The organism is Nitrospirillum amazonense, assembly GCF_007828045.1.
Taxonomy (GTDB): domain Bacteria; phylum Pseudomonadota; class Alphaproteobacteria; order Azospirillales; family Azospirillaceae; genus Nitrospirillum; species Nitrospirillum amazonense_C.
In genome coordinates, this window is the sequence record NZ_VITN01000002.1 from 285,420 (window position 1) to 398,387 (window position 112,968).

100 protein-coding genes and 1 riboswitch (2 of these 101 running past the window's edge) are annotated in these 112,968 nt (G+C 68.4%); of the genes, 50 read left to right on the forward strand and 50 right to left on the reverse strand.

Annotated features, from left to right (window positions below; genetic code table 11):
- The 3 genes from radA to purF form a co-directional block, all read left to right on the forward strand.
- Window positions 1-694, forward strand: partial view of a DNA repair protein RadA gene (radA, locus tag FBZ89_RS03765; protein WP_145748693.1) — the end only. It extends 734 nt beyond the left edge of the window; only the last 694 of its 1,428 coding nucleotides appear in the window; its start codon lies off the left edge, out of view; its stop codon occupies window positions 692-694.
- Window positions 695-700: 6 nt separating this feature from the next.
- The gene (locus FBZ89_RS03770) at window positions 701-1,399 is read left to right on the forward strand and encodes a CvpA family protein (RefSeq protein ID WP_145748694.1); all 699 of its coding nucleotides are present in this window, start codon (window positions 701-703) and stop codon (window positions 1,397-1,399) included.
- Window positions 1,400-1,460: 61 nt separating this feature from the next.
- On the forward strand, window positions 1,461-2,915 hold the full coding sequence (gene purF / locus FBZ89_RS03775) for an amidophosphoribosyltransferase (RefSeq protein WP_004274437.1): 1,455 nt from the start codon (window positions 1,461-1,463) through the stop codon (window positions 2,913-2,915).
- A 160-nt stretch (window positions 2,916-3,075) separates the two neighbouring features.
- Here the strand turns inward: purF and FBZ89_RS03780 are convergent, their stop codons facing one another.
- Window positions 3,076-3,552: a hypothetical protein gene (locus FBZ89_RS03780; RefSeq protein WP_145748695.1), complete on the reverse strand. Its 477-nt coding sequence runs from the start codon at window positions 3,550-3,552 to the stop codon at window positions 3,076-3,078.
- 528 nt (window positions 3,553-4,080) lie between these two features.
- Here FBZ89_RS03780 and FBZ89_RS03785 point away from each other — a divergent pair.
- Window positions 4,081-4,530, forward strand: a complete 450-nt coding sequence (locus FBZ89_RS03785; protein ID WP_145748696.1) for a helix-turn-helix domain-containing protein — start codon at window positions 4,081-4,083, stop codon at window positions 4,528-4,530.
- Window positions 4,531-4,545: 15 nt separating this feature from the next.
- On the opposite strand, the gene FBZ89_RS03790 is transcribed toward FBZ89_RS03785, so the two are convergent.
- The 3 genes from FBZ89_RS03790 to FBZ89_RS03800 form a co-directional block, all read right to left on the reverse strand.
- Window positions 4,546-5,187, reverse strand: coding sequence for a hypothetical protein (locus FBZ89_RS03790; protein WP_145748697.1), 642 nt, complete (start codon window positions 5,185-5,187; stop codon window positions 4,546-4,548).
- Window positions 5,188-5,321: 134 nt separating this feature from the next.
- The gene (locus FBZ89_RS03795) at window positions 5,322-6,854 is read right to left on the reverse strand and encodes a Ppx/GppA family phosphatase (protein ID WP_145748698.1); all 1,533 of its coding nucleotides are present in this window, start codon (window positions 6,852-6,854) and stop codon (window positions 5,322-5,324) included.
- A gap of 29 nt (window positions 6,855-6,883) precedes the next feature.
- Entirely contained in the window at window positions 6,884-9,070 is a 2,187-nt protein-coding gene (locus tag FBZ89_RS03800; protein WP_186457180.1) for an RNA degradosome polyphosphate kinase, read from the reverse strand.
- Between the two features lie 174 nt (window positions 9,071-9,244).
- On the opposite strand from FBZ89_RS03800, the gene FBZ89_RS03805 reads away from it, so the two are divergent.
- The 3 genes from FBZ89_RS03805 to FBZ89_RS03815 all read left to right on the forward strand — a co-directional run bounded on the left by FBZ89_RS03805 (window position 9,245) and on the right by FBZ89_RS03815 (window position 12,390).
- Window positions 9,245-9,775 (forward strand): SixA phosphatase family protein, encoded by a 531-nt coding sequence (locus FBZ89_RS03805; protein ID WP_145748699.1) that lies wholly within the window; start codon window positions 9,245-9,247, stop codon window positions 9,773-9,775.
- Window positions 9,776-10,216: 441 nt separating this feature from the next.
- Window positions 10,217-11,248, forward strand: coding sequence for a methyl-accepting chemotaxis protein (locus tag FBZ89_RS03810; RefSeq protein ID WP_186457181.1), 1,032 nt, complete (start codon window positions 10,217-10,219; stop codon window positions 11,246-11,248).
- 164 nt (window positions 11,249-11,412) lie between these two features.
- Window positions 11,413-12,390: a malate dehydrogenase gene (locus FBZ89_RS03815; protein WP_145748701.1), complete on the forward strand. Its 978-nt coding sequence runs from the start codon at window positions 11,413-11,415 to the stop codon at window positions 12,388-12,390.
- Window positions 12,391-12,459: 69 nt separating this feature from the next.
- On the opposite strand, the gene FBZ89_RS03820 is transcribed toward FBZ89_RS03815, so the two are convergent.
- A complete protein-coding gene (locus FBZ89_RS03820) occupies window positions 12,460-15,645 on the reverse strand; it encodes a phosphoenolpyruvate carboxylase (protein ID WP_186457182.1) in 3,186 nt (1,061 codons plus the stop codon).
- Between the two features lie 317 nt (window positions 15,646-15,962).
- On the opposite strand from FBZ89_RS03820, the gene FBZ89_RS03825 reads away from it, so the two are divergent.
- Complete coding sequence (locus tag FBZ89_RS03825) at window positions 15,963-17,852, forward strand: CYTH and CHAD domain-containing protein (RefSeq protein WP_145748703.1); 1,890 nt, start codon at window positions 15,963-15,965, stop codon at window positions 17,850-17,852.
- Window positions 17,853-17,866: 14 nt separating this feature from the next.
- Here the strand turns inward: FBZ89_RS03825 and FBZ89_RS03830 are convergent, their stop codons facing one another.
- The 3 genes from FBZ89_RS03830 to FBZ89_RS03840 form a co-directional block, all read right to left on the reverse strand.
- Entirely contained in the window at window positions 17,867-18,565 is a 699-nt protein-coding gene (locus tag FBZ89_RS03830) for an HdaA/DnaA family protein (protein ID WP_186457183.1), read from the reverse strand.
- 66 nt (window positions 18,566-18,631) lie between these two features.
- Window positions 18,632-19,783 carry an AI-2E family transporter gene (locus tag FBZ89_RS03835; protein ID WP_145748705.1) on the reverse strand — a complete coding sequence of 384 codons (1,152 nt, stop codon included), beginning with the start codon at window positions 19,781-19,783 and terminating at the stop codon, window positions 18,632-18,634.
- A 71-nt stretch (window positions 19,784-19,854) separates the two neighbouring features.
- Window positions 19,855-21,090 carry a DUF2066 domain-containing protein gene (locus tag FBZ89_RS03840; protein WP_145748706.1) on the reverse strand — a complete coding sequence of 412 codons (1,236 nt, stop codon included), beginning with the start codon at window positions 21,088-21,090 and terminating at the stop codon, window positions 19,855-19,857.
- Window positions 21,091-21,237: 147 nt separating this feature from the next.
- Between FBZ89_RS03840 and purM the strand changes: the two genes are divergently transcribed.
- Both purM and purN read left to right on the forward strand, forming a co-directional pair.
- Window positions 21,238-22,305 (forward strand): phosphoribosylformylglycinamidine cyclo-ligase, encoded by a 1,068-nt coding sequence (purM, locus tag FBZ89_RS03845; RefSeq protein ID WP_145748707.1) that lies wholly within the window; start codon window positions 21,238-21,240, stop codon window positions 22,303-22,305.
- Window positions 22,293-22,967 (forward strand): phosphoribosylglycinamide formyltransferase, encoded by a 675-nt coding sequence (gene purN, locus FBZ89_RS03850; RefSeq protein ID WP_145748708.1) that lies wholly within the window; start codon window positions 22,293-22,295, stop codon window positions 22,965-22,967. The genes purM and purN overlap by 13 nt, the downstream gene beginning before the upstream one ends.
- On the opposite strand, the gene FBZ89_RS03855 is transcribed toward purN, so the two are convergent.
- A complete protein-coding gene (locus FBZ89_RS03855) occupies window positions 22,964-23,446 on the reverse strand; it encodes a MarR family winged helix-turn-helix transcriptional regulator (RefSeq protein WP_145748709.1) in 483 nt (160 codons plus the stop codon). The two genes, purN and FBZ89_RS03855, sit on opposite strands and share 4 nt — an antisense overlap.
- Window positions 23,447-23,567: 121 nt before the next feature.
- Here FBZ89_RS03855 and FBZ89_RS03860 point away from each other — a divergent pair, with 121 nt between their 5' ends.
- Together FBZ89_RS03860 and FBZ89_RS03865 are read left to right on the forward strand one after the other, a co-directional pair.
- The gene (locus FBZ89_RS03860) at window positions 23,568-25,061 is read left to right on the forward strand and encodes an FAD-dependent oxidoreductase (protein ID WP_145748710.1); all 1,494 of its coding nucleotides are present in this window, start codon (window positions 23,568-23,570) and stop codon (window positions 25,059-25,061) included.
- A 101-nt stretch (window positions 25,062-25,162) separates the two neighbouring features.
- Window positions 25,163-25,390 carry a hypothetical protein gene (locus tag FBZ89_RS03865; RefSeq protein WP_004272315.1) on the forward strand — a complete coding sequence of 76 codons (228 nt, stop codon included), beginning with the start codon at window positions 25,163-25,165 and terminating at the stop codon, window positions 25,388-25,390.
- A 17-nt stretch (window positions 25,391-25,407) separates the two neighbouring features.
- Here FBZ89_RS03865 and FBZ89_RS30685 read toward each other — a convergent pair whose 3' ends face one another.
- On the reverse strand, window positions 25,408-25,575 hold the full coding sequence (locus FBZ89_RS30685; protein ID WP_186457184.1) for a hypothetical protein: 168 nt from the start codon (window positions 25,573-25,575) through the stop codon (window positions 25,408-25,410).
- A 195-nt stretch (window positions 25,576-25,770) separates the two neighbouring features.
- On the opposite strand from FBZ89_RS30685, the gene FBZ89_RS03870 reads away from it, so the two are divergent.
- Window positions 25,771-28,191 carry a tetratricopeptide repeat protein gene (locus tag FBZ89_RS03870; RefSeq protein WP_145748711.1) on the forward strand — a complete coding sequence of 807 codons (2,421 nt, stop codon included), beginning with the start codon at window positions 25,771-25,773 and terminating at the stop codon, window positions 28,189-28,191.
- A 4-nt stretch (window positions 28,192-28,195) separates the two neighbouring features.
- Here FBZ89_RS03870 and FBZ89_RS03875 read toward each other — a convergent pair whose 3' ends face one another.
- The 9 genes from FBZ89_RS03875 to ndk all read right to left on the reverse strand — a co-directional run bounded on the left by FBZ89_RS03875 (window position 28,196) and on the right by ndk (window position 38,770).
- On the reverse strand, window positions 28,196-28,546 hold the full coding sequence (locus FBZ89_RS03875; protein WP_145748712.1) for a tRNA-binding protein: 351 nt from the start codon (window positions 28,544-28,546) through the stop codon (window positions 28,196-28,198).
- Between the two features lie 104 nt (window positions 28,547-28,650).
- Window positions 28,651-30,117: an NCS1 family nucleobase:cation symporter-1 gene (locus tag FBZ89_RS03880; RefSeq protein ID WP_145748713.1), complete on the reverse strand. Its 1,467-nt coding sequence runs from the start codon at window positions 30,115-30,117 to the stop codon at window positions 28,651-28,653.
- 92 nt (window positions 30,118-30,209) lie between these two features.
- Complete coding sequence (hydA, locus tag FBZ89_RS03885) at window positions 30,210-31,670, reverse strand: dihydropyrimidinase (RefSeq protein WP_145748714.1); 1,461 nt, start codon at window positions 31,668-31,670, stop codon at window positions 30,210-30,212.
- Window positions 31,671-31,829: 159 nt separating this feature from the next.
- Window positions 31,830-32,522: a TetR/AcrR family transcriptional regulator gene (locus tag FBZ89_RS03890; RefSeq protein ID WP_145748715.1), complete on the reverse strand. Its 693-nt coding sequence runs from the start codon at window positions 32,520-32,522 to the stop codon at window positions 31,830-31,832.
- Between the two features lie 40 nt (window positions 32,523-32,562).
- On the reverse strand, window positions 32,563-33,819 hold the full coding sequence (locus tag FBZ89_RS03895) for a Zn-dependent hydrolase (protein WP_145748716.1): 1,257 nt from the start codon (window positions 33,817-33,819) through the stop codon (window positions 32,563-32,565).
- Window positions 33,820-33,834: 15 nt separating this feature from the next.
- A complete protein-coding gene (gene preA / locus FBZ89_RS03900; RefSeq protein ID WP_145748717.1) occupies window positions 33,835-35,121 on the reverse strand; it encodes an NAD-dependent dihydropyrimidine dehydrogenase subunit PreA in 1,287 nt (428 codons plus the stop codon).
- Window positions 35,122-35,139: 18 nt separating this feature from the next.
- Window positions 35,140-36,456, reverse strand: coding sequence for an NAD(P)-dependent oxidoreductase (locus tag FBZ89_RS03905; RefSeq protein WP_145748718.1), 1,317 nt, complete (start codon window positions 36,454-36,456; stop codon window positions 35,140-35,142).
- Between the two features lie 168 nt (window positions 36,457-36,624).
- Window positions 36,625-37,920, reverse strand: a complete 1,296-nt coding sequence (gene aptA, locus FBZ89_RS03910) for an omega-aminotransferase AptA (RefSeq protein WP_145748978.1) — start codon at window positions 37,918-37,920, stop codon at window positions 36,625-36,627.
- Between the two features lie 427 nt (window positions 37,921-38,347).
- On the reverse strand, window positions 38,348-38,770 hold the full coding sequence (gene ndk / locus FBZ89_RS03915) for a nucleoside-diphosphate kinase (protein WP_145748719.1): 423 nt from the start codon (window positions 38,768-38,770) through the stop codon (window positions 38,348-38,350).
- Window positions 38,771-39,027: 257 nt separating this feature from the next.
- Between ndk and FBZ89_RS03920 the strand changes: the two genes are divergently transcribed.
- A complete protein-coding gene (locus tag FBZ89_RS03920) occupies window positions 39,028-40,914 on the forward strand; it encodes an ABC-F family ATP-binding cassette domain-containing protein (RefSeq protein WP_145748720.1) in 1,887 nt (628 codons plus the stop codon).
- A gap of 272 nt (window positions 40,915-41,186) precedes the next feature.
- Window positions 41,187-41,858 (forward strand): class I SAM-dependent methyltransferase, encoded by a 672-nt coding sequence (locus FBZ89_RS03925; RefSeq protein WP_246172023.1) that lies wholly within the window; start codon window positions 41,187-41,189, stop codon window positions 41,856-41,858.
- Between the two features lie 11 nt (window positions 41,859-41,869).
- Here the strand turns inward: FBZ89_RS03925 and FBZ89_RS03930 are convergent, their stop codons facing one another.
- Together FBZ89_RS03930 and gcvA are read right to left on the reverse strand one after the other, a co-directional pair.
- On the reverse strand, window positions 41,870-43,057 hold the full coding sequence (locus FBZ89_RS03930; protein WP_186457185.1) for an acyltransferase family protein: 1,188 nt from the start codon (window positions 43,055-43,057) through the stop codon (window positions 41,870-41,872).
- Window positions 43,058-43,150: 93 nt separating this feature from the next.
- The gene (gcvA, locus tag FBZ89_RS03935; RefSeq protein WP_145748722.1) at window positions 43,151-44,101 is read right to left on the reverse strand and encodes a transcriptional regulator GcvA; all 951 of its coding nucleotides are present in this window, start codon (window positions 44,099-44,101) and stop codon (window positions 43,151-43,153) included.
- A 138-nt stretch (window positions 44,102-44,239) separates the two neighbouring features.
- On the opposite strand from gcvA, the gene FBZ89_RS03940 reads away from it, so the two are divergent.
- On the forward strand, window positions 44,240-44,698 hold the full coding sequence (locus FBZ89_RS03940) for a RidA family protein (RefSeq protein ID WP_145748723.1): 459 nt from the start codon (window positions 44,240-44,242) through the stop codon (window positions 44,696-44,698).
- A gap of 4 nt (window positions 44,699-44,702) precedes the next feature.
- Window positions 44,703-45,920 carry an aminotransferase class V-fold PLP-dependent enzyme gene (locus tag FBZ89_RS03945; RefSeq protein WP_145748724.1) on the forward strand — a complete coding sequence of 406 codons (1,218 nt, stop codon included), beginning with the start codon at window positions 44,703-44,705 and terminating at the stop codon, window positions 45,918-45,920.
- Here the strand turns inward: FBZ89_RS03945 and FBZ89_RS03950 are convergent.
- Entirely contained in the window at window positions 45,917-46,693 is a 777-nt protein-coding gene (locus tag FBZ89_RS03950) for an SDR family NAD(P)-dependent oxidoreductase (protein ID WP_145748725.1), read from the reverse strand. The two genes, FBZ89_RS03945 and FBZ89_RS03950, sit on opposite strands and share 4 nt — an antisense overlap.
- Before the next feature lie 250 nt (window positions 46,694-46,943).
- On the opposite strand from FBZ89_RS03950, the gene FBZ89_RS03955 reads away from it, so the two are divergent.
- Both FBZ89_RS03955 and gmk read left to right on the forward strand, forming a co-directional pair.
- Complete coding sequence (locus tag FBZ89_RS03955) at window positions 46,944-47,813, forward strand: YicC/YloC family endoribonuclease (protein ID WP_145748980.1); 870 nt, start codon at window positions 46,944-46,946, stop codon at window positions 47,811-47,813.
- Window positions 47,814-47,824: 11 nt separating this feature from the next.
- Complete coding sequence (gene gmk / locus FBZ89_RS03960) at window positions 47,825-48,487, forward strand: guanylate kinase (protein WP_342780575.1); 663 nt, start codon at window positions 47,825-47,827, stop codon at window positions 48,485-48,487.
- A 6-nt stretch (window positions 48,488-48,493) separates the two neighbouring features.
- Here gmk and FBZ89_RS03965 read toward each other — a convergent pair whose 3' ends face one another.
- From FBZ89_RS03965 to FBZ89_RS03985, 5 genes are all read right to left on the reverse strand, one after another.
- A complete protein-coding gene (locus tag FBZ89_RS03965; protein ID WP_145748727.1) occupies window positions 48,494-49,993 on the reverse strand; it encodes a GDL motif peptide-associated radical SAM/SPASM maturase in 1,500 nt (499 codons plus the stop codon).
- A 71-nt stretch (window positions 49,994-50,064) separates the two neighbouring features.
- A complete protein-coding gene (locus FBZ89_RS03970) occupies window positions 50,065-50,247 on the reverse strand; it encodes a DUF1843 domain-containing protein (protein WP_040847175.1) in 183 nt (60 codons plus the stop codon).
- 28 nt (window positions 50,248-50,275) lie between these two features.
- The gene (locus FBZ89_RS03975; protein WP_145748728.1) at window positions 50,276-50,455 is read right to left on the reverse strand and encodes a DUF1843 domain-containing protein; all 180 of its coding nucleotides are present in this window, start codon (window positions 50,453-50,455) and stop codon (window positions 50,276-50,278) included.
- 59 nt (window positions 50,456-50,514) lie between these two features.
- The gene (locus tag FBZ89_RS03980) at window positions 50,515-50,697 is read right to left on the reverse strand and encodes a DUF1843 domain-containing protein (RefSeq protein ID WP_040847170.1); all 183 of its coding nucleotides are present in this window, start codon (window positions 50,695-50,697) and stop codon (window positions 50,515-50,517) included.
- A 268-nt stretch (window positions 50,698-50,965) separates the two neighbouring features.
- The gene (locus tag FBZ89_RS03985; protein WP_145748729.1) at window positions 50,966-52,405 is read right to left on the reverse strand and encodes an MATE family efflux transporter; all 1,440 of its coding nucleotides are present in this window, start codon (window positions 52,403-52,405) and stop codon (window positions 50,966-50,968) included.
- Window positions 52,406-52,515: 110 nt separating this feature from the next.
- Here FBZ89_RS03985 and FBZ89_RS03990 point away from each other — a divergent pair, with 110 nt between their 5' ends.
- Complete coding sequence (locus FBZ89_RS03990) at window positions 52,516-52,950, forward strand: MarR family winged helix-turn-helix transcriptional regulator (protein ID WP_145748730.1); 435 nt, start codon at window positions 52,516-52,518, stop codon at window positions 52,948-52,950.
- A 9-nt stretch (window positions 52,951-52,959) separates the two neighbouring features.
- Here the strand turns inward: FBZ89_RS03990 and FBZ89_RS03995 are convergent, their stop codons facing one another.
- A complete protein-coding gene (locus FBZ89_RS03995; protein ID WP_145748731.1) occupies window positions 52,960-53,841 on the reverse strand; it encodes a hypothetical protein in 882 nt (293 codons plus the stop codon).
- A gap of 79 nt (window positions 53,842-53,920) precedes the next feature.
- Window positions 53,921-54,859 (reverse strand): GlxA family transcriptional regulator, encoded by a 939-nt coding sequence (locus FBZ89_RS04000; RefSeq protein WP_145748732.1) that lies wholly within the window; start codon window positions 54,857-54,859, stop codon window positions 53,921-53,923.
- Window positions 54,860-55,000: 141 nt separating this feature from the next.
- Here FBZ89_RS04000 and FBZ89_RS04005 point away from each other — a divergent pair, with 141 nt between their 5' ends.
- Window positions 55,001-55,822 carry an SDR family NAD(P)-dependent oxidoreductase gene (locus FBZ89_RS04005; protein ID WP_145748733.1) on the forward strand — a complete coding sequence of 274 codons (822 nt, stop codon included), beginning with the start codon at window positions 55,001-55,003 and terminating at the stop codon, window positions 55,820-55,822.
- A gap of 74 nt (window positions 55,823-55,896) precedes the next feature.
- On the opposite strand, the gene FBZ89_RS04010 is transcribed toward FBZ89_RS04005, so the two are convergent.
- Both FBZ89_RS04010 and FBZ89_RS04015 read right to left on the reverse strand, forming a co-directional pair.
- On the reverse strand, window positions 55,897-58,350 hold the full coding sequence (locus tag FBZ89_RS04010; protein ID WP_246172024.1) for a penicillin-binding protein 1A: 2,454 nt from the start codon (window positions 58,348-58,350) through the stop codon (window positions 55,897-55,899).
- Between the two features lie 147 nt (window positions 58,351-58,497).
- The gene (locus FBZ89_RS04015; protein WP_145748734.1) at window positions 58,498-59,862 is read right to left on the reverse strand and encodes an N-acetylmuramoyl-L-alanine amidase; all 1,365 of its coding nucleotides are present in this window, start codon (window positions 59,860-59,862) and stop codon (window positions 58,498-58,500) included.
- A 719-nt stretch (window positions 59,863-60,581) separates the two neighbouring features.
- Between FBZ89_RS04015 and FBZ89_RS04020 the strand changes: the two genes are divergently transcribed.
- From FBZ89_RS04020 to FBZ89_RS04060, 9 genes are all read left to right on the forward strand, one after another.
- Window positions 60,582-63,758, forward strand: coding sequence for a ribonuclease E/G (locus tag FBZ89_RS04020; RefSeq protein ID WP_145748735.1), 3,177 nt, complete (start codon window positions 60,582-60,584; stop codon window positions 63,756-63,758).
- Window positions 63,759-63,972: 214 nt separating this feature from the next.
- A complete protein-coding gene (gene pncA, locus FBZ89_RS04025; protein WP_145748736.1) occupies window positions 63,973-64,632 on the forward strand; it encodes a bifunctional nicotinamidase/pyrazinamidase in 660 nt (219 codons plus the stop codon).
- Between the two features lie 207 nt (window positions 64,633-64,839).
- Entirely contained in the window at window positions 64,840-65,559 is a 720-nt protein-coding gene (locus FBZ89_RS04030; RefSeq protein WP_145748737.1) for a glycosyltransferase family 2 protein, read from the forward strand.
- 3 nt (window positions 65,560-65,562) lie between these two features.
- Window positions 65,563-65,898, forward strand: coding sequence for a lipid-A-disaccharide synthase N-terminal domain-containing protein (locus tag FBZ89_RS04035; protein WP_145622524.1), 336 nt, complete (start codon window positions 65,563-65,565; stop codon window positions 65,896-65,898).
- 15 nt (window positions 65,899-65,913) lie between these two features.
- The gene (locus FBZ89_RS04040) at window positions 65,914-67,725 is read left to right on the forward strand and encodes an ArnT family glycosyltransferase (protein ID WP_145748738.1); all 1,812 of its coding nucleotides are present in this window, start codon (window positions 65,914-65,916) and stop codon (window positions 67,723-67,725) included.
- Window positions 67,722-68,396: a phosphatase PAP2 family protein gene (locus FBZ89_RS04045; RefSeq protein WP_145748739.1), complete on the forward strand. Its 675-nt coding sequence runs from the start codon at window positions 67,722-67,724 to the stop codon at window positions 68,394-68,396. Before FBZ89_RS04040 ends, FBZ89_RS04045 begins: the two co-directional genes overlap by 4 nt.
- A 21-nt stretch (window positions 68,397-68,417) precedes the next feature.
- The gene (locus FBZ89_RS04050; protein WP_088873137.1) at window positions 68,418-68,885 is read left to right on the forward strand and encodes a RidA family protein; all 468 of its coding nucleotides are present in this window, start codon (window positions 68,418-68,420) and stop codon (window positions 68,883-68,885) included.
- Between the two features lie 86 nt (window positions 68,886-68,971).
- The gene (locus FBZ89_RS04055; RefSeq protein WP_145748740.1) at window positions 68,972-70,195 is read left to right on the forward strand and encodes a GNAT family N-acetyltransferase; all 1,224 of its coding nucleotides are present in this window, start codon (window positions 68,972-68,974) and stop codon (window positions 70,193-70,195) included.
- Window positions 70,192-70,932, forward strand: a complete 741-nt coding sequence (locus FBZ89_RS04060) for an alpha/beta fold hydrolase (RefSeq protein WP_145748741.1) — start codon at window positions 70,192-70,194, stop codon at window positions 70,930-70,932. Before FBZ89_RS04055 ends, FBZ89_RS04060 begins: the two co-directional genes overlap by 4 nt.
- Here the strand turns inward: FBZ89_RS04060 and FBZ89_RS04065 are convergent, their stop codons facing one another.
- Window positions 70,933-71,706: a sulfite exporter TauE/SafE family protein gene (locus FBZ89_RS04065; protein ID WP_145748742.1), complete on the reverse strand. Its 774-nt coding sequence runs from the start codon at window positions 71,704-71,706 to the stop codon at window positions 70,933-70,935. It lies immediately after the preceding gene.
- A gap of 102 nt (window positions 71,707-71,808) precedes the next feature.
- On the reverse strand, window positions 71,809-72,576 hold the full coding sequence (locus tag FBZ89_RS04070) for a LuxR family transcriptional regulator (RefSeq protein WP_186457186.1): 768 nt from the start codon (window positions 72,574-72,576) through the stop codon (window positions 71,809-71,811).
- Between the two features lie 130 nt (window positions 72,577-72,706).
- On the opposite strand from FBZ89_RS04070, the gene FBZ89_RS04075 reads away from it, so the two are divergent.
- Together FBZ89_RS04075 and FBZ89_RS04080 are read left to right on the forward strand one after the other, a co-directional pair.
- Complete coding sequence (locus FBZ89_RS04075) at window positions 72,707-73,309, forward strand: acyl-homoserine-lactone synthase (RefSeq protein WP_145748744.1); 603 nt, start codon at window positions 72,707-72,709, stop codon at window positions 73,307-73,309.
- A 13-nt stretch (window positions 73,310-73,322) separates the two neighbouring features.
- Complete coding sequence (locus FBZ89_RS04080) at window positions 73,323-74,669, forward strand: cytochrome P450 (protein ID WP_145748745.1); 1,347 nt, start codon at window positions 73,323-73,325, stop codon at window positions 74,667-74,669.
- A 6-nt stretch (window positions 74,670-74,675) separates the two neighbouring features.
- Here FBZ89_RS04080 and FBZ89_RS04085 read toward each other — a convergent pair whose 3' ends face one another.
- Entirely contained in the window at window positions 74,676-75,902 is a 1,227-nt protein-coding gene (locus tag FBZ89_RS04085) for an SAM-dependent methyltransferase (protein ID WP_145748746.1), read from the reverse strand.
- 13 nt (window positions 75,903-75,915) lie between these two features.
- Window positions 75,916-76,806 carry a DUF1365 domain-containing protein gene (locus tag FBZ89_RS04090; protein WP_145748982.1) on the reverse strand — a complete coding sequence of 297 codons (891 nt, stop codon included), beginning with the start codon at window positions 76,804-76,806 and terminating at the stop codon, window positions 75,916-75,918.
- A 237-nt stretch (window positions 76,807-77,043) separates the two neighbouring features.
- Between FBZ89_RS04090 and FBZ89_RS04095 the strand changes: the two genes are divergently transcribed.
- From FBZ89_RS04095 to FBZ89_RS04110, 4 genes are all read left to right on the forward strand, one after another.
- Window positions 77,044-77,670, forward strand: a complete 627-nt coding sequence (locus FBZ89_RS04095; protein ID WP_246172026.1) for a sigma-70 family RNA polymerase sigma factor — start codon at window positions 77,044-77,046, stop codon at window positions 77,668-77,670.
- Window positions 77,667-78,365 (forward strand): ChrR family anti-sigma-E factor, encoded by a 699-nt coding sequence (locus FBZ89_RS04100; RefSeq protein WP_145748748.1) that lies wholly within the window; start codon window positions 77,667-77,669, stop codon window positions 78,363-78,365. The genes FBZ89_RS04095 and FBZ89_RS04100 overlap by 4 nt, the downstream gene beginning before the upstream one ends.
- 3 nt (window positions 78,366-78,368) lie before the next feature.
- Window positions 78,369-79,184 carry a DUF1295 domain-containing protein gene (locus FBZ89_RS04105; protein ID WP_246172027.1) on the forward strand — a complete coding sequence of 272 codons (816 nt, stop codon included), beginning with the start codon at window positions 78,369-78,371 and terminating at the stop codon, window positions 79,182-79,184.
- Window positions 79,185-79,288: 104 nt separating this feature from the next.
- A complete protein-coding gene (locus FBZ89_RS04110) occupies window positions 79,289-79,777 on the forward strand; it encodes a hypothetical protein (protein ID WP_145748749.1) in 489 nt (162 codons plus the stop codon).
- Here the strand turns inward: FBZ89_RS04110 and FBZ89_RS04115 are convergent.
- The 3 genes from FBZ89_RS04115 to FBZ89_RS04125 form a co-directional block, all read right to left on the reverse strand.
- Window positions 79,756-80,166 (reverse strand): DUF2177 family protein, encoded by a 411-nt coding sequence (locus tag FBZ89_RS04115; RefSeq protein WP_211115111.1) that lies wholly within the window; start codon window positions 80,164-80,166, stop codon window positions 79,756-79,758. The genes FBZ89_RS04110 and FBZ89_RS04115 overlap by 22 nt on opposite strands.
- Window positions 80,167-80,310: 144 nt before the next feature.
- A complete protein-coding gene (locus FBZ89_RS04120) occupies window positions 80,311-80,547 on the reverse strand; it encodes a hypothetical protein (protein WP_145610207.1) in 237 nt (78 codons plus the stop codon).
- 57 nt (window positions 80,548-80,604) lie between these two features.
- Window positions 80,605-82,227, reverse strand: coding sequence for a DEAD/DEAH box helicase (locus FBZ89_RS04125; protein ID WP_246172028.1), 1,623 nt, complete (start codon window positions 82,225-82,227; stop codon window positions 80,605-80,607).
- A 395-nt stretch (window positions 82,228-82,622) separates the two neighbouring features.
- Window positions 82,623-82,847: riboswitch (cobalamin riboswitch) on the forward strand.
- Window positions 82,848-82,980: 133 nt separating this feature from the next.
- On the opposite strand from FBZ89_RS04125, the gene FBZ89_RS04130 reads away from it, so the two are divergent.
- Window positions 82,981-85,032: a TonB-dependent receptor gene (locus FBZ89_RS04130; RefSeq protein ID WP_246172029.1), complete on the forward strand. Its 2,052-nt coding sequence runs from the start codon at window positions 82,981-82,983 to the stop codon at window positions 85,030-85,032.
- Here FBZ89_RS04130 and FBZ89_RS04135 read toward each other — a convergent pair whose 3' ends face one another.
- Window positions 85,033-85,752: a 4'-phosphopantetheinyl transferase family protein gene (locus FBZ89_RS04135; RefSeq protein ID WP_186457187.1), complete on the reverse strand. Its 720-nt coding sequence runs from the start codon at window positions 85,750-85,752 to the stop codon at window positions 85,033-85,035.
- Window positions 85,753-86,032: 280 nt separating this feature from the next.
- Between FBZ89_RS04135 and FBZ89_RS04140 the strand changes: the two genes are divergently transcribed.
- Complete coding sequence (locus FBZ89_RS04140; protein WP_145748751.1) at window positions 86,033-86,749, forward strand: hypothetical protein; 717 nt, start codon at window positions 86,033-86,035, stop codon at window positions 86,747-86,749.
- Window positions 86,750-86,801: 52 nt separating this feature from the next.
- Here the strand turns inward: FBZ89_RS04140 and FBZ89_RS04145 are convergent, their stop codons facing one another.
- The 4 genes from FBZ89_RS04145 to FBZ89_RS04160 all read right to left on the reverse strand — a co-directional run bounded on the left by FBZ89_RS04145 (window position 86,802) and on the right by FBZ89_RS04160 (window position 90,119).
- Complete coding sequence (locus FBZ89_RS04145) at window positions 86,802-87,776, reverse strand: ImmA/IrrE family metallo-endopeptidase (protein WP_145748752.1); 975 nt, start codon at window positions 87,774-87,776, stop codon at window positions 86,802-86,804.
- A gap of 9 nt (window positions 87,777-87,785) precedes the next feature.
- Window positions 87,786-88,100: a hypothetical protein gene (locus FBZ89_RS04150; RefSeq protein WP_145748753.1), complete on the reverse strand. Its 315-nt coding sequence runs from the start codon at window positions 88,098-88,100 to the stop codon at window positions 87,786-87,788.
- The gene (locus FBZ89_RS32025; RefSeq protein WP_186457188.1) at window positions 88,093-88,329 is read right to left on the reverse strand and encodes a colicin E3/pyocin S6 family cytotoxin; all 237 of its coding nucleotides are present in this window, start codon (window positions 88,327-88,329) and stop codon (window positions 88,093-88,095) included. Before FBZ89_RS32025 ends, FBZ89_RS04150 begins: the two co-directional genes overlap by 8 nt.
- Window positions 88,330-88,547: 218 nt before the next feature.
- Window positions 88,548-90,119, reverse strand: a complete 1,572-nt coding sequence (locus FBZ89_RS04160; protein ID WP_246172030.1) for an acid phosphatase — start codon at window positions 90,117-90,119, stop codon at window positions 88,548-88,550.
- A 127-nt stretch (window positions 90,120-90,246) separates the two neighbouring features.
- Between FBZ89_RS04160 and FBZ89_RS04165 the strand changes: the two genes are divergently transcribed.
- The 3 genes from FBZ89_RS04165 to FBZ89_RS04175 all read left to right on the forward strand — a co-directional run bounded on the left by FBZ89_RS04165 (window position 90,247) and on the right by FBZ89_RS04175 (window position 93,299).
- A complete protein-coding gene (locus FBZ89_RS04165; RefSeq protein WP_145748755.1) occupies window positions 90,247-91,464 on the forward strand; it encodes a cytochrome-c peroxidase in 1,218 nt (405 codons plus the stop codon).
- A 164-nt stretch (window positions 91,465-91,628) separates the two neighbouring features.
- Entirely contained in the window at window positions 91,629-92,732 is a 1,104-nt protein-coding gene (locus FBZ89_RS04170; protein ID WP_186457189.1) for an EAL domain-containing protein, read from the forward strand.
- A gap of 192 nt (window positions 92,733-92,924) precedes the next feature.
- Window positions 92,925-93,299 carry a catalase-related domain-containing protein gene (locus FBZ89_RS04175; protein WP_145748757.1) on the forward strand — a complete coding sequence of 125 codons (375 nt, stop codon included), beginning with the start codon at window positions 92,925-92,927 and terminating at the stop codon, window positions 93,297-93,299.
- A gap of 39 nt (window positions 93,300-93,338) precedes the next feature.
- Here FBZ89_RS04175 and FBZ89_RS04180 read toward each other — a convergent pair whose 3' ends face one another.
- From FBZ89_RS04180 to FBZ89_RS04190, 3 genes are read right to left on the reverse strand one after another with little or no spacing between them, the layout of a single operon-like run.
- On the reverse strand, window positions 93,339-94,949 hold the full coding sequence (locus FBZ89_RS04180) for a DHA2 family efflux MFS transporter permease subunit (RefSeq protein WP_145748758.1): 1,611 nt from the start codon (window positions 94,947-94,949) through the stop codon (window positions 93,339-93,341).
- Entirely contained in the window at window positions 94,946-96,082 is a 1,137-nt protein-coding gene (locus tag FBZ89_RS04185) for an HlyD family secretion protein (RefSeq protein WP_145748759.1), read from the reverse strand. Before FBZ89_RS04185 ends, FBZ89_RS04180 begins: the two co-directional genes overlap by 4 nt.
- A 13-nt stretch (window positions 96,083-96,095) precedes the next feature.
- Window positions 96,096-96,662 (reverse strand): winged helix-turn-helix transcriptional regulator, encoded by a 567-nt coding sequence (locus tag FBZ89_RS04190; RefSeq protein WP_145748760.1) that lies wholly within the window; start codon window positions 96,660-96,662, stop codon window positions 96,096-96,098.
- Window positions 96,663-96,791: 129 nt separating this feature from the next.
- On the opposite strand from FBZ89_RS04190, the gene FBZ89_RS04195 reads away from it, so the two are divergent.
- From FBZ89_RS04195 to FBZ89_RS04205, 3 genes are all read left to right on the forward strand, one after another.
- Window positions 96,792-97,271 carry a MaoC family dehydratase gene (locus FBZ89_RS04195; protein WP_145748761.1) on the forward strand — a complete coding sequence of 160 codons (480 nt, stop codon included), beginning with the start codon at window positions 96,792-96,794 and terminating at the stop codon, window positions 97,269-97,271.
- 111 nt (window positions 97,272-97,382) lie between these two features.
- Entirely contained in the window at window positions 97,383-97,814 is a 432-nt protein-coding gene (ribH, locus tag FBZ89_RS04200; RefSeq protein WP_246172031.1) for a 6,7-dimethyl-8-ribityllumazine synthase, read from the forward strand.
- A 144-nt stretch (window positions 97,815-97,958) separates the two neighbouring features.
- Window positions 97,959-99,365, forward strand: coding sequence for an MFS transporter (locus tag FBZ89_RS04205; RefSeq protein WP_246172032.1), 1,407 nt, complete (start codon window positions 97,959-97,961; stop codon window positions 99,363-99,365).
- Here FBZ89_RS04205 and FBZ89_RS04210 read toward each other — a convergent pair.
- Window positions 99,350-100,276 carry a Gfo/Idh/MocA family protein gene (locus FBZ89_RS04210; protein ID WP_145748762.1) on the reverse strand — a complete coding sequence of 309 codons (927 nt, stop codon included), beginning with the start codon at window positions 100,274-100,276 and terminating at the stop codon, window positions 99,350-99,352. The genes FBZ89_RS04205 and FBZ89_RS04210 overlap by 16 nt on opposite strands.
- 338 nt (window positions 100,277-100,614) lie before the next feature.
- Between FBZ89_RS04210 and FBZ89_RS04215 the strand changes: the two genes are divergently transcribed.
- Window positions 100,615-101,364 carry an SDR family NAD(P)-dependent oxidoreductase gene (locus FBZ89_RS04215; protein ID WP_145748763.1) on the forward strand — a complete coding sequence of 250 codons (750 nt, stop codon included), beginning with the start codon at window positions 100,615-100,617 and terminating at the stop codon, window positions 101,362-101,364.
- A gap of 84 nt (window positions 101,365-101,448) precedes the next feature.
- On the opposite strand, the gene FBZ89_RS04220 is transcribed toward FBZ89_RS04215, so the two are convergent.
- Entirely contained in the window at window positions 101,449-104,508 is a 3,060-nt protein-coding gene (locus FBZ89_RS04220) for an ATP-binding protein (protein ID WP_186457190.1), read from the reverse strand.
- A 507-nt stretch (window positions 104,509-105,015) separates the two neighbouring features.
- Between FBZ89_RS04220 and FBZ89_RS04225 the strand changes: the two genes are divergently transcribed.
- A complete protein-coding gene (locus tag FBZ89_RS04225; protein WP_186457191.1) occupies window positions 105,016-105,678 on the forward strand; it encodes a helix-turn-helix domain-containing protein in 663 nt (220 codons plus the stop codon).
- A 9-nt stretch (window positions 105,679-105,687) separates the two neighbouring features.
- Here FBZ89_RS04225 and FBZ89_RS04230 read toward each other — a convergent pair whose 3' ends face one another.
- Window positions 105,688-106,653, reverse strand: a complete 966-nt coding sequence (locus FBZ89_RS04230; RefSeq protein WP_145748766.1) for a GlxA family transcriptional regulator — start codon at window positions 106,651-106,653, stop codon at window positions 105,688-105,690.
- A 128-nt stretch (window positions 106,654-106,781) separates the two neighbouring features.
- Between FBZ89_RS04230 and FBZ89_RS04235 the strand changes: the two genes are divergently transcribed.
- Entirely contained in the window at window positions 106,782-107,783 is a 1,002-nt protein-coding gene (locus FBZ89_RS04235) for an SLAC1 family transporter (RefSeq protein ID WP_145748767.1), read from the forward strand.
- Between the two features lie 245 nt (window positions 107,784-108,028).
- A complete protein-coding gene (locus FBZ89_RS04240) occupies window positions 108,029-108,670 on the forward strand; it encodes a YbhB/YbcL family Raf kinase inhibitor-like protein (protein ID WP_145748768.1) in 642 nt (213 codons plus the stop codon).
- 19 nt (window positions 108,671-108,689) lie between these two features.
- Here the strand turns inward: FBZ89_RS04240 and FBZ89_RS04245 are convergent, their stop codons facing one another.
- Window positions 108,690-109,988, reverse strand: a complete 1,299-nt coding sequence (locus tag FBZ89_RS04245) for an MFS transporter (RefSeq protein WP_145748769.1) — start codon at window positions 109,986-109,988, stop codon at window positions 108,690-108,692.
- Window positions 109,989-110,345: 357 nt separating this feature from the next.
- Here FBZ89_RS04245 and FBZ89_RS04250 point away from each other — a divergent pair, with 357 nt between their 5' ends.
- On the forward strand, window positions 110,346-112,529 hold the full coding sequence (locus FBZ89_RS04250; protein ID WP_186457192.1) for a TonB-dependent receptor: 2,184 nt from the start codon (window positions 110,346-110,348) through the stop codon (window positions 112,527-112,529).
- A gap of 13 nt (window positions 112,530-112,542) precedes the next feature.
- Window positions 112,543-112,968, forward strand: the 5' end (the start) of a protein-coding gene (locus FBZ89_RS04255) for a tannase/feruloyl esterase family alpha/beta hydrolase (RefSeq protein WP_211115095.1). It continues 1,317 nt past the right edge of the window; only the first 426 of its 1,743 coding nucleotides appear in the window; it begins with the start codon at window positions 112,543-112,545; the stop codon falls past the right edge of the window.

A 112,968-nucleotide genomic window follows, 5' to 3' on the forward strand; every position in this document is an offset into this window, starting at 1 on the left:
CCGCATCCTGCGCGCGGTGAAGAACCGCTTCGGCGCCACCGACGAGATCGGCGTGTTCGAGATGGCGGAGGATGGGCTGCGCGAAGTCGCCAACCCGTCGGAGATTTTCCTGGCGGAACGGCGCGGCGACGTGACCGGCACCGCCGTCTTCGCCGGCATGGAGGGCACCCGCCCCGTGCTGATGGAGGTGCAGGCCCTGGTGGCACCGTCGCCCCTGGGCACGCCCCGCCGGGCGGTGGTGGGCTGGGACACGGCGCGCCTGGCCATGGTGATGGCGGTGCTGGAGGCACGCTGCGGCCTCGCCATCGGCGCCAATGATGTGTATCTGAACGTCGCCGGCGGCCTGAAGGTCACGGAACCGGCGGCGGATTTGGCGGTGGCCGCGGCCCTGGTCTCCTCCCTGACGGGGGAGCCGGTGCCGGCCGACGCGGTGGTTTATGGAGAGATCGGGTTGTCGGGGGAGATCAGGGCGGTGAGCCAGAGCGAGACGCGGCTGAAGGAGGCGGCGAAGCTGGGCTTCGGCACGGCGCTGGTGCCCACCCGGCGCAAGGGGTCGGGCGGCGATGCCGGCATGCGCCGCATCGAGCTGCACCACCTGTCGGACCTGCTGCCCCTGTTCCAGGCCGCCCCTGCGCAGAAAGGCGCGCCGCCCAAGAACACACCCAAGGCCGTCTCCGGCGGTGGGCGGGGCTGAGGCATCATGGATATCAACGGTTTGAACCCCCTGGACATCGCCGTCGTCATCATCGTCGTGCTGTCGGCCCTGCTGGCTTTCGCCCGCGGCTTCGTGCGCGAGGTGCTGTCGATCGGCGCCTGGGTCGGGGCTGCCCTGGTCACGCTGTATGCCTTTCCCCTGGTCAAACCCTTCGTACGCGCCCATATCGAGCGTCAGATGATTGCCGACGGCGTCGCCATCATCACCCTGTTCGTGGCGGCCTTGCTGGTGTTGCAGATGATCTGCCACACTCTGGCGGGCCGGGTCAGCGACAGCGCCCTGTCGGCCATCGACCGGTCGCTGGGCTTCGGCTTCGGGGTGGTGCGCGGCGCCGTGCTGGTCAGCCTGGGCTACATGCTCATGGGCTACATCTGGCCGGACAACAAGCCCGACTGGCTGCGCGACGCGCGCACCCGGCCGGCGCTGGAGGCCGGGGCGGACATGTTGCGCACCCTTGCGCCGTCCGACCTGCGGCACGAGGGTGAAGGACGAATTGACGCCGCGCGGATGGAAGCCGAGCGGGCCCTGGCCGCCAAGCAGGACTTGGAACGGCTTCAAACCCCGGCGATCACCCCTGCGGTGAACGCGGGTGCCAAGCCGGGTGAACAGGGCTATAACGACCGCGAACGCACGGGCCTTGATCAGCTGATCGAGAATTCCGTCGACAAGAGGAAGCCGGAGTAAGGGTTCCTCACAACGGACCGCAACGTACCAACCTCGCGCGAAAGGCGCCCGGTGATCGCTCATGCTGACCACGAACCCCTTCGACGACGACAAGTTGCGCGAGGAATGCGGCGTCTTTGGTATCCTGGGCGCCACGGACGCGGCCGCCCTGGTGGCCCTGGGCCTGCACGCCCTGCAGCATCGCGGCCAGGAATCGGCGGGCATCGTCGCCTTTGACGGGGAGCATTTCGCCGTCCACCGCGCGCTGGGCCAGGTCGGCGACAACTTCAGCTCCGAGGCGGTCATGCGCCCCCTGAAGGGCAACGCCGCCATCGGCCACGTGCGTTACGCCACCACCGGCGACACCGCGCTGCGCAACGTGCAGCCGCTGTTCGCGGATTTCGAGTTCGGCGGTTTCGGGCTGGCGCACAACGGCAACCTGACCAACGCCATGACGCTGCGCCGCCAGTTGGTGCGCCGCGGCTGCCTGTTCCAGTCCACCACCGATACCGAGGTCATCGTCCATCTGATGGCGACCGCCCGCGGCGGCAGCGTCATCGACCGCATGGTCGAGGCCCTGCGCCAGGTCGAGGGCGCCTATTCCCTGGTCGCCATGGCCAAGGACCAGATCATCGGCGTGCGCGACCCGCGCGGCGTGCGCCCCCTGGTGCTGGGCATGCTGGGCGACGCGCCGGTCCTGGCGTCGGAGACCTGCGCCCTGGACATCATCGGCGCCGACTTCGTCCGCGATATCGAGCCGGGTGAAATGGTGGTGCTGACCGCCGCCGGGGTGCAGAGCCTGCGCCCCTTCCAGCCGGAAAAGAGCCGCTTCTGCATCTTCGAATACATCTACTTCGCCCGGCCCGACAGCCTGGTCGAGGGCTCCAGCGTCTACAAGGTGCGTAAGGCCATCGGCGCGCACTTGGCCCAGGAAAGCCATGTGGACGCCGACGTGATCATCCCTGTGCCCGACAGCGGCGTGCCGGCGGCCATCGGCTATGCCGAGGAAAGCGGCATTCCGTTCGAGCTGGGCATTATCCGCAACCACTATGTCGGCCGCACCTTCATCCAGCCGACCGACAAGATCCGCCATCTGGGCGTGAAGCTGAAGCATAACGCCAACCGCCACTACATCCAGGGCAAGCGCGTCATCCTGGTGGATGACAGCATCGTGCGCGGCACCACCTCGGTGAAGATCGTGGAGATGATGCGGGCGGCCGGCGCCAAGGAGGTGCACATGCGCATCTCCAGCCCGCCCACCCGGCATTCCTGCTTCTACGGCATCGATACGCCGGAAAAGGAAAAGCTGCTGGCCCATAAGCTGTCGGTCGAGGAGATGAACCGCTATATCGGCTCCGACAGCCTGGCCTTCATCTCCAACGACGGCCTGTACAAGGCGCTGGGCCACGCCGGCCGCGACGCCAGCGGCCCGCAGTATTGCGATGCCTGCTTTACTGGCGACTACCCCATCCCGCTGACCGATTACGAGGGCACGCCGGGTGGCGAAGTCGCCTTCCTGGCGGAGCGCCGGGCTTAAGCGCCTCACCAAATAGTTCCGTGCACAAATGACCGCCCCCGGAAGTCTTCTTCCGGGGGCGTTTCGATTCCCCTATCCCCGGCCGCGCCAGGGCCGTGTGCGGGCTATGGGGGCGCGGGCCAGGGCGGTGCAGGCCAGCGCGGTGCGGGATGGTCCCCACCTATGTCCTGAGTTTGGGCGGCATGCCGCCGCCCGCCCTCTCCAGATGCCAATCCAGGGATCTCATCTCCGGCGGCAGGGCATCTTGCCCGGACGCCCAAGCAAAGCCTTGCCGCATATCGGAGAAATGCCGAAGATCATAGTCCCGCATATAAACGCGGGCCAAATTGACCAAGAATTTCTGGCCGGCGTTGTAGCTTACAACAGCGACCCGACTGCCATCGTTGTCCGGAGATCGCTTCAACGTCCCCGACTTTTGCTTTTCATTGAGTAGTTTGGACATCCGCTCCAAAGACGAATGGTGGATGTTGCCGATGAACGACCGTAGATCAACCAGGCAATTCCAAGTCCGGCCGACGTCGCCGCCCTGTATGATCTTCCCGATGTGATCCGCTATTTCATCGCCATCGATATCCCCACTATAGATAATGCATATCAACCGCAGGTGCGGAAAAAGCCGGTAATCAGCCCTGTGCATTAACCCTGTCCTACCGCGATAGGCAAAGGCTCCGGCCCGCTGTGTTGCTGCAGATTGGGCGTTGCGATCAGGTCCGGGAGCTTTATTCTATCAGGTCTTAATCAAACTTTTACCTGAACGGATGTACCGCTCGGGGGAGAAGCTACGCGTACTTGGATGGTGGCTTGGCCCGAGGAGGATCACCGGCCTGTTTTGGGACCTTTTTTCAGCACCCCCGGTGCGCCCGTCACGACCGCCTGCGTCTTCCGTGGGTGGGGCGCGACCCGCACGCCCCCTGTCCCATCAACCGTCTTAATCCCCAACAACGACGGTGCCTTGGAACGCCATTCCCATGGCCGCCCCGGACACCGGCGCCCATATGCGACCCCGTGACATCAGGAGTGGTCAAGGAGTGTTCCGACTGAACGCGAGATTGAACATGGCACGTTTTTTCGTGCCGATGAAGCACAAAATTTCGTGCCCCCGTCATTCTCTTGCCGCCACTCCCCCCCCTCTCCGTCCGCGCCTGGAAGGGCCGCGCGCGACACCATGACGGGACTGAAGGACAGGTTGCGCCAGGTCCGCGAACACCTGGGCGAAACCCAAAAAGGCATGTCCGCCCGGTTCGATCTGGGTGTGAACACCTGGCAGGGATACGAACGCCGGGGAAAGCTGCCCAAAGGCGAAACCCTGGCCCGCTTGCTGGAGCTGGACATCTCGGTGGACTGGCTGCTGACCGGCCACGGCACCATGCGCCTGACGGGCAACCGGCCGGGTTTGGACGCCCAGTTGCTGAGTCAGATCATCGACGGCGTGCTAACCCTCTACACCCATGACGGGCTGCGCCCCGTGCCGGCGGAACAAGGCCAGTTGATCAGCCGCATCTACGACCGGCTGATCGCGAATCCGGACAACAGGGAAAGGCGCGGCGCCCTGCGGTACGCGCTGGAACAGGCGCGGGAGGATTTGTTCGGCGCCGGGGCTGACGGACCGCCGTGAGGAAAGGCCGGCGCGTCAGGTGGGCGTCGGCTTCACCGCGACGATGGGGGGCAGTTGGGTGACGCCCAGGCCCAGGGCGCGCAAGGCGGCCTCGTCCCGGGGTTGCCGCGGGCCGCCGGTCTGGCGCAGGGCGGTCAAGTCTATGCCCGTGGCTTGGCGCACCCGCTCCACCACCGCCGGCGGCGCGTCCGGGCCGGCGCTGAAGTCGAAGACCGCTTCCGGCGTCACCAGGCGCTTGGGCGCGGCCGCCAGCCACCACACGCAGGGGCCGGCGCAGGGGCCGTCGATGATGACGGTGATGCCCCGGTCGACGATGGTCTGCGCCAGATCGGCCGCCGCCTGCGGATCGCCGCCCCCTTGCGACCAGATCACCAGCGTCCGGGCATCGATCGACGTGATGCGGGCGATGGTGTCCCGCATCACGGTGGTCTTGGCCTCGCCATGGGCGCATACCAGGTTCTGCCCGCCCACCCCCACGCCAGCGCCCTTCGCGTTGGGCCGGTGGCCATAGCTCCAGCAATTCAGGACCTGCTGGATGATGGGATCGGTCTCGCCCGGGCGCGCGGGTGGAAGGAAGTCGGCCCGGGCCGGCATATCGCCGGCCGCCAGCGCCACCAGAACACCAAGCGCGAGGACAAGTCGAGGGAAGAGAGCCATGGCTGCTGTCCGGGCGGGAATGAAGGGGACTGACCTTATATGGCGGCGGGGCCCGGTATTCCAACCGAAAGCCCCGTCACCGGCTGCCGCTTGGGGCGGGATGCGATAACACGTGATCCCATCCCGCTCGTGACCTAGGCCCCCGCTTCCGCCAAGGCCGGTCCCTGGACCACCACCGTGCCCTTGCGGCCCAGGACCTTGGCCAGGCCGTCCAGGCGGCGCTGCACGGCGTCACCGTCCAGCATGGCGGCGTCGCGGGGCAACAGCAGGGTCAAGGTGTCCGGCGTCAGCCGCAAGGCCGTGCGCTGCAGCAGCGTGGCGGCGCCGCCGGTCAGCGTATGGGCCAGGCGCAACGCCAGGCCCACGATCATGGCCCGGCTCAGCTGCGCCTCCGACAGCAGGGTGCGGGTCAGGCCCAGGGGCTGGCCGTCCATGGTGCCGGCATAGCGCACGAAGGAGGCCAGCGCCAGGAAAGCGCGTTCGGCATGGTCGGCGCCGGCGAACGGCATGCGCAGCACCCGCAGATAGGCGTGCTCGGCGCGATAGTCGGGATGTTCCGACCACCCCAGGTCGGACAGCAGGCAGGCGGCGGTGCGCAGGCGTGCGGCCGCCTCATCCTCGCCGGCGAACAGGGGGGCCGTCCATTGCGTCAGGGTGGCGGCCTCGCCGAACCGGCCCAACCGTTCCGCCACCTGGGTGCAGCTGTCGATCAGGGGGTCGCGCCGCCGCTCCTCGGCCGACAGCTGGTCGAACAGGAACCCCTCACGGAGCCCGTAGGCGGAGAAAACGACGCTGGACGGCTGCACGGTGCGCAGCACCCGCTCCATCACCAGGGCCGCCATGGGCAGCGTTTCCAGCCGGCGGCGGGAAACGCCCGGCATCTTCTCCAGGGAGGCGCGGCTTTGCCGCCCCACCAGGCCGGCGAAGTCGGCCATAACCCGGGCATCGACGATGTAGTGATGAATGATGTGCAGCGGGTGTCCCGTCTGCTCCATGTGCATCTTGGCCAGCGCGCGCCAGCCGCCGCCCACGGGGTGAAAGTCCCGTCCCCGGCCATCCAGGGCCCATGGCAGCTTGGCCAGTTGGGTATCGATCAGCTTGGCCGCCGATCCCGGCTTGCCCTCCACCGCCTCGATCAGGCGCAGGGGCCCCAGCGGCAGGGTCGCTTGGCGGCCGATGAGGCCCTTGTCCAGTGTCACCAACTCCAGGCTGCCCCCGCCCAGGTCGCCCATCAGGCCATCGGCGCCGGGGGTACCGGACAGCACACCCATGGCGGACAGCCGCGCCTCCTCCTCACCCGCCAGGACGGTGACGGGGACGCCGGTCAGCGCCTCCACCTCCGCCACGAACTTCGGTCCATCCTTGGCGTCGCGCACGGCGGCGGTCGCCAGGATGTCCACCCGCCCCACCTGCATGCCCTCGATCAGGCGGCGGAAACGGGCCAGATTGGCCAAGGCCAGCTTCACGCCCTCGGGGTGCAGTTTACCGGTCTTCTCCACCGACCGGCCCAATCCGCACATGATCTTCTCATTGAAGATGGCGATGGGCGAGCGTTCCAGGCGGTCATAGACCACCACCCGCATGGAGTTGGAACCGATGTCGATGACGGCCAACCGGTCGGCGCCAACGTGGCGTTCAGGGGCGGGTCGGTCAAACTTTACGGGCATGGCATCCGGTACGGGCTAAGGCAGGCGATTCAGTCGGCACGCTTCGCGGCCTTGGCGGCCGCCTTCAGCAACAGCTTGGCCGGCCCCTTGGGATCGGTGACCGCGCTGCTGCCCCGCCCCGACAGGCTGGGGTTGGTCATGAAGAAGGTGTGGGCGTTGAAGGCGCCCAGCGGTGCTTCGATACGATGATACTCGCCATCGGGGCTCAGCCGCCAGCTTTGCGCCTCATCCTTCAGGTTGGCGACCATGATCTGGTCCATCACCTGGCGATGACAGGACGGCGTCTCGATGGGTACCAGCGTCTCGATGCGGCGGTCCAGATTGCGCGGCATCCAGTCGGCGGAGGAGATGAAGACCTTGGCGCCAGGATGCGGCAAGCCCACGCCGTTGCCGAAGCAGACCACGCGGCCATGCTCCAGGAAACGGCCGACGATGCTCTTCACCCGGATGTTTTCCGACAGGCCCTTCACCCCCGGCCGCAGGCAGCAGATGCCGCGGATGACCATGTCGATGCTGACACCCTGCTGCGACGCCTCGTACAGCTTGTCGATGATGCGGGCATCGACCAGAGAGTTCAGCTTCACCCAGATCTGCGCCGGGCGGCCGGCGCGGGCATGGGCGATTTCCGCGTCGATCAGGCTGACCAACCGGTCGCGCAGGCCGATGGGGGCGATGGCGATCTTCTCCAGCGCCTTGGGCGTGGCGTAGCCGGTCATGTAGTTGAACATGTGGGCCGCGTCGTGCACCAGCGCCGGGTCGCAGGTGAAGAAGCTGAGGTCGGTGTAAATCTTGGCGGTGATGGGGTGGTAATTGCCCGTGCCGAAATGAACGTAGGAGCGCAGGCCCTTCTGTTCCCGCCGCACCACCAGCGACACCTTGGCGTGGGTCTTCAGATCGACGAAGCCGTACACCACCTGCACGCCGGCCCGTTCCAGGTCGCGGGCCCAGCGGATGTTGGCCTCTTCATCGAAGCGGGCCTTCAACTCCACCATGGCCGTGACGCTCTTGCCTGCCTCCGCCGCCTCGATCAAGGCGGCGACGATGGGGGAGTTCTTGGAGGTGCGGTACAGCGTCTGCTTGATGGCCAGCACCGCCGGGTCCTGCGCCGCCTGGCGCAGGAACTGCACCACCACGTCGAAGCTCTCGAACGGGTGGTGGACGATGATGTCCTTGTGGCGGATGGCGGCGAAGCAGTCGCCGCCGAAATCGCGGATACGCTCCGGGAAGCGGGCGTTGTATGGCTGGAACAGCAGGTCCGGCCGCTCATCGATGATCAGCTGCTTGGTCTCCGCCGGGCCGATCAGGCCGTCCAGCACGAATACGTCGTCGGTCGGCACATGCAGCTGGCCCGCCAGAAAGTCGCGCAGATCCCGCGACATGCCGGCATTGACGCACAACTGGATGACACTGCCGCGGCGGCGGCGCTTCAGCGCCGTCTCGAAGGTGCGGACCAGGTCTTCGGACTCTTCCTCGATTTCAATGTCGCTGTCGCGCAGCACGCGGAAGAAGCCGTGCCCCTTCAGGGTAAAGGGCGGGAACAGCCGGTCGATGAACAGCAGCACCAGCTCTTCCAGCAGGATGAAGCGCACATCGTTGCCCGGCAGGCGCACGAAACGGTCCAGCTGCGCCGGCAGCAGCACCAGGGCGTCCAGATGCGTGTTGCGTTCCGGATCGAACAGCTGGACCGCCAGCGAGAAGCCGGAATTGGCGATAAACGGGAAAGGATGGGCCGGATCGACAGCGATGGGCGTCAACACCGGGAAGATATCGTCCAGGAACTTCGCTTCCAGCCAGTCGGTCTCCGACGGGGTCAGCTCGCCGGGGTCGATCGCGGCGATGCCGGCCTTGGCCAGGTCGGCGCGCATCATCAGCCAGCAGGCCTGCTGCTCGCGCATCAACTCGGCGGCGCGCTCGTTGATGGCGGCCAGTTGCTGCGCCGGGGTCAGGTTGTCGTCCGACGGGGTAGCGACACCGGCCGTCACCTGCGCCTTCAGCGCCGCGACGCGGACCGTGTAGAATTCATCCAAGTTGCTGGCCGAAATGGACAGGAAACGCAGCCGCTCCAGCAGCGGATGCTGGGCGTTGTACGCTTCCTCCAAAACGCGCTGATTGAAGGCCAGCCACGACAGTTCGCGGTTGATGAAGCGTTCCGCCGACGTCATATCGATGGGGGTGGGCTCAACTTCGCGGATCGGGGTTTCCACCGCCGTGGACATGGTCGCCTCATTAACAGCACGGGTATCGGGTCGATCACCATAGGCCGCCAACGTTACCGTTTCTGGTTCCCGCGTTGTCGATCTCGTTGTTTTCGTACCCGTTCCTTTTTTCTTTTCCGGGGCCGCCGGTTCCACAGCGGGCTCGGGCAGCCGGTCCATCCTGGGGGATGTCGCGTGAAGACCCTGTTCCTGCTCCGGCATATGAAATCCTCCTGGGACGATGACAGCGTCCCTGATCATGAGCGTCCCCTGTCGCCGCGGGGGGAGCGCGCGTTAACGACCATGGCCGACTATTTCAGGCGCCGCAAGGGTGGAACACCCCAGCCCGACCTCATCCTCTGTTCCACCGCCGCCCGTACCCGGGCCACGCTGGCGGGCCTGCTGCCCTTGTGGCGCGAGACGCCACCCATGAGCGTGGACCGAGTCTTTTATATGGCGCCGGCCCGCGCCCTGGCCGATCGGCTGCGCGCCCTGCCCGACCCCACCGCCACCGTCCTGCTGATCGGGCACAATCCCGGCCTGGAGGAGCTGGCGCTGGAACTGGCCCAGGCGGAAGGGACCCATCTTCGCACCCGCATCATGGAAAAATATCCGACCGGCGCCCTGGCGCGACTGGAATTCCCTCTGGACCGATGGGCCGATCTCGCTGCGGGAACCGGTCGGCTGGCCGAATTCGTCACGCCGAGGGAGGTGGCGTCGGCGTGACGGCCGGCACCACCGGATCAACCGCCTGGGTTGTATAATTCATACAATCAAGCGATGCGCCTACAGGCGAAAACCACCCCATCCCAAATCTGCAAACTCCATCAAAAAAGTAAGTGGCGCCGGCTGCATCAATGACATAGGGTGCGGCATTCCACGATTATGCGGCGGCGGAAGACGAAACCGATTCCACTTTTGGATACCGCCTATAGGTTGCACATCGACTGTGCAGCCCTTTGCCCGCTATTTGGCCAATCCTCCACTTTCGGTTAGGGACAGGACAGCGTTCCTGCCACGAATGAACAGGCCATCCCCCTTGATTCTTAACGACTTATTAATGGCACGGTGCATCATTCGGCTCCCGGCACGTCTTTTGCGTTAGCGTAGTAACGTGACGTTCTTTGCTGCGACGCACAAAAGCTAATCAAGAGAGGTGGGGAGCCGATGGACAACAGCCTGATCGACCTGACGAAGAACGTTCTGGATGTCGCCAGCCAGAAGGTTTCGGTGATCGAGGATATCAACCGGACCACCAAGATGCTGGCCTTCAACGCCCTGATCGAGGCCGGCCGTGCCGGCGACGCCGGACGGGGCTTCGCCGTGGTGGCCAACGAGGTCAACTCCATCTCCCAGCGCGTCAGCGTGGTGGCGGGTGAACTGCGCAGCGAGATCGGCCAACTGGTCGATCGCATGACCACGGTGGGCGAGGATCTGATGACCCGCTTCCGGGGCCAGCGCCTGGCCGACCTGGCGCTGAACAGCATCGACATCATCGACCGCAACCTCTATGAGCGGTCATGCGACGTGCGGTGGTGGGCAACGGACAGCGCCGTGGTCGCCGGCCTGCAGAGCCCCTCGCACGAGGCGTTTCGCCACGCCAGCGAGCGCCTGAACGTCATCCTGCAGAGCTACACCGTCTATCTTGACCTGTGGGTGGCCGACCGCAGCGGCCGCGTCATCGCCACCGGCCGCCCCGACCGCTTCCCCCACGCCATCGGCACCAACGTTTCCAACGAAGCCTGGTTCATCGACGCCCTGCGCACCCGCGACGGCGGCGACTTCGCGGTGGAGGATGTCCGCCCGAACCCGGTGCTGGAGAACCGTACCGTCGCCACATATTCCACCGCCGTGCGCCGCGACGGCGCCCAGGATGGCGAGGTGCTGGGCGCGCTGGGCATCTTCTTCGATTGGGAACCACAGGCCCGCGCCGTGGTAACCGGTGTCCGCCTGGAAACCTCGGAACGGGCCAACACCCGCTGCCTGCTGCTGGACGCCGCCGGCCGCATCATCGCCGCCAGCGACGGCCGGGGTGAACTGACGGAAAGCTTCCACCTGGTGACCCAGGGCCAGCCGATGGGCCATTACCTGGACCGCCACGGCCGCCTGATCGGCTTCGCCCGGACGCCGGGCTACGAGACCTATCGCGGCCTGGGCTGGTACGGTGTCCTGGTGCACAACCCGCCCGGCCAAAGCTGAGCCTTCCCGGTGCCGCCTCGCCCGGTGTCGATCCCTGTCGCCACCGGGCGCCCCACCCATTAATCAACAAATACGATTGGTTTGTTCCATACGTTCTGTTGGAACGATCGCAGGATGGCGCGCAGCTTCATGGGCAAGCGCAAACCGATCCTGAGGTGCCTATCATGACCACCGCCCCCCTTCGTGTCGCCGTCTCCGGTGCCGCCGGGCAGATCGCCTATTCCCTGCTATTCCGCCTGGCCAAGGGCGATGCGTTCGGCCCCGACCAGCCCATCCACCTGTCGCTGCTGGAGATCACGCCGGCCCTGCCCGCCTTGCGCGGGGTGGTGATGGAGTTGGAGGACTGCGCCTTCCCGCTGCTGAGCGGCATCAGCGTCAGCGACGATCCGGCCGTGGCCTTCCGCGACATCGACACGGCCTTCCTGGTGGGGTCCCGCCCCCGCGGCAAGGGCATGGAGCGGCGCGACCTGCTGTCGGCCAACGCCGCCATTTTCAAGGCGCAGGGCCGCGCGCTAAATGAGCAGGCCAAGCGCACGGCCAAGGTGCTGGTGGTGGGCAACCCCGCCAACACCAACGCCTGGATCGCCATCCGGCACGCCCCGGACCTGCCGCACGACGCCATCACCTCCATGATCCGGCTGGACCACAACCGCGCCCAAGCGCAGCTGGCGGCCAAGGCCGGGGTGGACGTGACGGCGGTCGAACGGCTGGTGGTCTGGGGCAACCACTCCCCCACCATGTTCGCCGATTGGCAGCACGCCGTGGTTCGGGGCCGCCCCCTGCCCGACCTGGTTGGCGATCACGCCTGGTACCGCGACACCCTGATCCCCACGGTGGCCCAGCGCGGCACCGCCATCATCGAAGCGCGCGGCCTGTCCTCCGCCGCCTCGGCTGCCAACGCCGCCATCGATCACATGCGCGACTGGGTGCAGGGCAGCGGCGATCGCTGGGTTTCCATGGGCCTGGCGTCGGAGGGCGATTACGGCCTGCCCCAGGGCCTGGTCTGCGGCGTGCCCGCCCTATGCCGTGATGGCCGCATCGAGCGGGTGCGCGGGCTGGAACTCGACGCGTTCGCCCGCCGCATGCTGGACCGCACGGTGGCGGAGCTGATGGAGGAGCGGGCAGCCGTCGCCGACCTCTGAGCCCGTCCCGCAAAAAGGCGAAGGGCGCCCTCCCCACCCCGGGGAAGGCGCCCTTTTCCATGGCGCGCGTCAGCCGAAGAAGCCGATGCGCTGGGTGATGCCGTTGCCCACCCGGCGCACCAGGTCATACAGGCTGGCGATGGGCTTGAAGATGCGCTCGTTCTCCTGCCCGTAGTTCTGGCTGTCATCGCTGACGTAGGTGGCGCTTTCGCCGAAATCGCCCTCCCCCGCCGTCTCCGCCACGGGGAAGATACGGGACAGCAGGTCCAGGGCCCAGGGCACGTCCAGCTGCATCAGGCGCGCCATCAGGCGGCGATGGGTGATGTTGTGCTGGCTGGAGAACTGGGGGATGTGCGTCGCCCGCAGGAACATCTCCTGGATCAGGGCGATACGCAGGGCGTGCAGCACCAGGAGGCCGTTGCTCAGCGCCTCATCCGGCGGCGGCACCTGGCCCGGCACCGGATGCCGCTCCACCCGGGCCAACCCCTCCTCCAGCACGTCGAAGTCGCGGTAGAGCTTGCGGAAGATGCGGATCAGGCGGCTATGGAGGGGGTTGTCCTCCAGGATGGCCGCCAGGCGCCGCATCTCCTCCACCCGGGCGGGGTCGGCGGTGTGCGCGGCGCGCAGCAGCCAGAAGGCCGGGTCCAGGGTGTCGATATAGGCCTTCAGCGCGTCGGGGCTGGCGATGGCCACGCCGTACTCCACCATGCCCAGCAGCTGCCGGAAGCGGGGCGAGGTGCGGTAGAGGTCGGCGAAGTGCTCCGGATCCTTGTCGATGGCCTCGCCCACGCCGCTGACGGTGTTCGCCGGCAGGCCCATTTGCTGCAGGATGGCGTTGTGGGGGATGGCGCGGAACTGCGAGGCGCGGCTTTGGTCCACATCGTCGGCGTTGCCGTCGTGCTGGCGCTTGATGGCCCGGCTGCCCGAAGGATAGAGAAGGTTGGTGCCCAGGGCAGACAGCAGGGCGCCGTAGTTGGGATCCTCCACCAGCGACACCTGGAACTGCTTCACCGTGGTGAAGAATTCGCGGATGTAGTCGGCGTCGCCATAGAACGGGTCGTCATCCAGGGTGGCATGCTTGCCGCCCAGCATGTGTTCCAGGATGCGCGTGACCACGGCCAGGGCGCCCGGCTGGGTCACGAAGTAGAGATAGCCGTCGCCGCCCTGGAAGCTGACCTCCTGCTTGAAGGCGATCTTGTGGTGGCTCATGAACGACAGCGTGGCCGGCGCCGCGACATAGCCCAGGCGCTCGGGGAAGCCCGCCGGATGGGCGCCACGGCCGATGCTTTCACCGTGGGTATCGAAGATCACCAGTTGCACGCCGTCCAGGCGGTGGCGGGTGAACAGGCGGGCGATGCGCAGGCGCAGGCGCTCGATGCTGGCGGAGGCCGGCGTCTGGCCCAGATAGCGGCCGGCGTCGGAGAAGCCGGTCTGGATGCACAGGCGGCCGCGCCGCTTCACGTAGTCGCGATAATGCGGGTTGTCCAGCAACTGCTCGATGACGCGGCTGCCCACCTCCAGCGCCCGTTCCGTCTCGAACAAGGGGCTGATGTCCACCTTGTCGGCCACGCCGAACAGGCGGGCGTAGTAGAGCGCCGTCAGCACGGTGAAGGCCGATTCCGATTCCGCAATGAGGAAGCGGACAGGCACCGAGGCGTCGGCGTACTTCAGCATCTGGGCGACGACCATGAACAGCCGCTTGGCCGAGGTGCGTTCGGCGATGATGCTGCCGAAATTGATGCGCACCGGCCGCACCTCATCCAGCAGGCCGGTGATGGCGTTCAGGTACGATTGGCGGTAGCGCGGATCGTCCGGCGCCGTTTCCATGCCCACGGTCTTGCGCACGGCGTTGTGCAGCTGGGTGGCGTTGATGCGTACATGGGTGTGCGCCTGCCCCAGGCCGTAGTTCGACAGCTCCGCCTTCAGGATGGCCAGCCGTCGCACCACATCGTCGCCTTTAGCCCCCTTTCCCGCAACGGAGGCTAGGCGAATGGCGCGTTCCACCTGCTCGATGGCGTGCGCGGCCTCCACCAGGCGCAGGGGCAGGCCGTCGTGCATGCGCTGGGCGATAGCCTCGATGTCCTTCTGGGTGGTCGTCTCCCTGCCGAAGGCGGTGACTTCGTCCGACACCTGGGCGATGGCAAGCGCCAGACGGGATTCCAGCAGATCCAGCGTGTTGCGCAGGTCTTCCTGCACCGGCGCCACCTTGCGGATGGCCTGCACCTCGGCCAGGTAATGGCGCAGCTGGCCCAGTTGCACCACCAGGCGCTTGTGCAGGGTATCGGACCAGCGGATGTCCGAGCGGCCGTCCAGGTCGTAACCCACCCAGCTGGCCACGGTCAGCAGACGCGGCGTCAACTCCGACCATTGCTCGGGGTAGCGTTCCCGGGCCACCGCCAGCACGATGTCATAGACGGTGCGCAGCGCCGCCTGGATGTTGCTGATGGCCGCCAGCGACAGGCGATGCTCATCGGCCAGCGACAGCTCCCCCGGGCGCAGTTCCGTCGCGGCGACGGACGCGATCAGCGCCTTGCGCGCGGCGGCCGTCAAGGGCACCCCGGCCTCGTCCCGGCCGGTGGCCAGCTTGGCCATGGCGTCCATCAGCTCACCCGTCAGGTTGAAGGTCGGGTGCGCGGTGATGACGATGCCGAAAATCTCCTTCTCCACCTGGGCGCGGAAGGCCTCGAACGCCACCGGCTGGCCGTCGGCGCCCACGGCCAGGCCCTCGATCAGGGCGCGGATGCGGGCGGCGTTGGCGGCGGGGTCGGCCTCGCCCAGATAGGCGCCCAGGCGCCGGGCGCGGGCCAGGAAGCCCTCGGCCCCCAGATACTGGATGGCCTGCTCCACCGCGGCCAAATCCAATTCGCCGGAATGCAGGCGGCGGGAGACATCCAGCGCCAGCAGGGAAACGGGGTTGGCGAAGGGATCGGCGTCCGCCAGCTTGGTATAGCGGGTGAGGCGCGCCACCAGGTCGGCCGTCAGGCCCACGGCGTCGGCCTTGGGCGCGTCCGGCTGGTTCAGGCTGGTGAACTTGGCAACGGGGCGGTCCAGCAGCGGACCGGCCTTGGCCAGGGCCGCCAGCGTGGCGGCGTCGGCCGCCTTCACGTCCACGCCGGGCGTGGCGGTGGCGGTGCCAGCGGAGGCGGTTTCAGGGGTCTTCGCCGGCGTCACGGTCTTGGCCGGGGCCTGCCCGGAGTCGGTGGACTTTTCCGCGGACTTTTCAGCATCCCGCGACGCTGCCAGCGATGACTTCATGATGGTTCGATGCCCAGTTTGGTTGCTCATCCCTGATGCGCCGGACCGCCTGTGCCCATACGTTCCGCGTCCATCCGGCGTTAAGCATGACTTTGAGTCATTATCCTACCTCGCAACGGCGAAATGAACCGGTGGGGCGGGGGCCGGGTAAGGACGGACGAGGGTGGCGATTTATTGTGACGCAACGGAACCGTGAGACTATCGCAACTGTGCGCTGCAAGGCAATATAACGGAAAGAAATTTACCGATTGGACAGAATCGATGTAATTCCGCAACACGATCTTAACGTAAGCCCCGTCTTCGGTTATCCATTCAGGATGACGAACGGCCCCGCCCGCCCCACACCGACCACCAGCGGTCCCGACACCTCCGCCCCGGAGGCGGGGCGCGCCGCCGCCTCATCCCCCGCCGCTTACGAAACACCACCGTCGCCAGACGGTTCCCCGGCCGTCGCCACACCCCCGCCGCCCAAGCGCGCCCTGGCCGTGCGGGAGGTGGAGGTGAAGCTGGCGGCCACGCCGGCGGCACTGGCCCGCCTGCAAGCGCTGCCACTGCTGGCGCGCATGGCCGACGGCCCCCCCGCGCACCGCCACCAGGTGACGACGTATTATGACACCCCGGACCTGGCCCTGGCCGCCCACGGCCTGGCCCTGCGGGTGCGGCGGCAGGGCGGCCGGCGGGTGCAGACGGTGAAGACCTGGGCCTCCGACGCCGGCACCGCCGCCGCCGCCGGCCGGCGCGAATGGGAGTGGCAGCTGCCGGTTGAGGGCGACGGGCCCGATATCGGCCTGCTGCCCGCCGGGATTTTCAACCTGCTGACATCGACGCAGTGGGCGCGGGTCGCCCCCCGCTTCGCCACCGATATCGAGCGCACGGCCCTGCTGCTGCACCCCGACCCGCGCACCAGCGTGGAACTGGCCCTGGACCAGGGCGAGGTGCGCCTGTCCGTGCCCAATGACCATGAAACGGGCGCCGGGGAGGAGGCCACCTGGCCGGTGGCGGAAGTGGAGCTGGAGCTGAAGGGCGGCCGGGTCGCCGCCCTGTTCGAGGTGGCGGCCGCCCTGCACCATCACGCGCCCCTGCGCATCACCACGGGCAGCAAGGCCGACGCGGGCCTGCGCCTGTTGACCGGCAGGCCGGCGGCGGCCGTTCCCGCCCAGCCGGCGGCCCTGACGCCTGCGACCACGGTGGCGGAGGGCTTTCGCCACGCCACCCGCCATGCCCTGGGCCACCTGCTGGAAAACGCCACGGTGCTGCTGGAAAGCGGCGACACACAGGCCGTGCGCGAGATGGCGGCGGCCAGCCGCCGGTTGGACACAGCGATGCGCCTGCTGCGCCTGGCGATGACCTTGCCACCCACCGCCGGTCCCGCGCCGCTGGCCAGGGTGGGGGCTAAGGTGGGGGCCAACCCGCATGCGGAAGCGGCGGACGCCCTGCGCCGGCGCCTGGCCCCCCTGCGCGCCCTGCTGGAAACTGCGCGCGGCTGGGATCGCCTGGCCGAACGCGCCGTCCAACTGCCCGATCGCAAGGGGGCCGCCGGCCTGAGCAAACGCCAGCGCCTGGCCCTGGACCATGCCGCCACACAGGCGCGCCGCCGGGTGATGAAGCATCTGCGCGGCACCGGCCACACCGCCCTGGTGCTGGACCTGGCCGCCTGGATCGAGGGTGGCGGCTGGGCCTCCCCCGCGCTGGATCAGCCGCTGAAGACCGTGGCGCCCCGCCTGCTGGCCGAGCTGCAGGACAAGGTGGCCCGGGCCATAGCCCGGCTGGAGCTGCCGCCGCCCCCTCCGCCTGGCGCCAGGAATGCCGTGCTGGTGGCCAAGGCGCCCCCCGCCGCCGACGCGCTGGAGCGCCTGCGCCGCCGGGCACAGCGGCTGTATGAGACGGCGGAGGTCTGCCGCGGCCTTTATCCCGTGGCGACGGCCAAGCCCAAAGCGGCCAAGGGCGCCAAGACCACCCCGCCCAAGCGCCCCGCCGCCGATCCCCTGGCCCCCCTCGCCCGCCTGCACGGCGCCGTCACCGCCCCGGCCATTGCCCGCCAAGCCGCCCAATTGGTGGCGCAGCTGGCCAGGGCCACCGGCCCCAAGGCCCGCAGCACCCGCCTGCTATCCCGCCTGGCGCAGGAAGAGGCCGTGGCCCTGGCCAAGCTGCCGGCCACCTGGCGCGGCTACAGCCGGCGACGCATGTTCTGGATGGCGGGGCGGTAGCCGCCGGGGTGGCGTCAGGCGTCCGCCGGCTTGTCCTTAGGCTCCAGCACCTGGCGGCAGAAGGCCACGGTGATGGGCCTCTTGGCGGCCAGGGCGGCGCGGTCCAGCAGGGCCACAGTGCGCCGCGCGCTGTCGAAGGAGCGTTCGGTGTGGGTCATCAGCCAGGCGATGACCTCTTCCCCCACCCGCACCTGGCGATCGTCGAACAGCTTGACCAGCACGGCCATCAGCAGGGCGTCGTCGGGGGCGGCCATGCCCACGGCGGGGGCGGCCACCAGGCGGGAGCGCAGATCGGGAAGGCGCAGGGTCCAGTTGACGGGGGCGTAATGGGCCAGCAGCAGCAGCTGGCCGCCCGCCTCCTTGGTCACGTTGTAGAGATGCAGCAGGGCACGCTCCCGCACCGTGTCGCCCGAGATTTCATGCGTGCGGTCGATGACGGCGGTGCGGGTGGGGCCCAGCAGGTGCGGCACCTCCGCCGGGTCCAGATCCTCCGGCCCCAGCAGGGGCGCCCGGGAGCGGGCGCGCCACACCTGGGCCAGATGGCTCTTGCCGCAGCCGGGCGGCCCGTACAGCACCAGGGCCGGTGCCGGCCAATCCGGCCAGGCGTCCAGCCAGGCCACCGCGTCGGCGTTGCCCGGTGCCACCAGGAAGTCGGCCTCCCCCATGGCGGAACGGTGCCCCAGATCCAGGGGCAATTGTCTCAAGTCGGCCATGATTCCAGGGTCTTACCGGCAACGGGCACGAAAGGCGGACGGACGGGGCGCTGGCGGAACGCCGGGTCAGGGCACCGGCGGCGGCCCCCCAGCTTCCGTTCCCGGCGTGACCAGGCCTTCCTGGACCAGATCCTCGCGCAGCACCTCGTCCGGAGGCACGCCGGTGTAATAGCTGCTGGCGAGGTACTGGCGCAATCCGAAGCGCACCAACACGCCGATGACGGCCGCCACTGGTACCGCCAGCAGCACGCCGGTGAAGCCGAACAGGCTGCCGCCGGCCAGCAGGGCGAACATGACCCAGACGGGATGCAGACCCACCTTGTCGCCCACCAGCTTGGGCGTCAGGACATAGCCTTCCAGCAGGTGGCCCAGGATGTACAGCGCCACCACCAGCCCCTCGCGCCACAGGTCGTGGAACTGGAACAGGGCCACGCCCACGCTGGCGCCGAAGCCTACCACCGTGCCGACATAGGGGATGAAGGACAGGATGCCGGCGATCAGGCCGATGACCAGGCCGAAGTTCAGACCCACCGCCGTCATGGCCAGGGCGTAGAAGGCGCCCAGTGCCAGGCAGACGGTGGCCTGGCCGCGCACGAATCCGGCCAGCGTACGATCGACGGCGCGCAATTGCTCGCGCACCACCTCGGCGTGCTCGCGCGGCAGCCAGCCGTCCAGCGTGGCCACCATGCGGTCCCAGTCGCGCAGCAGGTAGAAGGCTACCACCGGCGTGATGAACAGCAGGGACACCAGGCCGAACAGGGCGGCGCCGCCGGTGAACAGGTTCTTGATGAAGTCCGCCCCCCAGCCCACCAGGGTCCCGACGTACTCGCTGGCCGCACCGCGCAGCCGCTCGATGTCATCCGGAGGCAGGGCGGCCATCAGGCTGCGGACCCGCTGCATGGTCTCATCCCGGGCCCAAGTGATGATGGCCGGCAGGCTTTCGATCAGTTGGGTGACCTGCTGCTGGATCAAGGGCACCAGCAGCAGGATGCAGAGCACGACGACGATGACGAAGGTCAGCAACACCACGCAGGTGGCGGCCAGACGCGGCAGCCCGAAGCCCTCCAGCCGGTCGGCCACGGGGTCCAGCAGATAGGCGATGGCCATGCCGGCGACGAAGGGCAGCAGCATGCCGCGCAGCAGCCAGATCAGGGCGACGCCCACGACAAGACCGATCAGCCAGAACCGTATCTGCCGCCCCGCATGCGTCTCCGCCATCGTCCCCCCGCCAACACCGAATCAGGCACATGCCCAGACAGTAACAGATAAGGCCCTGGAATCAGGCACCCTTATGACGGAGCGCCGGCCAGGCTGATCTGGTAACGCACCTCAGCCGGCGGCGCGGGGGCGGGGGCGGGGGCGGCCCCCGGGGCGGCATCCATGTCGGACAGCACCAGGTCACGTTGGGCCAGGGCCGTCTTCAGGTGACCGACGTCGCCCAGCACGGTCAGGGTGAGCAGGGCCTCGGTGGTCTTGAGCGCGCTGGTGTCCACCTGGGTGACCATGGGCACACCGGCCAGCCGCCGCCGCACCTCCACGAGGGTGGTGAGGTCGGTCAGGGGCACGCGCACGGCCACCTGGCCGGACTGGTGGGCGTCCACCACTACGCGGCGCTTCCACCCCTCCTCCACCCGGTCCACCACCGTGGCCACGGCCAGGCCCAAGGCGGCGGGCGGTGGCGGCGGGGCGGTCGCCCCGGCGGCGGGCGGCGCGGTGTCGGCGGCGGGCAGCGGGCGGGTAACGAAGGCCGATTGCAGCACCGTCTCCGGCGGCGACAGGCCCTCACCCGGCACAAAGATGCTGAGCGTCAGCTGATAGCCCTTGGCGGCGTCGCCCTCCAGCCGGGCGACGACGACCTGGCCGGCGCCGTGCCGCGCGGCGATATGGGCCAGCACGCCGGCATCCGGCGCCAGGGCCGCCTTGGCCGGCAGCTCGCCCTGGTCGGCAGCGTCCGGCGGCGCCAGGGCCACGGGCACCAGCCCGTCCACCGGGCCGATCTGCGACCAAGCCTGGCGCCAAGGGCCATCGGTCCACAGCGCGGGTTCGGCACCGGTGGCATCCACCGGCAGCACCAGGGCGGGCTTGCCCACCATCTCGGCATAGCGCACGCCGTTCTGCTGCAGCAGCTGGCGCACGGCGGCGGGGCGGAACCGGACGGTGAAGCGGCCGACATAGCGAACGGACGACGCGCGCTCCTGCTCCAGCTCGAAGCCCGCCACCAGGGCCTCCAGCTCGCCCTGACTGACAGCCGGGGGCTGGCGGCCGTCGGCGGCCGGGGTCAGCTTGCGGAACAGGCGGGCCAAGGCCTCGCGCTGGGCTTGCAGGATGGCCTGGTCGCGGGCCTGGTTGGCGTTGCCGGCGGTAACGTCCACATCCACGCCCTGCTCAACAAAGGCCTGTTCCGCGGCGGCGCTCCTGCCCGCCTCGGCACGGGCGGTGCCAGCAAGGGCGCCGGCGGCCAGGGCCAGGAAAACGGCGCCCCGAAACCCGGTCTGGCGCAAGAGGGGGATGCAGCGGTGCGGCATTGCAAAGCCTTCCGATATTGCTATGTTCGGCCCCGAAACCCGGGCGGGTCATGGAACCGTCTTAAACGGACGGTCGCGGGCGGCGGCCTTTAGAGCAGCCGGCCCCTGACGGACGCCCCTTCTTAGCCCAGGCCCTGCGAGGACGCCATAAGCACCTATTCGTACAAGGACGCCGGTGTCGACATCGACGCGGGCAACGCCCTGGTCGAGGCCATCAAGCCCCTGGCCAAGTCCACCGCGCGCACCGGTTCCGACGCCGGCCTGGGCGGCTTCGGCGCCCTGTTCGACCTGCGCGCCGCCGGCTTCACCGACCCCTTGCTGGTGTCGACCACCGACGGCGTAGGCACCAAGCTGAAGGTCGCCATCGACGCCAAGCGCCATGACACGGTCGGTATCGACCTGGTCGCCATGTGCGTCAACGACCTGGTGGTGCAGGGGGCCGAACCCTTGCTGTTCCTGGATTATTTCGCGACCGGAAAGTTGGACGTGGCCGCCGGCCGCGCCATCGTCGCCGGCATCGCCGAGGGCTGCCGCCAGGCGGGCTGCGCCTTGGTGGGGGGTGAGACGGCCGAGATGCCGGGCATGTACGCCGATGGCGACTATGACCTGGCCGGCTTCTCCGTGGGTGCTGTGGAACGGTCGCAGGTGCTGACCGGCGCCGGTGTCGCCGCCGGCGACGTGGTGCTGGGCCTGGCGTCCAGCGGCGTCCATTCCAACGGCTATTCCCTGGTGCGCAAGCTGGTGTCCGTCTCCGGCCTGAGCTATGAGGAGGAGGCCCCTTTCGCCCCGGGCAAGACACTGGGCGAGGCGCTGCTGACCCCCACCCGGATTTATGTGAAGAGCACGCTGGCCGCGGTGCGCGCCGGCCTGGTGAAGGCCATGGCCCACATCACCGGCGGCGGCCTGATCGAGAACATTCCGCGCGTGCTGCCCGACGGCTTGGGCGTCACCCTGGACGCCACGTCCTGGACCCTGCCGCCGGTGTTCCGCTGGATGGCCGGTATCGGCAATATCGCCGACCTGGAACTGGCCCGCACCTTCAACTGCGGCATCGGCATGGCCGTGGTGGTCCCCGCGGACAAGGCGGATGAGGCGATCGCCATCCTGACGCAGGGCGGCGAGACCGTCACCCGCATCGGCCAGGTCGTACCGGTGGCGGCCGATGCCGCCCATCGCGTCACGGTGACCGGCACGGACAAGGCATGGCACTCGTAATCAGTGGAACGCCCGGCAAGCTCAAGCTGGGCGTTCTCATTTCCGGCCGGGGCAGCAACCTGCAGTCCCTGATGAACGCCGCCGCGGCCCCGGACTTCCCCGCGACGGTGGCGCTGGTCCTGTCCAACAAGGCAGACGCCGCGGGGCTGGAGCGGGCGCGGGGCGCCGACATCCCGGCCCTGGCCCTGCCGCACAAGGACTACGCCGACAAGCCGGCGTTCGAGCAGGCCATGACCCGCGCGCTGGAGGATGCCGGCGTGCAACTGGTCTGCCTGGCCGGCTTCATGCGGCTGCTGTCGCCCTGGTTCGTGGACCATTGGCGCGACCGGCTGATCAATATCCACCCGTCGCTGCTGCCCGCCTTCCCCGGCATCGACACGCACCAGCGGGCGCTGGACGCCGGTGTGCGTTTCCACGGCTGCACGGTGCACTACGTCCGCAGCGAGGTGGACAGCGGCCCCATCGTGGCCCAGGCCGCCGTGCCGGTGCGGGCCGACGACACCGCCGACACCCTGTCCGCCCGCGTCCTGGCGGCGGAGCATGAGCTCTATCCCCTGGCCGTGCGCCTCATCGCCGAGGGCCGGGTGACGGTGGCGGGCAATCGCGCCGTGCTGACCACTCCCCTGCCCATCCCCGCCACCGCGATGAATCCCGCGCTTTAAGACGCCCCAGCGTGCCCATTCCCACCGGAATGGGCACCGCCGGTGTCCACCCACGCCTTGGCTTGGTCCGCCAGGCGGCGTAGCAGCCGCGCCAGGGTGGCCTTGTCCTCCTCCGTCCAATCGGCCAGCACCGCCGCATACATGCGGCTGCGCGCCCGGCCTATCGCATCGACCATGGCCTGGCCGGCGGGTGTCACCACGGCCTCGCGCACCCGCGCGTCGGTGGCCCCGGCCCGCCGCTCAACCAAGCCCAGGCTTTCCAGCTTCGCCACCTGCCTGCTGACCGTGGAATGGTCGCGGCCCGCCAGTTCGGCCAGCTCCACCACGCCGAGGGGCCCGCGCAGGCCGATGCGCACCAGCAAGGGGAACAGCGCCCGGTCCAGCGACACGCCAGCCAGGTTCAACAGGTATTGGTCCGGCTGGGGGCGGTTCACCACCCCCACCAGATCCATCAGCGCTTCATGCAGCTCGTTTCTCATGTGTGCATTATGCACATTTTCCTTGGCAAGCGTCCAGGACGCAGATATATGTGCATTATACACGGGATTTGCGGCGCGGCGCGCCCATATCCGTGCATCATGCACATAATCGGAGAATCCCATGACTCGTTTCGATACCGATATCCTGATCGTGGGCGCGGGCGCCGCCGGCCTCACCCTGGCGCTGGATCTGGCCCGCCGGGGCATCGACTTCCGCCTGGTGGAGAAGAACGCCGGGCCCTTCCCCGGCTCACGCGGCAAGGGCCTGCAACCCCGCAGCCTGGAGGTGTTCGAGGATCTAGGCGTGCTGGCCGAAATGCAGGCCGTGGGCGGCCCCTATCCCACCGTGCTGACTTATCAGGGCGGACAGGTGGTGCGCACCCAGTTGCACGAGGTTCAGGCCCCCACTCCGGCGGAGCCCTACGGCAACCCGCTGATGGTGCCGCAATTCCAGACGGAAGCGATCTTGCGCCGCCGCCTGGGGGCCTTCGGTCCCACCCCCGCCTTCGCCACGGAGCTGACGGATTTCGACCAGGACGCCGAGGGCGTCACCGCCCGGCTGCGCACCGCTGATGGTGAGATCACCCTGCGCGCCCGTTACCTGGTCGGCACCGATGGCGGCCGCAGCTTCGTCCGCCATGCGCTGGGCATCGGCTTCCCGGGGGAGACGCTGCCCTTCCGCGCCATCATCGGCGACATGCCCATCGCCGGGCTGGCCTTCGACGCCTGGCACCGCTGGTACACCCCCGACGCCCAGCTGGCGCTGTGCCCCCTGGCCGGCACCGACCTGTTCCAGGTGGTGGCCCAGGTGCCGGATGAGGTGACACCCACCCGAGAGCTGGTCAACGTCATCGTGCGGGAACGCACCGGCCGTGACGACCTGACGGTAGGGGAACCCACCTGGCTGTCCACCCTGCGCGTCAACCTGCGCCTGGCCGACCGTTATCGCGTGGGCCGCGTGTTCATCGCCGGCGACGCCGCCCATGTGCACCCGCCCACCGGCGGTCAGGGCCTGAACACCAGCGTGCAGGATGCCTACAACCTGGGCTGGAAACTGGCCGCCGTGCTGCGGGGGGCGCCGGACGGCCTGCTGGACACCTATGAGGCGGAGCGCCGGCCCGTCGCCGCCCACGTGCTGGGCCTCAGCGGCCGGCTGCTGGGCCAGATGGGCACGGCGGAGGGGATGCGCCGGGGACGGGAGACGCGCGAGCTGGACCTGAGCTATCGCGACGGCCCGCTGGCCGCCGAAGCCCGGGCCAATCCCGGGCGGGTAATGGCCGGCGATCGCGCCCCGGACGCGCCCTGCCGGACGGCGGCGGACACCCCCACACGACTGTTCGACGTCTACCAGGGGCCGCACTTCACCCTGCTGGGCTATGGCGTGGGCCAGGATGCGGTTGACGGCGGCTGGCCGGGGGATGTCAGGGCGCTCACCGTGGCGCCGCAAGGCAGCGGGCAAACGGCCGACCTGACGGACGATGCCGGGCATGTCGCCCAGGCCTACGACCTCACCCCGGGCACATGGGTGCTGGTGCGGCCGGACGGCTACATCGCCGCCACCGCCCAGGACGCGGGCGCCATCCGCAACTGGCTGCGGGCCACAACCCAGGCGTGACCCGAACCGGTCGGCGAACAACGCGGCCCCTTGCCAGGGGCCCGCGTTTGCGCATAAACCTTGGGAAACGGGTTTCGTCTCGGGATAAGGGAGGGCAAGATATGGCCGGTGCTCACAGCGGTGCGGTCGCGGTCAGCGACGCGGTGGTCAAGGAACATGCCGACGGCTGGCATTCGTTCACCCGCTTCGTGAAGGCGGGCATCATCTCCGTCGTCCTGCTGCTGCTGATGTTCCTGGCGCACTTCGCCCTGGGCTGGGGCTTTTCCATGTTCCTGATGATCGTCGGCGACATCATCCTGGTCCTGGCCCTGCTGCTGGGCAAGGTCTAGCTTTTTCCCCTAGGCCATCAGGCCGCCTTACCCATCGGCGCCTTCCGCAGTTCGTGCATCACGAAGTCGCGGAAGGCGCCGATGCGTTTTGAGCCGCGCAGCGCCGGCAACGCCCGCTGAATCCGGATCAGGCCCCGTTTCTGGGCCTGGGCGCCCTCTGCGAGGAAGCAGCGTGCCGATGCCAAGGCCGCCGCACATGGCGAGACGCCCCGCCTGCGCATCATCGACCGCCACGGCCGGCAGGCGCGGCGCCGCCATCATATCTGGGTATAGGGGGACAATCCCCCCGGGTGTAAGGCACCCGGACCGGGACACGCAGGCCCATTGTGTCCGCGCGCGCCTTCGACATATGTGTAAACAAATGACTTTCAGGCCCCAAGATGTCGAAGCACCTGGACGCGGCGATTCAGTTTCATCAGGCCGGCCGCCTTGCCGAAGCCGAACAGCAGTACCGCCGCGCGATCGATACCGGCGACAAGGGGCTTGCCCGCAACCTGCTGGGGGTGCTGTGCGCCCAGACGGGCCGGGTGGCGGAAGGCATCACCCTGATCCGCCAGGCCATCGCCCTTAACAAACGGGTCCCGGAATTCCATTCCAACTTGGCCGTGGTGCTGCTGGAGGCCGGGGATGCCCAGGGCGCGGCCGCAGCCTGCCGGCAAGCCCTGCAATTGAACCCCAACCTGGCCGACGCTCAGATCAACCTGGGCGCCGCCCTGTTGCGACTGGGCCAACACCAGGACGCGGTGCCACCCCTGCGACGGGGCGCCAAGGCCAGCCCCGGCAATGTCGAGGCGCACCGCAATCTGGGCCTGGCCCTGCTCGGCACCGGCCAGCCGGCCGAAGCGGCGGACAGTTTCCGCGCCGGCATCGCCCAGGCCCCCACCCACGCCGATTGCTGGACCGGCCTGGTCGCGGCACTGGAGCAGTGCCAATCCCCCCACCTGGGGCAAGCGCTGGAGGAGGCCGTGGCCCGCTGCCCGGGCGACATCCGTCTCAGGATCAAGCTGACGGCGCACCGGCTGGCGGCGGGCGAGATGGACTCGGCCGAAGCCATGGCCCGGCAGACGGCGGCGGGCGCCCCGGCGGCCCTGGACGCGATCGTCATGCTGGCCAATGTCCTGACCGCCCAGGGTCGCAAGCCTGAGGCTCATCGGGTGCTGAGCGATTGGCTGGACCGGGGCGACACCTCACCGCAGGCCTTGACCACCCTGGCCGATGCCTTCATGGGCCTGGGCGACGATGCCCTGGCGGAGCAGCTTTTCCAGCGGGCCATGGCGCTGGAGCCCGGCGCCGGCCAGGCCATGCTGGGCCTGGGCCTGCTGATGCGCCGCCTTGACCGTGGCCAGGAAGCGCTCACCCTGTTGGACCGGTGCGCCCGCGATCTGCCGGACTCCGCCCTGGCGCAGGCCGCCTATGGTGATCTGTTGTTGGCCATGGGCCGGCCCGCCGCCGCCCTGGCCCATGCCCGGCGCGCGCAGACGTTGACGCCCGACGACCCCGAGGTCCTGTTGGCCCTGGGCAACGCCCTGCGCGACCTGGGGGAAATCGACGCGGCGCTGGCGGCGTTGGCGCATGCCGTGGCCGTGGCGCCGGAGCGGGCGGACATCCATTCCAACCTGATCTACACCCGCCTTTTCCATCCCGCGGTGACCCTTGCCCAGGTGCGGGCGGAGCATGTCGCGTGGGCGCGACGGCACGCCCAACCCGCTCCACCAGCCCCGCCGGCCAGGGGCCACGGGCCCCTGCGCATCGGCCTGGTTTCAGGCGACTTCCGCAACCATCCCGTTGGCTATTTCATCGTCCGGGCGCTGGAGGCGCTGGCCAGACGGGGGGTGACGCTGATCGCCTACGCCAACCAGCGGGTGGAGGACGACATCACCCGCCGGGTGCAAGCCGTATGTATGTGGCGGCCCATCCAGGGGCTGGATGCCCCGACGGTGGCGCGACAGGTCCGCGAGGATGACATCGACGTCCTGATCGATCTTGCCGGCCACATCGCCGGCAACCGGCTGGACGTGTTCGCCTTGCGGCCGGCGCCTCGCCAAGCGACCTGGGCCGGCTATATGGCGACCACCGGCCTGGCGCAGATGGACCTGATCATCGCCGATCCCCATCACATCCCGCCCGAAGCCGAAGAATTCTATACCGAGCGGGTCGCGCGTATGCCGCACAGCTTCCTGTGCTACGAGCCACCGGCCGCGACACCCGCCATGACGCCGCCACCGGCGGATGGCAACGGCCATGTCACCTTCGGCTGCTTCAATATCGCGGCCAAGCTCAACGCCGACGTCATCTCCTGCTGGGCGCGAATCCTGACCCTCGTGCCGGGGTCCCGCCTGCTGCTGAAATCGCGCGGCCTGGATGAGGCGCCCGTTCAGACCCGCATTCTGAAGCACTTCCGCGCCGGCGGCATCGATGCCGCACGCCTCGACTTCCTGGGCGCCACGCCACGGGCGGAGCACGTCGCCTGCATGCAACGGGTCGATATTGCGCTGGACCCGTTCCCCTTCGCCGGCAGCACCACCACGCTGGAATCCCTGTGGATGGGTCTGCCCGTGGTGACCCTGACGGGGCAGACCTTTTCCGGCCGCCATTCCACCTGCTTTCTCAGCGTGTTGGGCCTGACCTCGCTGATGGCGACCACCGTTGAGGAATATGTGGACATCGCCGTCCGGCTGGCCACCAACCCGGAAGAGGTCGCGGACCTGCGACAGCGGCTGCGCCCCGCCATGGCCGCCTCACCCCTTTGCGACGCTGGGGCCTTCGCCGACGACTTCACCCGGCTGCTGCGGTCGGCCTGAGTCGTCAGTATACCGTCTCCCCCGGCGGCACGGCCGACCAGGGGGTCAGCACGATGACGTTGCCCTCGGCGTTGCGGGCCCCCAGAATCAGGACCTCCGACAGGAAGCCGGCGATGTTGCGCGGCGGAAAGTTGCAGACGCAGACCACCTGGGCGCCCACCAGATCATCGGGGGCATAGTGCGTGATCTGGGCACTGGACCATTTGATGCCCAGTTCGCCCAGATCCACCGCCACCTTGTAGGACGGGTTGCGCGCCTTGGGGAAAGGCTGGACCTCCGCCACCCGGCCCACCCGGATGTCCAGATCCAGGAAAGTCGCCACCTCCGCCTGCGGTTTCAGGGGTGCCACCGCCATCGTCGTCCTCCCATGCCTCGATGTCCGGGACTATGGCAGGCGGCGGGGGCGCCGTCTTGGCCCAGGCTACGGTTTCCTGGGCCTGGCCTCCACTTCGTCACAAGTCACTGCGCCGCTGGCCGGCGCATCAACGCGGCGTACAGGATGGTGGAAATGAACAGGCCGGTGAACCAGGCGTAGCTGTAGATGGCCTGGAAGAAGGCCGGCACGCCGGCGAAGGCCGCCGGGAAGGCGGCGTGCAGGAAGCCCGGGATGTTGGGCAGCACGGCCAGGACGAAGGCCGCCAGGGCCGTCAGGTTCCAGCCGCCGCTGTAGGCGTAGGGTCCGTTGAGGTCGAACAGGCCCTCCAGGCTCAGGCGCGCCCGCCGCACCAGCCAATAGTCGGCCAGCATGATGCCCAGCAGCGGCCCCAGCAGGGCGCCGTAGCCCAGCAGCCAGGTGAAGATGTACCCCTCGGTGCTCTCGATCAGCTTCCACGGCATCATGATGACGCCGATGGCGGCGGTGATGTGGCCGCCGCGGCTGAAGTTCACCGCCCGGGGGAAGATGGCGGCAAAGTCATAGGCCGGACCCACGGTGTTGGCCGCCAGGTTCACGCACAGCGTGTCGATGACGATGATGGCGAGGCCGATGGCCACGGCGATGCCCTCCATCCGGCCGGCCAGGTCCACCGGATCCCAGATGGCCTTGCCATAGACCGTGATGGTCGCGGAGGTGACGGCCACGCTGATGAAGGCCAGGCCAGCCATGGGCAGCGGCAGGCCCAGCGCCTGGCCCTGGTACTGGTCCTTCTGGCTGCGGGCGAAGCGGGTGAAGTCGGGAATGTTGATGGCCAGGGTGGACCAATAGCCCACCATGGCCGTCAGGCCCGGCAGGAAGGCCGCCCAGAACCCGCCCTCCTTGGCGCCGCCGGGGCCGAACTGCGACGGGGCCGACAGCAGGCTGCCGAAGCCGCCAGCCTTGTCATAGGCCCACCACAGCAGCGCCAGGATGATGAGGATCTTCAGGGGTGCTGTCACCGTCTCCACCCAGCGGATGGATTCCGGCCCTTTGGCGATGAAATAGAGATGCAGGGCCCAGAACAGGAAGAAGCACGCCAGTTGGCCGGCGTTGATGCCGAACCAGCCCAGTTTGGCCCCGTCCAGCGCGCCCGCCGTCAGGATGTTGCCGATGGCGTAGATGGCGCTGCCGCCCACCCAGCATTGGATGCCGAACCAGCCGCAGGCGATCAGCGCGCGCAGCAGGGCCGGCAGCTTGTTGCCCCGCACGCCGAAGGCGGAGCGGGCGATGACGGCGAAAGGCACACCGTATTTGGCGCCGGAGTGGCCCACCAGCAGCATGGGCGCCAGAACGATCAGGTTGCCCAGCAGCACCGTGCCGACAGCCTGCCACGCCGACATGCCCTGCTCGATCAGGCCCGACGCCAGCATGTAGGAGGGGATACACATGACCATGCCCACCCACAGCGCCGCGAAATGCACCCAGCGCCAGGTGCGGTGCCCCGCATCCACCGGCGCCAGGTCCGCGTTCCAGATTTCGGAGGTCGTGTCGACCCCATGCCCCGTGCCCATATGCGCCCCCAGTTCAACCTTATGGTTGCTTATACCCGCGGCAAACCCAACACCGTTCTCATTTTCTTATTTATTGAGAAAATTAAAAGCGCTCAGCCCCGGTCTACACCCGTGGGCTTCAGCGCGTCCCGCCGCTTCGCGGCGGCATCGAAGCCGGGGGCGAAGGCCGGGCGATCGACGTGGCGGCCGGCGCCGCGCACGGCGCGCAGATCACCATCCTGCCAGGCAACGCGGCCGGCGGTCAGGGTCACGCGCGGCAGGCCCTTCACCTCCATGCCCTCGAAGATGTTGTAGTCCACGTTCTGGTGGTGGGTCTTGGCGGAGATGGTCTTGGTGGCCGCCGGGTCCCACACCACCAGGTCGGCGTCGGCACCAACGGCGACCGAGCCCTTGCGCGGGTAGATGTTGAAGATCTGCGCGGCGTTGGCCGAGGTGACCTTGACGAATTCGTTCATGGTCAGCCGGCCGCTGTTCACCCCATGGTGCCACAGCACGGCCATGCGATCCTCCACCCCGCCCGTTCCGTTGGGGATGCGGGTGAAGTCGTTGCAGCCGGCGGCCTTCTGCGGGGCGCAGAAGCAGCAATGGTCGGTGGCGGTGGTGTGCAGCGTGCCGGATTGCAGGCCGTGCCACAGGGCGGCCTGATGCTCCTTGGGGCGGAAGGGCGGGCTCATGACATGGGCGGCCGCCACCTCGAAATCGGAATGGCGGTAGACGCTGTCATCCACCAGCAGGTGGCCCGCCAGCACCTCGCCATACACCCGGTGGCCGTCCATGCGGCCACGCGCGATGGCTTCCAGCGCCTCCCGGCAGCTGACATGGACGATGTACAACGGCACGCCCAGCACCTTGGCGATCTGGATGGCGCGGTTCGCCGCCTCCCCCTCCACCGCCGTGGGGCGGGACAGGGGGTGGGCCTCCGGGCCGGTAAGGCCTTGCGCCAGCAGCTGCTTCTGCAGCTGGAACACCAGCTCGCCATTCTCGGCGTGGACGGTGGGCATGGCGCCCAGTTCCAGGGCGCGGGTGAAACTGTTCACCAGCACCTCGTCATCGCACATGATGGCGTTCTTGTAGGCCATGAAGTGCTTGAAGCTGTTCACGCCGTGCTCGCGCACCAGGGTGCCCATGTCGGCGCGCACGCTGTCATCCCACCAGGTGATGGCGACGTGGAAGGAATAGTCGGCCGCCGCCTTTTCCGCCCAGCCACGCCAGGTGCGGTAGGCCTCCATGACATTCTGCTTGGGGTTGGGGATGACGAAATCGATGATCATGGTGGTGCCACCGGCCAGGCCCGCCGCCGTGCCGGTGTAGAAATCATCGCTGGCCACCGTGCCCATGAAGGGCAGCTGCATGTGGGTGTGCGGGTCGATGCCGCCGGGCATGACGTAGCACCCGCCGGCGTCCACCACCGTCGCGTCCGACGGCGCCACCAGATCCGGGCCCACCGCCCGGACCACCCCCTCCTCGGCATAGACATCGGCGCGGAAGGTCTGATCGGCGGTGACCACGGTGCCGCCCCGGATCAGGGTGCGAACGGAGGGGGGGCTGGTCATGGGAAGTCTCCTGTTAAATAGCCCTCAAACGCCGGGCGCCGCCATCCGGCGGCTTGGCTTCCTCACGTTTCAGTCCGCTTTCGCTTCCCGAAACGCTCCGGCGGCCCCGGTCGGGGCCTACAACGGCATGAGACCAAGGTCCCATGCCGTTGCTACGATTCAGGGCGAGGGCAGCGACAAGCCGGCCCCCCGCAGGATGAAGCGCACGACCTCCACCGTGATGGTGTCGAAGTCGCGGCGGGTCAGCTTCTTACGGCCCAGCACGGCGCGCACCTGGGCGTCGAAGTCGGCGTAATGCTGCGTCACCGCCCAGATGAAGAAGAAGAAGTGCTTGGTATCCACCGGGGCCATGCGGCCCTCGGCGATCCAGCCGTCCAGCACGGCCGACTTCTCATCCACCAGCTTCTTCAGGTCGGACGTCAGGAAACCTTCGATCTCGGCGGCGCCATGGATGATCTCGCTGGCGAAGACCTTGGACACCACCGGGCGGTCGCGCGTGGCCCGCATCTTGGCACGGATGTAACCCGCCAGCGCCTGGGCCGGGTCGCTGTCCGGCGTGACATGGGCCAAGGGGTCCAGCCATTGCTTCAGGATGTCGGCCAGCACGGCACGGTACAGGTCGTGCTTGGTGCTGAAATAATAATGCACGTTGGCCTTGGGCAGGCCGGCGCGCAGCGCGATGGCCGCCGTGGTGGCGCCGCCGTAACCTTGCTCGGCGAACACCTGTTCCGCCGCCGTCAGGATGCGCCGCAGATTCTCACGCCGGATCCCACCCTCGGGCGCCGCGGCCGACGCGTCCGCCCGTACCGTCTTCTGGTCCTTCTTGGACGCTCCCCCAACACCCTGCGGCATCTGTACTCTCAACCCCTCGACCCATTGCTTGGAAAACGGGTCAGGTGGCGTCGGCCTTCGCCACCACGGCCCGCAACAGAACATTGCACCCGGCCTCACACCATTCCGGATGCGCGTGTTCAATCTCGTTATGGCTGATGCCGTCCACACAAGGAATGAAGATCATCGATGTCGGGGTTACACGGGCCAGGTAGCAGGCGTCGTGCCCCGCCCCGGACACCATGTCGCGGTTGCTGTAGCCCAATTCCGCCACGGCGCCGCGCACGGCATCGACGCACCCCGCGTCGAACTTCACCGGGGCATAGTACCAAATCTGCTCGAATTCCGTTTCCAGGCCGATTTCCTGGGCGACTCGTGTAACGGCGTTACGCAGTTTGGCGTCCATCTCCGCCAGCACGGCGTCGTCCGGGTGGCGGAAGTCGACGGTGAAGAACACCCGGCCGGGGATGACGTTGCGGGAATTGGGGTGGATCTGCATCAGGCCCACGGTGGCGCAGGCCAGGGGGGCGTGTTCCAGGCCAATGCGGTTGACCGCGTCCACCATGCGCGCGGCGCCCAGCAGGGCGTCGCGCCGGCGGCTCATGGGCGTGGGGCCGGCGTGGGCCTCCTGCCCCGTGAAGGTGATCTCATACCAGCGTTGGCCCTGGCAGTCGGTGACCACGCCGATGGTCTTGTCCTCCGCCTCCAGGATGGGGCCCTGCTCGATATGCGCCTCGAAATAGGCGCCCAGCTCCCGGCCGCGTATGGGCGTGTCGCCGGCGTAGCCGATGCGCGCCAGCTCCTCCCCCATGGTCTTGCCATCCAGGTCCTTGCGCGACAGGCCATACTCCAGGTCGAAGGCGCCGGCGAAGACGCCCGAGGCCACCATGGCCGGCGCGAAGCGGGACCCTTCCTCATTGGTCCAGGCCACCACCTCGATGGGCGCCTCGGTCTGGTAGTTCAGGTCGTTCAGGGTGCGCACCACCTCCAGCCCCGCCAGCACGCCATAGACGCCGTCGAACTTGCCGCCCGTGGGCTGGCTGTCCAGATGGCTGCCCATCAGGATGGGCGGCAGCGCGTTGTTGCGGCCGGGGCGGCGGGCGAAGATGTTGCCGATGGCGTCCACCGTTATGGTGCAGCCAGCGTCCCGGCACCATGTCACGAACAGGTCGCGGCTCTGCTTGTCCAGGTCCGTCAGGGCCAGCCGGCAGACACCGCCCTTGGGCGTGGCGCCGATCTGGGCCATCTCCATCAGGCTGTCCCATAGCCGGCTGCCATTGATGGCGACGTTTGTGCCGAACTTGGCCTCAGTGCTCATGTCTCATACGCTCCCTTATTCGGCGGCTTTCGGCGGCTGGATGCGGGCGGGGTTCTGCGGATGCTCCGGCCAGGTCAGATAGGGCCGGCCCGTGTCCTGCTCATGCATGGTGATGCAATCCGGCACCGGGCAGACATGGGCGCACAGGTTGCAGCCCACGCACTCCTCATCCACCACCTCGAACAGGCGTTTCCCGTCGCCGGACAGGATGCGGATGGCCTGGTGCGAGGTATCCTCGCAGGCGATATGGCAGCGGCCGCAATCGATGCACAGATCCTTGTCGATCTTCGCCTTGGTGACGAAGTTCATGTTCAGGTCGTTCCAGTTGACGACATTGGGCACGGCGCGGCCCTGGAAATCGGCCAGGCTGCGATAGCCCTTCTCATCCATCCAGGCCGACAGGCCGTCGATCATGTCCTCGACGATGCGGAAGCCATAGGTCATGGCGGCGGTGCAGACCTGGACGGAGCCGCAGCCCAAGGCCAGGAACTCCGCCGCGTCGCGCCAGGTGCCGATGCCGCCGATGCCGGAGATGGGCAGGCCCCGCGTGTCCGGGTTGCGCGCGATCTCCGCCACCATGTTCAGCGCGATGGGCTTCACCGCCGGGCCGCAATAGCCGCCATGCGTGCCCTTGCCGCCCACGGTGGGGGTGGGCGCCATGGCGTCCAGGTCGATGGAGGCGATGGAGTTGACGGTGTTGATCAGCGACACGGCGTCGGCGCCACCGCGCTTGGCCGCTTCCGCCGACCACAGCACATTGGTGATGTTGGGGGTCAGCTTCACGATCACCGGCAGGCGGGTGGCGTTCTTCACCCAGCGGGTCACCTGCTCCACCATCTCCGGCACCTGGCCGATGGCGGAACCCATGCCGCGCTCGCACATGCCGTGGGGGCAGCCGAAGTTCAGCTCCAACCCGTCCGCCCCGGTGGGCTCGATCCGCCGGGCCAGGCCGGCCCATGCCTCCTCCGTCATCACCGCCATGAGGGAGACGACGACGGCGCGGTCGGGCCACGCCTTCTTGACCGCCGCGATCTCCCGCAAGTTGACCTCCAGCGGGCGATCGGTGATCAGCTCGATGTTGTTGAAGCCGATCATGGCGCGGTTGCTGTCCAGCAGGGCGCCATAGCGGCTGCTGACGTTGACCACGGGCGGGTCCTCGCCCAGGGTCTTCCACACCACGCCGCCCCAGCCGGCCTTGAAGGCCCGAACGATGTTGTATTCCTTGTCCGTGGGCGGGGCGGAGGCCAGCCAGAACGGGTTGGGCGATTTGATGCCGGCGATGGTGCCGCGAAGATCGGCCATGGGTCGTCCCTCCCCTGCTCAAGCCTTGAGGTAAGCGTCGATGGCGAAGGCCGCCGCCTTGCCGTCCGCCACGGACTGCACGGTCAGATCCTCGCCGCTTTTGATGCAATCGCCGCCGGCATAGACGCCGGGCAGGCTGGTGGCCAGGGTCTCGTCCACCTGGATGCGGCCGCCGGCCAGGGCCAAGCCGTCCAGCCCGCCGGGCGCCAGCTTCTGTCCCACGGCCTTCAGCACCACGTCGCAGGGGATGGTCACCGTCTCGCCGGTACCAACCAAGCGGCCGGCGTTCATCGCCATGCGTTCCAACACGATGCCGCTGACGGCGCCGCCGCCCCCCAGGATCTCCCGCGGCGCCAGCCAGGTGCGCAGGACCACACCCTGGGTGCGGGCAAGATCCTGCTCATGCCCCGTGGCGCCCATCTCGGCCATGCCCCGGCGATAAGCCATGGTGACCTCCGCCGCCCCGGCGCACAGCGACTGGATGGCGGCGTCCACCGCTGTGTTGCCGCCACCGATGACCACCACACGGCGACCTGTCAGGCTCACCGGCGGGGCGGCCCGCTGACGCAGCGCGGCGATGACGTCCACCGCGTCGGCCACGCCGGCCAAATCCTCGCCGGCCACGCCCAGGGTGTTGATACCGGCAAGGCCGATCCCCAGGAATACGGCGTCGAAATCCTGGCGCAGTTGGGCCAGCGTGACGTCGCGGCCCAGTGCCACGCCCGTCTTCACCGTGATGCCGCCCAGGGACAGGATGAAGTCCAACTCGCGCTGGGCGAAGTCGTCGACCATCTTGTAGGCGGCCAGGCCATATTCGTTCAGGCCGCCGGCCTTGGCGCGGGCTTCGTACACCGCGACCTCGTGCCCCAGCAGGGCCAGCCGGTGGGCGCAGGCGAGGCCGGCGGGGCCGCCGCCGACCACCGCGACATGCTTGCCGGTCGGCGCCTGCCGGGTGAAGGGCTGTACCCCCGCCTTGAACAGCACGTCGGTGGCATAGCGTTGCAGCCCGCCGATCAGCACCGGCTCCGCCTCCGCCTTGTTGCGCACGCAGGCCTGTTCGCACAGCACCTCCGTCGGGCAGGCGCGGGCGCAGGTGCCGCCCATGATGTTGGCGTCCAGGATGGTGCGGGCGGCCCCCTTCACGTTGCCGGTGCCGATCTTGCGGATGAAGCCCGGAATGTCGATGGCGGTGGGGCAGGCCGTGACACACGCCGCCTCATAGCAATATAGGCACCGGCTGCTCTCCGCCATGGCCTGCAAGGCGGTGAAGGGGGACACCAAGTCCCGATCCAGGCTGAGCTGGTTACTGTGGGCGGCCCCGTTTACGCCACTCATCTACTGCTCCCGTCCTTTCCCGCCCTTTACTGGGCCACCGCCGGAACGGTCGTGCGTTTCCGGCGGTCCTGTTCAGAGGTACGCGTGTCGCAGGCGTATGCCTTTGTTCGTTTTATTTTTCGATCTTTATTTTCTGCCAAGCACTCATGCGCCTTGGATCGCCAATCCTCACGGCAATTCGCGCAGCACCTCGGCCAGCGTGCCGAAGAGTTGGTCGATATGGCTCTTTTCGATGATCAGCGGCGGCGACAGGGCGATGATGTCGCCGGTGGTGCGGATCAGCAGCCCCTTCTCGAAGGCCCTCAGGAAGGCGTCGAAGGCGCGGGCCGTGGGCTTGCCCTGGATGGGCTCCAGCTCGATGCCGGCGATCAGGCCCAGGTTGCGCACGTCGATGACATGGGGCAGGCCGCGCAGGCTGTGCGCCGCCTCCTGCCAATAGCTGGCCAACTCGGCGCCCCGGGTCAGTAGCCCCTCTTCCTTGTAGATCTTCAGGGTGGCCAGGCCGGCGGCGGTGGCCAAGGGGTGGCCGGAATAGGTGTAGCCGTGGAACAGCTCGATGGCGTTCTCCGGCCCGGTCATGAAGGCGTCGTAAATCTCGTTCTTGAAGAACACCGCCCCCATGGGAACCGTGGCGTTGGTCAGGCCCTTGGCCGCCGTGATGATGTCCGGCACCACGCCGAAATAGTCGGTGGCGAAGGGCGCGCCCAGGCGGCCGAAGCCGGTGATGACCTCATCGAAGATCAGCAGGATGCCATGGCGGTCGCAGATGGCACGCAGCTTTTCCAGGTAGCCCTTGGGCGGCAGCAGCACGCCGGTGGACCCCGCCACCGGCTCCACGATCACGGCGGCGATGGTGGAGGCGTCGTGCAGAGTGACGATGCGCCCCAGCTCGTCCGCCAGGTGCGCGCCCCATTCCGGCTGGCCCTTGGTGAAGGCCTGGTGCGCCTTGTCATGGGTGTGCGGCAGATGGTCGACGCCGGCCAGCATGGGCCCGAAGAACTTGCGGTTGGTGACGATGCCGCCGACGGAGATGCCGCCGAAACCCACGCCGTGGTAGCCGCGCTCGCGCCCGATGAAGCGGGTGCGCGTCCCCTCTCCCCGGGCGCGGTGGTAGGCCAGCGCCACCTTCAGCGCCGTGTCCACGGATTCGGAACCGGAATTGGTGAAGAACACCTTGTCCATGCCGGTGGGCAGCAGGGCCGCCAGCTGCGCCGCCAGCTCGAAGGCGCCGGGATGGCCCATCTGGAAGGCGGGGGCGTAGTCCATGGCCGCCACCTGGGCCTGCACCGCCCGGACGATCTCGGGCCGGCAGTGACCGGCGTTCACGCACCACAGGCCGGCGGTGCCGTCCAGCACCTGGCGCCCGTCGTCGGTGGTGTAGTGCATGTCCTTGGCGCCCACGAACAGGCGGGGCGCCTTCTTGAACTGCCGGTTGGCCGTGAACGGCATCCAAAAGGCGTCCATGTTGTTGGGAACGCCGCCGCCCGGGCCCAGGCCGGCCCCACGGCCGTCGGGGGCCGCGAAGGGGATGGAGGGATGGATGTCGAAGCCGTCGCGACGCTGTGCCAAAGCCACTCTCCCAGTAGGCGCCCGGCCCCTGTCGGCCAGGCGGACCCATATTCTATAGCCCGTAATTTATGGAATGGAGAGTGACATGAATTTGACCATTTGGTCAGGATTTTTTTGACCGTGCGCCAGAAAAGTGCGCGAAACCGCGCCAGCGCCTGCCACCGCCTAATTTAATGGCAAAATCTCACCGCTTCCAATCCCCTAAACCCATGGTTGCCACCGCCATGACGCCCAAGGGGCTGGCGACGCGGCCAAAAGAAAAGCGGCCCCGAGGCATCCCCCAAGGCCGCTTCCCTTAAATCGTCATCCGTGACGCCGGCGATCAGCCGACGATCTCGGTGCCGGCGAAGAAGTAGGCGATCTCGATCTTCGCGTTCTCCAGGCTATCGGAGCCGTGGACGGAGTTGGCTTCGATCGATTCCGCGAATTCCTTGCGGATGGTGCCGGCGTCGGCGTTGGCCGGGTTGGTGGCGCCCATGATCTCGCGGTTGCGGGCCACGGCATTTTCACCTTCCAGAACCTGCACGACCACCGGGCCGGAGATCATGAAGGACACCAGCTCGCCGTAGAACGGGCGGGCGGCGTGCACCTCGTAGAACTTCTCGGCCTGCTGCTTGGTCATCTGGATGCGCTTCTGCGCGACGATGCGCAGGCCGGCTTCCTCGAACTTGGCGTTGATCTTGCCGGTCAGGTTGCGACGGGTGGCGTCGGGCTTAATGATCGAGAAGGTCTGTTCGACGGCCATGGCCGGATCTCCTGGGATTGGGTAGGGAATCTCTAAAGTGGCGGCGTTATATACGGGCACACGCGGGGCCGCAACAGGCGTAACCCAAGCTTCATGCGCCAGGCGGGCAAGGGGGGCATGTGCAAAGGGGCAGGTGCGAGCGGCCGGGGATGCCCCCCGTGGTCGATGCACGCCGATCAGACCCATGACCTGAGCGATGTGCAGTTTCGCCCCCTCGACCATCGCAAGAAGCGGCCACCCATGGTATGAGGGCCGCCATGCTGACCATCACAGACCTGACCTACCGCATCGCCGGCCGCACCCTTCTGGACCAGGCCTCCGTCGTCGTGCCCAAGGGCCACAAGGTGGCGCTGGTGGGGCGCAACGGCACGGGCAAGTCCACCCTGTTCAAGCTGATCGCGGGCGAGTTGCACCCCGACGGCGGGGAGATCACCCTGCCCGGCGGCGTGCGCATGGGCATGGTGCGGCAGGAGGTGCCGGCCGGCGCCACCAGCCTGCTGGACACGGTCATGGCGGCGGACACGGAACGCACAGCCCTGCTGGCGGAGGCCGAGACCGCCACCGATCCCACCCGCATCGCGGAGGTGCACACCCGGCTGGCCGACATCGGCGCCCATTCGGCGGAGGCGCGGGCGGCGCAGATCCTGTCCGGCCTGGGCTTCGACGCCGCGGCACAGCAGCGGCCGTGCGCCGACTTCTCCGGCGGCTGGCGCATGCGTGTGGCGCTGGCCGGCGTGCTGTTCACCCAGCCCGACCTGCTGCTGCTGGACGAGCCGACCAACCATCTGGACCTGGAAGCCACGGTGTGGCTGGAGAGCTATCTCAAGAACTACCCGCACACCATCCTGCTGATCAGCCATGACCGGGAGCTGTTGAACAAGGTCCCGACCACGACCATCCACCTGGATCAGCAGAAGCTGACCGCCTACAGCGGCGGCTATGACCAGTTCGTCACCGTGCGCGCCGCCAAGCTGGAAAACCTGAAGGCCCAGTCGGCCAAGCAGGAAGCCCAGCGCAAACACATGCAGGACTTCGTGGACCGCTTCCGCGCCAAGGCCACCAAGGCCAAGCAGGCGCAAAGCCGCCTGAAGGCGCTGGAGAAGCTGGGCCCGGCCATCACCGTGCTGGAGGAACACCGCACGCGGTTCGACTTCCCCTCGCCCGAGGCGCTGTCCCCACCCCTGATCAACATGGACGCCGCCGTCGTCGGCTACGGCGACAAGGCCATCCTGCGCAACCTGAACCTGCGCATTGATCCCGAGGACCGCATCGCGCTGCTGGGCGCCAACGGCAACGGCAAGTCCACGCTGGTGAAGATGCTGGCCGGGCGGCTGGCGCCTATGGGCGGCGAGGTCCGACGCTCCTCCAAGCTCAAGGTCGGCTATTTCGCCCAGCACCAGGCGGAGGAGCTGAACCTGGCCTGGACACCGGTGCAGCAGACCCAGGCCGCCATGAAGGGCGCCACGGAGCAGCAGGTGCGCAACCACCTGGGCCGCTTCGGCTTCCCCCAGGTGAAGGCCGACACCCTGATCCGCGACCTGTCGGGCGGGGAGAAGGCGCGCCTGCTGTTCGCACTGATGAGTCGGGAGGCGCCGGGCATCCTGCTGCTGGACGAGCCGACCAACCACCTGGACATCGACAGTCGCGAGGCGTTGGTGGAGGCCATCAACGGCTACCAAGGCGCCGTCATCCTCATCAGCCACGACCCCCACCTGGTGGAGCTGACGGCCGACCGGCTGTGGCTGGTGGCCGACGGCACGTGCAAGCCCTATGACGGCGACCTGGACGAATACCGCGCCTGGCTGCTGGACCAGCGGCGCAGCGACAGCGCCTCACGCGATGTCACCCCCGCCGCCGGCCGCGACCGCAAGGAAGAGCGGCGGGCCGCCGCCGAGCTGCGGCAGCAGCTGGCCCCCCTGCGCCGCAAGGTGGAGGACGCGGAAAAGCGCATGGGGCAGCTGGGCGCCAAGAAGGCCAAGCTGGACGAGAAGCTGGCCGACCCCGCCCTGTACCAAGGCCCGAAGGAGGCCGTGACCAAGCTGCAGATCGAGCTGGGCCAGGTGCAGAAGGACCTGGACGCCGCCGAGGAGGCTTGGCTGACCCTGTCGGAACAGCTGGAGGAAGCGATGGCGGCGGGGGCATGAGCCAACACCCGATTCCGCCCCGGCGCCCGTGCCCTGCGCCCCACTGCCGCACCCCGCTCCTAAAGTCTAATCCGAAATTGCGTAACGGAAACGGGGGTGTAACACACCCGTCATTGCAAATCGGGGCGGTGCGTGCCATCTCTGCCCCTATGTTCCGTGCACGCGACCGTTTCGGGGGCCTGATGCCCCTGAGTACCGACCTGAACAGAGCCTTGACGCCCCGGTTTGGGCGCACCGCCGCTGGAATGCCGATGCTGAGGAACGCCTGAGCCATGCCGACCGACCGCGCCGAGACGACCTTGAACGGCAAGAAGTTCGCCGCCCGGGGTTCCGCCAAGAGCTGCCATCCGCATGGCCATTCCCCCCGGGCGCAGAGCCCGGCCAATGAGAATCCCGCCTGGCTGTTTTTCCGCCGCTGGGCCGCCAACCCCGTCTCCATCGCCTCCATCACCCCGTCGGCGCCGTCGCTGGGCCGCCTGATGGCCCGCCATGTGCGGCGCGAGGCGGACGAGATCGTCGTGGAGTATGGCGGCGGCACCGGCGCCATCACCAAGGCCCTGCTGGACTCGGGCATTCCCGCCTCGCGCCTGTTCGTCATCGAGCGGGACAAGGAACTGCACGCCTACATGACGGCCAAGTTCCCCGGCGTCACCGTGCTGCTGGGCGACGTGAAGGACGTGCGCAGCCTGCTGCCGCCGCAATGGGTGGGCAAGGTTGGAACCATCGTCTGCGGCATCCCCATGATCCTGATCCCGGCGGACGCGCAACGCCTGATCATGGACGAGGCCTATGCCGTCATGCCCAAGGGCCGGCAATTCCTGTCCTTCACCTATTCCCTGCGCTCCCCCCTGCGCCGCCAGGCCCTGCACCTGTCGGGCAAGCGCCTGGGCTGGGCCGTCTCCAACATTCCGCCGGCAGCGGTGTGGGGCTATACGCGGGACTGAGGCACGGCGCGTCAGAAGCTGGGGGGCTGCGGCGCCGCCGCCTCCCTGGAAAGGGAATCGGCCGTCGGCCGCGCCACCAGTCTCCCTAGATACCGCCCGAGGGCACGCAACGCGCGCTGCGTCGGCTGGTCGAACGTGACGCTGACCAGCAGGGCAGCGGCGTAGAACAGCAAGAGGCCGGCAAGGAACAGCCCGTGCAGGGCCCACCCGCCCACGGTGAATGGCGGCAGGTTCAATTCCAGCGCCAGCAGCACCGGCATGTGAAGAATATAGAGGGGATAGGACAAGGCGCCCGCCCGATCGGCGAAACGGCCCAATCGCAGCATGCCATGACGTTCCAGCGCCGCCAGGCCCAGCAGCGTGACGGCGAACAGGACGGACATCCGCATCATCATGGCCGGCGTCCCGTAGCCCTTGCCCCAATCGATCTCCGGCAACGTCGCCAGGATGGTCACCACGCCCAGCGCCACCAGGGCCAGGCTGGCCCGGAGACCCGGGCGATGCTTAAGGAAGATCCAGCCGGCAGCCAGTCCCGCGATGAAATAAAAATTGAAATAACTGAAAAGCCGCTCGCCCAAATAGGTTTCCACCACGTGATTGAGCCAGATGGGATGCGGCAGGCGCAGCATGTCCAGCGCCGGCCACGGCACCCAACGCCAGAGGGTGGCGCCAATCCAAAGGGCCAGGATGGGGCGGCCGACGCGCGGCATCAGCGCCAAGCCGAAGAAGAAATAGAATACCAGCTCATGCCGCAGCGACCAGGCGGCGGGAATGAGGTCCTTATCGTGCCAGGGCGAGAGCAGATACATCTGCGGCAGCGATCCCGGCGCCAGGGTGCTGTGCAGGTAATAAACCGGGATCAGCAGCGCCAGCCAGTAGGTGGGATAGATGCGGCACAGCCGCCGCCACCAGAAGCGCGGCACGGCGGCGGCATCGCCCCAATCCCGGTGATGGGCCGTCATCATGACAAAGCCGGATAGCACGAAGAAATAGGTCACCCCGAACGCCCCGGGAGACCCCCATCCGCCCAGGAGCGGATCGGTGCCAGGGGCCGCCAACTTGTTCACCCAGGGGATGAGGTGGGTCAGGACGATGATGGTCGCGGCAAGGAAACGGCCGAGTTCCAGCGTGCGCAGCTTGGCCAAGCCACCGCGCGCGCCCGCGTCACGATCCGGTCCAACACCTGCATCCGATGCCAAGGAGCCTGTCCCCCAACCCAACCCCAAGACGCCCAGGCAGTGGACAGCGCACTCCAAGATCGCCGCAGGTCGACTACGACTTATGTTTGCAGTCTAGAGACCGCTTCCCCCGACATCAAGCATGCCGCCGGAGGCGGCCGGGGCGCCATCGGCCACCGCCGCCGTGATCCAGTCGATGAACGCCGCCATGGCCGGCGTCGGCGCCCGGGCCGCCGCCCAGACCAGCCAGTGGGCCACCTGGGGCGTCTCCACCACCACCTCCGGGAACAGCGACACCAGCGTGCCAGCCCGCAAGCGGTCCTGCACCAGCAGCGCCCGGCCCATGGCGACGCCCTGTCCCTCCGCCGCCGCGTGCAGCACGATGTTGTAGTCGGTCAGTTGCACCGTGCGGGCCGCCTGCAAATCCACGCCCGCCGCCTGCGCCCACACCCGCCACTCCAACGGGCGGATGGTGAACAGCAGCGGATGGGCGAGGATGTCACCCGGCGCCCGGAGCGGTGGCCCTCGCCGCAGAAGGGTGGGTGCGGCCACGGGTGCCAGGCGGTCCATGTGCAGCAACCGGCCCGCCAAGCCGTCACCGGACTCCGGCCCCGCGCCATAGCGGATGCCGATGTCGGCCTCGCCATTCGGCACGTCCACCTTGCGCAGCGTGGGGTCCAGGACCAAGTCGATGTCCGGGTGGGTGGCGGCAAAGCGGTCCAGGCGCGGCACCAGCCAATTGGCGGCGAAGGACGGAACCATGCTGACCCGCAGCGTCTGGCGCGTGGCGTGGGCCCGCACGTCGCGCGTGGCCTCCGCGATCAGGCCGAAGGCTTGGCGCACCGCCGCCAAATACCGGTCCCCCGCCTCCGTCAAGGTCACGCCCCGGGCGTGGCGGAGGAACAGGGCCACGCCCAGGCTGTCCTCCAGCTGGCGGATGTGGTGGCTGACGGCGCTCTGGGTGATCAGCAACTCCTCCCCCGCCTGGCGAAAGCTGAGCAGCCGGCCGGCCGCCTCGAAGGCGCGCAGGGCCGGCAGGGGCGGCAGGATGGGAGACAGGCGCATGGACCACACTGTAGCCTGCGACCGACCCATGAGCCAGATCGATCACTCCCCCGTGCACCTTTGAATTGGCCGGGAGCGTCGGCGCCGGGCATCCTGGCGCCACATTATTGATTCCGCAGTCAAGGAAATGCCGCCGCCATGCCCCTCTCCATCGCCGGGAAGGTCCAGTCCCTGGGCCTGACCCTGCCGCAGCCCTCCAGCCCCGCCGCCAACTATGTCTCCACCACCCGGGTGGGCCCCTTGCTGTTCGTGGCGGGGCAGATCGACCCGGCGGGCGCCCAGGGACGGCTGGGGGACCAGGTGACGGTGGAGGATGGCGTGCGGGCGGCCCAGGCCGCGGCCCTGAACGTCATCGCCCACGTCGCCAAGGCGGTGGGCGACGATCTGGCCAAGGTGCGCCAGGTGGCCAAGCTGACCGTCTTCGTCGCCAGCGCGCCGGACTTCACCCAGCAGCCGCTGGTGGCCAACGGCGCGTCGGACCTGATGGTGGCGGTATTCGGCGAGGCCGGGCGCCACGCCCGATCCGCCGTCGGCGCCGCCGCCCTGCCGCGTGGCGCGGCGGTGGAGGTCGAAGCCATCATCGAATTGGCGGAGTGACCCCATGCCCCTCCTGACCGACGCCCTGATCGCAACGCTGCGCGCCGACACACCCGGCTGCGCGGGCCCGTGCGTGCACTTCAACCACGCCGGCGCCAGCCTGTCCTCGCGCCAGACGCTGACGGCCATCACCGCCCACTTGGAGCTGGAGGCCCGCGTCGGCCCCATGGAGGCGGCGGTGATGGCGGCGGACGGCGTGGCCCGGGCGCGCACGGCGGCGGCCACCGTGCTGAACGCCACACCGGAAGAAATCGCCTTCGCCACCGGCGGATCCGCCGCCTGGGGCACCGCCATCGCCAGCCTGCCGCCCTTGCGCCCCGGTGACCGCGTTCTGGTGGCCCGCCAGGAATGGGGCGGCAACCTGACCACCCTGCGCGACAAGGCCGCCCGCGCCGGCGCCGGGGTGGAGGTGATTCCCAGCCTGGAGGACGGCCGGGTGGACGCCGATGCCCTGGCCGGCCTGATCGACGACCGTGTGCGCCTGGTCAGCCTGACCTGGGGGGCGGCCAACGGCGGCCTGGTCAATGACGCGGCGGCGGTGGGCCGGGTGGCGCGGGCCGCCGGCATCCCCTATGTCATCGACGCCGCCCAGGTGGTGGGCCAGATCCCGGTGGATGTGAAGGCGCTGGGCTGCGACATGCTGAAGGCGCCGGGGCGCAAGCATCTGCGCGGCCCGCGCGGGACCGCCCTGCTTTATGTCCGCCGCGAGTTCCTGGACAAGGTGACGCCCGCCTGGCTGGACGTGCAATCCTCGCCCTGGGCCGATCATTTGGGGGCCGATCACGGCCCGGTGTCGCCCCGCGACGACGCCCGCCGGCTGGAATCGTCGGAGGCCTCGGTGGCCCTGCTGCTGGGCCTGGGCAACGCCTTGGAGCAAGCCCTGGCACTGGGCATCGACCACATCCGCGCCCGCATCCATCACCTGGCCCAGGGCCTGCGCGCGCGCCTGGATGCCCTTCCCGGCGTCACCGTGCGCGACATCGGCGATCCCGAAACCCGCAGCGGCCTGGTGTCCTTCACGGTGGAGGGGTTGGCGGGCTCGGCCGTGCGCGCCCGGCTGGCGGACCAGGGACTGACCCTGGGCGCCAACGGTGTGCCCTACACCCCACTGGACATGACGGCGCGCGGCCTGACGGAAATCGCCCGTGCCTCCCTCAGCTATCTGACCACGGAAGCGGAACTGGACCGCCTGGCGGAAGCGGTGGCCGCGCTGCGCATCTAGGCTTTGCGCGGCGCCTGGGCCAGCAGGGCGTCGGTCAGCCCCGGGGGCAGGACGCCCAACAGCCACGACACGGCATAGGTGGGCCAAGGGAAGGCGATGCGCGCCCGGTTGGCGGCGAGCCCCGCCACCACGATGCGCGCGGCCTTCTCCGCGTCCATGAGAAAGGGCATGGGGAAGCTGTTCACCGCCGTCATGCGGCTGCGCACGAAGCCGGGGCAGATGACGTTGACCTGCACCCCCTTGCCCATCAGCTCGCCGCGTAGCCCCTCGCCATAGGACCGCACCGCCGCCTTGGAGGCGCAGTAGGCGGGCGCCCCCGGCATGCCGCGAAAGGCGGCCAGCGAGGACATCAGCGCCAGCTGCCCCCGCTTGCGCGTCACCATGCGCGGGATCAGCGGATGGATGGTGTTCAGCACGCCCTCGATGTTCACGGCCAGGATGCGGCGGGCCTGCTCCTCCGTCTCGCCCGAGGTGGCGGCATCCCCGCCCCCGGTGCCGCCGGAGATGCCGGCGTTGGCGATGGCGAGGTCGATGGGCACGCCGTTGTCGGCGGCGATGATCCAGTCGGCCAGGGCCTGGCGGTCCAGCACGTCCAGCGCCGCCGCCGTCACCCGGGCGCCCTTGGCGCGCGCGGCCCCGGCCACCGCCTCCAGCCGCGCCGAATCGCGGCCGGTCAGCCACAGCTGGCGGCCCCCCGTCGCATAGGCCAGGGCCAAGGCCTCGCCTATGCCGCTGGACGCGCCGGTGATCAGAATGCTGTTCGGCGACTGCACCGCCCGTCCCCCTCTGTCATCCCCATGGTGAAGCCCGCGTCGTCAATGGGGCCACGCACTTACCGCAACGGGCCCACCCCCGGGCCTTGCTTGTTTGTCGCCGCCGCCACGGGCTATAACCCTAGCCTCAAGACGATGCAGCATGTCTCGCCGCCGGTCCAGCCGGCAGCGCGGCGGAGGTTGCGTCCCTGTCGCCCTCCTCCTTTCCTTGGGGACCCGCCCTTTGAGCAAGACCTCCCCCCTCGCCAGCATGACCGGCTTCGCCCGCGCGGAAGGGGCCGCCGGCGCCACCTCGTGGATCGTCGAGGTGAAAAGCGTCAACGGCCGCGCGCTGGACCTGCGCACCCGCCAGCCCTCCGGCTTCGATGCCATCGAGGCCCTGGCCCGCGCGGAGGTGAACCGGCTGATCCGTCGCGGGAACGTCACCCTGAACCTGACCGTCAACCGCACCGCCACCACCGCGCCGCTGCGCCTGAATCGGGAGTTGCTGGCCCAGGTGCTGGAGCTGGCGCGGGAGATCGAGGGGGCCGGCGCCGCCCCGCCCCACCTCGACGCCCTGCTGTCCGTGCGCGGCGTGATCGACACGGGCGAGGAGACGGAGCAGCCGGAGGACAGGGCCGAGCTGGAGGCCGCCATCGGTAAGACCGTGACCCAGGCCATCCTGGCCCTGGCCGCCGCCCGCGCCGCCGAGGGTGCCCGACTGCACGCGGTCCTGACCGGCCACCTGGATGAGATCGCCACCCTGACCGAGGCCGCCGCCAACACCGCCACCCTGCAGCCCGCCGCCCTGCGCGACAAGCTGAAGACCCAGGTGCAGGCCCTGCTGGAGGCGGTGCCGGCCCTGCCGGAAGAGCGCCTGGCCCAGGAGGCCGCCCTGCTGATCGCCAAGGCCGACGTGCGGGAGGAGCTGGACCGGCTGCGCGCCCACATCGCCCAGGCCCGCGACATGCTGGCCGAGGGGGCCGCCGTGGGCCGCCGCCTGGACTTCCTCTGCCAGGAGTTCAACCGCGAGGCCAACACCCTCTGTTCCAAGTCCGCCGACGTGGAACTGACCCGCATCGGCCTGTCGCTGAAGGCCACGATCGAGCAGTTCCGCGAACAGGTCCAGAATATCGAATGAGCACGCCCCAGATGACCGCCGACACCCCGTCCCCCGCCCTGCCCCCCTACATGCACCGCCGCGGCCTGATGCTGGTGCTGTCCTCGCCCTCCGGCGCCGGCAAGACCACCATCGCCCGCCGCCTGCTGGAGCAGGACCAGGAGCTGACCATGTCGGTCTCCGCCACCACCCGCGCCAAGCGGCCGGGCGAGGTGGCGGGCGTGGACTATCACTTCACCAGCCTCACCGAGTTCGACCTGATGGTGAACCAGGGCAAGCTGCTGGAATACGCCAAGGTCTTCGACAACTACTACGGCACCCCGCGCGAGCCGGTGGAGCAGGCGCTGGCCAGCGGCCGCGACGTGCTGTTCGACATCGACTGGCAGGGCACGCAGCAGCTGAAGGAAAAGGCCCGCGACGACCTGGTCAGCATCTTCATCCTGCCGCCGTCCGCCCGCGAACTGGAACGCCGCCTGACCAGCCGCGCCCAGGACAGCCAGGCGGAGATCGCCAAGCGCATGAGCAAGGCGGCCAACGAGATGAGCCACTGGGCCGAGTACGACTACGTCATCATCAACAACGACGTGGACAGCTCCGTCGCCAAGGCCCACGCCATCCTGACCGCCGAGCGCCTGGTGCGCCGCCGCCAAGTGGGCCTGTCGGAGTTCGTGAAGGGCCTGCAGGCGGGGGTTTAAGCCCGCCTACTCCGCCGCCGGCGCCTCCTGCCGCATCCCCGCCAGGAAGCGCTTGGCCTGTTCGATCAGGGCGCGGCGGCGGGCGGTGTCCTCCGCGTGGCGGGCGGCTTCCGCCGCCACGTCTGAGCCGCAGTGGGGGCAGGTTTCCTCGTGCGGCCAGATGTACTGGTCGCAGCCCCGGCAAACCTCCAGCTTCGGTGGCGTGGTGCCGCCGCCGGCCGCGCGTTCGCGGGGATGGATGTGCACCTGGGCCGGGTCGCGCGGCGGCAGGGACGGCGCATCCGCCACGCCGGGAATGGCCTCCGTGATCAGGGCGAATTCACCGATGGCGAAGCTTTCCGGCGGCGCCTCCTTCACCTTCACCACCCGCTCGCGCAGGCCGTGCTTGGCCAGATCCAGCACGCGGTGATGGCAGTAGGGGTTGTTGCCCCGCCGGCCCAACAGCGATTCCGAGGTCCAGGTGCAGCCGGCGCGGCAGGCGTCGGCGTAATAGCAGGTACGGCAATAGCCCCACATCTCATCCACCGAACGCAGGCGGCCGAAGCTGATGCGCTCGGTATGGCGCCAGATGTCCTCCACCGTCATGTCGCGGACATGGCCGGCGGAATAGAGCGAGGTGGCCAGCGAGGGGCAGCCCTTAATGGTGCCATCGGCCTCGATGCCGATGGTGGTCTGGCCCGCGGCGCAGCCGGTCCAGTGCATGCTCTCGTCACCATAGCCGCGCCACATCCGCTCATACGGGCCGAAATAGCCGATGTTGTTGCCCACGATCATCAGCAGGCCCCGCTCCACCCCCTCCTGGTACAGGCGGGCCAGCAGGGGCATGACGTCGATCAGCTGATAGGGCTGCAGCAGCAGGTTGGGGTTGTCGACGGCGTTGCCCATGGCCACGGTCAACTGGATCTGCCAATGGGTGGCGCCGGCGGCGATGATGCGGTCCATCAACACGGGCAGATGGGCCGGCGTCTCCGGCCCGATCTGGGTGTTGACCGAGACATCCAGCCCGCGCGCCTTGGCCCGGCGCAACGCGCCGATGGCCTGGTCGTAGGAGCCGGGAACGCCGCGCACCCGGTCGTGCAGGTCCGGCAGGCCGTCGATGGAGACGCCCAGCCCCTGCAGGCCGGCCGCCACCGCCTGGTCCAGGCGGGCGTCGGTCAGGTTGCGGGCGCCGGTCTGGATGGCGGTGCGCATGCCGTGGTCGCGGCAGCGGCGCACGATGTCGATCCAGTCGCGGCGCAGGTAGGCTTCGCCGCCGATCAGGGTCATTTCCCGCGTGCCCAACGCCGCCAGCTGGTCCACCAGGTCCAGCGCCTCCGCCGTCGTCAGCTCATCGGCACGCGGCCGGCCAGCGCGGGAACCGCAATGCTGGCACTTCAGGTTGCAGGCCAGCGTGATCTCCCACACCACATGCACCGGCACCAGGTTGTGGTGGTCCTCCATCCGGCGGAAGCGGACGGGCGCCTCTTGCCTAACGGCGGGCGGCGGGGCGGACGCGCTGGTGTCCATGGGGCGGGTTCCTTGGGAAATAGGCGGGAAAGCGGCCGGCACCCCGGGGGCGCCGGCTGGCCGGGTCATGTTCAGGGCTTGCGCGCCTCGGCCTTGGCGATCTCCAGCTTCAGGTGCGTCAGCAAGGTGGGGACGTCCCCGTACTGCTGCACATGCGCCTCGGCCTCGGCGGCCAATTTCTTCAGTTCCGCCAGGTCGCCCTTGGCGATGGCGTCGGTGATGGCGACGCCGTACAGGGTGTGAACGGATGACATGGTTTTCCTCCCGGGTTAGGGCTGGGGATCAGGGCTTGCCGGCTTCGGCCTTGGCGATTTCGACCTTCAGCAATTGCAGCACGGTGGCCACGTCGCCGTATTCCTGCAGATGCTTCTCGGCCTGGGCGTGCAAGTTCTTCAGTTCCGCCACATCGCCCTTGGCGATGGCCTGGGTGGCGGCGACGGCATAAAGGGGGATGTGACCCATAATATATCCCTCATAAGTTGTAGTTGCGGATGTGGAAAGGCCCCGTCCCGGCTTCGGGATCAGGGCGTCTTGCCGGCCTCAAGCTTGGCGATGGCCGCCTTCAGGTGCGTCAGCAGCGTCGGGATGTCGCCATAGCGCTGAACATGGTCCTCGGCCAGGGCCTTGGCCCGCTTCATTTCCTCCAGGTCGCCGCTCGCAATGGCCTGGGTGATGGCGACGCCATAGGGCTGAATGATCGTCATTGTCTTCCCCAAATGTTTTGAAGAGGGTCGCGGAAGGCGCGCGGCTGCAACCGCCCCGCCCGGGGGGCGGGGGCCTGACATCATGGAATGATCAAAAACAGGACGGTCCCTGCGGACCGGGGGGCGGGTCCAACGGATCGGCGCCGCCTCCCGAGCGGCAGGGTGGTCAGGCCACGGCTTCTTTGTATCGGCCAAACTTTTTTGGCCCCGGCCGCCCGGAGAGTCAACTTAAATGATTGCAATATACTGTTAATACAACCATTAGGAACTATTCCCGTCCCGGCCGCCAGATGGCGCCGCTGAGGGTGGCGGCAACACACAGCGCGGCAGAGGCCAGGGAGGCCGCAGCCACCAGGCCGAACAAAACGTCGAGGCCGGCGCCCAGGCCCACCGCCAACCACCCCAGCCCCGCCGCGACAATCAGGCGCACGGTGCCGGCCAGGAAGGCCCACAGCGGCCGGCCACCGCCCTGGGAGGCGAAGCCCAGGATGAAGGTCAGGCCCACGGCGCCATAGACCGGCCCCACCGTGCGCAGGTAATGGGCGCCATGGGCCAGCACGGCGGGGTCATGGCTGAACAGGTCGACCCAGGCGGACGGCCACAGCGCCACACCCAGACCGATCGCCTCCGTCACCGCCGCCCCCATCAGGGCGCCGATCCAGGCGGCGCGGCGTGCCCGGGCCTGGTTGCCCGCCCCCATGGCGGTCCCCACCAGGGTCAACACCGCCGTGCCCAGGCCGAACAGCAGCGGGATCAGCAGATAGTCAAGGCGGGAGCCCATGCCGAAGCCGGCCAGCGCCGCGGTGCCGAAGCGGCCCACGGCGCCGGTCACCAGAAGGGTGATCAGGTTCAGCTGCAGGGCGCTGAGGGCCGAGACGACGCCCACGCCCAGGATGTCGCGGAACAGCCGCCCCTCCAGCGGCACCCGGCGTAGGGTCAGGCCCGAGCGGCCGCGCGCCATGTAGGCCAGCAGCACGACCGCCGCCACGGTGTAATAGCCGCTGACCGCCATGCCGGCGCCGGCGACACCAAAGCCGTGGACGCTGAAACCGTGGACGGGCCCGATGCCGAAGATGAGAAAGGGCGACAGCGGAATCATGACCGCCGCCCCCACCAGGGTGACCAGCGCCGGCACCCGCACATTGCCGATGCCGCGCAACACGGCCGACATCAGGTTGATGATCCAAACCGGCACCGCGCCCGCGAACAGCCAGCCGGAATAGGATAGCGCCGCCGCCAGCGCCCCGTCGGTGCCGCCCAACAGGCGGTAGAGCGCCGGCCCGCCCAGCCGCAAAGCCAGGGTGAAGACCAGGCCAAAGGCGACAGCCAGGACCAGGGCGTGGAGCACCAGGGCGTTGGCGTCACGCACCCGCCCCGCCCCCATGGCGCGCGACACCGCCGCCGCGACGCCACCGCCGATGCCGCCCGCCGCGACCATGGTCATCAGCATGGACACCGGCAGGACCAGGGCCGCCCCCACCAGTGCATCCGTGCCCAGGGCGCTGACATAATACGTCTCCGCCACGCCGACGGCTGTCTGGATGAGCAGCACCACGATGGTGGGCAGGGCCAGGCGCAGCATGGTGGGCACGATGGGCCCGTGCAGCAGGGCATGCCGGGCGGGCGGCACCGGCTTGGGCTCCACCCGGGCGCCTTCCCCGGCCCCGGATAAGGTCTCCGCCGGCGTCGTGCCGATGTCGGTGGTCATCGTTCTCGTCCCCATCTGAAAATAGGAGAATATACTCTCATATAGGCGCATATACTCCTATATGGCGCGGTGCGCCAGCGCCTGATAGAACGGGCCGGAAGGAGAGCAGGATGAGTTTCGAGCAACAGCGCGACGGCGTCGCCCATTGCAACTGCGGCGCCCTGCGGCGGGCGGCGCGCAGGGCGACCAATTTCTACGACGCCAAGCTGGCGCCCACGGGCCTGCGCCTGACGCAGTTCTCCATGCTTGCCTTGGTGTATGAGGCGGCGGGCGCGCTGACGGTGAACGAAATGGCGGCGCGCCTGGACCTGGACCGCACCACCACCGGCAAGAACCTGCGCCCGCTGGAGCGGGACGGCCTGATCCAGGTCACCCCCTGCCCCACCGACCGCCGCAGTCATCAGATCACCCTGACCGACGCGGGGCGCGAGCGTTTGCGCGCCGGTACCACGCTGTGGCGCGAGGCCCAGCGCGCGTTCGAGGCGGCCAACGGCGGCGCGGCCGCCCTGCGCAAGACGCTGGACGGCCTCAGCATCCCCGCCTGACGGGGCCGGCTAGAAGGAGACGCGGCCGGTGAAGACCCAGGCGTGGTCCAGGGTCGGGGTCAGCGCCGGCTCGCGCTGCAGGCTGGGTGAGACGGCGAACTGGTAGCCGAAGCCGAAGTTGGCCTTGGAATGGCCACCCAGCGGGAAGCGGCCGAAGATGATGCCGGGGGTCAGCAGCACCTGGTTCTTGCCGTCGCGCAGGCCGCCGGACCAGTAGGTGTCGTTCACCTCCAGCTCTGGCCAGAAATAGTCGTCCAGGTGATATTGGAAGGTGACGTTGGTCGCCACCGCCGTGCCGATGGTGCTCTCGTGCGCCATGGGAATGGCCACGCCCACGGTGCCCTGCACATCGAACCGGCCGAAGCCCTTGCCGGCGGCCAGCGTGGGCGTCACCAGCCAGGCGTCGTTGGTGAAGGCCTTGATGCCGGTGGGCGCCTGAAAGCCCAAGAAGGCCGTGACGATGTAGTCGCCCTGGTCGGCGTTGGCGGACAGCAAGCGCTGCTTCACCAGCAGCACGGGATCATCGCCAAAGCCCTGCACCGGCTTGACGTTGCTGCGCACCTGATAGGGCGGGATGTTCAACACCACCTCGGTGGTGGCGGTGGGGATCAGTTCCAGCCCCTTGCCGCCGCCGTAATTGCGGACCATGGCGCCGGTGCCCTGGTACTGGTTGGTTTGGTCGAAGCGGAATTCCTGCTCCAGCCGGGGGGTCACCGTGACCAGCGGCGTCACCCAGCTGGGCTGGGTCGACTGGGCCTGATCCACGCGGGCATACCAATTGTTGAAATAATCGCTGATGGTGTCGGTGGTGTCGGCATGGGCCGTGCCGGCGAGGCCGACGCAGACAAGCACACTTGACACCACAGCGCCCAAGGCCATGTGACGGATCATGATGGGGCATCCCGTGGATTTCGTTATATCCCACCGTATATATCCCTCCCGACCCGAGGCCGATTAAAATACATTTTAATCAAGCGCTGAGCCGCGCCGCCCGTTGGAAGGCCTGGGGTGGCTGGCCGAAGGCGCGCAGGAAGGCGCGGCGCATGCGTTCCCGGTCGCCAAAGCCGGTTTCGCGCACGATGATCTCGATGGGGTGGCGCCCTTCCTCCATCAGCACGCGGGCCGCCTCCAGCCGCAGGTTCTCCACCGCCTTGGCCGGCGACTGCCCGGTTTCGGCATGGAAGGCGCGGCTGAACTGCCGCGGGCTGAGGTGCGCCACCTCAGCCAGCCGCTCCACCGACAGATCCTCTTTCAGGTTCTCGCGGACATAGCGCGCCACCGTCTGGATGCGGTCGGACCGGGGCTCCAGTTCCAGCAGGGCGGAGAATTGGGACTGCCCGCCCGGGCGGCGGTGATAGACCACCATCTTGCGCGCCACGGCGCGGGAGATGTCGGCGCCCAGATCCTCCTCCACCAGGGCCAGCGCCAGGTCGATGCCGGCGGTCATGCCGGCGGAGGTCCAGATGGGACCGTCCTGGATGAAGATGCGGTCTTCCTCCATACGCAGGGTGGGGAATTCCCGTTGCAGGGCACGGGCGACCAGCCAGTGCGTCGTGACGCGCCGCCCCTCCAGCAGCCCGGCGCGGGCCAGGACGGCGGCGCCCGTGCAAATGCTGGCCGTGCGGCGGGCGGCGCGGGCGGCACCGCGCACGAACACCGCCAGGCTGGCGGGCACCACCGCCAAGTCCAGCGCCCCGGCGATCATGAGCGTGTCATAGGCAAGGTCCCCCGGCGCCTGCGCCTGGACCGCCACGCCGGAGGAACTGGCCACCATTCCCCCCATTTCCGACACCAGATGGACATCGTAGACCGGCCGGCCGGCGATGATGTTCGCCACCTCGAACGCGGTGACGACCACCAGATCCAGGATTTGGAAACCGGGGAAGACGACGATACCGACACGCCTCATGAAGGGCCTCCGGGGGATCGGGACGGCGATATGTCCTGAAAAGTGGCATCAATGACATTCAGGTCGGGAGCGTGCGCCCTTATCCTTCCCCTTGTCAACGCCGGCGCCCCGCCGGTGATCACCCCCGAAGGGAACCGGATCATGAGCACCACCCCCATTTCCAAAGGCCCCGCCCCCAAGGGCACCGCCGTCGTCACCGGCGCCTCTTCCGGCATCGGCGCCATCTACGCCGACCGGCTGGCCCGCCGCGGCTATGATTTGATCCTGGTGGCGCGCAACGTCGCCCGCCTGCAGGACCGGGCCCAACGCCTGGCCACCGAGACAGGCCGCAAGGTCGAGGTGCTGGCCGCCGACCTGACCAAGGCCAGCGATCTGCGCGCCGTGGAGGCCCGCCTGCGTGAGGACGCCAGCATCACCGCCCTGGTCAACAACGCCGGCGTCGGCGCCGCCGCCCCCTTGCTGGACGCCGACGTGGACGCCATGGAGGCCATGATCCAGCTGAACGTGACCGCCCTCACCCGCCTGACCTACGCCGCCGTGCCCGGCCTGGTGAAGCGCGGTGGCGGCCTGGTGATCAACATCGCCTCCATCGTCGGCATCGCGCCGGAGCTGCTGAACGGCACCTACGGCGGCACCAAGGCCTACGTCGTCGCCTTCACCCAGTCGCTGCACCATGAACTGGCAGGCAAGGGCCTGCGCGCCCAGGCCGTGCTGCCCGGCGCCACGCGGACGGAGTTCTGGGACGTGGCCGGCGTACCGGTGGAGCAGCTGCCGCAGGAGATCGTGATGTCGGCCGAGGAGATGGTGGACGCCGCCCTCGTCGGCCTGGACCAGGGCGAGCTGATCACCATCCCCGCCTTGCCCGACCTGGCCGACTGGCAGGCCTATGAGGACGCCCGCCAGAAGCTGAAGCCCAACCTGTCGCGCAGCGAGGCCGCCGCCCGCCTGAAGCCGGCCGCGTAAATCAGCGTCTGAAACGGAACGGGCCGCCCCATCGCCGGGGCGGCCCGCTTCTTTTTACCTACAAGGGACCGGTATTAATAAACAGTCCCCGTCCCCGTCCCCATCTGCGTGCTCTGCTGCTGCGCCGCCGTCGTCGCCTGCACCCAGACGCTGCCGCCGTCGCCGCCGTCCAGCACGCCTTCGCCGCCCTTGGGCTCGGTGCCGGGGATGAAGGCTTCCCAGATGGCCTTGCGGTCGCCCGGCTCGGCCAGGCGGCCGGTCTCGGGGTTCACGCGCACCAGGCGCACGCCGGGCGGCACGCGGAAGGGCAGCGAGGGCTTGTCGGCCAGCGCCGTCGCCATGAACTCCTTGAAGATGGGCACGGCGACCGAGGCCCCCGTCTCATGATCGCCCAGGGAGCGCGGCTGGTCGTAGCCGGTGAAGACGCCGAACACCAGGTCGGGGGAGAAGCCGACGAACCAGGCGTCCTGGCTGTCGTTGGTGGTGCCGGTCTTGCCCGCCAGGGTCTTGCCCAACACGCGCAGCGCCGCCGCCGTGCCGCGATCGACCACACCCTGCAGAATGTTGACGATCTGGTAGACGGTGCGGGGGTCCTCGATCTGCTCACGCGTGTCGGGCACGTCCGGCACCGCGCCGACATCAGCGGTGGGGGCGACCGAACCAGGCGTCAGCGCACAACCCTCACACGCTCGCTGGTCGTGACGGTAGATGGTCTTGCCGCTGGCGTCCTGCACGCGATCGACGAAGGTGGGGGTGATGCGCTTGCCGCCGTTGTCCAGCATGGCGTAGGCGGTGGTCAGCTTCAGCACCGTGGTCTCCCCAGCGCCCAGGGCCATGGACAGTTCCGGCGCCAGGTGATCGCTGATGCCGAACAGCTTGGCCTCGTTCACCACCGCCGGCATGCCGATGTTCTGCGCCAGGCGCACGGTCATGACGTTGCGCGACTTCTCGATGCCCACGCGCAGCGGCGTGGGGCCGTAGAACTGGTCGGTGTAGTTGCTGGGCCGCCACTTCTCCTGCCCCGCCCCCTGCTCCAGCGAGAAAGGCGCGTCCAGCACCAGGCTGGAGGGGGTGAAGCCCCGGTCCAGGGCCGCCAGGTAGACGAAGGGCTTGAAGGCGGAGCCGGGCTGGCGGTTGGCCTGGGTGGCGCGGTTGAAGGCGCTGATGCGGGCGCTGAAGCCGCCGCTCATGGCCAGCACGCGGCCGGTGCGCGGATCCATGGCCACGACGGCACCCTGCAGCTCGGGAATCTGCCGCAGGGCGTAGACGCCGGGGATGGGCGCCGGCTCTTCCGCCTTCTGGCCTTTCGACGCCGGCTTGGCCTCCGACATCGCGGCATCGACCATGATCAGGTCGCCGGGCGTCAGCGCGTTGGCGCGCTTGGCCCAGCGCACGTCGGCCGGCTGCAACTTGCCCTGGCTGCCGTCCTTGAGGCCGATGGACGCGTCCTCCCCATCGGCCTTCAGCACCATGGCCAGCTGCCAGCGCTCCCCCCCCGCCGGCAGGGTGGCCTTGGCCAGCTGGTCCTGCCAATTGGCGGGGCCGTCGAAATGAGCCACGGCGCCGCGCCAGCCCTTGCGGCGGTCGAACGCCTCCAGCCCATGGCGCAGGGCCTCCACCGCCGCCTGCTGCAGCTTGGGATCGAGGGTGGTACGGATGGACAGGCCGCCCTCATACAGCTTGGACTCACCGTAGACGGACAGCAGCTCGCGCCGTACCTCCTCCACGAAGTAATCGGCATCAACCTGACCCTCGGAATGGCGGTCGCGGAACACCAGCTGCCGGCCTTGCGCCTCCTTGGCCTCGGCGGCGGTGATGTAGCCATCCTCCGCCATACGGCCCAGCACGTAGTTGCGGCGGGCGATGGCGGCGTCATGGAAGCGGTCGCGGTAATAACGGTCCGGCGCCTTGGGCAGGCTGGCCAGGAAGGCCGCCTCGTCCACCGTCAGCTCATCCAGCGACTTGTTGAAGTAGTTCAGGGCGGCGGCGGCCACGCCGAAGGAGCGGTTGCCGAGGAAAATCTCGTTCAGGTACAGCTCAAGGATGCGATCCTTGGACAGCGCCTCCTCGATCCGGTAGGAGAGGATGGCCTCCTTGATCTTGCGGACGTAGCTGACCTCGTTGTTCAGCAGGAACAGGCGCGTCACCTGCTGGGTGATGGTGCTGGCGCCGATGGGCCGCTTGTCCTGCCCCACCCGTTCCACGTTGGTGGCCATGGCGCGAGCGATGGCCAGCCAATCCACGCCGCCATGCTGGTAGAAGTTCTGGTCCTCGGCCGAGACGAAGGCCTGACGCACGCGCTTGGGGATCAGGCTGATGGGCACGAACACCCGCCGCTCCGCCGCGAACTCGGCGATCAGGCGGCCGTCGCCAGCCTGCACCCGCGTGGCCGTGGGCGGCTGGTAGTCCACCAGCTGGTGATAATCCGGCAAATCGGCCGCGTAATGGCGATAGCCCAGGTAGAGGCCGACGCAGCCGACCCCCGCCAAAATCAACAACAAGACCAACAGCTTGACGAGAATGCGCATGGAACCGACCGACACCCGCAGGCGATAAGACCGAAAGACGGCCGCACCCTAGCAGGAAGCGCCCGCCCTGTCGCCGTCCGGGCGGCGGCGGCGCGCATGCCCCAGGCGCACGACTGCCGGCGACAGCCTATCGCACCCGAGTATGGCTTATTTGCGGGTGGGGGCCCGGCGCGGCCCGAAATAGCCGTCGATGGCGCGCACCAGATCGGCGGCGAAGCGGCGGCGGTGGCTGTCCGTGGCCAGCAGGCGCGCGTCGGTGGGATGGGAGAGGTACCCCATCTCCACCAGGATGGCGGGCACATCGGGCGCGGTCAGCACGGCGAAACCGGCGGAGCGCAGGGGTGAGTTCAGCAGCGTGATGTCGCGCCCCACGGATTCCACCACCAGGTTGGCCAGGCGGCGGGATTGGTTGCGGGTGTCGCGCTGCGCCAGGTCGATCAGGATGCTGGCCACCTGCGCGCTCTGGTCCGCCAGGTCCATGCCGACGATGGCGTCGGAGCGGTTTTCGCGCTGGGCCAGCATGTCGGCCTCACGGTCGGTGGCCTTGTCCGACAGGGTGTAGACCGACAGGCCGCGCACCGGCCGCCCCACCACGATGTCGGCATGCAGGGAGATGAACAGGTCCGCCCCCAGCGCCCGCGCCTTGCCGGGCCGCTCGCGCAGGGGGATGAAGACGTCGCTGTCCCGGGTTAGCGCCACGCGATAGCGGCCGGTGGCCTCCAGCGCGCGGGCCACCGCCCGGGCCATGGCCAGCGTGATGTCTTTCTCGTAGGCACCGGTGACGGATGTCGCGCCCGGATCGTCGCCGCCGTGGCCGGGGTCCAGCACGATCAGGGGCGTGCGGTCGCGCAGGGTCGGCTTGGCGCCGGGCGCCGGCGGCACCATCACCACCGGCGCCGCCTTGGGCGGGGGCGGCGGGTCGGGCGGCAAGGTGGGCAGCGCGCCCACCCGGTTGGCGGCGGGCACCACGGCGGCCCCCACGGGCGGAACGCCCGGCGGCGGCGCCTCCGGCAACATGGCGACGGCCTTCTCCTCCGCGCGGGGCGGTGGCGGCGCGGATGGGCCGGCGACGGCCGCCATCAGGCTGCCCAGGTCGGCATGGGCCAGATCCAGCACCAGGCGCGGCGGATGGCCGTCGCGCGCCGGCAGGAAATCGGCATTGGCCACGCGCACCGGGCCATCGGTTTCCAGCACCACCTGGGCCGATCCAGTCAGGCTGCTGGTCATGCGCACGGCCTTGACCAGGCCCCGGCCGGCACCGGGCAGGGCCGCCTGCCAATTGACCGCGGGCAGATCGATGACCACCCGCGTCGGGCTGACCGAGGTCGCCACGCGGTAGTCGGTGCGCTCGCTCATCTCCAGGACGAAGCGGGTCTCGTCGCCCTGCAAACCCAAGCGCACGGCCAGCACCGCGCTGCGCTTGGGCGCGGATGGCACGCGCAGCACCTGCGCCTGCGCCACCTGGGCCTGGGCCATGTCGATGGTGCCCAGGCTGCCGGCGGAGACCGTCATGGGAATGACCACGGATATCAGGCTGAGGGTACCCGCCAGGGTCCCGGCCAGGGCCGCGCGCCACGTCCCCCGGTGCCCCCAGAACAAACGGTGTCGACGCCCAGAGGCGGACAAGACGGTTCCCCCCGAAACAGAACGAGACGGGCTCAGCACTCGGCCTTATACCGCCCTTGAATCAAACGCTTCAAGCATGATCATGAGATCTTGTCTAAGAAACGACGGATAGGTGGCGCCGGAGCGGTACCGGCGCCGGCCCAGCGCCTGCCGCAAGCGGCACCCGCGCCATGGCCTGTCCCGTTTCCACCCCAAGGGGCGCACTACAGGGGCTGTGATTCTTTCATTGTAGTATGGGCCACCCCGTGTTTATCTTGAATTCGCGACAACCAGTATCCTGGCCCGCCCCTCCCCGGGGCGGGGGCGTCGCCCCCGGTTTCGTGCCGCAGCCAGCCAAGTCCGCTGTGATGCGATCCGTGGGTGTGACGCCTGGAAGGATGCTCGGTCCTGTGAAACCACGAAGCCGGCGCTGGCCCCTTTGAAAGTCTGGGCTGGCGCCAGGTTCCGGTCGCCCGCCCCCCCGCTGGCCGCTTCCTGGAAGCGCCGTTTCGGGGTGTTCTTTCCTCGGCGGCGATGGGGACCCGATGCTTCGGCACTAAACGGTGGCACACCGGTAAGCCCGTTCGTCGCGCGGGCCGGCCGTCTCTGTGCCATGAGGATAAAAAATGGCCAAGCGTATGCTTGTCGACGCCACGCATCCGGAGCAGACCCGGGTCGTCGTGGTCAATGGTAACAAGCTGGACGAGCTTGATTTCGAAATCGCCAGCCGGAAACAGCTGAAGGGCAATATCTATCTTGCCAAGGTGATCCGGGTGGAGCCGTCGCTGCAGGCGGCTTTCGTGGAATACGGCGGCAACCGCCACGGCTTCCTCGCCTTCTCCGAAATCCATCCCGACTACTACCGCATCCCGGTCGCCGACCGCGAAGCCCTGCTGCGTGAGCAGGAGGAGCTGGAGCGCGAGCGCGAGGCGATGGAGCACGAGGAGGAGGAGGCCCTGCACGCGGCGGAGCACCCGCCCCTGCTGGAAACCGGCGCCTCCGCCGTGAGCTATGAGGAAGGCGAGGCCGCCCCCGCCGCCGCTTATGAAGCGGTGGCCGACGAGGTCGGTGCGCATGAGACCGTGGCCACCGACCTGGTGGTGCCGGAGGGTCATCCGGAAGATGCCTACGTGCCCCCGGCCCAGCCCCTGACCATTGAGCAGCCCTACATCACCGAGGAACTGCCGGCAGCGCACGCCGCCACCGGCGACGCCGATGGCGAGACTGCCGAGTACACCGAGGGTGCCGAATTCACCGAAGGCGACGCCGAGGACGACGTCGAAGATGGTGACGAGGGTGAAGAGGGCGAGGCCGCCGAGGGTGAGACCCCCGAGGGCGAGAACGCCCGCCAGGGCGGCGACCGCCGCCGTCACCGCGGCCGCCGGGGCCGTCGCGGCCGCAACGATCGCGGCGGGGATCGCGCCCCGCAGGAGAACGGCCACCATGGCGAGGCCGCGCACGCAGACGAGGAGGGCGAGGAACGCCGCCGTCCGCGCTCGCTGCGCTCCTACAAGATCCAGGAAGTCATCCGCCGCCGGCAGATCCTGCTGGTGCAGGTGACGAAGGAAGAGCGCGGCACCAAGGGCGCCGCCCTGACCACCTACCTGTCCCTGCCCGGCCGCTACTGCGTCCTGATGCCCAACACCCCCCGGGGCGGCGGCATCAGCCGCAAGATCACCAACCCGCAGGACCGCAAGCGCCTGAAGGAGTTGCTGGAAGAGCTGGACATCCCGAAGGGCATGGCCGTCATCCTGCGCACTGCGGGCATGGAACGGTCCAAGCAGGAGATCAAGCGCGACCTCGAGTACCTGATGCGCCTGTGGGACAACATCCGCGAGCAGACCATGCAAGCGGTGGCGCCGGCGCTGATCTACGAGGAAGCGAACCTCATCAAGCGGTCCATCCGCGACCTGTACGCCAGCGACATCGACGAGGTGCACGTGGAGGGTGCTGCGGGCTACCGCACCGCCAAGGACTTCATGCGCATGCTGATGCCCAGCCACGCCAAGAAGATCCAGCCCTACACGGATGACATCCCGCTGTTCCACCGTTTCCAGGTGGACAACCAGATCGACGCCATGTTCAACCCGGTGGTGCAGCTGCGCTCGGGCGGGTACATCGTCATCAACCAGACGGAAGCCCTGGTCGCCATTGACGTCAACTCCGGCCGCGCCACCAAGGAGCGGAACATCGAGGAGACGGCGCTGCGCACCAACCTGGAGGCCGCCGAAGAGGTGGCCCGCCAGCTGCGCCTGCGCGATCTGGCTGGCCTGATCGTCATCGACTTCATCGACATGGAGGACGGCCGCAACAACGCCGCCGTCGAGAAGCGCCTGAAGGAGGCCATGAAGGCCGACCGGGCGCGCATCCAGCTGGGTCGTATCTCGCCCTTCGGCCTGATGGAGCTGTCGCGCCAGCGCCTGCGCCCGTCGCTGCAGGAAATCAACTTCGAGCGCTGCCCGCATTGCGAAGGCACCGGCATGGTGCGCTCGCTGGAAAGCGCCGCCCTGGCGGTCCTGCGCGCCATCGAGGATGAAGGCATCCGCCGTCGTTCCACCGAGATCACGGTGACGGCCGCCAGCTCGGTCACGCTGTATATCCTGAACCAGAAGCGCGACGCCCTGACGGCTATTGAGCGCCGCTACGGCTTCCGCGTCTTCCTGTCGGCCGACGACAGCCTGGTGCCGCCGGACCACCGCCTGGAACGCATTCGCGCCCGCACGGCCGCTGACGACCAGCCTGCCGCCGCCGTGAGCGCCGAGCGCATCTACGCCGAGACCGACCGTGCGCTGGAGCACGTGGACGAGGTGGAGGACGAGGTCGCCGAAGACGAGATCGAGGAGGCCACAGCCGAGGCCGCCAACGGCGAAGGCAATGGCCAGGATCGCCGCCGCCGTCGACGCCGCCGTCGTGGCAGTGGCCAGGACCGGTATGAAGGCGCGCCGCAGCCGCAGGCCATGGAAGCGGCCGAGGGTGAACAGCCCAACGAAGACGAGGCCGATCTGGCCGTTGGCGAGGAAGCCGACGGCGAAGGCGCCGACTCCGCGGAGGCGGCCGAGGGTGATGACGCCAATGGCGAGCGCAAGAAGCGCCGGCGCGGCAAGCGCGGCGGTCGCCGTCGCGGCCGTCACGGTGTCGAAGGTGCTGCCGAGGGTGAGGATCATGAAGGTGGTGCCGAGGGCGAGGACGCTATCGGCACCGAGGGCGTGACCATCTCTGCCGAAGGCGAGGCCGTGCCCGTGCCGGCCACCGAGCCGGTGGAAACCACCACCGCGGACGCTACCTCGGTGGACGCGCCGTCCGCCGAGGTGCTGGTGGCCGAGACCGCCCCGGTCGAAGCGGCCCCCGCCGCCGAGCCGGTCGCGGAGGAGGCACCCGCCAAGCCCAAGCGCGCCACCCGCAGCCGCAAGAAGGCCGCGCCGGTGGCGGAGGAGACCCCCGTCGCCGACGCCCCGGTGGCTGAGGCCGCCCCGGTCGAAGCGGTCCCGGCCGCCGAGCCGGTCGCGGAGGAGGCACCCGCCAAGCCCAAGCGCGCCACCCGCAGCCGCAAGAAGGCCGCCCCCGTGGACGCCCCGGCGGACGCTCCGGCCGCTGAGCAAGCGCCGGTGGTCGATGCGCCCGCAGCCGACACGGCGGTGGCCGAGCCAACCGCCCCCATCGTGGCGCCAGAGCCCGTGGTGGCGGAGCCCGTGGCCGAGGCCGCGCCTGCGGAGCCGGCCACCCCGGCAATCCACCCTTCGGTGGAGCTGAACCCGGCGGTGGAGCAGCCCAGGAAGGGCTGGTGGAACCGTATCCTGAAGTAGGCCTCTGCTGGACAGAGGGCCTAGTGCCATAATCCTAAAAGAATCAGCCCTCCCGAACTGCGGTTCGGGAGGGTTTTTTCATGTACGATGTGTTTCAGTGAATGGGTCCCCCGTGTGAAGGCGACGACGCCCTTGGGCACGATGTTCACTGAACGCCATCCCGCGACACGCCCTTCTCGCGGAAATCGCCCTTTTTTAACGCTAGGTCGTCCTCATGCACACTGACACCGATGCCTTGATCCTGATCGATATTCAGAATGACTTCTGCCCTGGGGGCGCCCTGGCGGTTGAGGACGGCGACGCGGTGGTGGGGCCGGCCAACGACTTGGCAGCCCATTTCAACACCGTGATCCTGACCCAGGACTGGCATCCGGCCGGCCATCGCTCCTTCGCCAGTGCCCATCCCGGGCACCGGCCCTATGACATGGTGCAAATGCCCTACGGCCCGCAGATGCTGTGGCCCGACCATTGCGTCCAGGGCTCCGCCGGCGCGGCGTTCCACCCCGGGCTGGCGCCGGCGGTGGAGAAGGCGCAGCTGGTGGTGCGCAAGGGCTTCCGCCCCCACATCGACAGCTATTCCGCCTTTTTCGAGAACGACCGGGTGACGCCGACGGGCTTGGCCGGCGCCCTGCGCGAACGCGGCATCCACCGCATCTATCTGGCCGGGCTGGCCACGGATTACTGCGTGGCCTACTCCGCCACCGACGCCGCCCGCCTGGGCTTCGAGGCCTTGATCGTGGAAGACGCCTGCCGCGCCATCGACCTGCATGGCTCGCTCACCGCCGCCCGCCGTGATTGGATGGCGGCCGGCGTGCGCAGCGTCAGCGTCGCCGATGTCCTGGCCCTGGCCACCCCCCTGGCCTCGGTGGCCTGACCGACCCTCCCTCACACGCCGTGAGGTCCCGGGGCGGCGCCGTTCAAGGCGCCCCGCCGCAGGGTACCCCTGCCCTATGCGGTCGGCGGGACAAGGCCGCCCTTGTTGACGCTGGCGGCAATCTGTAGCTTTCTGACCCAAATGATCCGGACCGCCTTCGCCGGGCGGCGGCCCGGCCTATTTTTATGCCCTTCGTGCCCCGAGGTGATGGGTTTGCGCTACACCATCCTGATTTCCGTCCTGAACGAGCAGGGGAACATCCTGCCGCTGCTGGAAGAACTGCAAGCCGTCGCTCCCTACCCTGGGGACTATGAGGTCCTGTTCGTTGACGACGGCAGCACGGACGACACGCCGGATGAGCTGCAGCAGGCCAAGGCCAAGTATCCCTTCGTGCGCGTCGTGCGCCACGGCAAGCGGGCGGGCAAGAGCCGCGCCATCCGCACGGGCTGCCATGCCGCCAAGACCGACTGGATCATGATGGTCGATGGCGACATGCAGAACGATCCCCGCGACATCGCGCCCATGCTGGCGGCGGTGGAACGGGACGCGGAGGTGAAGGTGGTGTGCGGCATCCGCCGCCGCCGCGACGACACCCTGGCCAAGAAGCTCACCTCGCGCCTGGGCAACGGCATCCGCCGCGCCCTGCTGCGCGACGGATGCCCCGACACCGGCTGCGGCTTCAAGCTGGTGCACCGCGCGGCCATGCTGGAACTGCCACAGTTCGACGCCGTGCACCGCTTCATCCCCACGGTCGCCACCTACAGCGGCTGGAAGATGGCCAATGTGCCCATCAATGACCGCAAGCGCCACGCCGGCCGGTCCAAGTACACCAACATCGGCCGCGCCTTCGTCGGCTTCTTCGACCTCTTGGGCATGCTGTGGATGCTGCGGCGAAACACTATGCCCGGCATGGTGCGGGAGGTCTGACCCATGGTGTGGGACCACGTCGCGCAGTTCCTGATGCATTGGTGGCAGGAAGCGCTGGGCAAGAACGGCTGGATCGCCGCCTTCGGCCTGTTCGGCCAGGCCATGTTCATGTCGCGCTTCATCGTGCAGTGGATTTCCAGCGAGCGCGCCGGCCGCAGCGTCGTGCCCGTGACCTTCTGGTATTTCAGCCTGGCGGGTGGCGCCCTGGTGCTGCTGTACGGCCTGTTGAAGCCCGACCTGGTCATCATCGCCGGCCAGCTGCCCGGCCTGGTGGTCTATGCCCGCAACCTGCACCTGATCCATAAGCACAAGCGCGCCGAAGCCGCCGCCGCGACCTGACGGGACGCCCGATCGATGAACGACACCTTCCGCCCCGCCGTCCTGCGGCCCGTGCACTATGTCATCCTGGCGCTGCTGGCGCTGGCGACCTTCCTGCCGGGCTTCACCACCATCCCCCCCTTCGACCGGGATGAGAGCCGCTTCGCCCAGGCGACGCGGCAGATGCTGGAAACCCGCGACTTCGTTTCCATCCGCTTCCAGGATGAGGCGCGCAACAAAAAGCCGGTGGGCATCCATTGGCTGCAGAGCGCCACGGTCACGGCGGTGCAGGCCGTCACCGGGGAGCATGACCCCGAGACCACGCCCATCTGGGCCTACCGCCTGCCCTCGCTGATCGGCGCCGTCGCCGCCGTGCTGCTGACCGCCTGGGCGGGACAGCTGCTGTTCGGCGCCACCGCCGGCTTCGGCGCCGCCCTGCTGATGTCCGTCTGCGTGCTGCTGAGCGTCGAGGCGCGCATGGCCAAGACCGATGCCGTGCTGCTGGCCACCGTGGTGGCCGCCATGGGCGCGCTGGGCCGCATCTACCTGGACCGGCGCAAGCCCATGCCCCCCACCTGGGGCCTGACGCTGACCTTCTGGATCGCCCTGGGCGTGGGCATCCTGATCAAGGGGCCGGTCATCCTGCTGCCCGTGCTGGGCAGCATCATCACCCTGGGCTTCGCCGACCGCGACTGGTCCTGGCTGAAAAGCCTGCGCCCCCTGCCCGGCCTGGCCATCGTGCTGGCCATGGTGCTGCCCTGGGCCGTCCTGATCGCCATCGCCACCAAGGGGCAGTTCTTCGCCGACGCCATCGGGCACGAGTTCTTAGGAAAAGTGAATTCGGGCCAGGAGAAGCATGCCGGCCCGCCCGGCTATTACCTCATCACCTTCTGGCTCAGCTTCTGGCCGGGCAGCCTGCTGGTGGGCCTGGGCGCCGCCTGGGCCTGGCGCCGCCGCCATGACGACGCCGTGCGCTTTTGCTTGGCCTGGATCGTCCCCACCTGGCTGATCTTCGAGGCGGTGGCGACCAAGCTGCCCCACTACGTCCTGCCCACCTTCCCCGCCCTGGCCTTTCTGGGCATGGCGGCGCTGCTGTCGCGCATCGACGCCAAGGCGGCGGCCGAGAAGGCCGCCAACCGCAACGTCCCCCGGGAGGAACGCCGGCGGCCCCCGCTGGCCGGCCGCATCGCCCGCTGGGCCGTCATCGTCCTGTACCTCGTCATCACCGGCGCCCTGGCCGTGCTGGGCGCCGGCGCGCCGCTGCGGCTGGAGGGCACCAACCTGCCGGCGGGCTTCGTCGCCGGCGGCCTGGCGCTGGCCACCGGCATCGCCTTCGTGGTGCTGGAGCGTATCGGCTGCCTGAAGCGGCTGACCCTGGGTGTGGCGGCCGGCGGCGCCCTCAGCATGGTCACCATCCTGGGCCTGGTCATGCCCAGCCTGAAGGCCATGTGGCTGAGCCCCGCCATCGCCCAGGCCGTGGCCGACCACCGCCTGTGCCCCACCACCGTCCTGGCGGCCTCGGGGTATACGGAGCCCAGCATGGTGTTCCTGGTGGGGACCAAGACCAAGCTGGGTGAGCCGGATATGGTGGCCAACCACCTGGCCGACGATCCCGGGTGCGCCCTGGCCCTGGTGCGCGACAAGGAAGAGCCGGCCTTCGCCGCCCAACTGGCCGCGCGCGGCCTGTCGCCGGAACTGATCAAGCATTTCCGCGGCTTCAACTATTCCCGCGGCAACTGGGCCAACCTGGCCCTGTACCGCGCCGGCGCGCCGGTCAACGCCCCGGCCCAGCCGCCGGCTGAACAGCCCGCAGCGGAACAGCCGGCCGCGGCGACGCCGCAGCCGTGAACCGCAGGACGTTGATGGCCTGGGCGGGCTTCCTGGTGCTGGAGGCCGGCCTGGTACTGTGGATCGACCGGCCCTTCACCCGGTGGGCAGTCGATTTGCCATCCTGGATCAGGGCCCTCAGCCATCACCTGACGCAGGCGGGCGACAGCCTCTACAGCCTGGTGCCCTTGGGCCTGGCGGCCATCGCCCTGGTGACCGCCCGCGCCCAGGCGGAGGGGCCGCAACGCGAGCGGCTGGGACGCTGGCTGGGGGCGGTGGCCTTCGTCTTCCTGGCGGTCGCCCTGTCCGGCCTGGCGGTGGACGCCGTCAAGGCCGTGGTGGGCCGACCCCGGCCGGTGGTGTTCCTGACCGAAGGCGCCATATGGCCCCAGCCCTTCCACATGGGCTTCCGCTACTATTCCTTCCCCTCGGGCCACGCCGACACCCTGGTGGCGCTGGCCCTGTCGGTCGGCGTCCTCTGGCCGCGCGGGCGGCTGGGGTTGCTGGCGCTGGCCGCGGCGCTGGCCACCACCCGGCTGTGGGTGGGCGCGCACTATCCATCCGACGTGCTGGGGGGTGCGGCCATGGCCGTGCTGACCACCCGGCTTTTACGCGATAGCTTCACACGCCGCGGCTGGCTGCCGGCGCCGGATGGCGCTATGGTCCGGCCCCAAGAACCGTTTCAATCGTAACGAACCCCAGTGGAGGACACCATGGCCGGCCGTATCGACGCCCGTCTGAAAGAACTCGCCATCGAACTGCCGACCCCGGCCATCCCGGTGGCGGCCTATGTGCCGGCCGTGCGCACCGGCAACACCCTGTTCCTGTCCGGCCAGGTGACCTTCTGGAACGGCGAACTGCGCTGCGTCGGCAAGCTAGGCGACAATTTCACCGTCGAGCAGGGGCAGGAAGCCGCCCGCCTGTGCGCGCTGAACCTGATCGCCCAGGCCAAGGCCGCCCTGGACGGCGACCTGGACCGCGTGGTCCGCGTGGTGAAGCTGGTGGGCTTCGTCAACTCCACCGCCGACTTCACCGACCAGCCCAAGGTCATCAACGGCGCCTCGGAAACCTTCGTGCAGGTGTTCGGCGATGCCGGCCGCCATGCCCGCTCCGCCGTGAGCGCCGCTTCGCTGCCCCTGGGCGTGGCCGTGGAAGTGGAAGCGATCCTGGAAGTGGCCTGAAGCCGCATACCTGTTCGCCCGCCCTTGTTAAATGCCCGTCGGCACCCGACTATTTACGTCGGGTGCCGGTAGAGCGGGGTAGCGTGATGGCGGATGGAAGCAGTGATTGGACGGCCGGCCTGAAGGTGGCCGTGGCCCCGCGTATCAGCGCACTGGACGCGGTGGATTGGGATCGGCTCGCGGCCAGTGACGCCTATCCCGCCCATCCCTTCACCCGCCACACCTTCCTTCGCATCCTGGAGGACAGCGGCTCCGTCGGGCGCAAGACCGGCTGGCTGCCACAGCACCTGACGGTGCGCGACGCCCAGGGCCGCCTGGTCGGGGCGGCGCCCATGTACCTGAAATCCCATTCCTATGGCGAATACGTGTTCGACCAGGGCTGGGCCAACGCCTATGAACGCGCGGGCGGGGAATATTACCCCAAACTACAGGTCTCAGTCCCCTTCACGCCCGTGACCGGGCCGCGCCTGATGGCGGATCCCGCCTGTCCCGATCCCGATGGCGTGCGCCGCCTGATGGTGGCGGCATTGCGCGCGGCGGCGGTGGACAACAAGCTGTCGTCCGTCCACGTCACCTTCCCCACCCCGGAAGATAGGACCGCGCTGACGGGCGCCGGCTGGCTGGATCGCCACGGCATCCAATACCATTGGGAAAACCGGGGCTACCGCGACTTCGCCGATTTCCTGGGCGCCTTCAGCAGCCGCAAGCGCAAGGCGGTGCGCAAGGAGCGCCAGGCCGTGGCCGACAGCGGGGTGGAGGTGCTGACCCTGACCGGCGCCGAGCTGAGGGAGGAGCACTGGGACGCCTTCTTCCGCCTGTACAACGCCACCAGCGACCGCAAGTGGGGCTGGGCCTACCTGACGGAGGATTTCTTCCACCGGCTGGGGACGGAGATGGCGGACAGCGTCGTTCTGGTCATGGCCCGCGATCCCGCCCGACCGGACGCGAAAGGCCGCCCCGCCTGGGTGGGGGGTGCGCTGAACCTGATGGGCGATGACACCCTGTACGGCCGCAACTGGGGCTCGGCCGGGGACTATCCCTTCCTGCATTTCGAGGCCTGCTATTACCGCGCCATCGAGTTCGCCATCGAGCGCAGGCTGAAGCGGGTGGAGGCCGGCGCGCAAGGGGAGCACAAGGTGCAGCGCGGCTATCTGCCCGCCACCACCTACAGCGCCCACTACATCGTCGACCCCGCCCTGCGCCGCGCCGTGGCCGATTTCGTGGAGCGGGAACGGGAAGGCGTGGCCGCCGACATCGAGACGCTGATGACCGAAAGCCCCTACCGCCAGGGCGACGGCGGATCCGAATGAATCAGGTCCACCGGCTGTCCGTGGGCGCCCACGGCCTGAGCGTCCTGGCCGCGGGGCCCGATCCGGTGGAACAGGCCGCCCGGCCCATCATCATGGTGCACGGCACGCCCGGCAGCGCCGGCGGCTGGCGCTGGTTCCTGGGGCATGGCCCCCAGGGGGTGTCGCTGCTGGCACCCGACCGGCCCGGCTTTGGCCGCAGCGAACCGAAACAGGCGCTGATCGGGCTGAAGGCGCAGGCCGGGCGCCTGACGCCGCTGCTGTCGCTGAACCCGGCCAATCCGCCGGCCATCCTGGTGGGCCATTCCATGGGTGGCCCGGTGGTGGCCCGCCTGGCCCTGGACCAGCCCCACCGTGTGGCGGCACTGGTGCTGGTCGCGACCTCCTTCGATCCGGACCTGGAACACCAGCACCCGCTGCAGCCCTGGGCGGACCAGGAGCCGTGGCGCCGCCTGCTGCCCCGCCCCCTGCGCAATGCCAACCGGGAACTGTTGACCATCGTGCCGGAGCTGCGCGCCCTGGCGCGCGACCTGGGCCAGGTGCGCTGTCCCGTCGTCATCCTGCACGGCACCGCCGACCGGGAATCGCCCTATGGCAACGTCGCCTACCTTCAGCGCCACCTGAGCCATGCCATGGTGGAGGTGCGCACGCTGGAGGGGGCCGGCCACTTCCTGCCCTGGACCCGGCGTCGCGACGTGCTGGCCGCCATCGAGCGGGCGCGGGCGCTGTGCGCCGCCTGATCAGAAGGGCGCCCGGTCCAGCACGCCGAAAGCCAGGCTGAACAGCAGGGCGGCGTTCAGCAGCATGAGGGGCGGGGTGATCCAGGCGGCCAAGCCGGCGAACTGCCGCCCCACGGCGCGCCCCGCCACTGCCACGGTCATCAGGCTGGGCACCGTGCCGACGGCGAAGGCCGCCAGCACCAAGGCGCCACCGGCGGCGGAGCCGCTGCTGACCGCCGCCGCCAGGGCGGCGTAGACCATGCCGCACGGAATGAAGCCCAGCAGCACACCCAGGAAATAGCCGTTGAGGCCGCGCGGATCGGCGAACAGCCGACGCAGGGGCCGCGCCAGGAACGCCGTCAGGCGGGCGGCCCCCGCCGTCCCCAGGCTGAACCGCCCCGCCGGAACCAGGCGCAGCAGGCGCGGCGCCACCCGGCCCAGGCCCGCCAGGCCCTGGCGCAGGAACAGCAGCGCGGCGATTCCCAGGAACAGGGCCAGCAGCCAGCGATATTCCGTCGCCCGCACCACCAGGCCGGACAGGCCGCCCGCCACCGCGCCCAGGGCGGCGTAGGTGGTCAGGCGCCCCAGATGATAGGGCAGCAGCAGGGCGCCGCCGGCCCGCGCCAGCGCCGGGCCGGACGCCTCACCCGCGGCACCCACCTGGGCCAGCACGAAGGGGCCGCACATCCCCACGCAATGGCCGAAGCCACCAGTCAGGCCCGCCATGAACACGGCGGCCATCAGCGCGGGCAGGCTGAGAGGGGCGGATTGTAACAGGGACAGATGGTCGTGCATCGGGCGATGTCCGGATCAAGATCTGCCTCCAGCCATAAACCATGCGCCGGCCGCATCACTTGATCCGGATCAGTTGAAACGCGTTTTTGCGGGCACCCGGCCTTACGGCGCGATCAGCCGCAGCTGCACCGCCACCGCGATGGCGTGGTACTTGCTGTGTACCCCCAGCTTGCGCATGGTATTGGTCAGGTGGAATTCCACGGTGCGGTCGGAAACACCCATGATGTCGGCCGTTTCCGCCCGCGTCTTGCCTCGGCAGGCCCACACCAGGCATTCCCTTTCCCGGTCCGTCAGCGAGGGCGGGGCCAAGGGCGGCAAGGCCACCTCCCGGCGCAGGTTCAGCGCCCGCTCATGATAGAAGGACCCGGCCAGCCGCAGCCAGGCGGGCCGGTGTTCCGGCCGGTCCAGCAGATCCGGTTCCTGGCGCCAGAATAGGCTGATCAGGGCGGAAGCGGGGAAGCCGTGGCCATCCACCGCATGCAACGGCAGCACGAAACCCTGGCGGTAGCCGAAGTCGCGGGCGATATCCATGACCTGCCGCGCCCGGTTGCGCGCCCCCCGGCCACCGCCCTTGGCCGGCCGGAATTCCGGAACATCGGCCCAGGTGAATGGGGCGTTGGTGGTGGCGGCCCGGTTCACCACCGGGTCGTACCCCAGAAGATCCTCTGCCAGATAGGTCTCTAGAAAATCCTGCCGTAACGACGTTTGGTAGAACGGTACAGGCTCTTCGGCAATCGGCAGGCGCCGCACGTCAACGTAGCTGGCGGCGTCGAAGCCCAAATCAGCGACCTGTCTGTCCAGGGCGGTCTTCAAAGCGTCCAAGGTTCCGGCGGACGTGAAGGCCGACAACATCTCCTCGATCTCTCGCATGGCCATCTCTTCATCGCGGGTGGATGCCTCGACACAGCCGGCGCGAGGGGAATACCTCGGCATATGCCCAGCTTTTTCGAAGCCCCTAACGATGTCGTACTGACCTCGGAAAAACGGGCGGAGTTGGACCATGTCATCGTTGCGCGTCGTGAATTTCTCAGGCCCGGACTCGCCGGAGCTGCTGGCCCAAGCCTGGCGGTTGCGGCACCGGGTTTTTCGTGAAGGCTTAGGCTGGGACGTGGCCTCGGTCGATCTGCTGGAGTTCGACGGATTCGACCGGAAGGCCTGGCACTGCGCGGCCCTGCAAGCGGGCCGCATGGTGGGCTATTGGCGGGCATTGCCCACCACCGAACCCTATCTGCTGGAACGCGACTTTCCCATGCTGCTGGGGGATAGACCGGCCCCCCGCGCCCCGGACATTTGGGAAATCAGCCGCTTCGTCATTTGCCCCGACGTGGCCAACCGGCGTGACGTGGGCAAGGTGCTGGTGCAAGCCATCGGGGCCTTCGGCGTGGCGCGCGCCGCCAACCGCCTGATCGCGGTGGTGGAGCCAACCTTCGGCCGCTTTGTGCGCCTGTGCGGCCTGCCGGTGACGGAGGAGACCAACCCCGTCCATGTCGGCCAAGGCCACAAGGGCGACATCCACGCCGTGATCATCGCCCTGGACGTGCCGGCCTACGCCACCAACCCCTCATCCCGGACCACCGCCGGCGCCGACCCGCGCGCCGCCTGACGGAGACCAACCCATGAGCTTCATCACCAACCTGCGGCGCGCCGTGCTGGGCGACCTGCCCGATTTCGCCGCCGACCCCATCGGCTTCGTCGAGCGCCACGGCATCGGCGCCGATGTTCCCGTGGCCCTGCGCCTAGGCCCCAAGCCCGCCTTCCTGATCAGCCATCCGGCGGGCTTCCAGCGCGTGCTGGTGGAAAACCGCGACGCCTATGGCAAGGGGGCGGAACAGGCGCGGCTGCGCCCCCTGTTCGGCGAGGGCATGGTGACCGCCAGCGGCCCGCGCTGGGATGCGGCCCGCCAGGCCGCCAAGGCCGCCTTTTCGCAAAGCCGCCTGAATCACGGGCTGGAGCTGGCCCTGTGCGTGCTGGCGCGGGAAGCGGCGGGCCTGGCCCAGAGCAGCGGATCGGAGATCGATCTGCACGGCCTGATGGGCCGGCTGACCATGCGCATGGTGATCGCGGCCTTGTTCCATGAACGGCTGGAGGACGAGGCCGCGGCCGACGCCATCTACCGGGCGGGCTGCGTCGCCCACCGTCATCTCAGCCTGTCCATGTGGCGGCTGGTGGATCTGGATATGTACCTGCCCACGCGGGAGGGCCGGGCCTTCCGCGGCGCCATCGCGGAAATGGAGCGCCAGATCGCCGGCTTCGCCCAGGCCCCCAAGGGCTTTCTGGCGGCCTTGCACCCCCTGGTCGCGGAGTATGGCCCCGCGGTGATGCGGGATGAGGCCATCACCGCCCTGGTCGCGGGATTCGAAACCACGGCCACCGCCGGCTGCTGGCTGGCCTACGCCCTGGCCCGGCGACCGGATCTGGCCGCCTGGCTGCGGCAGGAGGTGGAGGAGAGGCTGCCCGCCGACGGGGAGCTGCGCCCCGGCCTGCTGCGCGAGCTGCCCCGCACCCGTGCCATGGTGCAGGAGGTGCTGCGCCTTTACCCCAGCGCCTGGTGGTTCGCCCGCACGGCCTTGGCCGACGACGTGGTATCGGGTGTGGCCATCCCCAAGGGCGCCTCGATCCTGCTGTGCCCCTGGGCCCTGCACCGCCAGCCTGACCAGTGGGCGGACCCGCTGCAGCTCAATCCCGCCCGCTTCCTGGAGGGCACGCCCTTGTCAGGAAAAAGCGGGCCGGACAAGTTCGCTTACGTGCCCTTCGGCGCCGGCCCGCGCACCTGCATCGGGGCACAGCTGGCGACGGCGGAGCTGACGGCCCTGGCTGCCATGCTGGTCACCACCTTCGACATCGAGGCGCTATCCGGGCCGCTGGCGGCCCAAGTGCCGGAGGGCGGCATCACCCTGGGCGCCCCCCGCGCCGGCATGAAGGTACGCCTGACGGTGCGCGAACCCCTGCGCAAGGTGGCCTGACGGCCCTCAGGCGCCAGACGCCGGAACCAGGCGATAGAGCCCGACATCGATCACGCCGGCGCGGAATCCCGCCTCGCAATACGCCAGATAATAATCCCATAGCCGGCGGAAGCGGGGCGGGAAGCCCTGGGCCTGGATGTCGGCCCAGGCGGCGTGGAAGCGGCGACGCCATTCCGCCAGGGTGCGGGCGTAGCTGTCGCCGAAGGTTTCCGCCCCGTCCAGTCGCAGGCCGGCCGCCGCCGCCTCCCGCGCCAGGCGGCCGGGCGGCGGCAGCATGCCGCCCGGGAAGACGTGGCGCTGGATGAAGTCGACATTGCTGCGGTAATGCTCAAAGCGGGCGTCGTCGATGGTGATGACCTGCAGCACCGCCACCCCGTCATCGGACAGGCGCTGGCGCAGCGTCCGGAAATACAGCGGCCAGTAGCGCTCCCCCACCGCCTCCAGCATTTCGATGGAGACGATGCGGTCATAGGTGCCGGTGACGTCACGATAGTCCTGTAGGCGCAGATCCGCACGGCAGCCCAGATCGGCCTGGATCAACCGGTCCTGCGCCGCCGCCAGCTGGGCGGGCGACAAGGTCAACCCGGTGACGTGGCAGCCTTCGCGCGCGATCCGTTCCGCCAAGCCGCCCCAGCCGCAGCCGATCTCCAGCACCCGTTCCCCGCCGCTGAGGCCCAGCAGCTGGACGATGCGGTCCAGCTTGACCGCCTGCGCCGCCTCCAGCGATTGACCGGGTGACGTATAGAGGGCGGAGGAATAGGCCATGCCCTGGTCCAGCCAGCAGGCATAAAAATCGTTCCCCAAATCATAATGGGCGATGACGTTGCGGCGGCTGCCGGCCCGGGTGTTGGCGCGGCCACGATGCAGCAGCCGGTTCACCATGCGGGCCAGCGGCGTGCCGGCCATGGCGCCGTCCAGCCGGGAGATATTACGCGCCGCCAGTTCCAGCAAGGCCGGCAGGTCGGGGCTGGACCAATCGCCATCGGCATAGGCCTCGGCGAAGGCGATGTCGCCGCCCAGCGCCAACCGCCGCGCGGCGCGCCAGCGATGTAGTTCCAGCACGCCCTCGGGCCCAGGCTGCGCCGCCCGCCGCGTCAGCCGGGTGCCGTCCGGAAACCGCACCGTGATCTGCCCCACCGCCAGCCGCGCCATCATGCGCGAGATCAGGGCGGCAGGCAGCCGTTGCAGGGACGGGGGTGAGGCCACGGGGGTGGGAGAGACGTCCAATGACATGGGTGGTGAAGTCCTACAGGCCAGGGTCGGCGGGGGTGATGGCAGGGGTGACGGCAGGGGTGACGATAGTGACGGACCGGGGCGGCGGCGGCGGGCTGGACCGGAAGCCGACCCCCTTCAGCCACAGCTTCAGGGCCTGCCAGTGGATCGCGGCCATCACCTTCCAGGTCAGCAGCGGCTGCGCCGCCCAGGCCAGCAGGACGCCGGCATCATCCAGCGCCAGGCGCCGCCCGCTGAAGCAGGCGGACAGGATGGGCGCGGACCGCCCGTCCCGGTCATCGCCAGGGCGCACCTGGATGGCCACGGTCAAGCCCTCGGCAGGCGGCGACACGCGGAACTCATAACGCGCGTCCATGTCCAGGAAGGGGGAAACGTGCAGATGTTTGGTGCAGTGCTGGCGCACCACGCCGCCGGCGGCAGCCCGGGCGTCCAAGGGGGGTGCCACGGGGATGACGTAGCTATGCCGCAGTCCGAAGGTGTTGTTCACCTCATGTACCAAGGCACAGAGCGTGCCGTCGCGGCGATGGCAGAAATAAACGCTGATGGGGTTGAAGACATAGCCCAGGACGCGGGGCATGCACCACAGCCGGATCGCACCCCCGTCGTAGCCGGCGCCGGCCTCGGCCAGAAGCCCCGCCACTTGATCCGCCAGGGGCCGGCCGGAACCGTCCCCGTGATCGGCGTCATGAAAGGACAGCAGGTTGAAACCGTTGTGGGAGAAAAACCGGAGCCGCAGGTGCAGGGCCGGCAGTTCATCCAGGTCCAGCAGCATGGACCAGACGCGATAACGCAGGTGGTGGCGGCGCGGCCAAGTGCGGCGGTGAGCCACCCAGCCCCGGTAGAGGGCGCTGGGGCCGGATATTGGGGCGCCGGGTTTCCCCGCATCCGCCAAGTCCGCATCCATATCCAACCTTGGGTCCGACATCCGCCCCGTGCCTCCCACGCCTGGCAGTAAAAGCTTGCGATCCCTATACGCGCCAGGATGAGTGCTGGATCAGTCGATACAGCGGCTGATCCAAATCCGCCGTGGTTCGTATAGAGTGACATGCATGACGCCCGCACCCTTCGAACCGCATCACCCCGCCGCCGGCCATCGGCCGGCCGGCCTGGTATGTCCTGGGCTCGGCCGGGAGACAGCCGCGTGAGCGGCGGCGGGGATGGTATCCTGCCGGAAGGCCGCGCCACGGCCGGCGCCACCGCTGGCACGGTCGTGTTGGAGGATGTGCACGCCCGCCACCTGCGGGCCATCGCCGCGCAGGGCGACCGCGCCGCGTTCTCGGCCCTGTTCCGGCACTACGCCCCCCGCATCAAGAGCTACCTCCTGACCACCGGCCTGCCACCCATGGAGGCGGAGGAGCTGGCGCAGGAGGTCATGCTGACGGTCTGGCGCAAGGCCGCCATCTTCGACCCGTCCCGCGCGCGGGCCGCCACCTGGATCTTCACCATCGCCCGCAACCTGCGCATCGACGCGGCCCGCCGCAGCCGCGCGGCGGACGCCGCCGTGGCGCAGGAAAGCCTGACGCCGGCGGAACCGGAGCCGGCGGACGACCTGTTGTTCGCGGCGGAGGCGGCGGACCGCCTGCGCGCCACACTGGATACCCTGCCCCCGGATCAATTGGCGGTCGTGCGGCTTTCCTTCTTTGAAGACGCGCCGCACCCGGACATCGCCCGCCGCCTGGGCATTCCGTTGGGGACGGTCAAATCGCGCCTGCGCCTGGCCATGGCCCGGCTGCGCGGCGTGATCGATCCCGGGGGGGCCGAACGATGATCGCCGCCATGCGCCCACCCCCTTCCCCGCCCCACCCCACCCACCATCCCGACGTTGACCTGCTGTCGCGCCACGCCGCCGGCACCCTGGCCGACGGCCCCGCGCTGGTGGTGGCCACCCATCTCGACTTCTGCCCCATCTGCCGCCACCAGATGCGGGCATGGGAAGCGCTGGGCGGCGCCCTGCTGAACAGCCAACGTCCCGTGGCGCTGGCCGATGACGCGCTGGAGCGCACGCTTGCCCGGCTTGATGGCGCCCAGCTTGATGACGCCCGCCTGGAGGGGAAACGGCCGCCTGCGGACGTGCCCGCCCTCGACCCCGATCCGGTACTGCCCCCCGCCTTGCGTCGCCAGCGCCTGGGGCCCTGGCGGTTCGTCGCACCCGGCATCCGGGGACGCGCGGTCCGGGTCGACCCTACCCAGGGCTACAAGGTCATGCTGTTCCGGGTGGCGGCGGGCATGGCCATACCCATGCACGGCCATCGGGGCCAGGAATACACCTGCGTCGTCGATGGCGCCTTCAGCGACGTCTTCGGCCGCTTCGGCTCCGGCGACATGGCGGCGGTGGATGCCAGCGTGGATCACCAGCCGCTGGCGGAGCCGGATGGCGATTGCCTGTGCCTGATCGCCGTGCGCGGCCGGCTGCGCATCCACAGCCTGCTGGGCCGCCTGGTCCAGCCGCTGGTCGGGCTCTGACCCTTGGCGCCCGCCCTTCTGCTGGCGGCCGTGGCACTTGGCCAATGCGCCATCATGGCCCTGGCCTGGGCCATCCAGCGGCGTACCCGCCAATCGGGTTGGGTGGACACGTGCTGGTCGCTGGCCGTCGGCGCGGGCGGCTTGGCCGCTGCCCTGGTTCCCGTGGACGGGGCGCCCCTCACCGCCCGGCAAATCCTGGTCGCCACGCTGGTGGGGCTGTGGTCGGCGCGCCTGGCCGCCCATATCGGGGGGCGTACCCGGGGCGGCGGTGATGATCCGCGATATGCCGAGCTGATGCGCGTTTGGGGGTCGCGGGCACCTGCCCGCCTGTTCTGGTTCCTGCAAAGCCAGGCCGTGGCCGCGGCCCTGCTGGGCTTGACCGTTTATGCCGCGGCCCGCAACCCCGCACCCGGCCTTGGCGGCGGGGACGTGCTGGGCACGCTGGTGCTGCTGGGGGGAATCGCCGGCGAAGGGGTGGCCGACGCCCAGCTGGCCCGCTTCCGCCGGCGGGCCGATGCCCATGGCCGGGTATGCGATGCCGGCTTGTGGCGCTGGTCGCGGCATCCCAACTATTTTTTCGAATGGCTGAACTGGCTGGCCTATCCCTGCTTCGCCCTGGCGCCGGGGCCGGAAGGGCTTTGGCCTTGGGGCTGGGCGGCTTTCGTCGGCCCGCTCATGATGTATGTCCTGCTGGTCCATGTTTCCGGCCTACCGCCGCTGGAGGCCCACATGGCGCGGTCCCGGGGGGCCGCGTTCGCCGACTACTCCCGGCGTACCAGCGCCTTCTTCCCCTGGCCGCCACGGCGGGACACGGAATAGATCCTTGACCGTCGGCCCCACTGGACGATTAGCTGGCGGGGGCGATCGGCCGCCCCGGGGGAACCCCGAGGGCCCCCCGGATGACAGCATATCGGGGGATGGTCATGCGGCATGGGATGAAGATGGGGGCCGTCCTGGCCTTGGCCGCCGGCCTGGCGGTGGGCGGGTGTTCCGGCGACGACCCCATGGGGCCCGGACCGGACCAGAAGATGTTGCAGGCCGCCTGCGCGCTGGACCTGCACACGACCCGCCCCACGGGCACGGACGTGCTGACCATGTATCGGATCGAGCTGCCACTGACGCCGGTGGACGTGCGGCGCGTGGAATCCACCGTCCTGGCGGATGGGCGCGACACCTATTACGTGCGCGCCAAGTTCAACGGCCAGGTCTGCATCGGCGGCGACGTCACCCTGGTGTCATTGGCGGGCGGCAAGGTGCATGTGCACTATGAGATCGCGGATTTGGCGCACCTGGACATGATGGGGAAGCCCATCTTCGTGCGCCTGACCCTGGACGATACCTTCGACTATACCCCAGGCCAGATCGTGAACCGCACGGCCGGCGGCAATCACTATGGATTTTTGCTGAAATAGAGGGCGGCGGCGCAGCCGGCCGCCGCCGCCACCGCCGTCAGGCTCGCCCCCCACGCCATATCCAGCGCGCTCAGCCGGGCGGACCATAGGCGCAAGGTGGCGTGGTTGGTAAGGTCGTACGTGCCGTAGGTGAGAAGGCCGAACACCGCGCCGCGCATCAGCGCCTGCATCAGCGGTGCGTCCGACCGCGTCGCCGGCTCCACGCAAAAGAAGACGATGCCGCCCGCCATGAGCATATAGAACACGGCCGCCGGCCCCAGGCGCGGCTGGGGCGCCACCATGTCGCCCATCACCTGGCGGTAGAACCCGACCATGCGGGTCAGCCAGACGGCATCCAGGGTCAGGAAGGCGATAAGGGTCACCGCGTAGATCGCGGCCTGGCGCAGCACTGGTCCCAAGGCCTTTTCCTCCCCCCGCAAAGCCAAAAAGAAAAACGCCCCGGGCCTGGGCACGGGACGTTTCTCAATACGCGTCGGCGATGCGGATGGATCAGCCCAGGGCTTATCTGACCGAGGGCTTATCCGACCGGGGGCTTACCGGACCGGCGAGCGGGTCAGCGACTTGATGCGTCCACGCGGGTTGCCGGACATGGCAGCGATTTCGCGGTCCTGCGCCTCGATGATGGCACGAGCGGGCTCGTCACCGTCCAGGCCGCCCAGTTCGGACGAGGGGACGCGGCGGTTGGACGACCGCGAGCCATCGTCATACAGGACGTCGAACAGGACGAATTCGCTGACGGACTTGGATTTCGGCTTGCTGCTGCGGCCCATGGGGACCTCCTCTTCCTAAAGAACCATCAAGATTGGGACTTGGGACCCCGACTGGGATCAGCGGCGGCGGCGCGGACGGTTGCGATCCTCGCGCGCCGACGGCTGCTGATCTTCGTTGGCGTTCAAGGCCGCCACGAAACTGGAGAACTGGGTGCCCCGGCCATCCTGGGCGGGGCGGGGCGCCACCGGACGGGCGGCGTTGGGGCGCTGCCCCTGCGGCTGGGCCGGACGCTGCCCCTGCGGGCGCGCCTGTTGCTGCGGACGGGCACTATCGGGGCGCGCCCCGTCAGGACGTGGGCCCTGGGGACGCGGCGCCTGCGGGGGGCGCGGACCCTGGGGGCGGTTGCCCTCCGTCCGTGCCGGCCGCTGGCCGTCGGTGCGGGCGGGGCGCTGGCCCTCGGTACGGGCGGGCCTGGCTTCGGCCTGACCCTCGGCACCGCGCTGGCCACGCGGCTGCCCGCGACCGCCATTGCCGCCACCGTTGCGCGGCTGGCGGGCCGGCAGGGGCGGACGGCTCACCGGGGCGGCGGCGGCCTGGGGCGTGGCCTCGGGCCGCTCACCCACCGGGATGGACTTGCGGATCAGCTTCTCGATGTCGCGCAGGTAGACGCGCTCATCCCCGTCGGCCGTGCACAGCGACACGGCGACGCCGGAGGCGCCGGCGCGGGCGGTACGGCCGATGCGGTGGACATAGGTCTCCGGCTCGTTGGGCAGCTCGAAGTTCACCACATGGGTGACGCCGTCCACGTCGATGCCGCGCGCCGCGATGTCGGTCGCCACCAGCACCCGCACGTCACCGGCACGGAAGCCGTCCAGCGCCTTTTGCCGCGCGTTCTGTGACTTGTTGCCGTGGATGGCGGCAGCCCCGATGCCCGCCTGCTCCAGCTGGGCCGACACGCGGTTGGCGCCATGCTTGGTGCGGGTGAAGACGATGCTGCGCTGCATGCCGGCATCGCCGCGGATCAGATCGACCAGCACGTGGCGCTTTTCCGCCGCGGGGACAAAAATCACCTTCTGCGTGATCCGCTCCACCGTGGTGGAGACGGGCGTCACCTCCACCCGCAGGGGATCCCGCAGCATCTTATTGGCCAATTCAGAGACGTCGGCCGGCATGGTGGCGGAGAAGAATAGCGTCTGCCGGTTGGCCGGCAGCTTGGCCATGATCTTTTTCAGGCTGTGGATGAAGCCCATGTCCAGCATGCGGTCGGCTTCGTCCAGCACCAGCACCTCGACCTTGTCCAGGCGCACATGGCCCTGGGTCATCAGGTCCAGCAGGCGGCCCGGCGTGGCCACCAGGATGTCGATGCCGTTGGCCAACGCCTTGACCTGGCTACCCTGGCCGACGCCGCCCAGGATGACGGTGTGGCTGAGCTTCAGGCCCACGCCATAGTTGGTGATGCTCTCGCCGATCTGCACCGCCAGCTCACGCGTCGGGGTCAGGATCAGGGCGCGGGGCATGCGCAGCGGCAGGGCCGATGGGGCGGCCCCCAGGCGCTGCAGGATGGGCAGGGTGAAGGCGGCGGTCTTGCCGGTGCCCGTCTGGGCGATGCCCAGGATGTCGCGGCCCTCCAGCGCATGGGGAATGGCCCGCGCCTGGATAGGGGTGGCGGTGTGATGGCCCAGCTGGGCCAAAGCGGCCTGAATCTCAGGCCGCAGGGAGAGGGTGTCGAAAGCGGTCAATATCTTGGAATCCCAGGGCGACGCGCCGGCCGCGTTCGTTTCTCGCGGCCGCGGATCGCGGTCAAGCCCTTGCCCGGGCGCGTGCCGGCAGGCATGTGTCAGAAGGTCGAGTATGCCCTGGGTGCTACAGGGGCGATTTGGCCGCCACCGCTACGCGCCACCCGGGGGATACCGCCGGGCCCAACGGCCCGGCATGGGAACGAATGATGCCATCCATTCCTTAAGACCGCATAAGTGGCTGTGACCGGTCCCAGGTACAAGGGAAATCGCTCGAAGCCCCCCGTATTGCTGCCATGCCCGGGCGTGGGTGGGCGTTGTCACACAACCGCCAAGCTTGTGCGCCAGGGTGCTCACCCCCGCGCCGCAACATCGCGTTTGCACGCGCGTACAATTCCCCGTAGAAAGGCCGCGACGGTTCCAGCCCCTGAGCGGGCTGGATGAAAAGGGAACGCGGAACGGGGCATGGCCCCCAAGCCGCGGCTGCCCCCGCAACTGTGAACGGTGAGTCCGACACCACCCTGCTGATCATCCGGCAGGGTCCAAGCCACTGGGGAACCGGGAAGGCGGTGTGCGGGCCGCGACCCGTGAGCCAGGAGACCTGCCGTCACGCCGTGGTCACGCACGGGCACATTGGGCGGGGTGCACCAATGGGGAAGGACACCTGCCGCGCGGCCATCTGGGGATATCCAGGCCGGCGAAGGGTAGTCCGTTCTTTGGCCCGTGGTGACGTGTCACGTTGCCAGAGGCCAACAAATGATGGGTCGTTTCGTTCTCAGAATAACAACATCCCTATTCCTGCTGATCAGTCCGGTTGCCCTTGCCGCCACCGATGACGAGGCCGCGTCCAGCGCGCCGGCCGATACCCTCGACGACGTGGTGGTCACCGCCGCCCGCCGCGACCTGATTGGCGCGGCCGCCACCTCCAGCCAGGGTGTGGTGGTGAAGGAGGAGCTGGACCTCCTGCCCGCCTATCGCGTGGGTCAGATGCTGGAGACGGTGCCCGGCCTGGTGGTCACCAGCCACAGCGGCGAGGGCAAGGCCAACCAGTATCTGCTGCGTGGCTTCAACCTGGATCACGGCACCGACATGGCCACCAGCGTGGACGGCATGCCGGTGAACATGCGCACCCACGCGCACGGCCAAGGCTATACCGACCTGAACTTTGTGATTCCGGAACTCGCCAGCGGCATCGGCTACACCAAGGGGCCCTATTTCGCGGCGCAGGGCGACTTCTCCGCCGTCGGCTCCATCCAGATGGGTTACCTGGACCAGCTTCCGGCCCAGGTGGCGCTGACGGCGGGCACGCTGGGCTATCAGCGCGCCTTCGCCGCCGGCACCATGGCGTTAGGCGCCGGCCAGCTGATGGCGGGTGGGGAGCTGGTGCATTATGACGGGCCCTGGGACCATCCGGACAATTTGCGCAAGGGCAATGCCGTGCTGCGCTATAGCCAGGGCGCGCGGGACGACGGCTTCAGCGTCACTGCCATGTATTACCGTGGCCTGTGGAATGCCACCACCGACCAGCCGCAACGCGCCATCGCGCAAGGCCTGATCGGCCGCTATGGCACCCTGGACCCTACGGACGGCGGCCAGGCGCGGCGCATGAGCCTGTCGGGCACCTTTGCCATGCCGGTGGAAGCCGGCTGGCTGGCCGGCGGCGAGGTGACGGCCAACGCCTATGTCATCAACAACCAGCTGACGCTGTGGAACGACTTCACCCATTTTCTTTACAACCCGGTTGATGGCGACCAGCACGCCCAGGACGAGAACCGCATGGTGGCGGGCGGCGCCGTTAGCTACAGCCGCCCCTTGAGCCTGCTGGGCCTGGACCATGAGGTGGTGGCCGGCCTGGACACCCGTTTCGACGACGTGCATGTCGATCTCCGAGCGACGAGGGCCCGCGTGGCCTATGCCCTGGTCGAGAACGATAACGTCCAGGAGGCCGGCGGCGGGGCTTATGTCCAAGTCACCAGCCACTGGACGTCCTGGCTGCGCACCGTCGCGGGTCTGCGCGAAGACTACCTGACCGCCACCGACCATGGCACCAACGCCGGCGTGGTCGCCGCCCGCCTGTTCCAACCCAAGGGCAGCGCCATCGCCACCCTGTGGGAAGGGACGGAGGTCTATGCCAGCGCCGGCCGCGGCTTTCACAGCGACGACGTGCGCGGAGCATCTCTGGGAAACGCCCCCTTGCTGGCCAAGGCCGATGGCGAGGAGGTGGGCATCCGCAGCACCCTCCTGCCCAACCTGACCGCCACGCTGACCGCCTTCCAGATGGATTTCGTCTCGGAGCTGACCTACGACGCCGACGTGGGCCAGACGGAGGCCGGGCGCCCCAGCCGCCGGCGCGGGGTGGAATTGAACACCACCTACAACCCTTTCGGCTGGCTGGAATTCTACGGCAGCATCGCCTTCAGCCACGCCCGCTACACCGACAGCGATCCAGCCGGCAGCTTCATCCCCGACGCGCCCAAGCTGATCGGCTCGCTGGGGATCTATCTGCGTGACCTCGGCCCCTGGTCGGGCGGCGTGGAGTACCGCTATTTCGGCGCCCACCCACTGATCGAGGACAACAGCGTGCGTTCGGCGGGCAGCCAGGAATGGAACCTGACGGCCAACTACACGCTGCAAAGCGGCCTGCGTTTCGGCATCGGTCTTTACAACGTCTTCGACAGCAAGGATGACGCCGCCGACTATTATTACACCGACCGGCTGAAGGGCGAACCGGCGGAGGGTGTCGGCGACCTGCATGTCCACCCGCTGGAGCCCCGCTCCGTCCGCTTCACGATTGGTAAGGTTTTCTGATCACCACAGGTCGGCCAGCCCTTCCTCCATCCCCAGGTCGGCGGGGGGCTGGCCATCCGGGCCCATCCAGGCCACGGCGGCCTTGTAGCCGCTGGGCAGATCGCGTGTCCATAGCCGGCAGGCCTGGCCCGTCGGCAGGGAACCGTCGTGGCGGATCAGCGCGGGGCCCTCGGGTGTTATGGCGTCGGGTGCCATGGCGAAGCTGTCGGTGGGCAGCGACAGGCCCAGGCCCAGGGCCTTGATATAAGCTTCCTTCAAGGTCCAGAAGGCCACCAGGTCCGGCCCGCCGCGCCCGGCGGGGCGGGCATCCAGCCAGGCCAGTTCCTCGGGCGCGAACATGGCCGTCGCCACCTCCGCCCCGATACGACGGTCGCCAGGCTCCACATCCACGCCTATCCGCGTGCCGGCATCCAGGGTCACGGCACAGGCCACCAGGCCGTCGGTATGCGACAGGTTGAAATCCAGCCCCATCGGCGCATCCACCAACCCCGGCTTGCCCTGCGGCGTGAGGGGGGCGAAGGCCAGTGCCGCCGGCGGCCGGCCCAGCAGGCGGCCCAGCCACAGCCGGGCCAGGCCGTGGGCCGCCACATATTCCCGCCGGTTGGCTTCGAACACGAAGCGGCGGGCCCGCGCCTGCTCCCCCTCATCCAGCAGGGGCCACAGGCGGGCATAGGCCGCGTCATCCAGCGCGCTCAAGGGCAGGGTCCGCAGCAGCGGCATGGTCATCCGTTCGGGCGACAGGGGTCAAAGGGCCGGGCCAGATCAGGCGCCCGGCCGCCCCCTGTCAAGGCCTCGGTGCCAGGACCTCAATCCTCAGCCCTCAACCGGCGCGGTACCCCGCCTATAGCACCGCTACAGCTTCGGATATCCGCCTCGCCGAAGGTGGTGCCGAGTTGGGCCAAAAATGATCCCCCGTTTCCCGACGGAACACGGCGGGCGCCCGTTCTATTGAAGTGCCGCATGTGATGTGCCGCATGCCCCGTGACGGAGCCCGACGCCGATGCCCACCCGCCGCACCGCCCCCCGCATCCTGGCCGCCACACTGGCGCTGGCGGCCGCGTCCCTCGCCCACGCCGCCCGGGCACAGACGGCCACCCCGGCGGACTCTATCCCAGCGGATTGGGGCCCCTTGCTGAGCATCGGCCCCGTAGTCAGCACCCTAGGCCTGGGGGCGGAGATCGGCGCCCGTTTCGACGACCGCTTCGGCCTGCGCCTCAACGCCAATGGCTTCGCCTTCTCCGCCAATCACACGGTGCGCGACGTGCGTTACGACGGCGATGCCACGCTGGAGTCCTTCGGCCTGCTGGCCGACCTGCACCCCTTCGGCGACGGCTGGCGCGTAACCGCCGGGGCGCGGCTGAACCTCAACGAGGTCGACCTGAAGGGCACGCCGCGGAACGCCACCTACACCATCCACGGCATGACCTACACCGCGAACGAGGTGGGCAGCCTGAACGGCAAGATCGCCTTCAACCGCTTCGCCCCTTACGTCGGCGTGGGCTATGAGGGCGCGGTGGCCGACCGTTGGCGCTTCGGCATCGACCTGGGCGCCATGTACCACGGCACGCCCAGGGTTTCCCTCGACGCCAGCGGACCCGTCACCACCACACCCGACTTCCAAAACCGCCTGGACGCCGAACGCCAGGAACTGCGCGACGATGTGAAGGACTACAGCTGGTACCCGGTGCTGAGCCTGACGGTGAAGTATTTGTTTTAGAACAAACACGCATCGAACATTAAAAGAACACCATCGATAGCCATTATTTTCTTTATATTTTTTTCTCAATAAATTCTTTTATCCTTTTTGCTGCAAATTGGTGAAATATATCTTTCTCCAAAAGCATTGAAAATTCTGCATGTCCAGATATTCTGTGAATGAATTGAGCATACAACTCTCTTTCATCTACAGATGATCTCAGGTCACTATTAACAACAGATATAAGTCCATTTATTCTCTGACGAGGGGATTTTATATCGTCGTAAAAACAAGACAAGCATTCTATTAAAATTTCTCTCCAATCTCTGGGGTCATAAATTTCTGGAAGATCTAAATGATTGGGAAAAGTGGCGTATCGTATGCAATATGGGCCAATATTAAAATTAAATACCTCTCCATTGTGAAATGAATCTAATTCTTCATCATCAAATAAAGATGAGTCAGATATGCGCACTTTAGTCCCAGGAGAACGCACGACATACCGCTTATCATCGTGTTCAGAATATGAGAACCCGATGATATTATTTTTTGGCATAAATCTAAATATTCTAAATATGGCTGCTGGAATTGATACGTCCAAATCCTCAGCTACGCCCTCTATTAATTCTCGAATATCGTGATATTCCTTTATATAATTCCTGACACAATCCTCCGGCATTAATAATTCTGAGGCAAATGCATTAGCCTCACCTTCCATAAACCAATACAATAAATCAATATCTCCATTTAGATCAGTATGATCAATAATATTTCCGGTGTGCCATGGAATCAATATATGCCCAAGCTCATGAGCCAACGTAAACCTTTGGCGAGTTCTATATCCTCCCTTTTTAACAAAGACCTTGGTTCTTGTTCCAATTGCTTTCAAATCCATACACAGACCATCAATATCGAATGGCATATCAATAAATTTTAGATCTGCATATGATCTTACCAAATCTTCTACTGGCACCGGAAATTTCAGATTGTTTTTCCGATGCAAGCGTCGCGCCAACCGTAGGATTCGCTCGTCAACTTCTCTAACCATATTCCGTTCCTAAATATGACCGTTCTTCTTAAGCCAATCGATTATTTTCTGAGCCTCAGCTGGCTTATCGCTTCTAGCCGCCATGGCATATTTTTTTGCAATATATTCCCCTATTGGTACTCCCTCATCTCGAGCAGAAATTATTTTCTGAAGCGCGGATTTGTCCATTAATAAAATTTCCCATTCACCTTGACTAAATCCGAGATAATCCACCAAGCTCTCAACAGAGTCAGAATCATGCCATTGGTCAATAAAATCATCAAGTTCGTCATAAGTATAGTATCCCTGAACGCAGCCAGGGAGAAATTTAATATCCTCAGACATTGATACGCCTCCCCCTCATCGCGCCCTTACCATTCGGTCGTCCCGTAACTGCGTCAAGCACATCTAAATGCTTACCCCTCTTATTAAATACCTCTATCTCACCATGAAAACCATCCCACGTGTATAGATATTCTCCATCACTTGAACGCCATCGCATTTCACCATGCACAAAACCAAGATTTTTACATTCATCTAAAAAACAAGGCTTTGGCCGCGGCACTCGCACCATTTATAATGCCCCCCCTATAAAAATCCCGCCTACTAAACATAAGTTACAATCCCAAATTCGTTCTCGATTAATTACCTCGAATTTCAACTATTAATTATAACACAGACCCTAAGAAATCACCACCCCATACACTGCCAAGTTACCGTTGGCAGAGATAAGAATAGGAACGGGCGCCGTCGCCGGCGCCCGTTCCGCTCAAACCCTAAGCCGGCGCCCGCTTACCTCTGGGCGAAGTCTAGCGCCCCCGTCAGGTCGCCCAGGGCCGGGCTGCCATTGGCGGCCAGGGCCGCGTCGCGCTGCTTGATGCCTTCCAGCTTGGGCAGGTCGAAGCGGCGGGTGATGAAGCGCAGGATGGAGGTGGTGTCGTAGAAGGTGTGATCGACGTAGCCCTTCTTGGCGTAGGGCGAGATGATGATGGCCGGGATGCGGGTGCCGGGGCCCCAGCGGTCGCCCTTGGGCGGGGCCACGTGGTCCCAATAGCCGCCGTTCTCGTCGTAGGTCACCACCACCAGCATGTTCTTCCACTGCGGCGACTTGCGCAGGTGCGCCACGATGTCGGCGATGTGGGCGTCGCCCGAGGCGACGTCGGCATAGCCGGAGTGCTGGGTCAGGTTGCCCTGCGGCTTGTAGAAGGTGACGGTGGGCAGCGTGCCGGCGTCGATGTCCTTGATGAAGGCCCGGCCCTCAAGCCCGCCGTCGCGCAGATGCTCCTTCCGCGCCTTGGTCCCCGGGGCGGTGCTGGCGAAATAGTTGAAGGGCTGGTGGTGGTACTGGAAATTCGGCACCGGCTCGGCGTTGCCATGGTCCAGCGTCGCCTGCCAGGCGCCACTGTACCAGGCCCAGCTCACCTTCTTCTGGCTCAGCAGGTCGCCGATGTTGGTCATGGTCTGCGGTGGCAGGGTGGTGGGGTTGGCCGGGTCCGCCAGCGCGGGGTCGCCCCCCTGCGCCGGCTTGTTGGCGCTGGGCTGGAAGGGCGGCTGCATGGTGTTCACGGCATAGAAGTCGGGCGTCAGGTTGCCGCTGTTCACGAACTTCGGCACGCCCTCGATCGCCGACTTGGGTGAGTTGGGCGCCAGCGTCAGGCTGACGCGGTCAGGCTGCACCACCGAGATCGAGCCCTGGGCCGGGCCCTGGTCGGCATGCGGATAATAGGGCGCGCACGAGCAGATCAGGACGAAGTGGTTGAAGAAGGACCCGCCGAAGCCGCCCATGAAGAAGTTGTCGGCCAGCGTGTATTCCCGCGCCAGCGTCCACATGGCCAGCTTGGCGCCGTCATAGTGGCCCATGACCAGGGCGCCGCTGTCGGCATACGCCACGAACTTGTCGTTCTTGCCGCCGTCGATCTGCATCTGGTTCTCATAGAACCGATGCACCAGGTCACGGGTGACGACGCCCTGGCCCAGGTTGAAACCCTTGGGGTCATCGATGGCGAAGGGCTGGTTGGGCAGATGTTCCGTCTGGGCCTGGGTCACCTCCGGCGTCACGCCGCGCGCGGTCAGGCCCTTCCAGATGGGGGGCAGTTCCTTGAGGGCCGACCCGTCGCGGTCGCGCTGCGCCAGGCTGTCCTGGGGTGCGTCGGCGATGCCGCTGGCACCGGGGAAGGTGCCGTACAGGTTGTCGAAGCCGCGGTTTTCCGCGTAAATCACGACAACCGTCTTGATCTTGTCCAAGTCATCGGCCGGCTTGGCCGCCATCGCCTGGTCACCAAACCCTGCCATGATGCCGGCGGCCAGCGCCACCGCGGCCACACCCTGACGCAAGCTTCCGCCCCGCCCCATGCCCACTGCCATGATGTTCCCCTTCTTCATCGTTTCGCTTTTGCTGAAGGTCTTATACGCAGCCACCAAAAAACGCATCCCCCGGCGCGGCCGCGGGACGCTGGGTGCGGCGATTTTCCTGGGCCTGGGGGTCGGCTGGATGGGCACTGCCCCCTCCGCCACGGCGCAGGGCCTGGGCCGGGAAGAGGTGCGCCGCCAGGCGGCGGCCCTGGCGGAGGTGGGGCGGCGGCTGTTCTTCGACCCCGGCCTGTCGGCCAACGGCAGCCTCGCCTGCGCCAGCTGCCACGACCCGGCGCACGCCTTCGGCCCGCCCGACGGGGCAGCCGTGCGCCTGGGTGGCGCCGATGGCAGGACGCCGGGCCTGCGTGCCGTGCCCTCTCTGAAATACCTGCAGGACGTGCCCCCCTTCGCCGAGCACTACCGCACGCCGGAGGACGAGGGGGACGAGAGCATCGACAACGGCCCCACCGGCGGCCTGACCTGGGACGGCCGGGTGGACGGCCAGCGGGAGCAGGCCCGCGTGCCGCTGTTCAGCCCGTTCGAGATGGGCAACATCGACCCCGCCGATTTGAGCGCCCGGCTGGAGCGGGCGGGCTATGGCGCCCAGCTGCGCGCCGCCGTGGGCGTGACGGCGGGGGAACAGGTGGACGTGGTGGATCTGGCCTTGCGGGCGCTGGACGTCTTCCAGCAGGACGGGCCCCTGTTCCACCCCTACACCAGCAAGTACGACGCCTATCTGGCGGGCAAGGCGACGCTGACGGAGGATGAGCGGCGGGGGCTGGAGGCGTTCGAGGACCCGGCGCGGGGCAACTGCGCCAGCTGCCACGTCAGCCGGCGGGGCAACGACGGTACGCCGCCGCACTTCACCGACTATGGCCTGATCGCCATCGGCGTGCCGCGCAACCGCGACATCCCGGCCAACGCCGACCCCGGCTATTTCGACCAAGGCCTGTGCGGGCCGCTGCGCACGGATTTCACCGGCGTCGCCGATTACTGCGGCCGCTTCCGCACCCCCACCCTGCGCAACGTGGCGCTGCGCCAGGTGTTCATGCACAACGGCATCTTCCACACCTTGCGGCAGGTGATGGAATTCTATGCGGAGCGCGACAGCGACCCCGGCAAATGGTACCCGCGCCGGGTTGACGGAAGCGTCATGACGTTCGACGACATGCCGGCGGCCGCGCACGGCGCGGTCCCGGCGGCCATCAACATGGAGGCGCCCTTCGGCCGGCGGCCGGGCGACGCGCCGGCGCTGAACGAACGCGACATTCACGACATCATCGCCTTTCTGGGCACCCTGACGGATGGCTGGTCGGCCCCGAAGACGCCCGGCCCCCCGGAAACGGCCGGACCATAGTCCAGGCGCATCTCAGGATGATGACAGTTGGCCGCACTTGGGCGACCGGCGGCTAACACCTAGGTAGGGATTACCGCATTGGGGTGGCGTCCCCATGATCAGCCCCGTCGATGACGGGGATGACAGGGCAACCAGCGATGGCCATCACAGCGAGATTGCACCTTATGAGGCAGTCTACGGGGCGTGCCCGCACGATCCACGAGCATGCCATGTTCCTGCCCCTGCTTTCCCCCACCCGGCACGACAGCGGTTTGTTGAACCTGCTGGCCGGTGGCGCGCTGCTGGCCGTCCTGCTGGCCGTCCTCACCTGGGACGGGCTGCGTGACGTGGTGGCGGAGGCCACTGGCCTCAGCATGGCGCGGGGGGAAATGCTGAGCCTGCTGGCACTGGTGGCCATCGCCGGCCTGGTCGTCTACCTGGCCCGCCGCATCTGGGACCTGGTCCCCCATACCCGTTTCTCGACGGAGGAGCGGAGCATCCTGCGCAGCCTGCCCCAGGCGCTGGCGCGCGGCGAGATTCAGCCGCATTTCCAGCCCGTGGTGGACGCCGACAGCGGCAAGGTGGTGGCGGTCGAGGCGCTGGCCCGCTGGATCAAGGCCGACGGCACCATGCTGTCCCCGGGCCAATTCATCGGCCTGGCGGAGCGCGGCGGCCTGATCCGGCTGGTGACCAAGGGTATCGTGGAGCACGCGGTGCGCACCGCCGCCGCCTGGCGCGAGTTGCATGACCTGGACATCCCCATCTCCATCAACCTGTCGGTGGAGGATCTGGAGGCCAGCGACCTGGTGGACCACCTGATCGCCCTGTGCGACCAGTACGGCGTGCCCCATGGCGCCATTCGGGTGGAACTGACGGAAACCCAGTCCATCGTGCATTTCGACGTGGTCAACAAGGCAGTGACCACCCTGCGCCAAGCCGGCATGGCCGTGTACCTGGACGATTTCGGCACCGGCTATGCCTCGCTCAGCGTGCTGCACCGCATCCCCTTCACCGGCATCAAGCTGGACCAGAGCTTTATCCGCACCTTGCGCGACGACCCCCGCGCCGACGCCATCGTGCGGGCCAGCGTGGCCATCGCCCGCGATCTGGGGCTGTCGCTGGTGGCGGAAGGGGTGGAGGATAGTGAGACGCGCGACCGCCTGGGCCAGATGGGCGTGCGCCACATCCAGGGCTTTGTCTACGCCCGGCCCATGCCGGCATCCGACCTGATCGCCTTTGCCCAGCAGGCTCAGCCGGCGGCCCAGCCGGCCCTGACCTTGTCGCTGTAAGCGGATCTTTCCAGGCCGGCCCGGCGCGGCCCAATGTCGCCACACAGACGAACAAAAGGCCGCTGCCCCGTACAATCCAAGAACCCTGGCGACGATCATGCTGGGCACCGTTGGATCAACCCGGCGGCCCGGTCGCCCCCATGCCCGCGCGTGCCATGCCCACGCGTGCCCGGCCCGCAGGAGATGACGTGAATGGCCCGCTATCCCGCCCTGTTCTGCATGACCTGCGGCCGCGTCGAATCCGTTCCCGGTCACGCCGACGTCAGCCATCAACCCGCCGCCAACGACCGGGTGGACGCGATGGCCCCAACACCCAATGCGCCAACATCCAGTGAAAGAGCACGCATCATGGCCAGCATGAACGCCCTGTTCCGGCTGTTGAGCCCGGCGCAGCGGGCCATCCTGATGGATGATGTCGCCGCCAGCATGCGGGGCATGCCCGTCGCCCTGCAACAGCGCCAGCTGGCCCATTTCGGCCGCACCGACCCGGCCTATGGCGCCGGCGTCGCCGCCCGCCTGGGCGTATCGCTCCCCACCCTGGTGGATACCGGTAACCAGGCCGGGTGACCGGAAGGGTCCCCGGCCTGGAATTTCCCGGCCGGACCCTCAATGCGCGTCGGCGGAGGGCCCCTTGGGCGGCCCCACCTTGCGCATGGCGGGCACCAGCAGCGTGGCGATGATGAAACACACCAGGATGACCAGGAAGGCGTCCGCATAGGCCATGGTCTGGGCCTCGCGATAGGCCAGGGTCCACAGCTGCTTCAAGGCCGCCCCCTGACCCCGCAGCGCGTCCCCGCCCAGGGTCGCGACGTCGGACGCCCCCACCTTGGCCACCAGCGCGCGCATGGGGTCGCTGGCGGGCGTCAGATGTTCGGCCAGGCGTTCGAAGTGCAGATTGGTGCGGTCGTTCAGGATGGTGCCACACACGGCGATGCCGATGGCGCCGCCCAGGTTGCGCATCAGATTGAACAGGCCCGATGCCTGCTTCAGCCGCGCCGGCGGCAGGCCGCCCAGGGTCAGGGTGACGATGGGCGCCACCGCGAATTGCTGGGAGAAGCCTCGGAAGGCCTGGGGCAGCAGCAGTTCGCGCCAGCCCCAGTCATGGGTGATGGGGGTGAAGTTCCACATGCTGAGGGCGAAGCCGGTCAATCCCACCATCATCAGCCAGCGCAGGTCCACCCGCTTGGCCAGGATGGTGTAGAGGGGGATGGCGCTGACCTGGAACAAGCCGGTGGAGAACACGGCGAGGCCGATATCCAGCGCGCTGAACCCGCGCACCCGGCCCAGGAACAGCGGCGTCAGGTAGATGGTGGCGAAGATGCCGATGCCGGTGATGAAGGAGAACAGGCAGCCCAGGGCGAAGTTGCGGCTTTTCAGGGCCCGCAGGTCCACCACCGGGTTGGCGTAGGTCAGGCTGCGCGCGACGAAGGCGACGCCGGCGATGGCCGAGATCCAGGCCGTCAGGCGGATGGTGTCGTCGTCGAACCAGTCCCAGCGCGGCCCCTCCTCCAGCGTATATTCCAGGCAGCCCAGGAAGATGGCCATCAGCAGCATGCCGGGATAGTCGGCGCCCTTCAGCAGCGACCAGTCGGGCTCATCGATGCGCACCATCAGGGGCACGGCGATGGTGACGAACAGGCCGGGCACCAGGTTGATGAAGAACAGCCAGTGCCATGAATAATGGTCGGTGATCCAGCCGCCCACCGTCGGGCCCAAGGTGGGCGCCAACGAGGACAGGGCGCCCACCGTGGCGGCGGCCACAACCACGCGGGGGCCGGCGAAGAAGGCGAAGGCGGAGGTGAAGACCATGGGGATCATGGACCCACCCAGGAAACCCTGCAGCGCCCGGAAGGCGATCATGCTCTGGATGTCCCAGGCCCAGCCGCACATCAGGCTGGTCAGGGTGAAGCCGGCGGCGGAAACGGCGAACAGCCAGCGGGTGGACATGACCCGCGCCAGCCAGCCGGACAGCGGGATGACGATGATCTCGGCGATCAGATAGCTGGTCTGGACCCAGGCCGTCTCATCCGTGCCGGCCGAGAGGCCGCCGCCGATGTCGCGCAGCGAGGCGGAAACGATCTGGATGTCCAGCAGCGCGATGAACATGCCCACGCACATGATGGCGAAGGCGACGATCTTGCCCCGGGGGGAGAGTTCCTTCCTCCGCGGGGCGGCTATCGCCACCCCTGCCCCCCCGGCAGTGGCGGCGGCGGTCATGGCGCCGTCTTTCCGGCGACGGCGACCGCCTTGGTGCCGCCCTCCTTCGTGTTGATGGCGGCGGTAACCGACAGGCCGGGCCGCAGGCTGCCCAAGAGGCTGCCCTCGCCATCCAGCAGGATGCGCACGGGCACGCGCTGCACGATCTTGGTGAAGTTGCCGGTGGCGTTCTCCGGCGGCAGCACGCTGAACTGCGCCCCGGTGGCCGGCGCCATGCTGACCACGCGGCCGTGGAACTGGCGGCCCGGCAGCACGTCGGCCTCGACCGACACCGGCTGGCCGGCCTTCAGGTCCGCGATCTGGCTTTCCTTGAAATTGGCGTCCACCCATAGCCCCTGCGCCGGCACGATGGCGATCAGCTGTGCGCCGATGGTGGCGTAGGCGCCCGGCCGGGCGCTGCGGTTGCCGACGGTGCCGTCGATGGGCGCCCGCAGCTCGGTGTAGCTGAGGTTCAGTTGCGCGGTGTCGCGGTCGGCGATGGCGCCAGCCAGCGCGGCCTCCGCCTGGCGCTTCTGGGTGTCGATGACGTCGATCTGGCGCTGGGCCGCCTGCAAGGTGGCCGTGGCCTTCTCGCCATTCGCCACCGCCTGCTTGTAGGCGGCGTCCGCCTTCTCGAAGGCCTGGATCGAAGCGGCGGCCGTGGCCGACAGGGCGCGGTAGCGGTCCTGGTCGTACTTGGCGCGATCGGTCTCGGCCTTGGCGGCGCCGACGCCGGCGGCGGCCTGGTTGATGACGGCCTGCTGCAGGCGGCGCTGCGCCTCCAGATTGGCCAGCGTGGCCTCCTGCGCCTCCACCGCCGCCACGGCCCGGGCAAGGGCGGCGCGATAGTCGCGGTCGTCCAGCTTCAGCAGCAGGTCGCCGGCGCGCACCGCCTGGTTATCGGTCACCGCCACCTGCGCGATGAAGCCGGACACCTTGGGCGCGATCACCGTGACGTCGCCACCGACATAGGCGTCGTCGGTGCTTTCGATGAAGCGGCCGCTGGTCCACCAGTCATAGCCGTAGGCTGCGGCCGCCACGCCCAGGCCGAGGCCCAGGACGGAAAGGAGGAGCGTGCGGCCCAAGCGCCGCGACTTCACCGGGCTGCCGGCAAGCCGGCCGTCCTGTTGCTGTTCATAGGTCTGGCTGGACATGGGATCGCATCCTTCAAGCGGCGGCGCCGGTCGGGGCGGCGGCGGATTCGGTGGGGTTCGGCGTGGGCGCGGTGGCGGCCGCAGTGGCGGGCGCAGTGGCGGGCCAAGTGGGATAGCGCGCCTTGGTGCGGGCGTCGGCGGCGGGGCCGGCCACGACACGGAAGGCGGGATAGGTCAGCGGCCGGCCGGTATGGCGATCGACCAGCATCGGTTCGGCTGGCGCACCGGTGGCGCTGTCCACCAGCTGAATGGCCGGGCCTTCGGGTGCGAAATGCTGGTTGCCCCAGGCCATGATGGTCCACAGCACGGGGCGGAAGTCCTGGCCGGCGGCCGTCAGCACATATTCATGGCGCAGCGGCCGCGTGCTGTAGGGCCGCTTTTCCAACAGGCCGTTGGCCACCAGCGTCTGCAACCGGCGGGTCAGCATGTTGGGTGCGATACCCAGATTCTTCTGGAACTGGTCGAAACGGCTGGCGCCCAGGAACGCCTCGCGCAAAATCAACATGCTCCACCACTCCCCCACCCGGTCCAGGCTGCGGGCGATGGGGCACTGCGGATTGATCGGGCTGCTATCGTGCATGGATGCCATCCTTGTGTTACTTTCATAATGAAAGCCACAGGACGCCATATAGACCTTGTTACTTTCATTATGCAAGCCACAAAGCCGGTCCACCCGGCTTGACACCCCCGCGACCGGAGCAAACCACCCATGTCGGAAACGGCGACCACCTCCACCACCGGCCCCAAGCTGTACCTGGACGACCTTTACCCCGGTCAGCGCCACGTGACCGGCACGCACCCGCTGGACGCCCCCGGGATCAAGGCCTTCGCGGCGCAGTTCGACCCCCAGCCCTTCCACCTGGATGAGGAGGCGGCCGGCCGCAGCTTCTTCGGCGGGCTGGCGGCCAGCGGCTGGCACACGGCCGCCGTCACCATGCGGCTGATGGTCGATGGCCTGCCCATCGCCGGCGGCGTCATCGGCGCCGGCGCGGACATCACCTGGCCCACGCCCACCCGGCCCGGCGACATCCTGCAGGCGCACTGCGAGATCCTGGAGGTAAAGCCCTCCCGATCCCGGCCCGACCGGGGGATGATCACCATGCGGACCGAAACGCGGAACCAGCGGGGCGAGGTGGTGCAGCTGATGACCACCCGGGTGGTGGTGTTCCGCCGACCTTCGGAAGGCTGAGATGGGGGCGGCGACGTCTTTTCGCCGCCCCTTCTTTTCGCCATAGTGGGCCGCCTTCCCATTGGGCGGACGCCTGACAGCGTTCGCGCCCTTCTTCAGGAGTAGCATCCCGTGCCCAAGAAAAGCGGAGTCGCCATCGTCGTCGGCTCCTTCCACAAGAATGAATGCGAGACGATGCTGGCCGCCGCCGCCGGAGCCATCAAGGAGCGCGGCATGAAGCTGCGCGCCGTGGTGCGGGTGCCGGGCTCTTACGAAAAGCCGCTGGCCACCAAACGCCTGCTGCAGCGCGACGATGTCGACGCCGTGGTGGTGCTGGGCATCATCGAGCATGGCGAGACGGCGCACGGCCGCGTTATGGGCCAGTCGGTCAGCGACGCGCTGGTCAACATGCAGCTGGACTTCATGAAGCCCATCGGCATCGGCATCATCGGCCCGGAAGTCTTCCCCACCCAGATCCAGCCCCGCCTGGTGGGTCACGCCGTGGCCGCCGTGGCCGCCGTGGAGGTCATGCTGACCGGCGCCGAATCCCCCTACGAGGTCTGATCATCCCGGCCCGCCGCCCTGGGCCCCCCGCCCTGGCTTGGCCGGGGCGGGGGCATGGCACGCCAGCGCTTTCGGCGCGCCTGGACAGGGCCGACTTCGACTATCCCGGAAGCGGATCGATGACCGGAAGCCTGGGATAGGCCGATGACCGCAGACGTGATGGATACCCCCAAGCCGACGCAGACGGATGGCCTGCCCGACCGTCCCCGGTTCTGGGCCATGGCCGCCATCCTGACGGCGGTGGGCATGGCCACGCTGGACACGGCCATCGCCAACACCGCCCTGCCCACCATCGCCGGCGACTTCCAGGCCACGGCCGCCGATTCCGTCTGGGTGGTGAACGCCTACCAGCTGGCGGTGGCCGCCGCCGTGCTGCCGCTGGCCTCGCTGGGCGACCTGTTGGGACAAAAGCGCGTCTACCTGGCGGGCCTGGCCCTGTTCGCCCTGTCGTCGCTGGCCTGCGGCATGGCCCCCACCCTGTTCCTGCTGGAAGTGGCGCGCGTGGTGCAGGGCCTGGGTGCGGCCGCCATCATGAGCGTCAACCTCGCGCTGATCCGCCACATCTATCCAGCCCGCATCATGGGCCGGGGGTTCGGCCGCAACGCCCTGGCGGTCGCCATCTCCTTCGCCATCGGCCCCACCGTCACGTCCACCATCCTGTCGGTGGCGACCTGGCATTGGCTGTTCCTGGTGAACGTGCCCTTCTGCCTGCTGGCCCTGGGCTTGGCCACCGTCACCTTGCCCGCCATCCCGCCCCTGGGCCACCGTTTCGATGGCGTGGCCGCGCTGCTGACCGCCGGCCTGTTCGCCCTGCTGGTGCTGGGCATGGGCGAGGCGGCGCACGCGGCGTCCTGGCCGCGGGTGGGGGCCGAGTTGGCGGGGGCCGCCCTGTGCGGCTTCCTGCTGCTGCGCCGGCAGCGGGGGCACCCCGCCCCCATGCTGGCCATCGACCTGTTCCGCAACCGGGTTTTCGCCCTGTCTGCCCTGACATCCGTCTGCACCTTCATCGCGCAGGGGCTGGCCTTCGTCGCCCTGCCCTTCCTGTTCCAGTCGGTCATGGGCCGGACGGCGGTGGAGACGGGCCTGCTGATCACGCCCTGGTCGGTGGTGGTGGCGGTGATGGCCCCCATCGCCGGCAAGCTGTCCGACCGCTATCCCGCCGGCATCCTGGGCGGCCTGGGTCTGGCCATGCTGTGCCTGGGCATGGCGCTGGCGGCGACGATGCCGGCCCATCCGTCCAGCCTGGACATCGCCTGGCGCCTGGGCGTCTGCGGCGCCGGCTTCGGCTTTTTCCAGTCACCCAACCTGAAGGCCATCATGAGCAGCGCCCCCCTGCACCGCAGCGGCGGGGCCAGCGGCATCGTCGCCACCGCCCGCCTGCTGGGCCAATCGACCGGCGCCGCCCTGACGGCCGCCTGCTTCGGCCTGCTGGCCAACCATGACCTGACCTATGGCGCCACGCTGGCCCTGTGGCTGGGCGCCTTCGCCGCCGGCGCCGCCAGCGTCGCCAGCTTCCTGCGTCTGACGGTGAAGCCTCAGCTGGCGGCCTGAACCTGCCGCACCACCGTCTCGCACAGGCGGTGGGTCTCCAACGCGTCGCGGGCGCTCAAGGTCCGGCCGGCGCGCAAGGCGCCCAGGAAATGGTCCACCGCCTGGCGGATGCCGCGCTGGTCCGACACGGGCGTCCAGTCGCCCCGCCGGGTGCTGGTGTGGGTGCCGGCCTCGGCGATGTGGATGTCGGCCATATCGACGACACGGTGGCGTACCGCCTGGCCATCGCGGCCCTGGCCGGAAACCTCCAGCACCTCTTCATTCACGCCGGCCACCCGGTTCATGGTGCCAATGGCGGTGCAGGCCATGGCGCCATCGCCCCCCGCAAGGGTCAGCACCACATGGTGCAGCAGGCCGTCCCGCACGCGGGCGTCCACCCGCAGCTCACGCACCGGCGCCGGCATGAGGAAGCGCAGCGTGTCCACGACATGGATGAAGTCATCGAACACCACCGTGCGCGGCGTGTCGGCCAAATCCACGCGATGCTTCTGCATCAGCACCAGGTCCCGGGGGGCCGCCGCCAGGGCGGCATAGGCTGGGGCGTGGCGGCGGTTGAACCCGACCATGAGGCTGACACCGCGCGCCTCCGCCAAATCCACCAGCCGCTCAGCGGCGGCGGCGGTATCGGCCAGGGGCTTGTCGACATAGGTGGGGATGCCCGCGGTCAACAGCCGGGTGACCAGTTCCTCATGCGCCGCCGTCGCGGCATGGACGAAGGCGGCGTCCAATCCATCGCGCAGCAAGGCGCCCAGATCGCTGTGGGCGTGGGCCACACGCCAGTCGGCGGCGATGGCCCGCACCTTGTCCGCATCGCGGGACATCAGCGACAAGGTGACATCACCGCGCGCCGCCAGGACCGGCAGGTAGGCCTTGCGCGCGATATCCCCCAAACCGATCATCGCGATACGCATGCATCCCCCAGTAGTCCCCTGAATATCCGGCGGGAACCTTAGCGCCGGGCAGACTGAAAAAACCAGCCACCGTCGGACATGATGCCGCACACAGTTTCAAATTAGAGGGCGAATCGTACAATCGGCGGCGGCGGAACAGCGGCACCCTGCGCCGTAAAACGGCCCCCGGGCGGGGACCTGACTGACGGGAGCCGCAGCGTTCATGGATAGCGATTTCCATCATGGGAATATATCTCCGTCATACCGCCTGCACGGCCCAATCCTGAAAACAGGAACATTCCGGAAGGCCCGGCTCGCGCCCCTTCCGCGACAATCCCCCAATCCCGGAAATGGCAGGCATGACGAAGAAATTGGCGGGCAAGGTGGCCCTGGTCACCGGCGGCTCGCGCGGCATCGGGGCCGCGACCGCGAAGGCCCTGGCCGGCGCGGGGGCGGATGTGGCGATCAGCTACCTGGCCTCATCCACCCTGGCCGACACCGTGGTGCGGGACATGCGGGCGGGGGGCGCCCGCGCGGCGGCGTTCAAGGTCGATCAAGCCAACCCACCCGAGATCGAGAGGCTGGTCGGCAGTGTCGTGGCCCAGTTCGGCCGTCTGGACATCCTGGTGAACAACGCCGGCATGTTCGCCACCGGTGACGTGGACGATCCCGACTGCGACATCGAGGCGCTGACCCGGCAGTATGCCGTGAACCTGGCCGGGGTGGTCACCGCCATCCGGGCGGCGTCGCGTGTATTGGCGGACGACGGCCGGATCATCGCGGTGGGCGCCTGCGTGGCGGCCCGCGTCGGCTTTCCCAGCCTGGCCGACTACACCGCCGCCAAGGCGGCCGTGGCCGGCTATTGCAAGGGGGCCGCCCGCGATCTGGCCCCCCGGGGCATCACCGTGAACGTGGTGCAGCCCGGGTCCATCGACACCGACCTCAATCCGGCCGGTGGACCCTTCGCGTCCGTGCAGGCCGCGATGAACGCCTTCGGGCGCTATGGCCGGCCGGAAGAGGTGGCGGCCGGCATTCTTTTCCTGGCGAGCCCCGATGCCTCCTTCGTCACAGGTTCGGTCCTGACCATAGATGGTGGTTACGGGGCCTGAGGCTCCCCTGTCACAACCGGTTTTATATGCTTGCGAACAGACTTGCCCCCCCAACGCGCTGTGTCCTGCAACAGATCCGCCCGCCTAGCAGGCCACGCCCGGGAAGGGAATGACCTCTCCATCCCGCCCCTCGCGCACCGGCCAGGGCCGCGCGGGGCCGATGGCGCCATCCAGCACGCCGGACGCCAGCGGGCAGGCCATGTCCTGCACCAGGGTCACCATGAGGTCGCGGGCGGCCACCAGATCGGCGGTCAGGAATCCCTCGGTGAAGCGGCCATGGACACCATGCACCAGCGCGTGGGCATCGGCGGACCGGCCTTGGCTGCGCCAAAGGCGCGCCAGGCTGAGGGCCGCGCGCAACTCCCACGACAGGGCCTCCTGCTGCCGCGCCCAGGCCATCGCGTCGTGGAAATGGGCCTCCGCCGCCTGCGCGGGGCCCATGCGTACGGCACTGGAACCGTCCTCCCGCATGAGCAGTTCACCCTTGACGCGCAGCAGTTCGGGCATGGCCCAGCGGATACCGCGCGTCTCCGACCGGCTCAGCGCCTGATCGATGACCTGCAGCCCTTCACTCACCTGGCCGGCCTGACCCAGGGCCTCCGCCCATTCGCCCAGATAGCCGATATAGCGCAGGGCGAAGTTGATCGCCTCCAGGTCCGCCATCGCGGCGCGCATTCCGGTCAGGCCGGCCGCGCGCTCACCCCGCAGTGTCTGCAGCCGATGCTTGAAATAGCGGCCCATCACCGCCCACGGTCCCAGGCCATGACGGGTGGCTTGGTCCTGCAGCTGCCCGACATAGCGATCGGCCGCGGCCAGATCCCCCACCAGCAGGGACACCTGGCAAGCCGCGGTGGCCAGGGCATACCCCAGCGTCAGGGCATGGTCCACGACTTGCGCCTCCTCCACCGCCATGGCCACCATGGCCGCCGCCTGGTCGGGAAAACCCTCGATCCAAAGGATGACGGACAGGGGCACGCACGCCGCCACCCGCTGGTCGTACTGGTAACGCACCAGGTGACCGCGATGATTGGGTCGGACATAGCGGCGCAGCCCATCCTCGATATGGCGCCGGCCGGCGGCATGATCACCAATCAGATGCAGGGCGAAACCCCGAATGCGATCGGCCGCCATCAGATCCACCGGGTCGGCCGACCGTACCGCCACGGCGCGGAACTGCTCAGAAATCTCCAGCGCCTGGCTATAGCGACCTTCATTGAAGATCTCGACGTATAGGCCCCACAGGGCGCGCAACTGATAGTCGATGTTGTCCAAATGGCGCGCCAGGGTCAGCGCCTGGCCCAGCACCGCGCGGATTTCCGGCCCCGGCCCCTTGGTGTAGATCAGCGACAGGCCCAGCGCCGCCAGCAGGCGCAGCATCCGTTCCGCATCCGGGCCTGGCACCGGCTCCGCCGCCGACGACGGCGGCATAATGTCCAATGCGCGGCGCACCGCCTCGCGGCATTCGTTCATCAGCGACAGCTGCATCCACAGCGGCACGGCCGCGGCGGTGAGGGAAAGACCCAGGCTGGCGTCCCCCTCGGGCCCGAAAGCCCAGATGAGGGCGGCGCGCAAATTGTCAATCTGCCGGCCGTAGACCTCCAGCCATTCCGCCGTGGGCCGGTGATCCCACTCCTGTTCCGCCCGCACCAGCAGGTCGCGGTGGCATTCGGCATGCCGGCGCAGCAGGCGAGGCAGCTCCCCGCTTTCCCTCAGCTTTTCCAGGGCGTAGGCCCGGGTCATTTCCAGCAACTTGTAGTGGACATAGTTACCGCTAACATCAGCGATCAAAAGCGACTTGGCCACGAGGTTCGACAACGCCACCAGAATGTCGGTCTGGCTGAGCAGCGTGTCGCCCGCCACGGTCGCGGCGGATTCCATGGTGAAGCCGCCGGCGAAAACTGCCAGGCGATGCAGCACCGTCCGCTCCGCCACGGGCAGCAGTTCATAGCTCCAGTCCAGCATGGCGCGCAGCGTCTGGTGCCGGGGCAAGGCGGTGCGCCGGCCCCGCACCAATAGGGCGAAGCGGTCGTTCAAACGGGTGGCCAAGCCGCGCAGCCCGAACAGGTCCAGGCGGGCGGCCGCCAGTTCGATGGCCAGCGGGATCCCGTCTAGGCCACGGCAGATCTCGGACACCAGCGGCACGTCGGCATCAGCGAAGGTGAAGGTGTCGACGCAGGCTGCGGCCCGCTCCACGAACAGGGCCACGGCGGAGTAGCCCAGGGCCTGTGCGGCGTCGATGGCGGCGGTCACCGGCGGGGTTTCCAGCGAGGCCAGGCGCTGCACCCATTCCCCCTCCGCCCGCAGCGGCTCACGGCTGGTGGCCAGGATATGGACGCCTGGGGCGCCCCGCAGCACGGTCTCGGCAAGCACCGCCGCCGTTCCCACCACATGCTCGCAATTATCCAGGATCAGCAGCAGGTTCTTGTCCTGCAGGATGGCGCCCAGGTCGGCGATGCGGTCGACCGAGACGCCCAGGGCCCCGGCCAGCACGCTGGCCGCCAGCGTGGCGTCGCCCAGGGTGGCGTCCGTCACCGGCGCGAAATCCACAAAGCGCGCGCCATCGGCATAACCGGCCGCGGCCGCCTCGGCCAGGGCCAGCGCCACCGTCGTCTTGCCGATGCCGCCCGGTCCGACAAGGGTGATGAAGCGACGGGTGGGCAGCTGTTCGGACAGGGTGCGGACCAGCGCCTCCCGCCCCACGACGCGGGTCAGCCGAACGGGCAGGTTATGGCCTGCCAGATCCCCGCCGGCGCCGCCGGGCGCGGGGGACGGCGCCAGGGTGACCGGTTCCGGCACCCCGTCCAAGCGCGTCACCGGCGCCACGAAGCAATAGCCCCGTCCGGGAACGTTGGCGATGTAGCGGGCGCCATCGCGGCCCTCGCCCAGGGCCTTGCGCAGGGCGGCGATGTTGACCCGCAGGTTGGCGTCATCGACATAGGTGTCGGGCCAGACATTGGCCACCAAGTCGTCTTTGGCCACCACCTGGCCGGCGCGTTCCGCCAGCACGATCAGGATGTCCAGCGCCCTGCTGCCGAGGCGCAGCGGGGCATCACCGTCCAACAGGATCTTGCGACCCGGCGAAAGGCGGAAGGAGCCGAACGTGAGCAGCCGTTCGGAGCCTGAACCAACCGTCGTATCGGTCATGCCACGCCCCCCCACGGTCCCCCCCCTCGCGGCAAGGACCCGCCGCCAGGTCCCCGACAAAATGGCGACATCGGCCGCGACCGGCCTACAACGCCTCAATCCCAATGAAATCCGCCAAGCAACCCCGTCATGGATAGAGATGCTCATGGAAACCGGAACAACAGGCGGAACCGTTCGAACATACCGCCGTATTCCATAAGACGCGACCAGAGGAATGCCGGCCGGCCCGCCGCCAGCGGACGAAATGATGCTGGCCCATGAGATCGCGACGGGCAATCCTCCAGGAGGCAATACCCCATCGAGACAGCCAGATTTTAAAAAATTCCGCAGTTTTCGCCTATTCGCCCCGTCCTCATGTCCATTTCGTTATTAGTGGGGCGCCGGTTGACGGCAACTTACAACAAATTACAGCACTTAATTCGCCATCAGGGCGGGCTAACGGCAGACTTCCCCCATCGTAAGGACGGCCTTCCGCGGGGTGCGGGGGCACCCATGACGGGGGCAGCCATGATGGACGCAAACCAAGGGAACATCGAAACGCGGGCCGCCGCCGACACCAGGTGGATCGCCGCTATGGTGGTGAAGCTGCTGGACGACGCCGGCGACATCCTGGACAGCGACCGCGACGCGGCGCGCGCCTGCATCGCCCGCGCCGCCGCCTTCCTGCGGGGGGAGGCCACCCCCCAGGGCATCCGGCCCGGTGGGGCCGGCCAAGCCGCCCCCCAGACGACCCGGGAGGCGGCCAAAGGCACGTCGCCCGCCGCATCATTGCCATCGCCAGCGATCACCGAGGCCATCCGCGGCGGCCTGGCGCCCTGGCAGATCCGCCGGGTGATCAGCCATATCGACGCCAATCTGGCCGGTACTATCCGCATGGACGGCTGCGCCACCGTCACCCGGCTCAGCACCCGCTATTTCTCACGGGCGTTCAAGAGCAGCTTCGGCGTGCCGCCGCACACCTATGTGGTGCAGCGTCGCATCCAGCGGGCGCAGCACCTAATGTTGACCACCCAGGAACCGCTGTGCCAGATCGCACTGGCCTGCGGCCTGTGCGACCAAGCCCATTTCTCCAAGCTGTTCCGACGCGTCGTGGGCCTCAGCCCCAGCACCTGGCGGCGGCAATGGCGCGACGCCCCGCTGGAACCGGCCTACCAGACCGAGGCGGCCTGATCCCCGTCCCTACAGGGAGATGGGCTGGAAGCTGGCGCGGTACTGGCTGGGCGTCATGCCCATGTTCTTGACGAACACCAGGCGCATGCGGTTGGCGCTACCGAAGCCGCTGTGGAAGGCGACCGTCTTCAAGGGAAGGTCGCCACCCTCCAGCAGGTTGCGGGCGGTGTCCACCCGCGCCCGCTCCACGAATTCGGCGGGCGTCACCTTGGCCTGCTGCACGAAAACACGGGCGAAGTTGCGGGCGCTCATGCCGGCCACCCTGGCCATGCTGGCCACCGTATGCTCCTCCGCCACATGCTGCATAACATGGGTCTGCACCCGGGCGATGGGGGAGCCGTCATCCGCCGGCAGCATGAGATAGGGGCTGAACTGCGACTGGCCGCCCTGGCGCTGCGCCACGACCACCAGGCGCTTGGCCGTGGCCAGGGAGATGGCCGCGCCATGATCCTCCGCCACCAGGGCCAGGCACAAGTCGATGCCGGCGGTGACGCCGGCGGAGGTGACCAGCGGCCCGTCGCGCAGGTAGATGCGGTCCAATTCCACCCGCGCGGCCGGGAAACGGTCCGCCAGCGCCGGCGCATCCTGCCAATGGGTGGTGGCGGCGCGGCCGTCCAGCAGGCCGGCGGCCCCCACCACGAAGGCACCGGTGCAGATGGAGCCGTAGCGCCGGCAGCGCGGCGCCGCCGCGCGCAGCCAGCCCGCCAGCCCAGGGTCCACCGGCCCCCTGGGCAAGTCCGGGCCACCCGCCACCAGCAAGGTGTCGAAACGATCGGCGACCGGGTCGATGATCCGGTCGGCCGCCAGGTACAAGCCGTTGGAGGCGCGCATCGGCCCAGCCGCCGTGCCCAGCACGGTCAGGGCGTAGTGATCCTGCGGCGGCAGGAAGCCGTTGGCCTCCGCAAAGACGTCCAGCGGCCCCGCCACGTCCAGGGCCTGGACGCCGGGAAAGATGGCGATGGCGACGGTACGCATGGGATGACCCCACCTTGGCGGAAGACAAGGGCATCTTGGCAGGAAACGGCGTATGCGTACAATTGCTGCCAAAGCCGGGCTGGCGTGAAATCGGCGGCGTCCCTACCCCGTCCCGAAAGGACCGCCGAATGTCCACGCACCCCTCGCGCACCGCCGCCCCGGGCCTGTTGCCCGTGGCCCCCGCCTCCTTCTTCGCCATGACCCTGGGCCTGGCCGAAACCGGCAACGCCTGGCGCAACGCCACCGATCTCTGGCATCTGCCGCCAGTGGTGGGCGAGGCCTTGCAGGGCCTGGCGCTGCTATCCTTCCTGTGGTGGGGACTGCTGTATGCCAACAAGTGGATCAGCCACCGGCCGGCGGCGCTGGCGGAATTCCGCGACCCGGTGCAATCGGCCTTCGTGGCCCTGGTCCCGGAATCCGTCATCCTCTCGGCGCTGGCCCTGCGCCCCTATGTGCCGGTGCTGGCCGTCGCCATCTTCGCGCTGGGCTCCGCCACCAACCTGGCCTACGGCGCCTACCGCCTGGCGCAGAACTGGAGTCGGGAGCGCGAGCCCGGGCACACCACGCCGTCGCTGTACCTGACCTATGTCGCCAGCGTGCTGGTGAACGCGCTGGCCGCCGGCCTGTTCGGCTATACCGAACTGGGCTGGGTGCTGCTGGGCGTGGGCGGCCTGTCCTGGCTGGTGACCGACAGCGTCATCACCCAGCAGTTGTTCGTGGGTGGCCTGGCGGCCAAGACACGCAATTTCATGGGCATCTACATGGCCCCGCCGGTGGTGGCCCTGGCGGCCTACCAGGTGCTGGCCGGGCGGGAGACCAGCCTGCCCCTGACCTACATCCTGTTGGGCTACGCCCTGTTCGTTACCGCCGGCCTGGCCCTGGCCTATCGCTGGCTGCGGGAGCAGGCCTTCGCCCCGGGATACTGGGCCTACACCTTCGGCGTCGCCACGCTGGCGCAGGGCCTGATGATCTTCGTCCCCCGGGCCGGCAGCCCCGTGATCGACGGCCTGGCGGCGGCGGCACTGGTCGCCACCACCCTGCTGACCCTGGCGGTGGCCGTGGGCAGCATCGGACTGCTGGTCCGGCGCGCCTATTATCCGGTGGTGCCCGCGCCCTCCCCCGCGCGTTGACCCCTGCCCCTTGATTCGCACGCCGTTTACAACATTTCACTGCACAACCGCGTTCGGCGGCGCCACCATGGTCCCCCAACGGATTTCCCCCCGCGGGGCCGGGTGGCGCCGCGACGCTTGCGATGCATGGGTATGCAGCGGTGGCGGGAACCTTTCGGCACCCCACCCAATTGACCAATAGATTGAAAACTACTTGAGTTCTGCACGTCAAATGGGGGCATATTGCTGGGGCAAGAAAGGACCCCATGCAGATCACCAGCAACAGCTTCCGTGATGGCGGCCGCCTGCCCGATGCCTGTGCCTACGCCGTCACCTCCAGCATCGGCCGCGTCCGGCCGGGACCCAACCGCAATCCCCATGTGGCGTGGAGCGACCCGCCGGGGGGAACGCGGTCCTTCGTGCTCACCGTGCACAGTCCCGACGCCCCGCACCGCTGGAACGACGCCAACCGGGAAGGCAGGACGCTGTCACCCGACCTGCCCCGCGTGCCCTTCTATCACTGGATCCTGATCGACCTGCCCGCCCGGACGCGGGAGGTCAAGGAAGGCCGGCACAGCGCCGGCATCACCAACCGCGGCAAGCAAGGCCCCTCGGCGCCGGAACCGGCGGGCGCCCGCCACGGCATGAACGACTTCACCATCCTGTACCTGGAGGACAGGGCGCGGACCGGCGACTATTACGGCTATGATGGTCCCTGCCCGCCGTGGAACGACAGCATCTTCCACCGGTACATCTTCACCATCCATGCGCTGGACATTCCCCGTCTGCCAGTGGTGGGGCCCATCAACGGCACCTCCACCCTGCTGGCCATGGCGGGGCATGTGTTGGACCGGGCCAGCATCGTGGGCGGCTATTCCCTGAATCCGGCCCTACTGGGTGCCAATTGACACCGGTCACCTTTGGCCGTTAGGGACCCGGCGTCTCCACCGCCACGGCGCCCGCCCGGCCGCGCAGGGGATACAGCGCCGCCAGGCTGATGAGGGCGGCACCAGCCAAATAGGCGCCGACATAGGGCAGCCCTCCCGACTGGGCAAGGGATTGCGCCAGCACGGGCGCGATGCCGCCACCCAGGATACCGCCCAGGTTGAAGGTCATGGACGTGCCGGTGTACCGTACCCGCGCCGGGAACAGGCTGGGCAGCCAAGCCCCCAGGGGACCGTAGACGAAACCCATGACCAGCAGCGCCAGGCAGAGGAACAACCCCACCACGGCCAGCGAGCCACTGGCCATCATTGGGGCCAGCACCAGGCCCACCAGCGCCGTCATGACGCAGCCGGCCATCAGCACCCGGCGGGGCGAGGCCAGGTCCGCCCACCAGCCGGCCGCGATGATGCCCACGGCCAGGAACAGGATGGCGCCCAACTGCACCCCCAGGAAGGCCGTGCGGCTGTAGCCCAGGGTAGTGGTGCCGTAGCCCAGGGCGAAGGCGGTGGCGAGGTAGAACAGGGCGAAGCAGGCAATGGCGGCGAAGGTGCCGCCCAGGGTCTGGCGGGGGAAGTCGCGCGCCACCTCGGCCAAGGGGACGGCCGCCGGCGGCCCCTGCTCCAGCGCCTTGGCGAAGGCTGGCGTCTCCGTCAGCTTCAGGCGCACCCACAGGCCCAGCAGCACCAGCACGGCGCTGCCCAGGAAGGGCAGGCGCCAGCCCCAATCATGGAACTGGGTCGGCGTCAGGAACTCGCCCAGCAGCAGGAACAGGCCGTTGGCGGCGATGAAGCCCACCGGCGCGCCGATCTGCGGAAACATGCCGTACCGGGCGCGGTGGCTGGGCGGCGCGTTCTCCACCGCCAGCAGGACGGCCCCGCCCCACTCCCCACCCAGGCCGAAGCCCTGGCCGAAGCGCAGGACGCACAGCAGGAAGGGGGCGAGCCAGCCAATGCTGTCATAGGTGGGCAGCAGGCCGATCAGCACCGTCGATCCACCCATCAACAGCAACGAGGCCACCAGCGTGGATTTGCGCCCGATGCGGTCGCCGAAGTGGCCAAAGACGATGGAGCCCAGCGGCCGCGCCAGGAAGGCGATGCCGAAACTGCCATAGGCGGCCATCAATTGGGCGGAAGGCGACGCAACGGGGAAGAACAGCGGCCCGAAGACCAGCGAGGCGGCGGTGGCGTAGATGTAGAAGTCATAGAACTCCACCGCCGTGCCCACCAGGCTGGCGACAAGGATGCGCGCCGAAGACGGGGTACCGCCCGCTGCTTTTGACATTTTATTTCAACCCCGATTTTCAGCCGTTCTTATCCGTTCCCTGGGGTATGGCCGGCGGACGCCGTGAGGTCAAGGCCAAGTCCTGAGACACTCTTGCAAACGGGGCCATTGACAGAAGTTATGAAATATAACAGTGTTGGCCAAGCACGGTTCATAGAAAGCCGGCGGGGAGGATACCGAGCATGACGCCAACACCAGTCCGCGTTTGCATCTCCGATGGGCCCGCCACACGCTATGGCGGCCGACACCGCGTCGGCGCCGCGCCGCTTTAAGCACCGCCTGTACCCAAGCAGCAAAACGCCGGCGCCCCGGTCAGTCCGGAGGCCGCCCAATAAAATCCGAGGGAGGCATCATAAAATGGTAAAGGTGACTTTACAGGCCACTTCCGCGACGATGGCGACGGCCATGGCCTTGTGCCTGTCGGCATCGGCCCTGGCGCAGTCAGCGCCCCAGCCCGCCAGCGACACGCTGCAGGACATCGTGGTGACGGCCGAACGCCGCACCGAGAACCTGCAGGACGTGGCCATCGCCGCCATGGCCATCAGTGGCGACAAGCTGGCCGACAAGGCGGTGACCCGCCTGTCGGACCTGCAGTTCGCCTCGCCCGCCCTGACGGTGACGGACGCGGGCCTGACCCAGTCGGTCAACATCCGCGGCATCGGCCTGGCCAGCGGATCGCCCCAGGTGGCCAACGGCGTGGCCACATACATCGACGGCCTGTTCCAACCGCCCATCGTCACCACCAACAGCTTCTACGACATCGCCAACGTCGAGGTGCTGCGCGGTCCCCAGGGCACGCTGGTTGGATCGAATTCCACCGGCGGCGCCATGTTCATCACCAGCAAGAGCCCGGAACTGGATCGGGTGGAGGGCTATGGCGAGGTGGCCTACGGCAACTACGCCACCGTCGCGACGCAGGGCGCCATCAACATCCCCCTGACCGATACGCTGGCCATCCGCCTGGCCGCCAACCATCGCGAGCACGACAGCTATTATGACGACGTCGGCCCCTATCACAACCAGCCCGGCGGCCTGAACGAGACGGATGGCCGCCTGGGGGTGCTGTGGCGCCCCGGCGCCTTCCAGGCCCTGCTGAAGGTGGAGGCGGCGAACAAGAACACCGGCGGTTACGCCTACCGCCCCGTCCCGGGCACGCTATACGCCGACGCCGCCGTGCCCGGCATCCGCAACCTGGACTACAACGCGCCCACGCAGAATTCCGAGCGCGCCATCATCAACAGCCTGGAACTGCGCTATGAGTTCGAGGACGGCATCACCGTGCGGTCGCTAAGCGGCTTCCAGAACAAGCGCATCAACAACCTTTATGACAGCGACGCCACCGAGGCCGCGACCCAGACCGAGCAGCAGTACGTGCGTGAGCGGGAATGGACGGAGGAGGTCAACATCCTCTCCCCCACCGATGGCGCCTTCAACTGGATCGTCGGCGGGTATTACCAGCGCAACAAGATCGATGTCGACATCCTGAACGAGAACGCAGGGTTCCCCACCAACATCGGCACCAAGAACAACAAGCTGACCACCGGCGTCTTCGCCCAGGGCGGCTACAAGATCACGCCGGACCTGGAACTGCAGGTGGGCGCCCGCGAAAGCTGGTTCCACGTCACCGGCGACGGCGGCGTCTACATCGGCCGCGGCATCCCCGTCTTCCCCGCCAACGGCCTGCAGGTGGCCGATACCGCCGGCCGGCATGACGACAGCATGCCCACGGGCAAGGTGGCGCTGAACTGGAAGCCGGACGCCGACACCCTGTTCTACGCCTTCGCCGCGCGCGGCTACAAGCCGGGCGGCTTCAACTCCTCCACCTCGGAATTCAGCCCGGAAACGGTGTGGGACTACGAGGTGGGCTGGAAGTCCACGCTGCTGGATGGCCACCTGCGCACCCAGTTGGGCGCCTTCTACAACGATTACAAGGGCTTCCAGTTCGGCCGCATCGACCTGACCAACGGTCAGAACGGCGTCGTCAACCTGGCCGACGCCACCATCAAGGGCGTCGAGGGCCAGGTGCAGGCCAAGTTCGGCGCCTTTGGCGCCGATGCCGGCTTCGCCTATGTCGACAGCCAGTTGGGCTCCATCACCGTGGTCGACCAGCGCCTGCTGCCGCCCGGCACCCTGGGGCCGCAGTGCCCGGCGGGCACCGCCAGCAACCCGCCCGTCTGTTTCGACTACACCGGCTATCTGCGCACCGGCGGCGGCGGGCCCAACCTGTTCTCGCCCAAATGGACCGGCAACGCCGGTATCGACTACACCATCGAGTTGCCCAATGGCATGACCCTCACCCCCCGCCTGAACCTCGCCTATGTCGGGCCCAGCTATACCGACATCCTCTACTCCCGCGTGACCGATTACCTGGCCGCCCGCACCCTGTTGTCGGCCCTGGTCACGCTGCGGTCCGGGGACTGGACGGTGGAGGCCTATGCCACCAACCTGACCGACCGGAAGTACGTCACCGGCCAGTCCGGCAACAATGAGTTCTACGGCGCGCCGCGCGAATACGGCCTGCGCCTGCACCGCGAGTTCTGACGGAGAACACCCCATGCCCCATCACCCCCTGACTCTGAGCCTCGCGGCCACCGCCAGCCTGCTGGCCCTCTCCGTCCCCTTGGGTGGCGCCCGCGCGGCGGAACCCGACCTGAAGGGCCGCTGCCTGGCGCTGGAAAAGACCATGGCCGGCCGCTGGCCGGACGGCAGCACCCGCATCGTCTCGGCCACGCCGCAGGCCGCCGGCCCCGTCACCCTGCCGCCCATGATGCCAGGCGCCCCCGGCACGCCGGTGCAGTTGCCGGAACATTGCGAAGTCTACGGCGTGATGCATGAGCGCACCGGCGTGGACGGCCAGGCCTACGCCATACGCTTCCACATCCGCCTGCCCGCCGCCTGGAACCAGGGCTTCTTCTTCCAGGGCGGCGGCGGCACCAACGGCGAGGTCGGCAACGCCATCGGCCCCACGGGCTCGGACACC

Bases quoted from the DNA above. Each gene is read 5' to 3' on its own strand.
- FBZ89_RS04185 (WP_145748759.1), bottom strand. From the start codon at position 96,082: ATGTCCAGCCAGACCTATGAACAGCAACAGGACGGCCGGCTTGCCGGC.
- purF (WP_004274437.1), top strand. From the start codon at position 1,461: ATGCTGACCACGAACCCCTTCGACGACGACAAGTTGCGCGAGGAATGC.
- FBZ89_RS03865 (WP_004272315.1), top strand. From the start codon at position 25,163: ATGGCCGGTGCTCACAGCGGTGCGGTCGCGGTCAGCGACGCGGTGGTC.
- FBZ89_RS03815 (WP_145748701.1), top strand. From the start codon at position 11,413: ATGACCACCGCCCCCCTTCGTGTCGCCGTCTCCGGTGCCGCCGGGCAG.
- FBZ89_RS04010 (WP_246172024.1), bottom strand. From the start codon at position 58,350: ATGCGCATTCTCGTCAAGCTGTTGGTCTTGTTGTTGATTTTGGCGGGG.
- FBZ89_RS03995 (WP_145748731.1), bottom strand. From the start codon at position 53,841: ATGATCCGTCACATGGCCTTGGGCGCTGTGGTGTCAAGTGTGCTTGTC.
- FBZ89_RS03890 (WP_145748715.1), bottom strand. From the start codon at position 32,522: ATGCCGCAGGGTGTTGGGGGAGCGTCCAAGAAGGACCAGAAGACGGTA.
- FBZ89_RS04230 (WP_145748766.1), bottom strand. From the start codon at position 106,653: ATGCGTACCGTCGCCATCGCCATCTTTCCCGGCGTCCAGGCCCTGGAC.
- FBZ89_RS04120 (WP_145610207.1), bottom strand. From the start codon at position 80,547: ATGGGCCGCAGCAGCAAGCCGAAATCCAAGTCCGTCAGCGAATTCGTC.
- FBZ89_RS04030 (WP_145748737.1), top strand. From the start codon at position 64,840: ATGGGTTTGCGCTACACCATCCTGATTTCCGTCCTGAACGAGCAGGGG.
- hydA (WP_145748714.1), bottom strand. From the start codon at position 31,670: ATGACCAGCCCCCCCTCCGTTCGCACCCTGATCCGGGGCGGCACCGTG.
- FBZ89_RS04210 (WP_145748762.1), bottom strand. From the start codon at position 100,276: ATGCGTATCGCGATGATCGGTTTGGGGGATATCGCGCGCAAGGCCTAC.
- FBZ89_RS03825 (WP_145748703.1), top strand. From the start codon at position 15,963: ATGACGAACGGCCCCGCCCGCCCCACACCGACCACCAGCGGTCCCGAC.
- FBZ89_RS04150 (WP_145748753.1), bottom strand. From the start codon at position 88,100: ATGTCTGAGGATATTAAATTTCTCCCTGGCTGCGTTCAGGGATACTAT.
- FBZ89_RS32025 (WP_186457188.1), bottom strand. From the start codon at position 88,329: ATGGTGCGAGTGCCGCGGCCAAAGCCTTGTTTTTTAGATGAATGTAAA.
- aptA (WP_145748978.1), bottom strand. From the start codon at position 37,920: ATGGACGCCTTTTGGATGCCGTTCACGGCCAACCGGCAGTTCAAGAAG.
- FBZ89_RS04180 (WP_145748758.1), bottom strand. From the start codon at position 94,949: ATGACCGCCGCCGCCACTGCCGGGGGGGCAGGGGTGGCGATAGCCGCC.
- FBZ89_RS03780 (WP_145748695.1), bottom strand. From the start codon at position 3,552: ATGCACAGGGCTGATTACCGGCTTTTTCCGCACCTGCGGTTGATATGC.
- FBZ89_RS03985 (WP_145748729.1), bottom strand. From the start codon at position 52,405: ATGACCACCGACATCGGCACGACGCCGGCGGAGACCTTATCCGGGGCC.
- FBZ89_RS04040 (WP_145748738.1), top strand. From the start codon at position 65,914: ATGAACGACACCTTCCGCCCCGCCGTCCTGCGGCCCGTGCACTATGTC.
- FBZ89_RS03940 (WP_145748723.1), top strand. From the start codon at position 44,240: ATGCCCCTCTCCATCGCCGGGAAGGTCCAGTCCCTGGGCCTGACCCTG.
- gmk (WP_342780575.1), top strand. From the start codon at position 47,825: ATGACCGCCGACACCCCGTCCCCCGCCCTGCCCCCCTACATGCACCGC.
- FBZ89_RS04190 (WP_145748760.1), bottom strand. From the start codon at position 96,662: ATGCACGATAGCAGCCCGATCAATCCGCAGTGCCCCATCGCCCGCAGC.
- FBZ89_RS04195 (WP_145748761.1), top strand. From the start codon at position 96,792: ATGTCGGAAACGGCGACCACCTCCACCACCGGCCCCAAGCTGTACCTG.
- FBZ89_RS04240 (WP_145748768.1), top strand. From the start codon at position 108,029: ATGCAGATCACCAGCAACAGCTTCCGTGATGGCGGCCGCCTGCCCGAT.
- FBZ89_RS04005 (WP_145748733.1), top strand. From the start codon at position 55,001: ATGAGCACCACCCCCATTTCCAAAGGCCCCGCCCCCAAGGGCACCGCC.
- FBZ89_RS04070 (WP_186457186.1), bottom strand. From the start codon at position 72,576: ATGCGAGAGATCGAGGAGATGTTGTCGGCCTTCACGTCCGCCGGAACC.
- FBZ89_RS04000 (WP_145748732.1), bottom strand. From the start codon at position 54,859: ATGAGGCGTGTCGGTATCGTCGTCTTCCCCGGTTTCCAAATCCTGGAT.
- FBZ89_RS03990 (WP_145748730.1), top strand. From the start codon at position 52,516: ATGAGTTTCGAGCAACAGCGCGACGGCGTCGCCCATTGCAACTGCGGC.
- FBZ89_RS03920 (WP_145748720.1), top strand. From the start codon at position 39,028: ATGCTGACCATCACAGACCTGACCTACCGCATCGCCGGCCGCACCCTT.
- FBZ89_RS03770 (WP_145748694.1), top strand. From the start codon at position 701: ATGGATATCAACGGTTTGAACCCCCTGGACATCGCCGTCGTCATCATC.
- FBZ89_RS03820 (WP_186457182.1), bottom strand. From the start codon at position 15,645: ATGAAGTCATCGCTGGCAGCGTCGCGGGATGCTGAAAAGTCCGCGGAA.
- FBZ89_RS03795 (WP_145748698.1), bottom strand. From the start codon at position 6,854: ATGCCCGTAAAGTTTGACCGACCCGCCCCTGAACGCCACGTTGGCGCC.
- FBZ89_RS04245 (WP_145748769.1), bottom strand. From the start codon at position 109,988: ATGTCAAAAGCAGCGGGCGGTACCCCGTCTTCGGCGCGCATCCTTGTC.
- FBZ89_RS04175 (WP_145748757.1), top strand. From the start codon at position 92,925: ATGGCCCGCTATCCCGCCCTGTTCTGCATGACCTGCGGCCGCGTCGAA.
- purN (WP_145748708.1), top strand. From the start codon at position 22,293: ATGGCACTCGTAATCAGTGGAACGCCCGGCAAGCTCAAGCTGGGCGTT.
- FBZ89_RS03785 (WP_145748696.1), top strand. From the start codon at position 4,081: ATGACGGGACTGAAGGACAGGTTGCGCCAGGTCCGCGAACACCTGGGC.
- FBZ89_RS03955 (WP_145748980.1), top strand. From the start codon at position 46,944: ATGACCGGCTTCGCCCGCGCGGAAGGGGCCGCCGGCGCCACCTCGTGG.
- FBZ89_RS03870 (WP_145748711.1), top strand. From the start codon at position 25,771: ATGTCGAAGCACCTGGACGCGGCGATTCAGTTTCATCAGGCCGGCCGC.
- gcvA (WP_145748722.1), bottom strand. From the start codon at position 44,101: ATGCGCCTGTCTCCCATCCTGCCGCCCCTGCCGGCCCTGCGCGCCTTC.
- FBZ89_RS04050 (WP_088873137.1), top strand. From the start codon at position 68,418: ATGGCCGGCCGTATCGACGCCCGTCTGAAAGAACTCGCCATCGAACTG.
- FBZ89_RS04020 (WP_145748735.1), top strand. From the start codon at position 60,582: ATGGCCAAGCGTATGCTTGTCGACGCCACGCATCCGGAGCAGACCCGG.
- FBZ89_RS04035 (WP_145622524.1), top strand. From the start codon at position 65,563: ATGGTGTGGGACCACGTCGCGCAGTTCCTGATGCATTGGTGGCAGGAA.
- FBZ89_RS03980 (WP_040847170.1), bottom strand. From the start codon at position 50,697: ATGACGATCATTCAGCCCTATGGCGTCGCCATCACCCAGGCCATTGCG.
- FBZ89_RS04220 (WP_186457190.1), bottom strand. From the start codon at position 104,508: ATGACCGATACGACGGTTGGTTCAGGCTCCGAACGGCTGCTCACGTTC.
- FBZ89_RS04250 (WP_186457192.1), top strand. From the start codon at position 110,346: ATGGTAAAGGTGACTTTACAGGCCACTTCCGCGACGATGGCGACGGCC.
- FBZ89_RS04145 (WP_145748752.1), bottom strand. From the start codon at position 87,776: ATGGTTAGAGAAGTTGACGAGCGAATCCTACGGTTGGCGCGACGCTTG.
- FBZ89_RS03925 (WP_246172023.1), top strand. From the start codon at position 41,187: ATGCCGACCGACCGCGCCGAGACGACCTTGAACGGCAAGAAGTTCGCC.
- FBZ89_RS04090 (WP_145748982.1), bottom strand. From the start codon at position 76,806: ATGGATGCGGACTTGGCGGATGCGGGGAAACCCGGCGCCCCAATATCC.
- FBZ89_RS03945 (WP_145748724.1), top strand. From the start codon at position 44,703: ATGCCCCTCCTGACCGACGCCCTGATCGCAACGCTGCGCGCCGACACA.
- FBZ89_RS03895 (WP_145748716.1), bottom strand. From the start codon at position 33,819: ATGAGCACTGAGGCCAAGTTCGGCACAAACGTCGCCATCAATGGCAGC.
- FBZ89_RS04015 (WP_145748734.1), bottom strand. From the start codon at position 59,862: ATGACGGTCTCCGCCGGCAGCCTGGGCACCATCGACATGGCCCAGGCC.
- FBZ89_RS03965 (WP_145748727.1), bottom strand. From the start codon at position 49,993: ATGGACACCAGCGCGTCCGCCCCGCCGCCCGCCGTTAGGCAAGAGGCG.
- FBZ89_RS04055 (WP_145748740.1), top strand. From the start codon at position 68,972: ATGGCGGATGGAAGCAGTGATTGGACGGCCGGCCTGAAGGTGGCCGTG.
- FBZ89_RS03835 (WP_145748705.1), bottom strand. From the start codon at position 19,783: ATGGCGGAGACGCATGCGGGGCGGCAGATACGGTTCTGGCTGATCGGT.
- FBZ89_RS03880 (WP_145748713.1), bottom strand. From the start codon at position 30,117: ATGGGCACGGGGCATGGGGTCGACACGACCTCCGAAATCTGGAACGCG.
- FBZ89_RS04205 (WP_246172032.1), top strand. From the start codon at position 97,959: ATGACCGCAGACGTGATGGATACCCCCAAGCCGACGCAGACGGATGGC.
- FBZ89_RS03800 (WP_186457180.1), bottom strand. From the start codon at position 9,070: ATGTCCACGGCGGTGGAAACCCCGATCCGCGAAGTTGAGCCCACCCCC.
- FBZ89_RS04225 (WP_186457191.1), top strand. From the start codon at position 105,016: ATGATGGACGCAAACCAAGGGAACATCGAAACGCGGGCCGCCGCCGAC.
- FBZ89_RS04140 (WP_145748751.1), top strand. From the start codon at position 86,033: ATGCCCACCCGCCGCACCGCCCCCCGCATCCTGGCCGCCACACTGGCG.
- FBZ89_RS04135 (WP_186457187.1), bottom strand. From the start codon at position 85,752: ATGCCGCTGCTGCGGACCCTGCCCTTGAGCGCGCTGGATGACGCGGCC.
- FBZ89_RS04080 (WP_145748745.1), top strand. From the start codon at position 73,323: ATGAGCTTCATCACCAACCTGCGGCGCGCCGTGCTGGGCGACCTGCCC.
- FBZ89_RS03975 (WP_145748728.1), bottom strand. From the start codon at position 50,455: ATGGGTCACATCCCCCTTTATGCCGTCGCCGCCACCCAGGCCATCGCC.
- FBZ89_RS03875 (WP_145748712.1), bottom strand. From the start codon at position 28,546: ATGGCGGTGGCACCCCTGAAACCGCAGGCGGAGGTGGCGACTTTCCTG.
- FBZ89_RS03830 (WP_186457183.1), bottom strand. From the start codon at position 18,565: ATGGCCGACTTGAGACAATTGCCCCTGGATCTGGGGCACCGTTCCGCC.
- FBZ89_RS03860 (WP_145748710.1), top strand. From the start codon at position 23,568: ATGACTCGTTTCGATACCGATATCCTGATCGTGGGCGCGGGCGCCGCC.
- FBZ89_RS04165 (WP_145748755.1), top strand. From the start codon at position 90,247: ATGGGCACTGCCCCCTCCGCCACGGCGCAGGGCCTGGGCCGGGAAGAG.
- FBZ89_RS04215 (WP_145748763.1), top strand. From the start codon at position 100,615: ATGACGAAGAAATTGGCGGGCAAGGTGGCCCTGGTCACCGGCGGCTCG.
- FBZ89_RS04060 (WP_145748741.1), top strand. From the start codon at position 70,192: ATGAATCAGGTCCACCGGCTGTCCGTGGGCGCCCACGGCCTGAGCGTC.
- FBZ89_RS03970 (WP_040847175.1), bottom strand. From the start codon at position 50,247: ATGTCATCCGTTCACACCCTGTACGGCGTCGCCATCACCGACGCCATC.
- ndk (WP_145748719.1), bottom strand. From the start codon at position 38,770: ATGGCCGTCGAACAGACCTTCTCGATCATTAAGCCCGACGCCACCCGT.
- FBZ89_RS03855 (WP_145748709.1), bottom strand. From the start codon at position 23,446: ATGAGAAACGAGCTGCATGAAGCGCTGATGGATCTGGTGGGGGTGGTG.
- FBZ89_RS03840 (WP_145748706.1), bottom strand. From the start codon at position 21,090: ATGCCGCACCGCTGCATCCCCCTCTTGCGCCAGACCGGGTTTCGGGGC.
- FBZ89_RS03905 (WP_145748718.1), bottom strand. From the start codon at position 36,456: ATGAGTGGCGTAAACGGGGCCGCCCACAGTAACCAGCTCAGCCTGGAT.
- FBZ89_RS04160 (WP_246172030.1), bottom strand. From the start codon at position 90,119: ATGGCAGTGGGCATGGGGCGGGGCGGAAGCTTGCGTCAGGGTGTGGCC.
- FBZ89_RS04085 (WP_145748746.1), bottom strand. From the start codon at position 75,902: ATGTCATTGGACGTCTCTCCCACCCCCGTGGCCTCACCCCCGTCCCTG.
- FBZ89_RS04100 (WP_145748748.1), top strand. From the start codon at position 77,667: ATGATCGCCGCCATGCGCCCACCCCCTTCCCCGCCCCACCCCACCCAC.
- FBZ89_RS04235 (WP_145748767.1), top strand. From the start codon at position 106,782: ATGTCCACGCACCCCTCGCGCACCGCCGCCCCGGGCCTGTTGCCCGTG.
- FBZ89_RS03810 (WP_186457181.1), top strand. From the start codon at position 10,217: ATGGACAACAGCCTGATCGACCTGACGAAGAACGTTCTGGATGTCGCC.
- FBZ89_RS04065 (WP_145748742.1), bottom strand. From the start codon at position 71,706: ATGCACGACCATCTGTCCCTGTTACAATCCGCCCCTCTCAGCCTGCCC.
- FBZ89_RS03790 (WP_145748697.1), bottom strand. From the start codon at position 5,187: ATGGCTCTCTTCCCTCGACTTGTCCTCGCGCTTGGTGTTCTGGTGGCG.
- preA (WP_145748717.1), bottom strand. From the start codon at position 35,121: ATGGCCGATCTTCGCGGCACCATCGCCGGCATCAAATCGCCCAACCCG.
- FBZ89_RS04170 (WP_186457189.1), top strand. From the start codon at position 91,629: ATGAGGCAGTCTACGGGGCGTGCCCGCACGATCCACGAGCATGCCATG.
- FBZ89_RS04130 (WP_246172029.1), top strand. From the start codon at position 82,981: ATGATGGGTCGTTTCGTTCTCAGAATAACAACATCCCTATTCCTGCTG.
- FBZ89_RS04110 (WP_145748749.1), top strand. From the start codon at position 79,289: ATGCGGCATGGGATGAAGATGGGGGCCGTCCTGGCCTTGGCCGCCGGC.
- FBZ89_RS04075 (WP_145748744.1), top strand. From the start codon at position 72,707: ATGTCATCGTTGCGCGTCGTGAATTTCTCAGGCCCGGACTCGCCGGAG.
- pncA (WP_145748736.1), top strand. From the start codon at position 63,973: ATGCACACTGACACCGATGCCTTGATCCTGATCGATATTCAGAATGAC.